The sequence below is a fragment of the Cytobacillus sp. FSL R7-0696 genome, from assembly GCF_038006865.1.
Classification (GTDB): domain Bacteria; phylum Bacillota; class Bacilli; order Bacillales; family Cytobacillaceae; genus Cytobacillus; species Cytobacillus kochii.
On sequence record NZ_JBBOWA010000001.1, the window covers coordinates 2938308 to 3053650 of the forward strand.

Annotated in this window: 103 protein-coding genes, 1 tRNA gene, 1 riboswitch and 4 other annotated features (2 of these 109 cut by a window edge); of the genes, 92 read left to right on the plus strand and 12 right to left on the minus strand. The window is 37.0% G+C overall.

Annotated elements, in window-relative coordinates; translation table 11 throughout:
* The 4 genes from gltS to rarD all read left to right on the plus strand — a co-directional run.
* A protein-coding gene (gltS, locus tag MKX29_RS15295; protein WP_251162569.1) for a sodium/glutamate symporter crosses the window boundary here: on the plus strand, positions 1–578 show its 3' end. 628 nt of this gene lie to the left of the window's left edge; 578 of the gene's 1206 nt are visible here — the last part of the coding sequence; its start codon lies off the left edge, out of view; its stop codon occupies positions 576–578.
* Positions 579–882: 304 nt separating this feature from the next.
* Positions 883–2469 carry an acyl-CoA synthetase MbcS gene (mbcS, locus tag MKX29_RS15300; RefSeq protein WP_341106399.1) on the plus strand — a complete coding sequence of 529 codons (1587 nt, stop codon included), beginning with the start codon at positions 883–885 and terminating at the stop codon, positions 2467–2469.
* Between the two features lie 112 nt (positions 2470–2581).
* Positions 2582–4171, plus strand: a complete 1590-nt coding sequence (locus tag MKX29_RS15305; protein WP_341106401.1) for an amidohydrolase — start codon at positions 2582–2584, stop codon at positions 4169–4171.
* 76 nt (positions 4172–4247) lie between these two features.
* Positions 4248–5177 (plus strand): EamA family transporter RarD, encoded by a 930-nt coding sequence (rarD, locus tag MKX29_RS15310; protein WP_224935756.1) that lies wholly within the window; start codon positions 4248–4250, stop codon positions 5175–5177.
* 228 nt (positions 5178–5405) lie between these two features.
* Here the strand turns inward: rarD and MKX29_RS15315 are convergent, their stop codons facing one another.
* Positions 5406–6203 carry an NAD kinase gene (locus tag MKX29_RS15315; RefSeq protein WP_341106405.1) on the minus strand — a complete coding sequence of 266 codons (798 nt, stop codon included), beginning with the start codon at positions 6201–6203 and terminating at the stop codon, positions 5406–5408.
* Between the two features lie 172 nt (positions 6204–6375).
* Here MKX29_RS15315 and sppA point away from each other — a divergent pair, with 172 nt between their 5' ends.
* From sppA to MKX29_RS15360, 9 genes are all read left to right on the plus strand, one after another.
* Positions 6376–7386, plus strand: a complete 1011-nt coding sequence (gene sppA / locus MKX29_RS15320) for a signal peptide peptidase SppA (protein WP_224935758.1) — start codon at positions 6376–6378, stop codon at positions 7384–7386.
* 17 nt (positions 7387–7403) lie between these two features.
* Positions 7404–7925: an RDD family protein gene (locus MKX29_RS15325; RefSeq protein WP_445662697.1), complete on the plus strand. Its 522-nt coding sequence runs from the start codon at positions 7404–7406 to the stop codon at positions 7923–7925.
* Between the two features lie 227 nt (positions 7926–8152).
* Positions 8153–8848 (plus strand): DUF2953 domain-containing protein, encoded by a 696-nt coding sequence (locus MKX29_RS15330; protein WP_224935759.1) that lies wholly within the window; start codon positions 8153–8155, stop codon positions 8846–8848.
* A 20-nt stretch (positions 8849–8868) separates the two neighbouring features.
* A complete protein-coding gene (ytfJ, locus tag MKX29_RS15335; protein ID WP_224935760.1) occupies positions 8869–9324 on the plus strand; it encodes a GerW family sporulation protein in 456 nt (151 codons plus the stop codon).
* A 176-nt stretch (positions 9325–9500) separates the two neighbouring features.
* Positions 9501–10001, plus strand: a complete 501-nt coding sequence (gene tpx / locus MKX29_RS15340; protein WP_095372280.1) for a thiol peroxidase — start codon at positions 9501–9503, stop codon at positions 9999–10001.
* A 352-nt stretch (positions 10002–10353) separates the two neighbouring features.
* Positions 10354–11343 carry a class I SAM-dependent methyltransferase gene (locus MKX29_RS15345; protein WP_224935761.1) on the plus strand — a complete coding sequence of 330 codons (990 nt, stop codon included), beginning with the start codon at positions 10354–10356 and terminating at the stop codon, positions 11341–11343.
* Between the two features lie 285 nt (positions 11344–11628).
* On the plus strand, positions 11629–12816 hold the full coding sequence (locus MKX29_RS15350; RefSeq protein WP_095372282.1) for an acetate kinase: 1188 nt from the start codon (positions 11629–11631) through the stop codon (positions 12814–12816).
* 335 nt (positions 12817–13151) lie between these two features.
* The gene (locus tag MKX29_RS15355; protein ID WP_095372283.1) at positions 13152–13985 is read left to right on the plus strand and encodes an EcsC family protein; all 834 of its coding nucleotides are present in this window, start codon (positions 13152–13154) and stop codon (positions 13983–13985) included.
* A 9-nt stretch (positions 13986–13994) separates the two neighbouring features.
* The gene (locus MKX29_RS15360; RefSeq protein ID WP_224935762.1) at positions 13995–14507 is read left to right on the plus strand and encodes a MogA/MoaB family molybdenum cofactor biosynthesis protein; all 513 of its coding nucleotides are present in this window, start codon (positions 13995–13997) and stop codon (positions 14505–14507) included.
* Positions 14508–14546: 39 nt separating this feature from the next.
* Here MKX29_RS15360 and MKX29_RS15365 read toward each other — a convergent pair whose 3' ends face one another.
* Positions 14547–14861 (minus strand): hypothetical protein, encoded by a 315-nt coding sequence (locus tag MKX29_RS15365; RefSeq protein ID WP_224935763.1) that lies wholly within the window; start codon positions 14859–14861, stop codon positions 14547–14549.
* Between the two features lie 134 nt (positions 14862–14995).
* Between MKX29_RS15365 and pbp4b the strand changes: the two genes are divergently transcribed.
* The 3 genes from pbp4b to argH all read left to right on the plus strand — a co-directional run bounded on the left by pbp4b (position 14996) and on the right by argH (position 19237).
* Complete coding sequence (pbp4b, locus tag MKX29_RS15370) at positions 14996–16339, plus strand: penicillin binding protein PBP4B (RefSeq protein ID WP_251162573.1); 1344 nt, start codon at positions 14996–14998, stop codon at positions 16337–16339.
* A 304-nt stretch (positions 16340–16643) separates the two neighbouring features.
* Positions 16644–17852: an argininosuccinate synthase gene (locus MKX29_RS15375; RefSeq protein WP_095372287.1), complete on the plus strand. Its 1209-nt coding sequence runs from the start codon at positions 16644–16646 to the stop codon at positions 17850–17852.
* Complete coding sequence (gene argH, locus MKX29_RS15380) at positions 17849–19237, plus strand: argininosuccinate lyase (RefSeq protein ID WP_341106411.1); 1389 nt, start codon at positions 17849–17851, stop codon at positions 19235–19237. The genes MKX29_RS15375 and argH overlap by 4 nt, the downstream gene beginning before the upstream one ends.
* A 26-nt stretch (positions 19238–19263) precedes the next feature.
* Here the strand turns inward: argH and MKX29_RS15385 are convergent, their stop codons facing one another.
* On the minus strand, positions 19264–19752 hold the full coding sequence (locus MKX29_RS15385; protein WP_251162575.1) for a universal stress protein: 489 nt from the start codon (positions 19750–19752) through the stop codon (positions 19264–19266).
* A 107-nt stretch (positions 19753–19859) separates the two neighbouring features.
* Between MKX29_RS15385 and MKX29_RS15390 the strand changes: the two genes are divergently transcribed.
* From MKX29_RS15390 to panF, 3 genes are all read left to right on the plus strand, one after another.
* Positions 19860–20012, plus strand: a complete 153-nt coding sequence (locus MKX29_RS15390) for a hypothetical protein (protein ID WP_157733921.1) — start codon at positions 19860–19862, stop codon at positions 20010–20012.
* Between the two features lie 254 nt (positions 20013–20266).
* Positions 20267–20536, plus strand: a complete 270-nt coding sequence (locus tag MKX29_RS15395; RefSeq protein WP_095372290.1) for a YhdT family protein — start codon at positions 20267–20269, stop codon at positions 20534–20536.
* The gene (gene panF / locus MKX29_RS15400; protein WP_224935768.1) at positions 20533–22005 is read left to right on the plus strand and encodes a sodium/pantothenate symporter; all 1473 of its coding nucleotides are present in this window, start codon (positions 20533–20535) and stop codon (positions 22003–22005) included. The genes MKX29_RS15395 and panF overlap by 4 nt, the downstream gene beginning before the upstream one ends.
* A gap of 146 nt (positions 22006–22151) precedes the next feature.
* Here the strand turns inward: panF and MKX29_RS15405 are convergent, their stop codons facing one another.
* Positions 22152–23249: a M24 family metallopeptidase gene (locus MKX29_RS15405; RefSeq protein WP_224935769.1), complete on the minus strand. Its 1098-nt coding sequence runs from the start codon at positions 23247–23249 to the stop codon at positions 22152–22154.
* Between the two features lie 170 nt (positions 23250–23419).
* Between MKX29_RS15405 and MKX29_RS15410 the strand changes: the two genes are divergently transcribed.
* The 3 genes from MKX29_RS15410 (at position 23420) to MKX29_RS15420 (ending at position 26029) form a co-directional block, all read left to right on the plus strand.
* A complete protein-coding gene (locus tag MKX29_RS15410) occupies positions 23420–24100 on the plus strand; it encodes a metal-dependent hydrolase (RefSeq protein ID WP_341106414.1) in 681 nt (226 codons plus the stop codon).
* 287 nt (positions 24101–24387) lie between these two features.
* A complete protein-coding gene (locus MKX29_RS15415) occupies positions 24388–24636 on the plus strand; it encodes a hypothetical protein (RefSeq protein ID WP_224935771.1) in 249 nt (82 codons plus the stop codon).
* 76 nt (positions 24637–24712) lie between these two features.
* The gene (locus MKX29_RS15420; protein ID WP_224935772.1) at positions 24713–26029 is read left to right on the plus strand and encodes a CBS domain-containing protein; all 1317 of its coding nucleotides are present in this window, start codon (positions 24713–24715) and stop codon (positions 26027–26029) included.
* 113 nt (positions 26030–26142) lie between these two features.
* Here the strand turns inward: MKX29_RS15420 and MKX29_RS15425 are convergent, their stop codons facing one another.
* On the minus strand, positions 26143–26454 hold the full coding sequence (locus MKX29_RS15425) for a YtpI family protein (RefSeq protein WP_095372295.1): 312 nt from the start codon (positions 26452–26454) through the stop codon (positions 26143–26145).
* A 132-nt stretch (positions 26455–26586) separates the two neighbouring features.
* Here MKX29_RS15425 and MKX29_RS15430 point away from each other — a divergent pair, with 132 nt between their 5' ends.
* Positions 26587–27531, plus strand: a complete 945-nt coding sequence (locus tag MKX29_RS15430; RefSeq protein WP_224935773.1) for a DHH family phosphoesterase — start codon at positions 26587–26589, stop codon at positions 27529–27531.
* 21 nt (positions 27532–27552) lie between these two features.
* Here the strand turns inward: MKX29_RS15430 and ytrI are convergent, their stop codons facing one another.
* Complete coding sequence (gene ytrI, locus MKX29_RS15435) at positions 27553–28059, minus strand: sporulation membrane protein YtrI (RefSeq protein WP_095372297.1); 507 nt, start codon at positions 28057–28059, stop codon at positions 27553–27555.
* The gene (locus tag MKX29_RS15440; RefSeq protein WP_095372298.1) at positions 28056–28394 is read right to left on the minus strand and encodes a YtrH family sporulation protein; all 339 of its coding nucleotides are present in this window, start codon (positions 28392–28394) and stop codon (positions 28056–28058) included. Before MKX29_RS15440 ends, ytrI begins: the two co-directional genes overlap by 4 nt.
* A 160-nt stretch (positions 28395–28554) precedes the next feature.
* Between MKX29_RS15440 and dnaE the strand changes: the two genes are divergently transcribed.
* The 10 genes from dnaE (at position 28555) to MKX29_RS15490 (ending at position 43370) form a co-directional block, all read left to right on the plus strand.
* Positions 28555–31926, plus strand: coding sequence for a DNA polymerase III subunit alpha (dnaE, locus tag MKX29_RS15445; protein ID WP_341106417.1), 3372 nt, complete (start codon positions 28555–28557; stop codon positions 31924–31926).
* Between the two features lie 356 nt (positions 31927–32282).
* A complete protein-coding gene (locus tag MKX29_RS15450) occupies positions 32283–33521 on the plus strand; it encodes an NAD(P)-dependent malic enzyme (RefSeq protein WP_224935775.1) in 1239 nt (412 codons plus the stop codon).
* Between the two features lie 9 nt (positions 33522–33530).
* Entirely contained in the window at positions 33531–34154 is a 624-nt protein-coding gene (locus MKX29_RS15455; RefSeq protein WP_224935776.1) for a FadR/GntR family transcriptional regulator, read from the plus strand.
* A gap of 194 nt (positions 34155–34348) precedes the next feature.
* Entirely contained in the window at positions 34349–35218 is an 870-nt protein-coding gene (accD, locus tag MKX29_RS15460) for an acetyl-CoA carboxylase, carboxyltransferase subunit beta (RefSeq protein WP_095372302.1), read from the plus strand.
* On the plus strand, positions 35212–36189 hold the full coding sequence (accA, locus tag MKX29_RS15465) for an acetyl-CoA carboxylase carboxyl transferase subunit alpha (RefSeq protein ID WP_224935777.1): 978 nt from the start codon (positions 35212–35214) through the stop codon (positions 36187–36189). The genes accD and accA overlap by 7 nt, the downstream gene beginning before the upstream one ends.
* Positions 36190–36523: 334 nt before the next feature.
* Positions 36524–37483: a 6-phosphofructokinase gene (gene pfkA, locus MKX29_RS15470; protein WP_095372304.1), complete on the plus strand. Its 960-nt coding sequence runs from the start codon at positions 36524–36526 to the stop codon at positions 37481–37483.
* 29 nt (positions 37484–37512) lie between these two features.
* A complete protein-coding gene (pyk, locus tag MKX29_RS15475) occupies positions 37513–39273 on the plus strand; it encodes a pyruvate kinase (RefSeq protein WP_224935778.1) in 1761 nt (586 codons plus the stop codon).
* Between the two features lie 266 nt (positions 39274–39539).
* Complete coding sequence (locus MKX29_RS15480; RefSeq protein ID WP_251162583.1) at positions 39540–41171, plus strand: SLC13 family permease; 1632 nt, start codon at positions 39540–39542, stop codon at positions 41169–41171.
* A gap of 115 nt (positions 41172–41286) precedes the next feature.
* The gene (locus MKX29_RS15485) at positions 41287–41676 is read left to right on the plus strand and encodes an FxsA family protein (protein ID WP_341106422.1); all 390 of its coding nucleotides are present in this window, start codon (positions 41287–41289) and stop codon (positions 41674–41676) included.
* Positions 41677–41811: 135 nt separating this feature from the next.
* Positions 41812–43370 (plus strand): IS3 family transposase gene (locus tag MKX29_RS15490; RefSeq protein WP_224939358.1). Its coding sequence is split into 2 segments (ribosomal slippage): positions 41812–42466 and positions 42466–43370, totalling 1560 coding nucleotides; the frame shifts between segments, so codons are not numbered across the junction.
* Between the two features lie 150 nt (positions 43371–43520).
* Here the strand turns inward: MKX29_RS15490 and ytvI are convergent.
* A complete protein-coding gene (gene ytvI / locus MKX29_RS15495) occupies positions 43521–44642 on the minus strand; it encodes a sporulation integral membrane protein YtvI (RefSeq protein WP_341106424.1) in 1122 nt (373 codons plus the stop codon).
* 209 nt (positions 44643–44851) lie between these two features.
* On the opposite strand from ytvI, the gene MKX29_RS15500 reads away from it, so the two are divergent.
* From MKX29_RS15500 to MKX29_RS15610, 23 genes are all read left to right on the plus strand, one after another.
* Complete coding sequence (locus tag MKX29_RS15500; RefSeq protein WP_095372309.1) at positions 44852–45307, plus strand: DUF441 domain-containing protein; 456 nt, start codon at positions 44852–44854, stop codon at positions 45305–45307.
* A 392-nt stretch (positions 45308–45699) separates the two neighbouring features.
* A complete protein-coding gene (gene citZ / locus MKX29_RS15505) occupies positions 45700–46818 on the plus strand; it encodes a citrate synthase (RefSeq protein WP_224935782.1) in 1119 nt (372 codons plus the stop codon).
* 153 nt (positions 46819–46971) lie between these two features.
* Positions 46972–48243: an NADP-dependent isocitrate dehydrogenase gene (gene icd, locus MKX29_RS15510; RefSeq protein WP_180317068.1), complete on the plus strand. Its 1272-nt coding sequence runs from the start codon at positions 46972–46974 to the stop codon at positions 48241–48243.
* 197 nt (positions 48244–48440) lie between these two features.
* Positions 48441–49391, plus strand: coding sequence for a malate dehydrogenase (mdh, locus tag MKX29_RS15515; protein ID WP_251162679.1), 951 nt, complete (start codon positions 48441–48443; stop codon positions 49389–49391).
* 211 nt (positions 49392–49602) lie between these two features.
* A complete protein-coding gene (locus tag MKX29_RS15520; RefSeq protein WP_095372313.1) occupies positions 49603–50076 on the plus strand; it encodes a MaoC/PaaZ C-terminal domain-containing protein in 474 nt (157 codons plus the stop codon).
* A 176-nt stretch (positions 50077–50252) separates the two neighbouring features.
* Positions 50253–50966, plus strand: a complete 714-nt coding sequence (locus MKX29_RS15525; RefSeq protein WP_224935783.1) for a response regulator transcription factor — start codon at positions 50253–50255, stop codon at positions 50964–50966.
* Positions 50963–52723 (plus strand): two-component system histidine kinase PnpS, encoded by a 1761-nt coding sequence (pnpS, locus tag MKX29_RS15530; RefSeq protein WP_341106428.1) that lies wholly within the window; start codon positions 50963–50965, stop codon positions 52721–52723. Before MKX29_RS15525 ends, pnpS begins: the two co-directional genes overlap by 4 nt.
* Before the next feature lie 449 nt (positions 52724–53172).
* Positions 53173–55809, plus strand: a complete 2637-nt coding sequence (polA, locus tag MKX29_RS15535) for a DNA polymerase I (protein ID WP_341106430.1) — start codon at positions 53173–53175, stop codon at positions 55807–55809.
* Between the two features lie 39 nt (positions 55810–55848).
* Positions 55849–56682 carry a DNA-formamidopyrimidine glycosylase gene (gene mutM / locus MKX29_RS15540; protein ID WP_281202185.1) on the plus strand — a complete coding sequence of 278 codons (834 nt, stop codon included), beginning with the start codon at positions 55849–55851 and terminating at the stop codon, positions 56680–56682.
* 100 nt (positions 56683–56782) lie between these two features.
* A complete protein-coding gene (gene ytaF / locus MKX29_RS15545; RefSeq protein WP_224935787.1) occupies positions 56783–57424 on the plus strand; it encodes a sporulation membrane protein YtaF in 642 nt (213 codons plus the stop codon).
* A 26-nt stretch (positions 57425–57450) separates the two neighbouring features.
* Positions 57451–58053, plus strand: coding sequence for a dephospho-CoA kinase (coaE, locus tag MKX29_RS15550; protein ID WP_281202186.1), 603 nt, complete (start codon positions 57451–57453; stop codon positions 58051–58053).
* Positions 58054–58337: 284 nt separating this feature from the next.
* Positions 58338–59363 carry a glyceraldehyde-3-phosphate dehydrogenase gene (locus tag MKX29_RS15555; RefSeq protein ID WP_095372319.1) on the plus strand — a complete coding sequence of 342 codons (1026 nt, stop codon included), beginning with the start codon at positions 58338–58340 and terminating at the stop codon, positions 59361–59363.
* A gap of 482 nt (positions 59364–59845) precedes the next feature.
* Entirely contained in the window at positions 59846–60229 is a 384-nt protein-coding gene (gene speD, locus MKX29_RS15560) for an adenosylmethionine decarboxylase (RefSeq protein ID WP_095372320.1), read from the plus strand.
* Positions 60230–60378: 149 nt separating this feature from the next.
* The gene (gene nrdR / locus MKX29_RS15565; RefSeq protein WP_095372321.1) at positions 60379–60840 is read left to right on the plus strand and encodes a transcriptional regulator NrdR; all 462 of its coding nucleotides are present in this window, start codon (positions 60379–60381) and stop codon (positions 60838–60840) included.
* A 78-nt stretch (positions 60841–60918) separates the two neighbouring features.
* Positions 60919–62340 (plus strand): replication initiation and membrane attachment family protein, encoded by a 1422-nt coding sequence (locus MKX29_RS15570; RefSeq protein WP_341106435.1) that lies wholly within the window; start codon positions 60919–60921, stop codon positions 62338–62340.
* On the plus strand, positions 62341–63273 hold the full coding sequence (dnaI, locus tag MKX29_RS15575) for a primosomal protein DnaI (RefSeq protein ID WP_341106437.1): 933 nt from the start codon (positions 62341–62343) through the stop codon (positions 63271–63273).
* A 94-nt stretch (positions 63274–63367) separates the two neighbouring features.
* The gene (gene ytxC, locus MKX29_RS15580; protein ID WP_341106439.1) at positions 63368–64240 is read left to right on the plus strand and encodes a putative sporulation protein YtxC; all 873 of its coding nucleotides are present in this window, start codon (positions 63368–63370) and stop codon (positions 64238–64240) included.
* A gap of 47 nt (positions 64241–64287) precedes the next feature.
* Positions 64288–64520 (plus strand) — a binding site (T-box leader).
* Positions 64521–64566: 46 nt separating this feature from the next.
* On the plus strand, positions 64567–66501 hold the full coding sequence (thrS, locus tag MKX29_RS15585) for a threonine--tRNA ligase (RefSeq protein ID WP_251162589.1): 1935 nt from the start codon (positions 64567–64569) through the stop codon (positions 66499–66501).
* Between the two features lie 234 nt (positions 66502–66735).
* Positions 66736–66856, plus strand: a sequence feature (ribosomal protein L20 leader region).
* 102 nt (positions 66857–66958) lie between these two features.
* Positions 66959–67462 carry a translation initiation factor IF-3 gene (infC, locus tag MKX29_RS15590; protein WP_095372325.1) on the plus strand — a complete coding sequence of 168 codons (504 nt, stop codon included), beginning with the start codon at positions 66959–66961 and terminating at the stop codon, positions 67460–67462.
* Positions 67463–67477: 15 nt separating this feature from the next.
* Positions 67478–67678, plus strand: coding sequence for a 50S ribosomal protein L35 (rpmI, locus tag MKX29_RS15595; RefSeq protein ID WP_095372326.1), 201 nt, complete (start codon positions 67478–67480; stop codon positions 67676–67678).
* Between the two features lie 25 nt (positions 67679–67703).
* Positions 67704–68063: a 50S ribosomal protein L20 gene (gene rplT / locus MKX29_RS15600; protein ID WP_224935793.1), complete on the plus strand. Its 360-nt coding sequence runs from the start codon at positions 67704–67706 to the stop codon at positions 68061–68063.
* 230 nt (positions 68064–68293) lie between these two features.
* Entirely contained in the window at positions 68294–68566 is a 273-nt protein-coding gene (locus MKX29_RS15605; RefSeq protein WP_224935794.1) for a DUF1294 domain-containing protein, read from the plus strand.
* A gap of 73 nt (positions 68567–68639) precedes the next feature.
* Positions 68640–69227, plus strand: coding sequence for a TVP38/TMEM64 family protein (locus tag MKX29_RS15610; protein ID WP_224935795.1), 588 nt, complete (start codon positions 68640–68642; stop codon positions 69225–69227).
* A 187-nt stretch (positions 69228–69414) separates the two neighbouring features.
* On the opposite strand, the gene MKX29_RS15615 is transcribed toward MKX29_RS15610, so the two are convergent.
* Positions 69415–69807, minus strand: a complete 393-nt coding sequence (locus MKX29_RS15615; protein ID WP_224935796.1) for a sigma-w pathway protein ysdB — start codon at positions 69805–69807, stop codon at positions 69415–69417.
* Between the two features lie 218 nt (positions 69808–70025).
* Here MKX29_RS15615 and dut point away from each other — a divergent pair, with 218 nt between their 5' ends.
* Positions 70026–70460, plus strand: a complete 435-nt coding sequence (gene dut, locus MKX29_RS15620; protein ID WP_251162590.1) for a dUTP diphosphatase — start codon at positions 70026–70028, stop codon at positions 70458–70460.
* 161 nt (positions 70461–70621) lie between these two features.
* The gene (locus MKX29_RS15625) at positions 70622–71707 is read left to right on the plus strand and encodes a M42 family metallopeptidase (protein WP_341106449.1); all 1086 of its coding nucleotides are present in this window, start codon (positions 70622–70624) and stop codon (positions 71705–71707) included.
* 35 nt (positions 71708–71742) lie between these two features.
* Here the strand turns inward: MKX29_RS15625 and sspI are convergent, their stop codons facing one another.
* The gene (gene sspI, locus MKX29_RS15630; RefSeq protein WP_095372333.1) at positions 71743–71949 is read right to left on the minus strand and encodes a small acid-soluble spore protein SspI; all 207 of its coding nucleotides are present in this window, start codon (positions 71947–71949) and stop codon (positions 71743–71745) included.
* Between the two features lie 127 nt (positions 71950–72076).
* Here sspI and MKX29_RS15635 point away from each other — a divergent pair, with 127 nt between their 5' ends.
* The 3 genes from MKX29_RS15635 (at position 72077) to pheT (ending at position 76682) form a co-directional block, all read left to right on the plus strand.
* Positions 72077–72835: a TrmH family RNA methyltransferase gene (locus MKX29_RS15635; protein WP_251162592.1), complete on the plus strand. Its 759-nt coding sequence runs from the start codon at positions 72077–72079 to the stop codon at positions 72833–72835.
* A gap of 73 nt (positions 72836–72908) precedes the next feature.
* Positions 72909–73158, plus strand: a binding site (T-box leader).
* Between the two features lie 54 nt (positions 73159–73212).
* Positions 73213–74250 (plus strand): phenylalanine--tRNA ligase subunit alpha, encoded by a 1038-nt coding sequence (gene pheS, locus MKX29_RS15640; protein WP_281202189.1) that lies wholly within the window; start codon positions 73213–73215, stop codon positions 74248–74250.
* Between the two features lie 17 nt (positions 74251–74267).
* Complete coding sequence (gene pheT, locus MKX29_RS15645) at positions 74268–76682, plus strand: phenylalanine--tRNA ligase subunit beta (protein WP_341106459.1); 2415 nt, start codon at positions 74268–74270, stop codon at positions 76680–76682.
* A 284-nt stretch (positions 76683–76966) separates the two neighbouring features.
* Here pheT and rnhC read toward each other — a convergent pair whose 3' ends face one another.
* Complete coding sequence (gene rnhC, locus MKX29_RS15650; protein ID WP_341106461.1) at positions 76967–77911, minus strand: ribonuclease HIII; 945 nt, start codon at positions 77909–77911, stop codon at positions 76967–76969.
* Positions 77912–78027: 116 nt separating this feature from the next.
* On the opposite strand from rnhC, the gene zapA reads away from it, so the two are divergent.
* The 13 genes from zapA (at position 78028) to MKX29_RS15715 (ending at position 93413) form a co-directional block, all read left to right on the plus strand.
* Positions 78028–78288, plus strand: coding sequence for a cell division protein ZapA (gene zapA, locus MKX29_RS15655; RefSeq protein WP_095373635.1), 261 nt, complete (start codon positions 78028–78030; stop codon positions 78286–78288).
* A gap of 8 nt (positions 78289–78296) precedes the next feature.
* Positions 78297–78836, plus strand: coding sequence for a CvpA family protein (locus MKX29_RS15660; RefSeq protein WP_095372338.1), 540 nt, complete (start codon positions 78297–78299; stop codon positions 78834–78836).
* 172 nt (positions 78837–79008) lie between these two features.
* Positions 79009–80727 carry a DNA polymerase/3'-5' exonuclease PolX gene (gene polX, locus MKX29_RS15665; protein WP_341106463.1) on the plus strand — a complete coding sequence of 573 codons (1719 nt, stop codon included), beginning with the start codon at positions 79009–79011 and terminating at the stop codon, positions 80725–80727.
* A gap of 41 nt (positions 80728–80768) precedes the next feature.
* Positions 80769–83126, plus strand: coding sequence for an endonuclease MutS2 (locus MKX29_RS15670; RefSeq protein ID WP_341106465.1), 2358 nt, complete (start codon positions 80769–80771; stop codon positions 83124–83126).
* A 76-nt stretch (positions 83127–83202) separates the two neighbouring features.
* Complete coding sequence (locus MKX29_RS15675; RefSeq protein WP_095372340.1) at positions 83203–83610, plus strand: DUF350 domain-containing protein; 408 nt, start codon at positions 83203–83205, stop codon at positions 83608–83610.
* Between the two features lie 379 nt (positions 83611–83989).
* Positions 83990–85696 (plus strand): AMP-binding protein, encoded by a 1707-nt coding sequence (locus tag MKX29_RS15680; protein WP_224935804.1) that lies wholly within the window; start codon positions 83990–83992, stop codon positions 85694–85696.
* A 234-nt stretch (positions 85697–85930) separates the two neighbouring features.
* Positions 85931–86515 (plus strand): TetR/AcrR family transcriptional regulator, encoded by a 585-nt coding sequence (locus MKX29_RS15685; protein ID WP_095372342.1) that lies wholly within the window; start codon positions 85931–85933, stop codon positions 86513–86515.
* A gap of 25 nt (positions 86516–86540) precedes the next feature.
* The gene (locus tag MKX29_RS15690; RefSeq protein ID WP_341106467.1) at positions 86541–87314 is read left to right on the plus strand and encodes an enoyl-CoA hydratase; all 774 of its coding nucleotides are present in this window, start codon (positions 86541–86543) and stop codon (positions 87312–87314) included.
* Between the two features lie 210 nt (positions 87315–87524).
* A complete protein-coding gene (locus MKX29_RS15695; protein ID WP_224935805.1) occupies positions 87525–88298 on the plus strand; it encodes an electron transfer flavoprotein subunit beta/FixA family protein in 774 nt (257 codons plus the stop codon).
* A 39-nt stretch (positions 88299–88337) separates the two neighbouring features.
* The gene (locus MKX29_RS15700) at positions 88338–89315 is read left to right on the plus strand and encodes an electron transfer flavoprotein subunit alpha/FixB family protein (RefSeq protein WP_095372345.1); all 978 of its coding nucleotides are present in this window, start codon (positions 88338–88340) and stop codon (positions 89313–89315) included.
* Between the two features lie 230 nt (positions 89316–89545).
* On the plus strand, positions 89546–89863 hold the full coding sequence (trxA, locus tag MKX29_RS15705) for a thioredoxin (RefSeq protein WP_095372346.1): 318 nt from the start codon (positions 89546–89548) through the stop codon (positions 89861–89863).
* A gap of 142 nt (positions 89864–90005) precedes the next feature.
* Positions 90006–91778, plus strand: a complete 1773-nt coding sequence (gene uvrC, locus MKX29_RS15710) for an excinuclease ABC subunit UvrC (protein WP_251162600.1) — start codon at positions 90006–90008, stop codon at positions 91776–91778.
* Positions 91779–91847: 69 nt separating this feature from the next.
* Positions 91848–92028, plus strand: a riboswitch (Lysine riboswitch).
* Between the two features lie 155 nt (positions 92029–92183).
* Complete coding sequence (locus MKX29_RS15715) at positions 92184–93413, plus strand: aspartate kinase (protein WP_341106469.1); 1230 nt, start codon at positions 92184–92186, stop codon at positions 93411–93413.
* Between the two features lie 97 nt (positions 93414–93510).
* Here the strand turns inward: MKX29_RS15715 and MKX29_RS15720 are convergent, their stop codons facing one another.
* The gene (locus tag MKX29_RS15720; RefSeq protein ID WP_224935807.1) at positions 93511–93987 is read right to left on the minus strand and encodes a YslB family protein; all 477 of its coding nucleotides are present in this window, start codon (positions 93985–93987) and stop codon (positions 93511–93513) included.
* A 447-nt stretch (positions 93988–94434) separates the two neighbouring features.
* On the opposite strand from MKX29_RS15720, the gene MKX29_RS15725 reads away from it, so the two are divergent.
* From MKX29_RS15725 to leuB, 18 genes are all read left to right on the plus strand, one after another.
* A complete protein-coding gene (locus MKX29_RS15725) occupies positions 94435–95043 on the plus strand; it encodes a succinate dehydrogenase cytochrome b558 subunit (RefSeq protein ID WP_095372349.1) in 609 nt (202 codons plus the stop codon).
* Between the two features lie 70 nt (positions 95044–95113).
* Entirely contained in the window at positions 95114–96865 is a 1752-nt protein-coding gene (gene sdhA, locus MKX29_RS15730) for a succinate dehydrogenase flavoprotein subunit (protein WP_224935808.1), read from the plus strand.
* A gap of 32 nt (positions 96866–96897) precedes the next feature.
* Complete coding sequence (gene sdhB / locus MKX29_RS15735) at positions 96898–97671, plus strand: succinate dehydrogenase iron-sulfur subunit (protein ID WP_095372351.1); 774 nt, start codon at positions 96898–96900, stop codon at positions 97669–97671.
* 291 nt (positions 97672–97962) lie between these two features.
* A complete protein-coding gene (locus MKX29_RS15740; protein WP_341106472.1) occupies positions 97963–101841 on the plus strand; it encodes a 5'-nucleotidase C-terminal domain-containing protein in 3879 nt (1292 codons plus the stop codon).
* A 380-nt stretch (positions 101842–102221) separates the two neighbouring features.
* On the plus strand, positions 102222–102689 hold the full coding sequence (locus MKX29_RS15745) for an acyl-CoA thioesterase (protein ID WP_341106474.1): 468 nt from the start codon (positions 102222–102224) through the stop codon (positions 102687–102689).
* Positions 102690–102804: 115 nt separating this feature from the next.
* On the plus strand, positions 102805–103062 hold the full coding sequence (locus MKX29_RS15750; RefSeq protein WP_370873250.1) for a helix-turn-helix domain-containing protein: 258 nt from the start codon (positions 102805–102807) through the stop codon (positions 103060–103062).
* 217 nt (positions 103063–103279) lie between these two features.
* Positions 103280–103738: a MarR family winged helix-turn-helix transcriptional regulator gene (locus MKX29_RS15755; protein ID WP_095372354.1), complete on the plus strand. Its 459-nt coding sequence runs from the start codon at positions 103280–103282 to the stop codon at positions 103736–103738.
* Between the two features lie 12 nt (positions 103739–103750).
* Complete coding sequence (racE, locus tag MKX29_RS15760) at positions 103751–104548, plus strand: glutamate racemase (protein ID WP_095372355.1); 798 nt, start codon at positions 103751–103753, stop codon at positions 104546–104548.
* Between the two features lie 58 nt (positions 104549–104606).
* Positions 104607–106829, plus strand: coding sequence for a DNA helicase RecQ (gene recQ, locus MKX29_RS15765; RefSeq protein ID WP_341106475.1), 2223 nt, complete (start codon positions 104607–104609; stop codon positions 106827–106829).
* A 115-nt stretch (positions 106830–106944) separates the two neighbouring features.
* Positions 106945–108015 carry a GerMN domain-containing protein gene (locus MKX29_RS15770; protein WP_251162604.1) on the plus strand — a complete coding sequence of 357 codons (1071 nt, stop codon included), beginning with the start codon at positions 106945–106947 and terminating at the stop codon, positions 108013–108015.
* Between the two features lie 102 nt (positions 108016–108117).
* Positions 108118–108711, plus strand: coding sequence for an XTP/dITP diphosphatase (locus MKX29_RS15775; protein ID WP_251162605.1), 594 nt, complete (start codon positions 108118–108120; stop codon positions 108709–108711).
* Positions 108712–108724: 13 nt separating this feature from the next.
* The gene (locus MKX29_RS15780) at positions 108725–109237 is read left to right on the plus strand and encodes a metallophosphoesterase (RefSeq protein WP_341106478.1); all 513 of its coding nucleotides are present in this window, start codon (positions 108725–108727) and stop codon (positions 109235–109237) included.
* 109 nt (positions 109238–109346) lie between these two features.
* Positions 109347–109423 (plus strand) — tRNA-Arg (locus tag MKX29_RS15785).
* A 735-nt stretch (positions 109424–110158) separates the two neighbouring features.
* Positions 110159–110419: a binding site (T-box leader), on the plus strand.
* Between the two features lie 74 nt (positions 110420–110493).
* Positions 110494–112215, plus strand: coding sequence for an acetolactate synthase large subunit (ilvB, locus tag MKX29_RS15790; RefSeq protein ID WP_224935814.1), 1722 nt, complete (start codon positions 110494–110496; stop codon positions 112213–112215).
* Positions 112212–112730 (plus strand): acetolactate synthase small subunit, encoded by a 519-nt coding sequence (gene ilvN / locus MKX29_RS15795; protein WP_341106482.1) that lies wholly within the window; start codon positions 112212–112214, stop codon positions 112728–112730. Before ilvB ends, ilvN begins: the two co-directional genes overlap by 4 nt.
* A gap of 32 nt (positions 112731–112762) precedes the next feature.
* Entirely contained in the window at positions 112763–113785 is a 1023-nt protein-coding gene (gene ilvC / locus MKX29_RS15800; RefSeq protein WP_095372361.1) for a ketol-acid reductoisomerase, read from the plus strand.
* Positions 113772–115313: a 2-isopropylmalate synthase gene (locus tag MKX29_RS15805; RefSeq protein ID WP_224935815.1), complete on the plus strand. Its 1542-nt coding sequence runs from the start codon at positions 113772–113774 to the stop codon at positions 115311–115313. The genes ilvC and MKX29_RS15805 overlap by 14 nt, the downstream gene beginning before the upstream one ends.
* A 27-nt stretch (positions 115314–115340) precedes the next feature.
* A protein-coding gene (gene leuB, locus MKX29_RS15810; RefSeq protein WP_224935816.1) for a 3-isopropylmalate dehydrogenase crosses the window boundary here: on the plus strand, positions 115341–115343 show its 5' portion. 1110 nt of this gene lie beyond the right edge of the window; the window shows 3 of its 1113 coding nt (coding positions 1–3); it begins with the start codon at positions 115341–115343; its stop codon lies beyond the right edge, outside the window.

Genomic DNA, 115343 nt, shown 5'->3' on the forward strand with positions numbered 1-115343 from the left:
ATCATTCACCAACTTCTACTAATCATTTTATGGTTCAAGTTCTCATTATTACTTTTTGTATGACGGTTGGATCATTATTAGGAGAGTTATTCTCCGATGCAACAGGTTTTGTATTACCAAGCTATGTTGGCGCAATGTTTGTTGCTGTAATCGTAAGAAATATTGTCGATAAAGTAAATGGACGCATCATTGATATGAAATCAATCAATTTCATTGGTGATATTACATTAGGTATATTCCTCTCAATGGCGCTGATGAGCATTAAACTATGGGAAATTGCTGATCTTGCTCTTCCGATGCTATTCATTGTATTTATTCAAGTAGTCTTTATCGTATTGTTCTCTATCTTTGTTCTATTTAAGCTATTTGGAAAAGATTACGATGCTGCTGTAATGGTCGGTGGTTTTACAGGTCACGGTCTTGGGGCAACACCAAACGCGATGGCGAATATGTCTGCCATTACTGAGAAATATGGACCATCCCCAAAAGCGTTTTTAATTGTACCAATTGTAGGGGCTTTTCTTATAGATGTCTTTGCTATGCCGATTATCATTACGAGCATCAATTTATTATCTTAAACAAACATAATGTACGAAGAATCCGAGCAATTATTCCATTCAAGAGATGAGAATATAGCTCGGTCTTTTTGTATTTGATAAATTTAATTTAGATTCAGATATGGGTAATTAAGAGAATTTAAAAAAGAAAGATAGTGCTGAAAAGGAAAATATACCTATGTTTCAGAGAGGGGAAGTGGGTGTTTATTAACTAACTATTGAGATAGAGAAAGATAAATTATTTTAATTATTTAAATAATTTAGTATAATTATTAGTGACATCTTGAATTCCGCATAGATCTTGAGAAAAAGGAGAGATTTTTGGATGAAACGAGAGGATTTATTAGCACCCGAGGTTTATAACTTAGTCTCAGAGGTTGAGCACTATGCGCAAAATAGTGATAAACTGGCGATTCAATGGGAAGATGAGCAGGGGGAGAAAAAGGAAATTACATATAAGCAATTAATGAACAAAGCAAACAGAATTGGAAACGTTTTCGTGGATAAAGGCTTAGAAAAAGGCGATGTTGTTCTGGTAATCATCCCTCGTCTTGTAGAAGCTTATCAAACATATTTAGCTGCGCTTAAAGCAGGAATGGTTGTCATCCCTAGCTCAGAAATGTTAAAAACTAAAGACTTAAAATATCGTATTAATCATGGTGATGTCAAAGCAATTATTAGTTATGCACCTTATGTATCTGAATTCAACGAGATAAAAGAAGCGGAAAATCTTCCAAAATTCATTATTGGAGGAAAAGCGCAAGGGTGGATTTCTTTAGATGAAGAAATGGAAAGTGCAAATGAGTCGTTTAAAATAGTAGAAACGAAGAAAGATGATATGGCTTTTCTTTCGTATACTTCGGGAACAACTGGCAATCCAAAGGGTGTCGTTCATACCCATGGGTGGGCATTTGCTCATTTAAGAACTGCAGCTACACATTGGCTTGGTATTGAGGAAGGGGATACTGTATGGGCAACTGCAGGTCCAGGTTGGCAAAAATGGATATGGAGCCCATTTCTTTCCGTATTAGGATCAGGCGCAACAGGGTTTGTTTATAACGGAAAGTTTGAACCGAAAAAATATTTACAGCTCTTACAGGATTATGAAGTGAATGTGCTTTGCTGTACACCGACAGAATATCGTTTAATGGCAAAAGTAGACCGTATTGGTCAATATAATTTATCAAAGCTTCATAGTGCTGTTTCAGCAGGAGAACCTTTGAACCGAGAAGTTATTGATATTTTTGAAAAGCATTTTGGGCTTGAAGTAAGAGACGGTTATGGACAGACGGAAAATACATTGCTTGTAGGTGTCACAAAAGGTATGGGGTTAAGACCAGGTTCAATGGGAAAACCAACGCCAGGGAACAGAGTAGAGATCATTAATGAAGACGGCCAACCATGTTCAGTGGGTGAAGTAGGGGATATTGCTGTTCATGTTGATACGCCAGCACTATTTAAGAATTATTATAAAGATCCCGAAAGAACTTCCATGCAATTCCGTGGGGATTACTATATTACAGGAGATAAAGCTAAAATGGATAAAGATGGGTATTTCTGGTTTGAAGGACGAGGTGATGATATTATCATTAGCTCTGGTTATACCATTGGGCCATTTGAAGTTGAAGATGCCCTCGTGAAGCATCCATCCGTCAAAGAGTGTGCAGTTGTAGGTAGTCCAGATGAAGTAAGAGGTTTGATAGTTAAAGCCTTTATCGTTTTAAAAGACGACGTCGATGAAAATGATGCTAATCTAATTCCAAGTTTACAACTTCATGTAAAAGAGCTCACGGCACCTTATAAATATCCACGAAAAATTGAATTTGTCAGCGATTTACCAAAAACAACTTCAGGAAAAATTATGAGAAGAGAGTTACGAAAACAAGAGGCTTCAAAAACGACAGCAAACTAAATATAAAAGACAGAAGAAAATAATAATCTTCTGTCTTTTTTATATTGAGTGATATAGAAGAATGTGCTTTTTTTGTTATACTGAAGAAAAATAATAAAAGGAGTCAAATGGAATGGGAACACTTTGGTTTGGCGGAAAAGTGTATACAATGCAAGCAGTAAATGATTATGTTGAAGCTGTTTTTACAAGAAAAGGGCGAATTATTGCAACAGGGAATGAAGCTGAGTTGAGACAGCTCTATCAGCATGAATTGACAAAATTAGTGGATTTAAAAGGTAGAGTAATGCTTCCAGGCTTTGTTGATAGTCATATGCACTTAATTGGTCATGGGGAAAAACTTATTCGCCTTGATTTATCGCAATTCACTTCAAAAAAAGCGAGCTTACAAGCTCTAAAAGAATATAGTGAAGATGCCAACCCTGGGGAGTGGATTATTGGAGAGGGTTGGAATGAGAATCTCTGGGATGAAGCAGAACCTATCGTTGCTAGTGATATAGACAGATGGGTAAATGATCACCCTGTTATGCTTAAACGAGTGTGTAGGCATGCGATTAGTGTGAACACAATGGCAATGGCGCTTGCAGGCATTTCAAAAAAGACAGTCTGTCCCTCAGGTGGTGTAATTGAAAAAGATGAGGATGGACAACCGAATGGGTTATTAAAGGATCAAGCACAAGAACTGATTACAACTGTGATACCGTCAGTAACTGATGCTTATATGATGAAGGCTATGAATGCCGCTATTCGTGATGCACACCGATTAGGTCTTACAGGGGGACATACAGAAGACCTGAATTATTACGGTGGGTTTGAACAGACCTATCAAACTTTTAAAAAGGTGATAAAAGAGAGCAATCTTCCGTTTAGAGCGCACTTACTCGTTCATCACGAGGTGGTCGATGAACAGCAAGCGAAGGTGGTTTCTCCTCATCCATTTATTGAATTTGGTGCGATGAAAATATTTGCAGATGGAGCACTTGGCGGAAGAACTGCCTTATTAAGTCATCCATATGCAGATGATAAGGAAACAAGTGGAGTAGCGATATTTACGCAAGAAGAACTAAATAACTTAGTAGAGAAAGCTCGTTCGTATTCTATGCCTGTTGCCATACATGCGATTGGCGATCAAGCATTCGAAATGGCCTTAACTGCAATAGAGGCACATCCACAACATACTAAAGATAGAGATCGAATCATCCATGCGCAAATATTAACGGAAGAACTGATTGAGCGAGCGAAAAAACAACCATTAGTTCTTGATATTCAACCGAGCTTTGTTTCATCTGACTTTCCTTGGGTAATTGAACGAGTTGGAGAAGCGTATATGAAATGGTGTTATGCTTGGCGTACACTCATGCAAGAGGGTGTAATATGTGCAGGTGGATCGGATGCACCTATTGAACCACTAAGCCCTTTGCTAGGTATACATGCAGCAGTTACTAGAACAAATGTGAATGATCCGAATGAAACCGTTTATGATATTAACCAAACACTTTCACCTTTTGAGGCGGTATGGTTATACACGAGAGGAAGTGCTTATGCATGTAGTCATGAGCATGAACGTGGGATGATTGTAGAGGGGTTTGTAGCGGATTTTACGATTTTAAAAGAAGATATCTTTAACATTCCTGTGCAAGAAATTCCCAACGTCTCTATAGAAATGACTGTGGTGGCAGAGGAAATTGTTTATACAAAAAGTTGAAAAACTATTGTCTATTCCATTCTTTTAGGCGTATAATACATTTTATTTCGATAATAGAAAGAATTGAGGATGGGAAATGGCGCAAGATGTTAAGCAAGGTGTAATTTATGCAGGTTTATCGTATGTGTTATGGGGAATACTGCCGATTTATTGGAAGTTGATAGGTGGGGTTAGTGCTGGAGAAACACTTGCTAACCGAGTCATTTGGAGCTTTTTTTTCATGCTGATTCTATTGCTATTATTAGGTAAATTGCGTGCTTTTATGACTGTTGTAAAAGGACTATGGCAAACAAAGAAGCAGTTGTACGGATTAATTATAGCTTCTCTATTAGTAAGTGCGAATTGGTTTATCTTTATATGGGCTGTAAATAATGGACAAATCATTGAAACAAGTATGGGATACTATATTAATCCGTTGATTAGTGTCCTACTAGGGATGGTCGTATTTAAAGAGCGGTTATCTGTTTCTCAATATGTTTCTTTTGCCCTAGCAGCCATTGGTGTGATTATCTTAACAGTTTCGTATGGTTCATTTCCTTGGATTTCCTTTTTACTTGCTTTAACCTTCGCACTGTATGGGTTAGCGAAAAAAATGGTGAAAGTAGATGCAGCCATTGGTCTTACACTTGAAACGATGGTCATTACACCCATTGCTTTACTATATATGGGTAGTTTGTTTGTGCAGCAACGACAGATGCTGTTTCATGAAAATGTCGGTTTAGATTTATTGTTGATAGGTGCTGGAGTAGCAACAGCCGTACCTTTACTGCTTTTTGCTAACGGGGTCCAAAGAATACCTCTCTCAATGGTAGGTTTTTTACAATACATTGCGCCAACAATCATGCTTATTTTAGGTGTGTTTGTATATGGTGAATATTTCTCCAAAGCACATTTTTTATCCTTTTTGTTTATATGGATTTCGCTGAGTATCTATTCTCTATCCCGTACAAAATGGGTTTTATTATGGGAAAGTAAAATAGCCAGAGGAAAACAAGTAGGAATGTGAAGATTCGGCTGATATCACCTTTGTCTAATATCTTATCCGGTATCGGCAGTTTTCTTAAATGAAGGTCATTTAAGTTGGTGGATCTTCAACTTTAACTATTGGATATACCATTTAGAATAAAGCCGTTGAAATTTTATGATTTTAAAATTTCAACGGCTTTTCTTTTCGATATTACCATTCGGTTCAAACACTTATTACATAGCGTTTATTTGTTGTCCTGACAATTCTTTATAAAAAGGTTCTCTTTACTTTTTCCCAAAAGGAGTTGTCTTTTAGCTTAACGGTTTTTATACTGTGTGGACTTAAGGTAATTTTTATTTCATCTACATGCTGGATACTTAACGCTTCATTATCCATCCCCATGATAGGGTGATCATTTCCCTCGTGTGTAATCTTTAATGTTAAGGTTCTTTGCTCTCCTAAAATAAATGAAGAACCTAGTGTGCGATATTTATTATTATTTAAAGAGGCAAGTTCGCTTACTTGTAGACAAGGTAGCATGGGGTCTACGATCGCACCGTTGACAGATTTATTATAAGCGGTACTACCAGTAGGAGTGGAAACAATCATTCCATCTCCACGGAATGTTTCAAATAATTGACCATCAATATAGATTTCCATCACTAATGTTTTGATAATACTAGAACGGATGGAGAATTCATTTAAACACTGAAACGAGGTTTCACCATCAACTGTAACTTGGATTGTGGGGTATTTACGTACTTCTATATTTTCATTTTGTGCTGCTTCTAGCATTTTCGAAGGCTCATTTAATTGGAAGTCACAGTAAATACCTAATGGCCCTTGTGTCGAAATTCCAGCGTATAGACAATCATCACGAAATCCCGTTTTCCTTACTGCTTGTAAGAAAGCCCCATCTTCTCCAATACTAACAATAATGGTCGCATCTCTCGGATCTGTTACTATAGTAAATCCATGATGGGTTGCTTGTTGTTTTAAGTTTTCAACAATTACAAGTGTTTCGGCGTCTTGTTTATGGTAGAAATATAAAAGTCGTTGATGCATGAAAAAAACCTCCTTTAATGTTTCATAAAAAATGTGTTGGAAAGATAGAATGAATAAAGGTGCTTATGATTTGAAGAAGTGACATTTTTTGCTATCATAAGAAGAGATAACCTACTCTTCTCATTCTTATTCTATGGGAAGATGATGTATAATTCAAAGGAGGAATGATGGAATGACAGCAAAGAGATGGGCTGCTTTGGGAATTGCTGCTGTTTTATTTGTTTTTTCGGTAGGAATTAATTTCATGTCTAACGTGGCGTCAACAAATTTTGAAGATACCTTTTCAAACTTGATGGCCACAGGCGAAGATTCTTTTACTGAAGAAATGATCGAAACAGGAGACTCTTTAAATAAAATTGCTGTATTAAATTTAAATGGGACGATTCAGGATACGGGTGAGAGTGGCTCATTATTAGCAACTTCTACATATAACCACAATCGTTTTATGAAATTATTAAACCATGTGAAAGATGATACCACTGTTAAAGGTGTTGTAATTAAAGTGAATACACCAGGTGGGGGCGTTGTTGAAAGTGCGCAAATTCACGATAAAATTGTTGAAATTCAAGAAGAGGCGAATAAACCTGTGTATATTTCTATGGGTTCTATGGCCGCGTCTGGTGGGTATTATATTTCAGCTCCGGCGGAAAAAATCTTCGCTAGTGCAGATACAATGACAGGTTCATTAGGTGTCATCATGCAAGGGGTAAACATTACTGAGCTTGCAGATAAGATAGGCATTGAATTTAATACTATTAAAAGTGGCGAATTTAAAGATATTATGAGTCAAACGAGAGAAATGACTAAAGAAGAACAAAATATTTTACAAGATATGATTGATAATGCTTATCAAGGATTCGTAGAAGTGATTGCTTCTGGGCGAGAGATGTCAGAAAATCAAGTCCGTGAACTAGCTGATGGTCGTATCTATGATGGTCGCCAAGCATTAGATAATCAATTGATTGACGGGTTAGGCTATGCAGAAGATGTCATTAATGAGATGAAAAACGATGTGGGCTTAGAAGACGCTGCTGTTATTCAATATAGCGATAATGTTGGTTTTGGCTCACTTCTTAGTGTAGCAGCAAATAAAGTTGCTGGGAATGATCTGCAAATGGAAGGTGTAATGAAGCTTCTTACACAGCCGAATTCCCCACGCCTAATGTATTTATATGCTGAATAGAAAGGAGGCGCTTTAGGATGCATAATCAAGACGAACCAAAAGATAAGGAAATGTTCCAACAAGAAGGTTCTGAAGAAGCGGTGCTTTCCGAACAACCTGGGCAATTGATAACAATGACTGAAGAATATCGGTTAGCGGGGTTTTGGATGAGATTTTGGGCGTATTTATTAGATTGGCTAATTATTGGTAGCATTAATGGTATCCTTATTTACCCTGTTTTTAGAGCGTTAGATGTTTCTTTAAATAATTCATCTTACTTTTCTGCTGTCGCCATTGCAACCGCGTTGACCTTCTATTTGTATTTTGTTCTTATGACGAAATACCTCGGGCAAACTCTAGGAAAAATGGTATTCGGTTTAAGAGTCATACAAATAGACGGAGGCAAGCTTTCATGGGGAACGATTCTTTTTAGAGAGTGGATTGGTCGCTTCATTTCAGGTACAGTGATGATGCTTCCTTACCTTGTCGTTGCCTTTCATCCAAAAAAGAAGGGCATACATGACCTATTTGCTGATACAACAGTTGTCCATGAGAGATAATTGAATAGCTAGGCATATAAAAGTCATTCCTGTAAGGGATGGCTTTTTTATTATGCAAAAGAATCAGTGTATGAGATTGATGTAGAATCATTTTTTCTTATCCAAGATTAGAAGTTAAGAAATGCTATTTTGAAAAAATTTATATGATAACCCATATTAATTGGATTTAAAGTTTAACAAAAGGTGAAAATGACCATACTAATTGCTTGAAAGGCAGGGGTGCTCATATGGTTTGGTTCATCATAATTGCTGGTCTTATTCTCTTATTTTTACTTCTTATTTTAGTTATATTATTTTCAAAACTCTCCATTACTGTTCACTTTTATCATTATGATAAACAAAGTCACCTTAGTATAAAGTTAAAATTTTGGAAATGGCTCAAGTATACAATTGATATACCTTTGATGGAAGTTGATCCGCAAAATGCTGAAATTAAAATAAAGGAAGAAAAAACAGCATCAGGAGGAGAGACGAAAGAGGACTCGAAGAATATTACTGCAGAAGATTTGTTAAATAGCTTTAAGGATATGGATGAGCTCTTAAAGCATGTTGTTTCTCTGTATCATATTATTCGTCATTTCATGAGTAAGGTCATTGTTCGTCAGCTGCGTTGGCATACAGTTATTGGTGTAGGTAATGCAGCGTTAACGGGTGTCTTAACGGGTGGGTTTTGGTCTGTGAAAGGCAGTATAATTGGTGTGTTAAGCCATTATATGAAATTAAAGACAAGACCGGATATTGCTATTTCTCCACAGTTTCAATTTGCGGTTGCCCAAACCTCTTTTATATGTATGATTCAATTTCGTATCGGGCATGCTATGCTTGCAGGATTTAAACTGATTAAATTTTGGAAAGGTGGCAAAGCTCATTTTAAGACAAGTCAGCTTTCTGTTTTATCAGGTGATAAACCTAAAACATACTAGATGAGAAGGGGCGATTGAGAATGTCTGATCATCCAATACAAGGCTTGATGACAACTGCAATGGAAAACCTGAAAGAAATGGTAGATGTAAATACGATAATTGGTGACCCAGTAGAAACACCCGATGGCAGTGTAATTATTACAGTTTCAAAAGTGGGCTTTGGTTTTGCTGCTGGAGGCTCGGAGTTTATGATGGATGCAAGCAAAAAAGATAGCAATAATGGTGAATCAAAGGGTCATCCTTTTGGTGGAGGTAGCGGTGGAGGTGTTTCTATCACACCAATCGCATTTCTTATCGTTAACTCTCATGAAGTAAAAATGGTTCATTTAGATGAGAGCACTCATCTATACGAAAAAATCTTAGATTTAGCACCTCAAGCAGTAGATAAAATCCAACATTTATTTAATAAAAAGGACCAAAAAGAAGAATCATCAAATGAGAAAGATCATCAAGAGAAAAATAATTTAGACTTTTAATCTAATATGTTTCAATTAAAAATCTGAACAATATTCAAATTCGACTGTAGGAGGTTTGAATCGTTCGGATTTTTTTGTGCCTGTCTTTTTTTCATTGGATTCATTTCAATTGCAAAAAAGATTCTGAAAAGCTATCATTTAAACGTACATACTTATAAATAAAGGAGGAAGTTATGATGGCATCAGTTACATTTAAAGGGAATCCTGTTACACTGCTAGGAAGTGAAGTGAAAGTTGGGGATCAGGCGCCTCAGTTCTCTGTCTTAGCCAATGATTTATCTGAAGTTACTCTAGCTAATACAAAAGGGAAAATCCGTTTAATTAGTGTGGTTCCTTCAGTTGATACAGGCGTTTGTGATGCACAAACAAGAAAGTTTAATGAAGAAGCATCTGGACTAGATAATGTAGAGGTATTAACCGTTAGTGTAGACCTCCCATTTGCTCAAAAACGCTGGTGTGCTGCTTCCGGATTAGAAAATGTGCAAACTCTTTCAGATCATAGAGATTTATCTTTTGGTGAAGCGTATGGAGTTGTAATGCAAGAGCTTCGTTTGTTAGCTCGTTCGGTATTTGTTGTAGATTCTAATGACCAAGTGGTTTATGTAGAATATGTTGGAGAAGGAACAGATCATCCAAACTACGAAGCGGCAATTGAAGCAGCAAAATCAGCAAAATAAGTAGGATAAAATGATAAAGCACGAGCAGTTTCTGAATCATTTTCAGAATTTGCTTGTGCTTTTTAGTACAATCTCCTCTCACCATTTCGTTGTTCTATCAGTTGTCGCTTTGCAGCTCTCCCACTGTAAAAAGCTCTACATGACATGTTTCATTTACCACAGCCTCCTCTCTAGTAGAGCATACTATCCCTTATAGATAGTCAAAATTAGCGCAAGTATAGAAATGTTTTCCTTCGTTTTTTATTAAAATCAATTTGTTAGAATATATGAAATAAACTTCATTACTTGTGAATGGTTATAAAGCTAGGTACAATAAGGAGATATAGTATAGGAACGGGAGCGATGATGAACAATGAAAGTTTTGCCGGTGGAAGAAGTGTTTACATTATTAAATGAAACGGCGGAGTTATTGAAGGAAGAATTAAATGTTACATATCTTGAGGCATTAGCAGAAACGGGAGAAAATGTCTTTCAAGGAGCAATACTTCAAGAGGAACTAAGCGAACTGACAACCAAGCGACTTGAGAAAAGTTATGAATCCTTTCATATAAGTAAATTTGAAAAAGAAGATTTAAGAAAGGGATTTCAACTGGCTATTCTTAAAGGCATGAAAGAAAATGTTCAACCTAACCATCAAATGACACCAGACTCTATTGGATTGTTAATGGGGTATTTAGTTAATAAGTTTATTGATCAATCTTCTTTCTCCTTATTAGATCCAGCGGTTGGAACCGGTAACCTCATCACAACAGTGATGAATGCACAATCTGGTAAAGTGGTAGAAGCAACAGGTGTGGAAATTGATGATCTCTTGATTAAACTTGCTTATGTGAATGCGAACTGGCAGGAGCATCCTATCCGCTTCTACAATCAAGATAGCTTAGAGCCATTATTCATCAATGAAGTAGATGTGGTTGTAAGTGATTTACCAGTTGGCTATTATCCAAACGATTTACGCGCGCAAGATTATGAGCTTAAAGCTGATGAAGGTCATGCTTATGCCCATCACTTATTTATAGAACAAAGCTTTAAACATGTAAAAGAGGGCGGATTTCTGTTCTTATTAATTCCTAACGGTCTGTTTGAAAGTCCACAAGCACCAAAGTTACATGACTTTTTGAAGAAGTACGCAATTATTCAAGGTTTATTACATTTACCATTGAATTTATTCAAAAATGAACAAGCAGCTAAAAGTATATTTATCCTTCAGAAAAAAGGTGAAGCTGTCAAACCTCCAAAAGAGTCATTACTTGTCAATTTGCCTTCCTTGTCAAAAGCAGATGACGTTGATCGTGTCTTAACAAAAGTGAGTAATTGGATTAAAGAAAACAAAGGTTCCTAATGATAATGAAAGGATTTCGGTAAAAAATTGCCGAGGTCCTTTTTCGTTTTTGCAGATTATAAACTACATTAGTACACGATTATTATGATTCAGACATGTAAAAAGGAAGTCTTATTTTATGTAATACAATATTTCAGAATTTAACTATTTTCTATTTCCTGTTATTATTTCTTGAAATATGATGAAACTCATGTTTAAATGAATTTTTGATGAGATATAATTCAATCAATAAACGATGATTTTATAAATAGCGTAGGAGATATTAGATATAAGGAAGTGAATCATTTGACAAAAATTATTGCGATTAATGCAGGTAGTTCTTCTTTGAAATTCCAATTATTCGATATGCCAGAAGAAAAAGTAATTACAAAAGGAATAGTAGAAAGAATTGGATTAGCACATGCGGTTTTTACAATAGTAGTGAAAGGTGAAAAAAGAACAAAAGAACTAGAGATTCCCAATCATGAAGTAGCTGTGCAATTACTTTTAAATGAGTTAACAGCACATGAAATTATTGCTGAACTTGATGAAATCGTTGGTGTAGGTCATCGTGTGGTCCACGGTGGAGAAGATTTTTCGCAATCTGTGTTGATTACAGATGAAGTGATGGATAAAATCAGTAAACTATCTGATTTAGCTCCGCTACATAATCCTGCAAATTTAACGGGGATTTTAGCATTCAAACGTGTCTTACCAGATGTTCCAGCAGTAGCGGTTTTTGATACAGCCTTCCATCAATCAATGCCGGAAAGCTCTTATTTATATAGTCTGCCGTATAGTTATTATACTGAGTATGGTATACGAAAGTATGGATTCCACGGAACGTCACATAAATATGTATCGGAACGGGCAGCTGAACTGTTAGGGAGACCACTTGAGCAATTACGATTAATTTCTTGCCACTTAGGTAATGGTGCGAGTATTGCAGCGATTGAAGGTGGAAAGTCTATCGATACATCGATGGGCTTTACGCCATTAGCTGGCGTAACTATGGGAACAAGATCAGGAGATATTGACCCTGCCCTCATTCCGTTTATCATGCAAAAAACGGAGAAGTCAGCAGATGAAGTGTTAGATGTATTAAATAAACAAAGTGGTATGCTTGGTGTTACTGGTTTTTCAAGTGATTTAAGAGATATTGAGATGGCAGCGGAAGAGGGCAATGATCGTGCTGAATTAGCATTAGAAATATTCGCAAACCATATTCACAAATATATCGGTTCATATGCAGCGAAAATGTATGGTGTCGATGCGATAATCTTTACTGCAGGTATCGGTGAAAACAGTGATGTTGTAAGAGAAAGAGTATTAAGGGGACTAGAGTTTATGGGTGTTTATTGGGACCCTGCTCTTAATAAAGTCAGGGGGCGTGAGGCGTTTATAAATTATCCGCATAGTCCGGTAAAAGTCATCATCATTCCTACAAATGAAGAAGTAATGATTGCAAGAGATACGATTGAATTAATATCATAATGGAATGAACATTTGCTCCGACTCGCCTTTTTGGTGGAGTCGGTTTTTATATTTTATAAGCAAATGGGTAAGGAAATATCATTCTATGTAAACAGAAGTAAACGATGAAAGATCGCAAAGGATGGTTTTCTATCTACCATTTAGAAAATCGCCTTGTTAGCCTGGAAAATCTTAATCGTCTGACTAACAGCTATCATTCATCAAAGAATTTTATAGTCAAAAACAAATAATTGATTTAGTAATAGTAAGTTTTTTGATTATAAGAGTAACGTGCTTATTATCAGTTAATTTGCTATACTATTAACAAAATCTAGTAGCGAATGGAGGATAAGGAGATGCCATTATCTGCACGTGAACAAATGGTACTTAACGAAATCCGTGAATGGGAAAATCAATTATATAGCTACGAAGCGAATGACATCGAGCGTTCATATGAACATTATTTAGAATACTCTTTTGCATTATTACCAGAGAATGTACAAAAGCAAGTGTTTTCAATGATGGATAGTTGGATGTTTCATTTACATGCACTCATTCAAGGATCACAATTACAGCTTGATGCAAAAGAAAGAATTCTGTCTTCAGGAAGGATTTTTCAAAAAGATATTGATACATTACATGATATGAATGCTTTGACGATTGATCAATTATCATACATAGCTAAACAGCAAATTGCTAGGCATCGAATGTATTCTTTAGCACAAGGCGGTGCAACAGGAACTGGCGGGCTTATGATGCTAGGGAGTGATATTCCGGCAATGGCTGTCATTAATTTAAGAGTCGTGCAGTTAATTGCCATGACTTATGGTGTCGAAGTCAATACACCATTTGAAATGATGAGTTCATTAAAAGTCTTTCATGCAGCTACCTTACCAAGGAGAATCCAAGGAGAAGCTTGGGAGGACTTAATGAATGACTTAGAACAGCATGACGATTTATATTTTTATGAGGGAAAAGAGGAATTAACAGATATTACATGGTTAGAACAACCGATGAAACAAATGTTTAAAGCAGTAGCGATTGTTTTACTTAGAAAAAAAACGTTACAAGGTATACCAGTCATTAGTATGGCGATAGGAGCGGGTACTAATTACCAATTAACGAGAAATGTAACGGACTTTGCTCATAAGTATTATCAGTATCGCTATCTATTAAATAAGTCAGGGTGATTGTAAACGATGAGCGTAACGGAACATAAGAAAGATTCGTTAACTGTAGGCTGTAAAGTCATCACAGTAAGTGATACAAGAGATAAGGAAACAGATAAAAGTGGGCAATTAATGATCGCATTACTTGAACAAGCGGGTCATAAAGTCAATGCCTATGACATTGTCAAAGACGAAAGTGTCGCAATTGAACAAAGTGTACGAGCTGGATATAACCAAGAGGATGTTGAAATTATATTAACGAATGGTGGTACAGGCATTGCTCTACGTGATGTCACAATAGAAACGGTACAACGTTTGTTTGATAAAGAGATTGATGGCTTCGGTGAGCTATTTCGTATGCTGAGTTATACAGAGGATATCGGTTCTAGTGCCATTATGTCCAGAGCAATAGCAGGTGTGATTAAGCATAAAGCAGTGTTTTGTACACCTGGATCCTCTGGTGCTGTCAAATTAGCGATGAATAAATTGATATTACCTGAGATCAGTCATGTCGTGAAAGAATTGCGTAAAGATTTATTTTAATGAGAATGAGTCCGAACCATTTACGTTCGGGCCTATTCATTAATAATGACCTTTAAGTGTTACATCTTGATCTGTTCGGAACCACAGCCATAATTCATTGATTTGTGAGGCTAATTCGGCAATTTCGTGATTGAGCTTACAAGAAGTTTCAAAGTCGCTTTCATTAGAGAGCTCTTCTTGTTTCCTATTAATCAAAACTTCTATACTTTTTATCCGGTCAGGGATTTTCCCCCGAATGGTTTCCCAATGTACTAAAATTTGTTGTTGCTCAATAGATGAAAATGCCTCCCAATCCTTTTTTATAGTCGGTAAATCGATAGATAATCTTTGGTTAAACGTAAAATGCTGATGCATTGTTTACCCCCCCTGCTAAAATTTTTATTATTTATAAGTGTATCTTCTTTTTCAAATCATAGCTATATACCCTTCCGTTTGCTTGGCCAAGTGAATATAGTAAAGTAATTATAATGAGAAAGGAATGGCAAATTTTGAAAAATATCGTTTGGATTCTTCTATTTATTCTGCTTTGCCTTTCTCCATCCCCTCCTAATGCTAAATCGAATACAAACACCATGCAAGCAAAAAAAAACTATTTTACACAATTACAAAAAGGGCTGCCCGAAGATGTGGGTATCAGTAGTGAGCGTTTAAAAGTCGTTGATGAATGTATAACAACGGAAATATCGCGTGGTTTTCCTGGTGCTGTTTTAGTAATCATTAAGGATGGAAAAATCATTAAGGATTCAGCGTATGGATTCGCCAAACGATATGATGGGCATTCCGAATTGTCGCAACCAATAAAAATGAAAACAACAACGATTTTTGACCTCGCATCAAATACAAAAATGTTCAGTACAAATTTTGCTATGCAACAGTTAGTTTCCCAAGGGAAGGTTGACTTAAAGCAATCTGTCCAATATTATTTACCAGCATTTAAAGATCGTGATAACGATGAGATAAAAGGAAAAGCAAAGATAACAGTAACCGATCTGTTGCAGCATACTGCTGGACTACCGAGCAGTATACACTATCACGATCCAAAAAAAGCGGGCGTGTTATATTCTCAAGATAGAGAGTTAACTAAAAAGATGGTCATAGCTACACCACTGAAGCATCCGCCCCATACAGCACAAATATATAGTGATATTGATTATATGTTATTAGGGATGATTATTGAAGAAGTGACGGGTGTATCATTAGACGATTATGTTGAAAAGGAAATATATAAACCCCTTGGCCTTAGTCATACTAAGTATAATCCTTTACAAAAAGGAGAAAGCCAAAATGAATTTGCCGCAACTGAGTTATTTGGTAATACAAGAGATGGTGCCATTTCCTTTCCCCATATAAGGAAGCATACATTACAAGGCGAAGTCCATGATGAAAAGGCGTTTTATAGCATGGCGGGTGTATCAGGACACGCTGGCCTATTTTCTACTGGTAGGGAAATGGCTGTATTATTACAAGTGATGTTAAATGGAGGTGGCTACGGGAATATTGAACTTTTTAATCAGTCAACCATCAATCAGTTTACAACCCCTTCGTCCCCTGACTCTTCTTTTGCATTAGGTTGGAGGATAAATAGTGACGATCATATGCATCAATTCTTTAGTGAAAGTGCACCGAGCACTGCCATTGGTCATACAGGTTGGACAGGAACGATGACTGTTATTGATAAGGAAAATCAACTTGGCATATGTTTACTAACAAATAAAAGACATTCACATGTAATTAATCCTTATAAGAATCCAAATGTTTTTGCGGGAGATCAGTCAGTTATTAGTAATTATGGGAAGGTAATAGACCTTATTTATAAGGCGATAATCTCTTAGCAATCATTGCTATAAATAAATAAAAACAAGAGTAAGGAAACTAAGATAAAAGCCAATAAGGTTTTTATCTTTTTTTATAATGATTTGCAATATATGCTGTAAATTTTGCTCTTCTCTACAGTTTCACTTGTTTCGGTTGGACGGATATTTATGTGGATTTATGCATTTGTGGATATTTTATAGAAATTGTAGATAACCTATTGCAATTTTAGGGAAAGGTTGTTAAAGTATTAACATAATCAGTTGAATAAAAATATAAGTTATTGAATATTTATACGTATCCACTTCAAGGAGGAAATAAAAAATGTCAAATCCAAAAGTTGTTCTTGCCTATTCAGGCGGTTTAGATACTTCAGTTGCAATTAAATGGTTAGGAGATCAAGGTTACGCTGTTGTTGCTTGTTGTTTAGATGTTGGTGAAGGAAAAGACCTTGATTTCGTAAAAGAAAAAGCACTTCAGGTTGGTGCGGTTGCTTCTTACGTGATTGATGCAAGAGAGGAATTCGCACAAGAGTTTGCCCTTGTAGCCTTACAAGCACATGCATTATATGAAAATAAATATCCATTAGTATCAGCGCTTTCTCGTCCGTTGATTGCAAAAAAATTAGTGGAAGTAGCTGAAAAAGAAGGTGCGGTTGCAGTTGCACACGGATGTACCGGTAAAGGGAATGATCAGGTCCGTTTTGAAGTGGCTATTGCGGGATTAAATCCTGACTTAGAAGTATTGGCACCAGTGCGTGATTGGAAATGGTCTCGTGAAGAAGAAATTGCTTATGCAAAAGAAAATGGTATTCCTGTACCGATTCAATTAGATTCTCCATATTCTATTGATCAGAACTTATGGGGGAGAAGTAATGAGTGCGGAATTCTAGAAGATCCTTGGGCTGCACCACCAGAAGATGCATATGATTTAACAAATAGTCTTGAAAATACACCAGATACACCAGAAATCATTGAGATCGGTTTTGAGGAAGGCGTACCTGTGACATTAAATGGGAAATCATATATGCTTTCTCAGCTAATTACAGAGTTAAATTACATTGCTGGAAAACATGGTGTGGGACGTATTGACCATGTTGAGAACCGTTTAGTAGGGATTAAATCTCGTGAAATTTATGAAGTGCCAGGTGCTACTACTTTAATGAAAGCACATAAAGAGCTGGAAGATTTAACACTTGTGAAAGAATTAGCGCATTTTAAACCAATTATTGAGAAGCAGGTTGCTGAATTAATCTATAACGGACTTTGGTTCTCTCAATTAAGAACAGCACTCCAAGCATTCTTAAAAGAGTCGCAAAAATACGTAACAGGGACAGTAAGAGTGAAATTATTTAAAGGCCATGCGATTGTTGAAGGAAGAAAGTCTCCTTATACTCTATATGATGAAAAACTTGCCACATACACTTCTGATGATGAATTTGATCATAACGCAGCGATCGGTTTCATTAAATTATGGGGTCTACCAACAAAAGTACAAAGTGCGGTGCAAGGCAACAAGAAGGTGACAGTGTGAAAAAGCTTTGGGGAGGCAGATTCACCAAATCTGCTGAAGAATGGGTCGATGAATTTGGCGCATCCATCTCCTTTGATCAGGAGCTAGTACAAGAAGATTTGCAAGGAAGCATTGCTCATGTAACAATGCTTTCTGCAAATGGTATTATTAGCGAAGAGGATGCTGAAAAAATTAAATCTGGCTTGCAAACATTACAAGAAAAAGCTGCTAATGAAGAAATTGAGTATTCAGTTAAACTTGAAGATATTCACCTTAACTTAGAAAGTGCATTAACTGAACTTGTCGGTCCTGTAGGCGGAAAGCTACATACAGCTCGTAGCCGAAATGATCAAGTTGCTACTGATATGCATTTATATTTAAAGAAGCAGGTTCAAACCATTATTATGCTTGTTGAAGAGCTGCAACATGCATTACTTACACAAGCGGAAGCGAACGTTGAAACGGTGATGCCAGGATATACCCATTTACAGAGAGCACAACCGATTTCATTTGCTCATCACTTAATGGCATACTTCTGGATGCTTGATCGTGATAAACAACGTTATCAAGAAAGCCTCAAACGCATTAACATTTCTCCACTTGGAGCTGGTGCATTGGCTGGAACGACTTTTCCGATTGATCGCTATCAAACAGCCGAATTACTTGGTTTTGAAGGGATTTATGAAAACAGCTTAGATGCTGTGAGTGATCGTGATTTTATTTTGGAATTCTTATCTTCAAGTTCAACACTGATGATGCATCTATCTCGATTAAGTGAAGAATTGATTCTCTGGTCAAGTCAAGAATTTCAATTCATTGAATTAGATGATAGTTTCGCAACAGGAAGCAGCATTATGCCGCAAAAGAAGAACCCGGATATGGCTGAGTTAATACGCGGTAAAACGGGACGAGTATACGGAAATCTTATGGGGATGTTGACTGTTTTAAAAGGCTTGCCACTTGCTTATAACAAAGATATGCAAGAAGATAAGGAAGGCATGTTTGATACTGTCAAAACGGTCGTTGGTTCTCTAAAAATCTTTGTTGGTATGATTGAAACAATGAAGGTGAAGACGACACAAATGGAGAAGGCAACAAAGAATGATTTCTCTAATGCGACTGAACTAGCGGATTATCTTTCAAGTAAAGGAGTACCATTCCGTGAAGCGCATGAAATCGTTGGTAAGCTCGTGCTTACTTGCGTACAAAAAGGTTGTTTCTTAATGGATCTATCACTTGAGGAATACAGAGCTGTTAATGATTTATTTGAAGCAGATATTTATAAGGTGCTTGATCCATATACCGCTGTTGAAAGAAGAAATAGCGCGGGTGGAACAGGCTTCGACCAGGTGAGAATCGCTATAGATAAAGCGAAAGCTAAGTTAAATAAAGAAGAGCATGCCTAGATTGCGCATGCTCTTCTTCGCTATTTTTAAGAGTGCTTCTCTGCCACGTTTGCCTCCCCACTTTTTTGCTTTGCGGATTTATTCGGTCTGACCACAAGTACATCACAAGGTGCGTGGCGTGTAATATATTCTGATACACTACCAATTAAGAAGCGTTCGACAGCATTCAGCCCCGTTGCTCCACATATAATAAGATCGATTGGCTTTGTTTTGGCGATATCTTTGGTAATGATGATTTTGGGAGATCCATATTCGATTATATACTCTACTTTAGTAACGTTTGCTTGAGTACAAACTTCCTTATAACGTGCCATTAAGTTTTCAGCAAATTCTGTAGCTCTAACAGAAGTAGAGTGATCATAAGCTTCAATAGCATTGGTACGAGTATCGACAACATGAGCTAAAATGAGATTGGCACCACTATCCTTCACCATTTCAATTGCTTGATTAAATGCCTCATCTGCTTCTACTGAACCATCTACTGCGACTAAAATGTTTGCATAATGTTTACTCATTTAAATCTCCTCCTTTACCTATTATTATACATACCCTTTTTATGAATAAATGTAGCCATTTTTCAAACAATAATGAGGAAAAAATAATGACAAAGGAGTGAACAATCTTGAAAAAAGAAGAAAGAAATGAATGGAATCAATTGTATGATGAAAATGAAGCAGAACAATCTATTAGCGATTCAATAATGGAGGCATATAACGGTGGTGCAGTTAGTCGCCAACAATTGACGAACGAAACCAATGAAGATGAATTAAGCTAAAGTAATATAAAAGGCGTTTTGTCATATGACAAGCGCCTTTTGAGCTTGTATTCAAAAAAACTTCATAAGAGTAGACAAAAACACCTTTACTGTTAAAATAATTTTGTGATAGATATATTGTCATTACCCCTCTATGTTAATAGATGTAAAAAACGGTTGGTTAAAGGAAGCAATTTATATAGGTCATGTCCATTGATAGCTATTTATATTAGAATAGAACGATAGGGGAAAGATTTAATAAGGGGGAGAAGAAGATGGAGCAAAAAAAGCTTGATCCAAGATATAAAGTTGCTAATCGGGAAGCACTTATCGGTGTCGGTATTGCGATGATCAACTTTTTCATATGGTATTCTTTTGCCTACGGCTTAGGTAGTAAGCCTGTTGAAGAGTATCAATATATCTTTGGATTACCTTCGTGGTTTTTCTATAGCTGCGTGTTAGGTTTTCTAATTATTACAGTCATTGTTTGGTTGGTTGTTAAGTTCTTGTTCTCTGATGTACCTTTTGAGGAGGAAGAACAATGAATTGGGGAGTAGCTATACCATTAATTATTTTTTTATGTTCACTATTCTTTTTTGGGATTTATGCAACAAAATATTTAAAGCATGGACCTGATTTTTTACAAGAATATTTTCTAGGTGGAAGAAATCTTGGTGGCTTATTATTGGCGATGACGATGGTGGCTACATATGGGAGTGCGTCAAGCTTCATCGGTGGACCTGGAATTGCTTATAATATGGGTCTTGGCTGGGTGTTATTGTCGATGTCACAGGTGGTAACAGGCTACTTTACACTTGCTATCTTAGGTAAAAAGTTTGCCATTATCTCTAGGAAGACAAAAGCGGTTACTTTAAATGATTTCTTAAGAGAACGCTATCAAAGTAAATGGGTAGTCATCATATCGTCAATTTGTATAGTTGTTTTCTTATTCGCTTCTATGTCTGCGCAGTGGATTGGTGGTGGCCGATTATTAGAATCATTTATGGGATTGTCGTATCAATCAGCACTTTTAATTTTTACATTATCTGTTCTTATTTTTGTTGTGATTGGTGGTTTTCGTGCAGTTGCCATCACTGATACAGTTCTCGGTATGATCATGATAATTGGTACAATTATTATTTTAGTAGGAACAATCATCGCTGGTGGTGGAGTACCGAATATTATCGAGAAATTAACAGTAGAAAATCCTAACTTGATTACACCCTTTGGTGCGGACGGTTCACTAACGCCTTTATACGTATCCAGTTTTTGGCTTCTGGTTGGTGTTGGTGTTGTTGGTTTGCCCCAAATTGCTGTCAGAGCAATGTCTTACAAAAACGCAAAGGCAATGCATACGGCGATGATTATCGGTACACTTGTTACAGGCGCTATTATGCTAGGTATGCATCTTACAGGTGTATTTGCACGAGTGGTGATTCCTGGAATTGAAGTAGGGGATACGGTGATGCCGCAATTGACACTAACCATTTTACCTTCATGGTTAGCTGGAATTGTGTTGGCAGCTCCGATTGCAGCGGTTATCTCAACAGTCAACGCATTGTTACTTCTTGTCAGTTCATCGTTGGTGAAAGATATTTACATAAATTATATTAATAACAAAGCAACAGATCAGTTTATTAAAAAGTTGACGTTATCTGTGACAGCCATCATTGGTATTCTAGTGTATATTGTAAGTATAGAGCCACCTGATCTTCTTATCTGGCTTAATTTATTTGCTTTTGGTGGCTTAGAAGCAGCGTTTATCTGGCCAATTATTATGGGGCTTTATTGGAAAAAAGGAAATGCCTATGGGGCTCTTGCTTCTATGATTACAGGGGTAAGTAGTTATATTATTATTGACCGTTTATTTCCGGACTTATTAGGGGTGCACCCGGTTGTTGTTCCAGTGTTCTTATCTTTCATACTTTATGTAGTTGTTAGTTTGTTCACACAGTATAAAAAACCAATTCAACAACAGCAGATCATCGATAAATTTTGGTATGTTTCAAAGTAGTTATTTTCGAAATGAAGCAAAGTAAAATAAAACCTGAACAAACACAACCTAATGTGTATGTTCAGGTTTATTACTGGATGCCAATCGTCTTTGAAATTACGATATAAAAAAAAGACCCCGTCAATAAACTCGGGGTCTTCTCTGTGTTATTTAATGATTTGTAACTCTTTTGGGAATTGTGTTAATGGTATTGCTCCGTCTTTTGTTAGAACAAGATCATCTTCGATACGGACACCGGCAACTCCTGGTACGTAAATACCTGGTTCAATTGTATATACCATGCCTTCTTGTAGAAGCAAATCATTTGTTTCTGTTAATGAAGGATATTCATGGACGGAAATTCCAAGTCCGTGACCGAGACGATGTGGGAAGTAATCGCCATATCCAGCATCTGCAATAATTTTTCTTGCTGCTAAGTCAACCTCTGATGCTTTTGCACCTGGTTTACATGCTGCTATTGCGGCTAATTGTGCTTTGAGCACGGTGTCATAAATTTCTTTTTGTTTCTCATTTATTTCACCATAAGCAACCGTTCTCGTAATGTCTGAACAATAGCCTTTCCAAACAACACCAAGGTCAAATAGAACTAGATCGCCTTTTTGAATTTTTGTCATACCTGGTGTACCATGCGGAGATGCTCCGTTTTTACCAGTTAGAACCATTGTTGAAAAGGACATTTCATTAACGCCTTTTTTCTTTAATTCATATTCGATTGTAGCTAAAACTTCCAGTTCTGTCTTTCCTTCAGCTATGGCAGCACAACCTGTTTCAATAGCGAAATCTGCAAGAGCTGTAGCTTCTTTAATAATCGCAAGCTCTTCTTCACTTTTTACCATTCGTAATGTGCGAAGCTTTTCTTCAGCAGATACCATACTTGCATGAGGGTAAAGTTCTTTCACCGCTTCATAACGTTCAACATTCATATGTTCTTTTTCGATGGCTATTTTATTAACTGTTGAAAGACGTGTAACAATGGCATCATTAATCATTGTCCATGGATTTTCAATATCTGTATATCCAATAATATCACCATTCCAACCAGCGTTTTTTGCATCCTCTATTTCCATTTTTGGACAGACAAGGAAAGGGTCAGCATCTTGGAAAACGGCTAATCCTAGTAAACGCTCATTAGGATCACTATGAAAAGAGCTCAAGTAAAATACATTTTCTGTTGATGTAATAAAAGATACATCAATTTTGTTTTCTTTCATCCATGATGATAAAATATCCATTCTTTGCTTCATGGTAGTCCCTCCTGGTCTTTATGTAGTAAGCTATAAGCAAGCGTATCAACTATATATGAAAAAGTAAACTTTTTGAACTGTTTAAATTGAAAGAAATAAGGGAAGAGACAGGATAACTTCATATTGATGTTGAAAAAATTACATAGGAAAAACAGAAAGGAGAATCATTTGTGAAAGTATCATTTCATGGCCATTCTATCGTAAAAGTAAAAACAGAGGATAAAACAATTTTATTTGATCCATTTATTACTGGGAATGAATTAACAGACCTTAAGGTTGAAGAAGAAAAACCGGATGTTATTATCGTAACGCACGGACATGGTGATCATTTAGGAGACACGATTGAACTGGCTAAGAAGAATCAATCGCTAGTGATATGTAATGCAGAACTCTCATATTATTTAGGTTTCCATGGTATTGAAGCACACGGCATGAATATTGGTGGTGCGTATGATTTTGATTTTGGGAAAGTGAAATTAACTCCAGCTTTACACGGAACAGGGCTCGTAACTGAAGATAACCAAATTGTTTATTTAGGTATGCCGGCTGGTGTCTTACTAACAATTGATGGTAAGACAATCTATCATGCAGGAGACACAGGTTTGTTTTCGGATATGAAATTAATTGGAGAGAGACATCCGATTGATTTAGCATTTATCCCGATTGGTGATAACTTTACAATGGGGCCAGAGGACGCTGCTTATGCTGTAGAGTTGCTGCAACCGAAACAAGTCGTTCCTGTTCATTACAATACATTTCCACCAATTAAACAAGATCCACACGCTTTTGCTAAATTAGTAAAAGGATCTGATGTAAAAGTAATGGAAGCTGGAGAAGTTGTTGAATTATAATAAATTATTGTTGATAGAAACTGAGATAATGCCACAGATGACTGTCTGTGGTATTTTTGATTTCAATTTGTGAACCAACTAGTTACACTTTTTCATGGAAACGTGCGTAAGCTAATACAATTGATTAAACCTCAAACCTCTTTAATATAGTGGGATTAGAATTGAAAAGGCAACTGGGTACATATCAATACTTTTTCACATAATAAATACACTAGTATTGAAGACGATTACTGGTCATGTCCGCTTTCTTCTCTGCATAAATATAGATTATGAGAGGAGAGGATGAGATGAGGAGATATCGTTATATTATTTGTTTATTGCTTGCAGGTGCTATGCTCTTTTACGCAGTCCCTCGATTAGATGTTTATAGCAGTGGTCTTGAGGGTGTTTTTACCATTACTTGGTTAGCGTTTGCATTGATAGTTATTGCCGGAAATTTGACAGCCTTATTATATGAGCCGAAATCAAAGGTAAATGTAAGGACAAGGCGAAAAGTGGTTACATCTAACCGCAAACGAATGAGGTCTTATGAATAATATTGCTCGTTCGTTGAACATCACAACTTTTCATTCTATAATAAGGCTATGAAGGATGAAAATAGAGGGTGATGTCTTGGCTACAAAGCATGAACAGATTTTACATTATATTGATGAGTTACCAGTCGGAGAAAAAATTTCCGTTAGACAAATTGCAAAGGCACTATCGGTGAGTGAAGGGACAGCTTACCGTGCCATTAAAGATGCTGAAAATAAAGGGTATGTGAGTACGATTGAAAGAGTCGGTACAATTAGAATAGAAAGAAAGAAGAAAGAAAACTTTGAAAAGCTTACTTACGCAGAAGTTGTCAATATCGTTGATGGACAAGTGCTAGGAGGACGAGCAGGACTCCATAAAACATTGAATAAGTTTGTGATCGGTGCGATGAAGTTAGAAGCAATGATGAGATATACTGGTGCCGGAAACTTATTAATCGTTGGAAACCGTACGAATGCCCATGAACTAGCGTTAAAAGCTGGAGCAGCCGTTCTTATTACGGGTGGTTTTGATACGGAAGAAGACGTGAAGCGGATTGCTGACGAATTAGAGTTACCTGTGATTTCAACAAGCTACGATACTTTTACAGTAGCAACGATGATTAACCGAGCAATATATGATCAGTTAATTAAGAAAGAAATTGTTTTAGTAGAAGACGTACTTACACCTGTTACTCAAACGATTAGCTTGCAAACAACAGATACGATTGAGGAATATTTAAAGCATAATCGAGAGACGAGTCATAGTCGCTTCCCGGTTGTTGATCAACATATGAAGGTTCAAGGAATGGTTACTTCCAAAGATATTATGGGCCATAATACAGATACACCTATTGAAAAGGTCATGACGAAAAACCCGATGACAGTTGGTGGTAAAACAAGTGTGGCTTCTTCTTCACATATGATGGTTTGGGAAGGAATTGAACTCCTCCCAGTTGTTGATCAATCGCATAAGTTAGAGGGAATCATTAGTCGGCAGGATGTGTTAAAAGCGCTTCAAGTCATTCAACGGCAACCACAAGTTGGTGAAACAATTGATGATACGGTGACAAACCAGTTGGTATTAGCGAATGGAAAAACGAAGAATGAAGCGATGTATCGCTGTGAAGTTACACCGCAAATGACGAACCATATTGGTTCCATCTCATACGGTGTTTTCACGACGATAGTGACAGAAGCTGCTAATCGCGTTTTAAGAATGTACAAAAAAGGTGACCTTGTAGTTGAAAATATGACCATATACTTTTTAAAACCAGTTCAAATTGAGAGTATGCTTGATATTTTTCCAAGAGTGCTTGATGTTGGGAGAAAGTTTGGGAAAGTAGATGTAGAAGTCTTCAATGGCGGGGTATTGGTTGGAAAAGCGATGATGATGTGTCAATTAACAGAAAGATAAGCACAAATCGGCTAGTTGATGGATACATCTTCTAATAGATAGTAAAACATCAACTAGACCGAATTTACTTACTACCTTACAATTGAAGCCACCACAGGTGAAATTGTAAGGTTTTAGTTTTGGTTCGATTTAATCCATTCTGATTCTTCAATCGCACGAGGAAGAAAATATTTATAGGCTTTCATACCAGCCCAAATACTGATTCCGCCAATAATGATAAAAAGAGCAGAGATGACATACGTGATCGTACCGCTATAAAGAAATAGTTGGTTGACACCGAAAAAGAATATAAAGGCACCTAGCGCCATACGTGATTTAGCTGAAATCCATTCTTTTTCTGCAGGACGTCTAGAACGTACGTATTTCACTTTATAGAATACGTACAAAGCAAAAGATAGTGCAATAAAAACTGCAAGTACAAGCATGTACAAACCTCCATAAATGAACATATGTCTTTATTTTAACTTCTATAAGAGGAAATTGCTAGAAGAGAGAGAATAATTATTATAATTGCAAGATGCTTTTCTTTCTTGTGTGTTATTTGAGAGGAGTATACAATGAAGAATAAAATTCTGTCCGCGATCAAAAAGTATGACAAAATCATTATCCATCGTCATATTCGCCCAGATCCAGATGCCTACGGGTCGCAAGGAGGGTTGGCAGAAATAATAAAAGCTTCTTTTCCGCAGAAACAAGTATATACAGTGGGGCAAGAGGACGAAACCCTGCTTTATTTGCGTAAAATGGACAAGATAAGTAATGACGTCTACGAAGGAGCTTTAGTGATTGTTTGTGATACTGCCAATACGGAGCGCATTAGTGATCAACGTTATACAAAGGGTGATCTATTAATAAAGATTGACCACCATCCTAATATGGATCCGTATGGAGATTTGCTTTGGGTAGATACTGAGGCGAGCTCTGTAAGTGAAATGATTTATGAGTTTTTTCTAAATGGTCAAAAGGATGGTTTAATAATGACAGATGAGGCAGCAAGGCTGATTTTCGCTGGCATTGTCGGGGATACAGGACGGTTTATCTATCCAAGTACTACGAATAAAACCTTTGCTTATGCAGGAGAACTAATTAAATATCAGTTCTCAAGGACAGAGCTTTTCGATAGAATGTATGAATTAGCACCCAATCTAATTAAGCTCCAAGGATATATTTTACAACATTTTCATATGCTTGATAGCGGAGCGGCGGTGGTGAAAATGGACAGTAGTTTATTGCAAAAATACGATGCTACACCTGCTGAGGCTTCGGTTCTAGTCGGTGAGCTCGGCCATGTTAAAGAATTGAAGGCATGGGTGTTTTTTATAGAAGAAGAAGATCAAATAAGAGTGCGCTTTAGGTCGAAAGGTCCGATCATTAATCAACTAGCTCGATGCTATAAAGGTGGGGGACATCCATTTGCAGCAGGTGCATCTATATATAGCTGGGATGAAGCTGAAAGAGTGATTTCCGACTTAAATGATTTATGTGAATCATGGACCATTTAATCATTAAAAGAGGTTGGGCAATTAATTTAATAACAGCTCAACCTCCAATACGAGTGTTGTATCTATAATAATGGATTGAATATCAGCTCGGTAGCGCTTCCCATTAATGGGGTGGGTTTTATTCACAATAATGCGTTTTACGAGTTCGATACTTTGTCCGACGCTTTTTATATCTCGCGCCATTAAAATACTGATATCTTCTTTGATCGCATCCTCCGTTTGATAGAGACTGTATTCGTCTAAATTATATTTCTTGAGTGCAGATTGGTCGATTTTAACAACGATCTCTTGGACAGTTAATAATTCTTCGTTTTCTTTATTTAATTTTTTAAATTCCTTCTGCCATATCTCCTTTTCATTTTCTAGTTCCTTAATTTCAGCTTCCTGTGTGTGGATTTCTAAACTATAACGCTCTTGCCATTCACCAAAAATGTAAACGAAAACACACCAACTTAATACGCCTCCGATAGCCATTCCAGCAAAAAAACGTTGCCAAGAAGGTCTGCGATAATAAGGGGGAATTCTCATTTAGGTAAATGCTCCTGAGTTAGCCATATGATGATTTGAGCGCCTGTTTGAGCCCCACCAAAAGCTGATAGAATTAAGAGACATTGTTTGATAATATCTTTCGTTTGCCCATCAAGGACTCCACGCTCAAAACTATAAACCGTATCAAAAGTACCTCCAATAGCAGCGATAATTGCCCAAATTCTAATAGAATTAGATAAATTGAAAATTTCTGTTAAGGGAGGTTTTCCTGTGAAAAACGCGGCAATGCCACCGATGATTGAACCGCCAATCAAAACACCAAGAGCAATAAAGTAACTTTCTAAAAGAGAAGAAAAGAAGGGTTGCTCATTCATTTACATAACCGCCTTTTAGTGATGAATTCTCTCTATTCCATCATATGGACGAACATCATAAATTATGTTTATTCTTAAATGAATTCATATGCGATTGTACAATGAGAGTTTTCATTAAGAAACAAACGTTCTATAATAAAAGAAGAAGAAAAATGAGGGTGTGAGAAAGTTGTCTTTTATTCACTTGCAAGTATATAGTGCCTATAGTTTACTAATGAGCACAGCTAGTGTTGAACAACTCGTAGCAGATGCCAAAGTAAAAGGGTATCCAGCAATTGCCCTTACAGATAGAAATGTAATGTACGGGACAGCACAGTTTTATAATGAATGTAAAAAGAATAATATTAAACCTATTATTGGGTTGACTGTCGATATTGAAAAGGAACAAGAAGAAGGGACGAACCCAATAGTATTACTAGCGAAAAATAACCAAGGTTATCAAAACTTACTCAAAATAACGAGTAGCCTGCAAACGGCAGCAGAAGGCGGGCTCCCGCTCAAGTGGTTGAGGGCTTACTCAAATGGATTAATTGCTTTAACACCTGGTTTAGAAGGCGTAATTGAGAATTACTTGTTAGAAGACCGCTTTATGGATGCTGAAAAATATGCTCGTATGTATAAAGAGATTTTTTCAGGTGACTTTTATCTTTCTATGCAAAGACATGGGCTAACAGAGGAAGAGAAATTATTGCCGTTGCTGAAGGGTTTATCAGAGCAAAGTGATATATCTCTAGTTGTGACAAATGCAGTTCATTATTTAAATAAAGAAGATGCCTTTGCTCAACAATGTGCACTTGCTATACGCAATGGAGAAAAATTAGAAGACGAGAGTTGGGAAAGATTACAATCTGATCAATATTCTTTAAAACGTGTGAAAGAAATGGTTGACCTTTTTGTAGAAGAGGAAGAGGCCATTGTAAAGACGAATATGATTGCCAGTGAATGTGATGTGGAGATGGACCTTGGAATAAAAAGCTTGCCGAAATTCCCCACTGATGGCCATATGACAGCCGATCAACAATTAGAGCAGCTCTGTATGGAAGGGTGGGGTGAGAGATATCCTGATGGAAATGAGAAAGCCAGGAATCGCCTTTTATATGAGCTTTCTATTTTGAAGAAAATGAATTTTAGTGATTATTTTTTAATTGTTGCTGATTTTATGCAGTTTTGCAGAAGGGAAAAAATATTCACTGGACCTGGACGTGGGTCAGCAGCCGGCTCAATTGTAGCTTATGTGCTTTATATAACAGATGTTGATCCGATTCGTTACAATTTGCTTTTTGAACGGTTTTTGAACCCTGAGCGGATTTCTATGCCTGATATTGATATTGATTTTCCTGACCATCGCAGAGATGAGGTAATCCAGTATGTGGCCAGCAAGTATGGTCAGCAACATGTCGCGCAAATCATTACGTTTGGAACATTAGCAGCTAAGGCGGCACTTAGAGATGTGGGTAGGGCATTTGGCTTAAACTCAAAGGAACTAGATCAGCTATCTCGTGCGGTACCTAGTCGACTAGGTATTACCTTAAAATCAGCTTGGCAAGAGTCACATTCTTTGCAAACATTGATTAATCAATCATCGTTATATAAAAGATTATTTAATACAGCACTAAAGCTAGAAGGATTGCCTAGACATACTTCTACACATGCTGCTGGCGTTATCATAAGTGAGCGCCCACTTGTTCAAGTGGTACCAATTACCGGGGGACATGGAGATGTTTTTCTAACACAATTTTCAATGGAGCACTTGGAAGATCGTGGCCTATTAAAAATGGATTTTCTTGGTTTGCGTAATTTGTCACTTATTGAAAATATTTTACAGTCTATCAAAAAGAAAACAGGGAAACTTATTCCCATAAAAGAAGTGCCACTTCAGGACCAAAAAGCTTATCAATTACTATCTAGGGGAGAAACAACAGGAATTTTTCAGTTAGAATCAAGTGGGATGAGAAATGTATTAAAAAAACTGCAACCGACTACATTTGAGGATATTGTTGCAGTCAATGCATTATATCGCCCAGGCCCGATGGAAAATATTCCGTTATTTATAGCGAGAAAGCATGGTGAGGAGGAAATTACCTATCCTCATCAAGATTTAGAAGATATATTGAAGCCGACTTATGGTGTCATTGTTTACCAAGAGCAAATTATGCAGATTGCAGCAAAGATGGCAGGATTTTCACTAGGGGAAGCGGACTTATTAAGAAGGGCCGTAAGTAAAAAGCAAGAAGAAGTTCTGAATAAAGAAAGAGCACATTTTGTGCAGGGTGCGATTATCCAAGGATACACAGAAGAAACTGCCAATCAAATATATAATTACATCGTCAAGTTTGCTAATTACGGATTTAATAGAAGTCATGCAGTAGCCTATAGTATGATTTCTTATCAACTTGCCTATTTAAAAGCCCATTATCCGCTACATTTCATGGCGGCATTGTTAACTTCAGCTATTGGTAATGATGCGAAAGTAGCCCAATATGTAAATGAGGCGAAGCAATTGGGGATTGCGATCTTACCTCCTTCCATTAATAAAAGTATCTTTTCTTTTCAGGTGGAAAATCAAGGAATTCGCTATAGTTTAGCGGCAGTGAAGACGATCGGGGTAAATGCTTGGAAGGAAATTGTTCGAGTGAGAGCAGGTAGATCATTCCAAGATTTATTTGATTTTTGTATCCGTATGTCAGGGAAAGTATTCAATAGGCGAATGCTTGAAATGCTAGTTCATTCCGGGAGTTTTGATGAGTTTGGTGAGGACCGAGCGACACTACTTGCTAGCTTAGATATTGCCTTAGAGCATGCCGAGTTAGTTCAGCCAGATGATGATCAATTTGATATGTTTAGTGAAGAGGAATTTTTCCCTAAACCAAAATACGCAACTGTTGAAGAGATCCCCTTATTAGATAAACTTGCTAACGAAAAGGCGGCTTTAGGGTTATATCTTTCTGCACATCCGGTAACAACCTATGAATCATTTTTTTCACTGTTAAAATCTCAAACGCTACAATACATTGAGAGTCAAGAGAGAAAAGTAATTGTTCAATCAGTCGTGTATATCTCAGAAATGAAGAAGATTAGGACCAAAAAAGGAGAAGCGATGGCATTTTTACTTCTTAGTGATCAAACTGGAGATATGGAAGCAGTCGCTTTTCCGAAAATCTATAATAAGTATTCTTCTATCATGCAAGCTGGCGATATTGTCTTTATGAAAGGTGAAATAGAGGTAAGGAATGGAAAGAAACAATGGATTATTAGAAGTGTTGAAAATGTAGAAGAAGTGATTGAAAAGGAAGAATCTAAGCCACCTACCCTTTACATTAAGATTACGAAAGAGAATGAATCAGATGAGAAATTAACATTGTTAAAAGAAATTTTACAATATGAAGTAGGGAAATCACCTGTCGTTTTATTCTATGAAAATGATCGTAGATCCATCAAACTTAGTCAAGATAAATATGTATCATACAGCGAAAAATTGACTGAGCGCTTAAAAGAATTATTCGGAGGAGAGAATATTGTTTTTAAGCGTTAGCCTTTACAAGTTTTTCAGATATGTTATATTGTTATCATAAACTGGTCAGACCACCATGAAGTTGATTTTTAAAGAATTTGTTTTAAGTGCTGCTTTCATTTCCTTATTTATAGGGAAATTGTTCTCTAGTACGGAAGCAATTCTTATTAATGAATACTGAATCATTTTTCTAGTATATGTTTATTGTGAGGTCGACTGCTATTTTGTAACGTCCTAGGTATTTAGTTGTTTTTGCCACATTCTTGATATATGTAATGAAGAATAAGAGAGACAAATTTTACATATTAAGAAAAGAAGAGACAGCTAGTATGTTGGGTTTGTGAAGAATTATAAGAAAGCACTAAGGGGTGTAGGTCATGTCATTAAGAGATGAAGCATTAAATATGCATAAGGTTCATAAAGGTAAATTAGAATCTAAATCAAAAGTAGCTGTTACAAATGCGAAAGAGTTAAGCTTAGCTTATTCTCCCGGCGTTGCAGAGCCATGTAAAGAAATTTATGATAAACCAGAAACAGTTTATGATTATACAATGAAAGGCAATATGGTAGCCGTGGTTTCTGATGGAACAGCCGTTCTTGGACTTGGCAATATCGGACCAGAAGCAGCATTACCAGTAATGGAAGGGAAAGCTGTGTTATTTAAAAGTTTTGCAGGTGTTGATGCTTTTCCTATTTGCTTGAATACCAATGATATTGATAAAATCGTTGATACGGTGAAGTTAATGGAGCCGACTTTTGGCGGTGTGAACTTAGAGGATATTGCAGCACCGAATTGCTTCTATATTGAAGAACGTTTGAAAAAAGAGACAAATATACCAGTGTTCCATGATGATCAACACGGCACGGCCATTGTAACTGTTGCTGGACTCGTCAATGCCCTTAAACTTGCTGGTAAAAAGATGAGCGAGATAAAAGTGGTTGCAAACGGTGCTGGTGCAGCAGGTATTGCTATTATTAAATTACTATACCGTTATGGTGTAAGAGATATTATTATGTGTGATACAAAGGGTGCTATCTATGAAGGGCGTCCAAACGGGATGAATGATATTAAGAGTGAAGTTGCCCGGTTCACAAATCGTAACCAAGTTAAAGGCAGTTTAACAGATGCAATTAAAGATGCAGATGTATTTATTGGTGTATCAGTGGCGGGTGCTCTGACAGCTGATATGGTACAATCAATGAACGACAAGGCAATCATTTTTGCTATGGCTAATCCAACACCAGAAATCATGCCAGAAGAAGCAAAAGCTGCTGGAGCGCTTGTTGTTGGTACAGGTCGTTCAGATTTCCCTAACCAAGTAAATAATGTTCTTGCCTTCCCAGGAATCTTTAGGGGTGCTTTAGATGTTCGTGCAACTCATATTAATGAGCATATGAAAATTGCTGCGGTTGAAGCAATTGCTGAATTGATTGCTGAAGAAGACTTACATTCTGATTATGTCATTCCAGCTCCATTTGACCCACGAGTGGCACCAGCAGTAGCATCTGCAGTAGCTAAATCAGCTATGGAAACTGGCGTAGCTAGAATTAAAGTTGACCCAGAAGAAGTGAAGCAAAGAACAGCACAGCTTGCAGCTATCGGAAAAGATAAATAACGATAGGCGGTGAGTTCGCTGGACAATTCAACGAAATTATATATAGAAATCGTGAAACAGCTGCGAAATATTATTCAAGAAGAAGGTTATCAAACAGGTGATAAACTACCTTCAGAACGTGAAATGTCAGAACGCCTAAATGTTGGGCGTTCTTCCGTTCGTGAAGCTTTTCGTGCGTTAGAGCTACTAGGTTTAATAGAGACGAGAAGAGGCGAAGGAACCTTTATTAAAGATTTTCGCGGTCATAATCTGGTACAATTACTGAGTACATTTATTCTGCAAGACAAACAAGCAAAAACTGATATTAAAGAAACGAAATATTTGGTAGAATGGGATTGTATATGGTTAGCGATGAGAAAAGCAACGCCAAAAGAACTTGAAGCTTTTAGAAATTGGGTCACTTCTGAGGTGTTTCAAGAGAATGAATTTTTTTATCGCATCGTTCTCATAGCAGATAACCATTTATTTAAGCGTCTCTGGACGATTTTAACCGATTATTATAATTCGTTAGACTTTGGTTCAGCGATTGTTGATCAAAAAACCTATCTGTCATTAATAGATGCGATGATAGAGAAAGATGAACAAACAGCAAAAATTCAATATTGTTTAATAAGAAATTTGTCGAGCATTTAACGACAATGTTTTCCATCTTTTTTAAGCCTATTATTGTATAGTGATGAGACAAGCTATATTCTCGCACTTACGTCGATAGGCAATTGTTTTTTTCTAAGTGGTCTGGCCACCTAGGGAATTGGTAATGATTACTAAAGTAGGAAAGGTAAATTTCACTTTTGTTATTTACTTTGTAATTACAAGGAGGTTTCACCTTGCTAAAAGACATCTTTACAAAATCAAAGAAGAAAAAATATGCAACTATTCCTTCTGAGGCAGCGAAGCAAGATGTCCCAGAAGGAATCATGACTAAATGCCCTGAATGTAAGAAGATAATGTATACGAAAGAACTAATGAAAAACATGAAGGTATGTATTAATTGTGGTCATCATCACCCAATGAACGCAGCAGAACGTTTTGAGAGCTTTCTAGATAAGGGGACATTTCAAGAGCTAGATCGTGAAATGATATCAGAAAACCCGCTTGCTTTTCCAGATTACCTTGAAAAAGTTGAAAAAGACCGTAAGAAAACAGGCATGAATGAAGCGGTAATGACAGGGATTGGAGAATTGGATGGTTTTCAAATTGTTCTGGCCGTAATGGATTCGACTTTTAGAATGGGAAGCATGGGCTCTGTGGTCGGAGAGAAAATCACAAGGGCAATCGAAAAGGCGGATGAATTGAAAGTGCCATTCATTATCTTTACTGCTTCTGGTGGTGCAAGAATGCAAGAAGGTGTATTGAGTTTGATGCAGATGGCGAAGACGAGTGTGGCGCTTAAGCGATTCAGTGATAATGGTGGCTTAATTATCTCGATAATGACACACCCGACTACTGGTGGTGTTTCTGCTAGTTTCGCTTCATTAGGAGATTTTAATTTTGCTGAGCCAAAAGCGTTAATTGGTTTTGCCGGGCGTCGTATTATTGAACAGACAATTCGTGAAGAGTTGCCAGAGGACTTCCAAACAGCAGAATTCTTATTGAAGCATGGGCAGCTTGATGCCGTTATTCATCGTTCTAAGCTGCGAGAGGAGATTGCTAACATTCTTTCCATTCATCAGCCAGGAGGTGAGCTTAAATGGTAACTGAATTAACGTTTGAAAAACCGATTATTGAACTAAGAAAAAGAATAGCTGAATTAAAAGAATTTACGAAGACAGCAGATGTTGATTTAGGATCTGAAATTAATAAGCTCGAGACAAGATTAGCCAAGTTAGAAAAAGATATATATGAAAATCTAGGACCATGGGATCGCGTGCAAATTGCTCGTCATCCTAATCGCCCTACTACATTAGATTATATAGAGTATTTGTTTGATGACTTTTTTGAATGTCATGGCGATCGTGTATTCGGAGATGATGAAGCGATTGTTAGTGGGATTGCTAAGTTTAGAGGACATCCTGTTACAGTGATCGGCCATCAACGTGGAAAAGATACAAAAGAAAATATCCGTAGAAACTTCGGTATGCCGCATCCTGAAGGTTATCGAAAAGCGTTGCGTTTAATGAAGCAAGCGGAAAAGTTTCGCCGACCAATTGTTTGTTTTATAGATACGAAAGGTGCTTATCCAGGCAAGGCAGCTGAAGAAAGAGGGCAAAGTGAAGCGATAGCTAAAAACCTTTTTGAAATGGCTAGTTTGAAAGTACCGGTTGTGTGCATAGTAATTGGAGAAGGGGGAAGTGGCGGCGCTTTGGCGTTGGGCATTGGTAACTATATTCATATGCTAGAAAATGCTACTTACTCTGTTATTTCACCAGAGGGAGCTGCTTCTATTCTTTGGAAAGATGCGGCGAAAGCGCAAACAGCAGCTGAGTCGATGCGTATTACTGCTCCAGATTTAAAGGAGCTTGGAGTTATCGATGAAATCATACCTGAAGTAAAAGGTGGAGCTCATAAGGATGTTGAGCAACAAGCACTAGCAATTGAAGATATTCTTTATCAGTCATTAAAAGATTTATCTCAACTAGATGAAAAGCAATTAGTAGATCATCGTTATGAGAAATATAAATCAATTGGGAAATATTCGTTTTTAAGAGATTATATTGGGGTAAAATAAAAACGTGCGAACTGCACGTTTTTCCTATTATTCACGTTATTTAAAAAAGAATATAATAATTTGTACCAAACGAGAGCAACTATAAAGTAATTTATACTCTGATATGCTTCATAATAGAATGTATACCTTTGTTCATATTTGGCTTGAATATGCTTTTAGTAACAATTCTTTAACGAAACTTAATAAATTATAATTGTGATGTTTATTTTTTCGTGCTATTTTAACAGTAGAAGAAGCTTATTAACCTTTTGTAGGTCCTCTTTTCCCTTTCCCCTAGGTTCGTTCATATTAATAGAATACAAATTGTTTTCCCATAATAGAGGTGATAGAGAAGATGAAAAGAATTGGTGTATTAACGAGTGGAGGAGATTCACCTGGAATGAATGCGGCCGTTCGTGCAGTTGTTAGAAAAGCCATTCATGATGGGATCGAGGTATATGGTATTTATGGCGGTTATACTGGTCTAATTCATGGTAATATAGAAAAGCTAGAATTAGGATCTGTTGGTGATATTATTCATCGTGGCGGTACGATTCTTTATTCCGCAAGATGTGAAGAGTTTAAAACAGAAGAAGGAAGACAAAAGGGAATAGAGAACTTAAAGGCACATCAAATAGAAGGTCTAGTTGTGATTGGCGGAGACGGATCTTATCGAGGAGCGCTTGCCCTCACTGAAGCAGGTTTTCCATGTGTAGGTGTACCAGGAACGATTGATAATGACATTGCAGGTACACAATATACTATTGGATTTGATACAGCATTAAATACAGTCATTGATGCCATAGATAAAATCAGGGATACAGCGAGCTCACACGAAAGAACCTTTATTATAGAAGTAATGGGTAGAGATGCAGGAGATATTGCCTTATGGGCAGGCTTAGCTGGTGGAGCAGAAACCATTCTTATTCCTGAAGTAAATTACGATATAGATGAAATTGCAACAAAACTCAAAAGTGGACTTGATAGAGGAAAAAGGCATAGTATTATCATTGTGGCTGAAGGTGTTTGTAGTGGTATAGAATTCGCAAAACAAGTTGAGAGCGCAACCTCACTTGAAACGAGGGTGTCTGTTCTTGGTCATATCCAACGAGGCGGATCTCCAACGGCATTTGATCGTGTTTTAGCTAGTCGTTTAGGTGCTCATGCAGTGGAATTACTTGCCAAAGAAAAAGGTGGACAAGCAGTTGGTTTGAATAATAACCAAGTCGTAGCAAATAGCTTGCGTGATGTCTTAAGTCAACATAATAGGTTAGATTTAGACCTATACGAGTTATCAAGAGAGCTTTCAATTTAAGCGTACATAATTAGGAGGTATATATTAATATGCGTAAAACGAAAATTGTTTGTACAATTGGACCAGCTAGTGAAAGTATTGAAAAAATTATTGAATTAATAAATGCTGGCATGAATGTAGCAAGATTAAATTTTTCACACGGGAATTTTGCAGAACATGGTGAGCGAATTGCTAATATCCGCGAAGCATCCAAGCAAACTGGAAAGACAGTTGCAATTTTATTAGATACAAAAGGTCCAGAAATACGTACAAATGATATGAAAGACGGTGCGATTGAATTAGAAGCGGGTAACAATATCATTGTGAGTATGAATGAAGTGGAAGGGACAACAGACAAATTCTCTGTTACATATAGTGGCCTCATTGATGATGTTCACATTGGCTCTAGTATTCTTTTAGATGATGGGTTGATTGCTTTGGAAGTCGATGCTATCAATAAAGAGAAAGAAGAAATTCATGCGAAAATCTTAAATAGCGGTACGTTAAAGAATAAAAAAGGTGTGAATGTACCAGGTGTTTCAGTTAACCTCCCTGGCATCACAGAAAAGGATGCCAAGGATATTCTTTTTGGAATTGAGCAAGAAGTTGACTTTATTGCCGCTTCCTTTGTGAGACGACCATCAGACGTTTTAGAAATTCGTCAATTACTAGAAGAAAATAATGCAGAATATATTCATATTATCCCCAAAATCGAAAACCAAGAAGGCGTAGATAATATTGAAGGTATTCTAGAAGTGTCAGATGGTTTAATGGTAGCGCGTGGAGATTTAGGTGTTGAAATTCCAGCGGAGGAAGTACCGCTTGTACAAAAGCAATTAATTAAAAAATGCAACGAACTTGGAAAGCCGGTTATTACAGCAACACAAATGTTAGATTCCATGCAAAGAAACCCTCGCCCAACTCGTGCGGAAGCAAGTGATGTTGCTAATGCCATTTTTGATGGTACGGATGCAATCATGTTATCAGGTGAAACAGCAGCGGGTTCTTACCCTGTAGAAGCAGTTAAAACGATGCATAATATCGCTTCTCGTGCAGAAACAGCCTTAAATCATAGAGAAATTTTATCTCAAAGAAGTAAAAATAATAAACATAATGTGACTGATGCCATCGGCCAATCTGTTGCACATACAGCACTAAACTTAGGAGTCAGCGCCATTATCACACCTACAGAGAGTGGACATACAGCTAGAATGATTGCTAAATTCAGACCGGTGAATCCAATCGTAGCTGTCACTTCACATGAATACGTTTCTCGTCGCTTATCACTTGTATGGGGAGTATATTCGCAAGTTGGCCAAAAGGCTAAGACAACCGATGATATGCTAGATATAGCTGTAGAAGAAAGTCTACAAACAGGAATCGTTCATTCGGGGGATCTTGTTGTTATAACAGCTGGAGTTCCGGTTGGAGAAGCAGGAACAACAAACTTAATGAAAATTCATGTAGTTGGCGATATCATTGCAAAAGCTCAAGGAATTGGCAGAAAGTCAGCATTTGGTAAAGCAGTTATTGCCCGCAATGCGAAAGAAGCGATGGAAAAGGTTACAGAAGGCTCAATACTCGTAACAATTGGGTCTGATCGTGAAATGGTCCCAGCTATTGAAAAATGTAGTGCTTTAATTACTGAAGAAGGTGGTCTAACGAGCCATGGTGCTGTAATTGGTTTAAACCTGGGTATTCCGGTTATTGTCGGTTTAGATATGGCTACAAAATTAATTAAGGACGGTCAAGACATTACAGTAGACTCACAAAGAGGTGTCATTTATAACGGCCATGCGAGTGTCTTATAAACATAGAAGAACTGTCGGATACTATTAATCGGCAGTTCTTTTTTTTATATAAGATTGAAAAATAAGGTTGAAAAAGATATTTAGACAACCTAATTAAATTTTTAACTCAAAATAGAATATAATTGTTGCCAATATCGTTATATTAGTATAACATAATATTAAATATAATATATCACAATTATAATGATAACATATCTCTTAAATTATTTAGAATAGAAATATTGAAAAAAATAAATAAATACATAATTAAAGGGAGTGGTGAGGATATGCTGAATTATATGCAAGGATTTTGGATGGAAATGTGGAGGTTGCATGATCAAATAAAGGACTTATTACGGTTATTCTCAGTGAAGAACGAGTCTGATAAGAACCAATCAAATGAATTGAAGCAATCAGATGAAAATAATGGAGAGAATCCGAAACAGAGAAAAAGAACGAAAAAACAGAATATAGGTTTATTATTAGGGCCCATTCTTTTTGCTTTAACCCTCCTATTTGTTTCACCTGAAGGAATGTCAAGAGAAGCCCAAGCAGTGCTAGCAAGTACTCTTTGGGTTGCTGTCTGGTGGATTACTGAGGCCATACCAATACCAGTAACTTCACTATTGCCGATCATTCTCTTTCCCGTTACTGGTGCAGTGACTGAAGGAATTACGAGTTCATATGCGGATAATACAATATTCTTATTTTTAGGTGGCTTTATTATCGCCATTGCGATGGAAAAGTGGAATCTCCATTTAAGAATTGCACTTGGTATCATTACTGTGGTTGGTACTAGTACATCTAGGCTTGTTCTTGGGTTTATGGTGGCTACAGGTTTCCTTTCAATGTGGATATCGAATACTGCAACGGCCATGATGATGATGCCGATTGCCATTGCTGTTATTACACATGTAAACGATTCCATGAAGTCGGAAAGAGAATCTGCTAACCGGTTTGGTAAGTCACTAATGCTAGGGATTGCCTATGCAGCTTCAATAGGTGGTTTAGGTACTTTAATTGGGACACCTCCAAATATGATTTTTGCAGGTGTTGTAAAAGAAATTTATGGGATTGATATTTCTTTTGCTACATGGATGCTATTTGGGGTTCCTTTCGCAGCTATTTTATTACTTGTAGCCTGGTTTTACTTAATTAAAATGGCTTTCCCTATGAGAATCAAGGAGCTTCCAGGTGGAAAAGAAATCATTTCTTCTGAAAGAAAACGTTTAGGAAATATATCTTTTGAGGAAAAATTAGTATTAGTAGTGTTTCTTGCTACTGCGGTTGCGTGGATTACAAGATCGTTCATTCCTTTTGATTTTATGAGCCGAATCGACGACACGATTATAGCGATTGCTGCAGCGATTATTCTATTTCTTTTACCATCGAAAAGTAGTAAGGATTCTCAGCTCTTAAATTGGAAAGATGCATTGAATATTCCTTGGGGGATATTATTACTATTTGGTGGGGGATTAGCAATAGCCAAAGGCTTTAAGGATTCAGGCTTAGCCACATGGATTGGAGAGCAGTTAACTGTTTTAGAGGGTGTGCATCTTGTTATTGTCATTCTATGCGTAACAGCACTTGTGACATTCTTAACTGAGATTACATCAAATACGGCAACAGCTACAATGATGTTCCCTATTATGGCATCTTTAGCATTAGCGTTAGACCTTCATCCGTATGCGCTTATGGTAGCTGCTGCAATTGCTGCTTCATGTGCGTTTATGCTCCCTGTTGCCACACCGCCTAATGCTATTGTCTTTGGATCTGGCTATTTAAAAATAGGTGATATGGCTAAATCCGGATTTTGGTTAAGTATTTTTACAATTATCTTTGTTGGTGTAATGATTTATTTCTATATGCCAATTGCATGGGGTATCGATATAGGTACTTTCCCGAATTCGTTTAAGTAGCATTTTGTTCTTAAATTTATAAAGTGGGATTTTCCAATGATGGAAATGTGTTATGTTTCTCGGGAGCCCATAATTTTGATATCATTATATATATAAAATATAATGAGGTGGCTAAATGCGCTATATATTATTACCGCTAATTTTAATCCCGGCGATTGAAATTGTTGTACTGCTTCTTGCCGGTAAGGCTTTAGGTGTGGCCGTGACATTTCTTCTAATTATATTGACTGGCGTTTTTGGCGTTTATATAGCAAAAAGGCAAGGGATGGAAGTAATGAAAAAGGTACAGATGGAAACGCGCCGAGGGGAAATGCCGGGTGATTCCATGCTAGATGGTCTTTGTATATTCATAGCAGGTGTTTTCCTTGTGTTACCAGGGTTTATTTCAGATTTCATAGGTGTTCTTTTATTAATTCCTTTTATAAGAAATAAATTAAAAATTATTTTGTATCACTTCCTTAGAAGACGTATTAATCAGGGCAACATCAAAGTGATAAAATGGTGAGCATTTAGACAAAGGTGATCCCATATATTAAAAAAAGAATAGACAAAAAAAAATCCGAACATATCCAATGATATGCTCCCCTCTAGGTAGACAGATAAAAAAATAAAATCTGGCTACTAAAAGGGGAGTATATTTATGTCTAAAAGAGCTCATCCACTCGAAGTTAGGATAGAAGTAATAAATACATTAAAAGATGGTATTTTATCTGTAGCGGAGATAATAAAAAAGTATAAGGTTAGTAGAAGTGCCATTCGAATTTGGAAGTATAAATTTGATATGTATGGATTTGAAGGTCTTAAAGAATCGACATCCTGGAAAACGTACCCGAAGAATTTAAAAATATTAGCCATGAAGGACTACCTATCCGGCCACTATTCTTTAGAGGAAATTGCCAAAAGATATAAAATATCAGATGAGTCTGTCCTCAGGTTATGGTTGAAGAAGTATAATAGTCATAGTGAAATAAAGGATACGTCAAAAGAAAGGACGAGCTCTATGACTAAAGGAAGAAAAACAACTTGGAAGGAACGAATTCAAGTTGTACTTGATTGCTTGGGGAACGGAAAAGATTATCAGAAGACAGCTGACACTTTTCAAGTGTCTTACCAACAAGTCTATACATGGGTTAAAAAATATGAAGAAAGTGGAGAGGAAGGTCTTCAAGACAAACGAGGGAGGAATAAAACAGAAATTGAGTTAACACCAGAAGAAAAAATGAAACTCGAAATGAAAAAGCTAGCACAAGAAAATGAACGATTACGTGCAGAGAACTTATTCTTAAAAAAGTTGGAGGAACTCGAAAGGAGGCGGAAATAAGCAGGATTCGATTTAAAGATAAGTATGTCGCCATACAGGAACTACATAAGAAAGAGAATCTAAGCATAGTTCTTCTGTGTGATATCGCGGGCGTCACTCGGAGCGCTTATTATAAATGGCTAAGACGTCAACCGACTTCCCAAGAGATTCTGAATGAAGCTATTATGAAAGAGATGAAAATCCTCCATATACAAATGAAGGGGATTTTCGGCTATCGCCAAATGACTCTTCATTTGAATAGAAAATTTAATAAGCCACTGAATCATAAGAGAATCTATCGATTAATGAAAGTGGCTCAATTACGCTCGGTGATTCGAGTGAAGAAAAAACGATATAAACGTTCTATCCCCCAATATGTCACGGAAAATATATTAAATCGTGAGTTTACAGCTAATAAGCCGAATGAAAAATGGGTCACGGATGTCACAGAATTTAAATATGGTTCCTCCCAAAAAGCTTATTTAAGTGCCATTCGTGATCTCTATGATGGTTCTATTATTAGTTATGTTCTCGGGCATTCTAATAACAATGAACTGGTGTTCGATACACTTGACCTGGCGACAAAGCATTTAAAGGGAAAGGAGCCTCTCATTCATAGCGACCGTGGTTATCAATACACCTCCTATGGATTTAAAAGTAGGATAAAAAAGTTAAAAATGACTCATAGTATGTCTCGCGTTGGGCGATGTATCGATAATGGACCTATGGAATCCTTTTGGGGAACACTGAAATGTGAGAAATATTATTTACATAAATTTATGACCTATGAGGAACTTTCCAATGCCATAACGGAGTATATTCACTTCTATAATCATAATCGATACCAAAAACGACTAAACGGCTATAGCCCTATGGAATATAGAGCTATAGCCGCTTAGGTAACTTTTTATTATTTCCACTGTCTACTTGACAGGGGGCTGTTCACAATTCATTTATGTTCGGATTTTTACATTGGCGAGAAGTTGGTTTATAGTCGAGGTTCAAAAAAGGAGTCCCTCAAATTTAGCATCTATTATAATGGCTGTCTTCTACTTCTCCTCTCTTCCATTTTTTATATAAAGCCAAATATCTGTGAATACTTTTGCTCTGTACAAAGTAGAAAGGATGACAAGAATAATTGGACCAATTATGAGTCCGAGGAATCCAAATAGTTTAAAGCCAATAAACAAAGCGATTAAAGTCGCCAATGGATCTAAACCAATATTGGAAGATAAAATCTTTGGTTCCATTACTTGTCTTTGGACAATAATAATAACGTACAGGATAGAGAGTCCAACTGCAATGGTCGTTTCACCAATAAAAAAGGAATAAATAATCCATGGAATAAAGATGATACCTGTCCCTAAATAAGGAAGAATATCAACCATACCGGCGATAATGGCGATTGTCATCGCATAATCTATGTTTAATATTAATAAGCCCAACAAGATGATAAGAGTAGTAATTGATATTAAAGTTGCTTGTGCCTTTATAAAGCCAAAAAGGGCAGATTTCAGGTCAGTGAAGACGGTAATGCTACTGCGTCTTACATATTCAGGTGCCAGATTAAGAAAAGATAGTTTTATTTTTTCCCAGTCTTTACTAATGAAAAATGAAGCCAAAAGAGAAAAAATAATGACAGTTGCTGCATTAGGTATCCATGAGAATAATGCAGGAAGCTTTTCAAAAAAAGATTGCAGAAAAAGTCCTAATGACTGTCCAATATTCTTACCTATTTCTTCTATATTGGCCATAACGCTTGCTTGTTGTTCTGTTCCTAGATGGTTAAATAAACTGGTTAGTTTATTTAACACAGGCATAAATTGATTGGCGATCCAGTGTTCTATATGTGTAATAAACACTTGTACATGTGCTGGCACAACTTTTGATAGGTGAGCTGCCCCAGAGACCAATTCAGTGATCAAAATAACTGCGCCGCCCAGAATAACACCTATTAGTAATGTTAAAGAAATGAAAACAGAAAAAGATCGTGGTATTTTACATGTATATTGAAAAAAATTGACCGTCCTATTAATGATGTATGCGATACCTAACCCTATTAGAAAAGGATAAGCAATGGATGACAAGTAAAAACTAGCAGATAATAAAGTAAAGATGATGATTAAGACAAAAAAGAATCTCATGATTTGGTAATGTAGGGCACTTGTCATTGTTCGGCACTCCTCCTTAATGGATTTTAAGTGAAAAAGGTTGAATAATCTGACATTGTTTTCTAGACGCTAATTTTAATCTTTTAACCTAAAATATGCTCTTTTGTCCTTATTATCTTTAGTGACGTAATGAGCGAAATAGAAATTAATTTTATCTTTTTTCGAAATTATGTTAAAATAACATCATTAGCAGGAAGGTGAGATAGAATATGGAGTCATTCCTGTTTTTACTACTGCTTTTAGCTATCAGTATTGTGGCTAAAAATCAATCTCTTATATTTGCGATTGCTGTCCTCCTATTGTTAAAATTAGTCGGAACAGAGTTAAAAGTGTTTTCATTTATCCAAAGTAAGGGTATTAATTGGGGTGTAACGATTATTACGATTGCTGTTTTAGCCCCTATTGCAAGTGGAGCAATCGGGTTCAAAGATCTAGCAGATGCGTTTAAATCACCTTATGCTTGGGTTGCTTGTATATCAGGCATTATCGTTGCATTATTAGCAAAGGGCGGGCTTACCCTCCTATCAGAAGATCCACATATTACGACTGCTCTTGTTCTAGGAACAATTCTAGCTATTACACTATTTAAAGGAGTAGCAGTCGGTCCGCTAATTGGAGCGGGTATCGCCTATTTATTCATGAAGATATTTGAGTATATTCAATAATTGGTAGAAAGCTATCAATCACTTGTATTTTTATGAATTTTTCGTTTCACAAAAGTCAGATAATTGTTTATAATATACATGTACAAATAGGTTTGATAGTTGAGTCTATGAAAATAGTAGATACTTTATACCAAAAAGAAAATGTAAGCATTTTCTTTCATTATTGTTTGTACATGTTTGTACTGAGCATACGTTCAGAGATTGTTCTGTCAGATGGAAATCTGACTAAGAATGTCATTTAGTCTGTCTCCCAGCTTAATACATATTGGCTGGATTAAATCGGCTACAATAGCCAATAGAGCTATCAGGTTTATCTGATAACAACTTAATGAATAAGTTTCATGCAGACAGAGGGTTTGGGGAAAATATTTCAAAGAAGGAGATGGTTTGTTATGACAGCGACACGCGGTCTGGAGGGTGTAGTAGCTACTACATCTGCTATCAGTTCAATCATTGATGATACTTTAACATATGTAGGCTATAACATTGATGATTTGGCAGAGAATGCTAGTTTTGAGGAAGTCATCTATTTATTATGGCATGGTAAATTACCTACACAATCACAACTAGATGAATTAAAAGCACAATTGGCAGAAAATATGAATTTGCCACAAGAGGTACTTGCTCATTTTAAGACTTATCCAATTGATCAAGTTCATCCAATGGCAGCTCTTCGCGCCGCTGTATCACTTCTTGGTCTTTATGATGAAGAAGCTGATGTAATGGAAGAGGATGCGAACTATAGAAAAGCCATCCGTTTACAAGCAAAAATGCCAGCTATTGTTGCTGCATTTGCGCGTGTGAGAAAAGGCTTAGAGCCAATTGCTCCTAAAAAGGAATTAAGTTTTGCTGCTAACTTCTTGTTTATGTTAAATGGGGAAGAACCAGAAGATGTAGCAGTTGAAGCAATGAATAAAGCACTTGTTCTACATGCTGATCATGAATTAAATGCTTCTACTTTTACAGCTCGCGTTTGTGTTGCGACATTATCTGATATGTACTCAGGTATTACAGCAGCTATTGGTGCATTAAAAGGACCTCTACACGGTGGTGCTAACGAAGCTGTAATGAAAATGCTTAAAGAAATCGGGACATTAGATAATGTTGAACCTGCTATTCGTGAAAAATTAACAAATAAAGATAAAATAATGGGCTTCGGTCATCGTGTATATAGAAAAGGCGACCCAAGAGCGAAACATTTAAGAGAAATGTCTAAGAGATTAACAGAATTGACAGGCGAACCACATTGGTATGAAATGTCTACGAAAATTGAAGGAATTGTGACTGGAGAGAAAGACCTTCCTCCTAATGTTGATTTTTATTCGGCATCTGTATACCACAGCTTAGGTATCGATCACGATCTCTTTACACCAATCTTTGCAGTTAGCCGTGTATCTGGTTGGTTAGCTCATATTTTAGAACAATACTCTAATAATCGTTTAATCCGTCCTCGTGCTGATTATACAGGTCCAGGAATGCAAGCTTACGTTCCTGTTGAACAAAGAGGGTAAACTTTTTTATTGAGTTTTTTCAAAACAGATGATAATAATAAATAAAGATAAACAAGCTACCAGTAAAAGGTTAGAGGGTTTGCCTTCTAGCCTTTGATTCTGATAAGTTTGTGATGTGTTACTTTTAACACAAGGAAATTGGAGGGAGAAATTATTATGGCAGCAGAAAAAATTACAGTAAATAATGGTGTTTTAAATGTACCAAACGAACCAATCGTTCCTTTTATCGAAGGTGACGGGACTGGGCCGGATATTTGGGCATCTGCTTCTCGTGTATTAGATGCAGCGGTTGAAAAAGCATATAAAGGTGAGCGTAAAATTGCTTGGAAAGAAGTTTTAGCTGGTGAAAAAGCATTTAACCAAACAGGCGAATGGTTACCAAAAGAAACTTTAGATGTAATTAATGAATACTTAATCGCCATTAAAGGACCACTTACAACACCAATTGGTGGAGGAATTCGTTCTTTAAATGTTGCATTGCGTCAAGAGTTAGATCTTTTCGTATGCTTGCGTCCAGTACGCTGGTTTGAAGGTGTTCCTTCACCAGTTAAGCGTCCACAAGATACTGACATGGTCATTTTCCGTGAAAATACTGAAGATATCTATGCAGGTATTGAATATGCTAAGGGTACAGATGAAGTAAACAAATTAATCTCTTTCTTAAAAGATGAAATGGGTGTCAATAAAATTCGTTTCCCAGAAACATCTGGAATCGGTATTAAACCTGTTTCTCAAGAGGGAACAACTCGTCTAGTTCGCTCTGCAATTGACTATGCAATCAACGAAGGTCGTAAATCAGTAACACTTGTACACAAAGGTAATATCATGAAATTTACTGAAGGTGCATTTAAAAACTGGGGTTACGAACTAGCTGAAAAAGAATACGGCGATAAAGTATTCACATGGGCTGAATATGACCGCATTAAAGATGAAAGTGGCGTAGATGCAGCAAACAAAGCACAAGCTGATGCTGAAGCTGCTGGTAAAATCATCGTTAAAGACGCAATTGCTGATATCTTCTTACAACAAATCTTAACTCGTCCAGCGGAATTTGATGTAGTAGCAACAATGAACCTTAACGGTGACTACATTTCTGATGCGTTAGCAGCACAAGTTGGTGGAATCGGTATTGCTCCAGGAGCAAATATCAACTACGAAACTGGACATGCGATTTTCGAAGCTACACACGGAACAGCTCCTAAATATGCAGGGTTAGACAAAGTAAACCCTTCATCTGTTATTCTTTCAGGTGTGCTTTTACTTAAACATTTAGGCTGGAATGAAGCGGCTGATTTAATTGAAAAATCTATGGAAAAATCTATTGCTTCTAAAGTTGTAACTTATGACTTTGCTCGTCTAATGGACGGAGCTACTGAAGTGAAATGTTCTGAATTCGGTGATGTCCTAATTAAAAACATGGACTAATTAACTTGATCTAGCAGGTTCAATTTGAAAATTGAGCCTGCTTTTCTTTTTATTCAAAAACCTCATCCTTATTGATTGCGATGCAAAATTCAGTAGAAGATAATTTCCATCATATCTGAAATTAAGTTGTTTCCTCATGTTTTAATCTCATAAGAAGCGGTTATAAATTGAATAGTTGTAAATGTATATATAAGGAGATGTTGCAAGTGTCTACACTCAAGCGTAAGAAAGTTTCTGTTATCGGAGCCGGTTTTACTGGAGCGACGACTGCATTTTTATTGGCACAAAAGGAATTAGCAGATGTTGTATTAGTTGATATTCCCCAAATGGAAAATCCGACAAAGGGAAAAGCTTTAGACATGTTAGAAGCAAGTCCAGTTCAAGGATTTGATGCAAATATCTTAGGTACAGCAAACTATGAAGATACGAAAGATTCAGATATTGTTGTGGTTACTGCTGGAATTGCACGAAAGCCAGGAATGAGTCGAGAAGATTTAGTTCAAACAAATGAAACGATTATGAAGAATGTAGCGAAGGAAATTGCACAGTATTCTCCCGATTCACTTATTATTGTGTTATCAAATCCAGTGGATGCGATGACTTATACAATATTTAAAGAAACAGGCTTTCCTAAAAACCGAGTTATTGGCCAGTCGGGCGTGCTCGATAGTGCCAGGTTCCGTACGTTTGTGGCTCAAGAGTTACAGATCTCTATAAAAGATATAACAGGATTTGTGCTCGGAGGTCATGGAGATGATATGGTTCCACTTGTTAGGTATTCATATGCAGGCGGTGTCCCTTTAGAAAAATTAATCTCCAAAGATCGTTTAGAACAAATTGTCGATCGAACGCGAAAGGGTGGGGGAGAAATCGTTAGTTTATTAGGGAATGGTAGTGCCTACTATGCACCTGCAGCAGCCTTAGTAGAAATGGCAGAGGCTATGATTAAGGACCAAAAAAGAATACTTCCTGCAATCGCTTATTTAGAAGGAGAGTTTGGTTATCAGGGTATTTATTTAGGTGTGCCAACAATCCTTGGTGCAAATGGGATTGAAAAAGTCATCGAATTAGATTTAACAAAAGAAGAAAAGGATGCACTAGATCAGTCAGCTGAGTCGGTGCGTCAGGTGATATCGATATTGTCGTAAACCTAATATATAAAGAAAGTACTTGTTGGCGAAGTTCAGTCTTTTACCTGAGCTTCGCTTATTTTTTGTTAACTTTATAATAGAAAGAAAATTATTATTACTATTTTTCTTTTACTTATTAAAATAAAATGTTAATATAATTATAAATAAACAGAAAAATTAGTTTATATTTTCATTTTTGCAAGCGGTTACAAAAATCGGAGGTGCATCCATGTTAGGGAAGAAGAGAAAAATAGGTAGAAGACTTGAGGAAATTTCGGTTGGAGAGAAGCTGACCTTTACGGAAAAAATAGAAGATAGGGATTTATTATTATATCTAGGGTTAACAGATGATGCCAATCCCATATACTTACAGCATGACTATGCTTCGCAAACACCTTATAAAAAACCAATTGTACCCAATATTATGCTGAATGGTATGGTCTCATCTAGTGTTTCAAAATATCTCCCTGGACCGGGTAGCCACATACTTAAGCAAGAGTTAGAATATGTTAAACCTGTTTATCACTATTCTACAATTGAATTCTTGATGGAAGTAATTCATGTAGATGAAGAGAAGCATAGTATTGAAATGAAGGTACAAGCAACGAATGAAGAAAATGAAACGGTTTTATATGGCCGAATGAAAGTATGTCCACCCTATCCACTTGAGAGTCTCAACAGTAAAGTGCTAGAAAACTTCTAATCATGAATGGTAAGGCATAGATAACCAAAAAAACTAAGCAAAAGTAATTTATACTGCTTAGTTTTTTGTCGTGGGCACGCTTTTTTTTCTTTTTTATATTATAATACATTTATATAAGGGGTTTTACTAAAGTAATTGGTTTATACTAATGGGGAATCTATTTATCGGAGGCTTTTATGGATAAAAAAGTTCTAGTGGTTGATGATGAGCAGTCAATTGTAACGTTACTACAATATAATTTGCAACAAGCAGGTTATGAAGTACTAACAGCATCTGATGGAGAAGAAGGCAAAAATCTTGCTTTAAGTGAACAGCTAGATTTAATAGTGTTAGATCTGATGTTACCTAAGCTAGATGGAATTGAAGTGTGTAAACAAATTAGACAAAAGAAAGTGAATACACCAATACTCATGTTAACTGCAAAAGACGATGAGTTCGATAAAGTTCTTGGCTTAGAGCTAGGTGCAGATGATTATATGACAAAGCCATTTAGTCCGAGAGAAGTCGTTGCGCGGGTAAAGGCCATTTTAAGAAGGTCACAAGCTCAATTTGACGAACCTGTTTCAGAAGATGAGGATGATAGTATACGTATAGCTGGAGTGAAAATCTATCCAGATAGATATGAGGTCTATTATCAAGACGAATTACTTGAGCTGACACCAAAAGAGTTTGAACTACTATTATATCTTGCCAAAAATAAAGGTAGAGTATTAACACGCGATCAATTGCTGAGTGCTGTTTGGAATTATGATTTTGCGGGTGATACGAGGATTGTAGATGTTCATATTAGTCACTTAAGAGATAAAATCGAGCAAAATTCAAAAAAACCAACATATATTAAAACGATTCGTGGGCTTGGTTATAAGCTAGAGGAGCCTAAGCCTGAATGAAAACTTTTCGTTCAAAACTATTTTTTGCTATCATTACGTTGATTATCGCTGTTTTACTTTGTTTAGGCTTGTTATTAGGTCAGCTATTTAAATCCTATTATATAAATGTTATAGATGAACGCTTATCTAAAGAGATTCAGCTAGTAGCAGGCCAGATTGAGGAAATAGGTGGAATTGAACAACTCACTCAAGAGAAGGTCGACCAGTTTGCTAACTGGTTAGGTGTTAATGTTACTATTGCCAATGCAAATGATCGAGTGATATTTGATAGCGTGAATAAAGAAATTCAAATGAAAAACCGTAAGACAATAAATGAAATATTAGGTGCAGCTGACTCTGATGAGCAGGCTGGTAAAGTTGTAGGCGACGATTATCATTATTTTTGGAAGGAATTAAATGAAGGTACGAATTCCTATTATTTATTTTTAAGTGCCGAAATAGATGAAGTAAAAAGTGGTTACTCGCAAATCTGGTGGATCCTAATTATCTGTCTTAGCCTAGCATTAATTTTAATTATATTCTTAGGAGCTGCTATTACGAATAGATATACAAGACCGATTGATTCTGCAACGAGAGTGGCTATTGAATTAGCGAAAGGAAATTATCGGGCAAGAACCTATGATAATGATGTCGGTGAAGCAGGTAAGTTAAATAGCTCAATTAATATTCTTGCACGTAATTTGCAAGATATGGAGAAATCGAGAGAGATGCATCAAGATAGACTCAGTACACTCATTGAAAACATGGGTAGTGGGCTAATTTTAATAGATAGTAAAGGTTATATTAACCTTGTGAATCGTACATATAGAGAAGTTTTTCATGCTGATGTGACAGAATACATGGACGAACTGTATTATAATGTCATTGAATATAAAGAAATCACTGAGCTTATTGAAGAATTATTTATGACAGAGCAAAAGGTAAGAAAGCAAATACAAATCCTTATTGGCATTCATCGAAAACATTTTGAAGTCTACGGTGTTCCGATTATCGGCACGAATGATGTTTGGAAAGGTGTACTTTTGGTTTTCCATGATATTACTGAGATAAAGAAATTAGAGCAGGTGCGAAGAGATTTCGTTGCGAATGTTTCACATGAATTAAAAACACCTATAACTTCTATTAAAGGGTTCTCAGAAACGCTTTTAGATGGAGCAATGGATGATCAAGATGCCCTTAATCAATTCTTAACGATTATTCTCCAAGAAAGTGAACGATTACAAACACTCATTCAAGATTTGCTTGATTTATCAAAAATTGAGCAACAAGGATTTCACCTTTCTATACAAGAGGTGAATATTATTGGTGTCTTAAATGAAGTAGTAATGATGGTTAAAAGACGTGCGGAGGAAAAAGAAATTACCATAGATTATAAATGTGAAGATGAAATAATCGAAATGGAAGCTGATGTTAACAGAATCAAGCAAATATTCCTTAATATTGTTTCCAATGCTATTTCTTACACGCCAAATGAAGGTAAAGTGTCTATTCGTGTAACAGAAGATCAACAAAAAGTGTATATAAAAATAATGGATACGGGGATAGGCATTAAAGAAAGTGAGATTCCGCGAATTTTTGAAAGGTTTTATCGAGTAGATAAAGCAAGGAGTAGAAATTCAGGTGGTACAGGTCTGGGTCTGGCAATTGTGAAGCATCTACTAGAAGCACATAAGGGATTGATTTCTGTTGAAAGCAAGAGTGGAAAGGGCACGGCCTTTTTACTTACGTTTTATAAGAAGTTACCTGATAGCGAATAAAGAGTTTTACAAAAAGTTTACATTGTTTTTTTATGTCATTAACAATAGGGGGTTACAATTAGTATTGTAAAACCCCTTCATCACATGATGTGAAGAAGAGAGAGCTACCCCGCTCTCTCTTTTTTTAAAAGAAGTTCTAGTCTGTGATAAACATGAAATAAAAGGATGGATATTAAACATCTGCTATTTATAATATTGTAATTTGTGCTGTTATGCGCTAACAAAGTGACCATCACCTAAAAATTTCTACAGTTTCCACCTCCATAAATACCCTATACTTCCTCGAAATTTGTAAATCTCTTACGTTAAAGAACAATAGCCCCATGAATTTCTATTCCTAATTTTTCTTTATTCTTTTAGACATGATAAAATATAGAATAGATAATGGCTTTTTTCGAAGTATATTCAATGAAATGACTTTGTGAGAAGCGAAGGAGGTTGGTGGCGAGATGACAAAGAAAAAACTCGTTTTAATAGATGGAAATAGTATTGCTTATCGAGCTTTTTTTGCTCTTCCATTATTAAATAACGATAAAGGCATACATACGAATGCAGTCTATGGATTTACGATGATGCTTATGCGCATTTTGGAAGATGAAAAACCTACTCATATTCTTGTTGCATTTGATGCCGGTAAAACTACGTTTAGACATAAAACGTTTACTGAATATAAAGGTGGAAGGCAAAAAACGCCGCCAGAACTTTCAGAACAGTTCCCGGTGATTAGAGAGTTACTAGATGCTTATCAAATTGCTCGTTATGAGCTAGAGAATTATGAAGCGGATGATATTATTGGTACGCTATCTTTAAAAGCTGAACAAGATGATTTTGAAGTAAAGGTCATTTCAGGGGACAAAGACTTAACACAGCTAAGTTCGGAAAAGACAACAGTAGGAATTACGAAAAAGGGGATTACTGATATAGAAGAGTACACCCCTCAGCATATCGAGGAAAAGTATGGTATCTCACCTGAACGTATTATTGATATGAAAGGGCTAATGGGAGATAGCTCCGATAATATCCCGGGTGTGCCAGGTGTCGGGGAGAAAACCGCACTAAAATTATTAAAGGAGTTTGGTACATTAGAACAATTAGTTCAATCGATAGATCAAGTGAGTGGCAACAAATTAAAAGAGAAGTTAGAGGAATTTCAAGACCAAGCTTTAATGAGCAAAGAATTAGCAACAATTTTAAGAGAAGCGCCGATTGAAGTAGAGCTAGATAAAATAGCCTATGAAGGATGGAATGAAGATAAGCTATATCATTTATTTAAAGACCTCGGTTTTAATTCTCTATTAGAAAAAATAAGCTTTGATTTAGCAGAAGATGAAACGGCCGAGCTTGAAGAAATTAATTTTGAGATTGTTACTGATTTTACCGAGGAACAGTTGGATGGAGATAGTGCATTATATATCGAGGTGTTAGAGGATAATTATCATTACGCAGATATTCTTGGAATAGCAGTCACAAACAAAAATGGACACTTCTTTATTTCAACAAAAAACGCTTGTCAATCGAATGTGTTTAAAAAATGGGCAGAAGATGATGCCTCTCCAAAGGTCGTATATGATGCGAAAAGGTCTGAAGTCTCACTAAGACATCATGGTATTCATTTAAAAGGTATCCACTTTGATATCCTTTTAGCAGCTTATATTATCAACCCTTCTGAAACAATTGAAGATTTAGCTTCTATTGCGCGTAATCACGGATACTCTGCAGTTCAATCTGACCAAGCTTTTTATGGGAAAGGAGCAAAAAGGAGTATTCCAAAGGAAGAAGAGCTTGCTCCTCATATTATAAGGAAAGCAGTGGCAATGGATTCGCTTTATGAAAAATTGGATACGTCGCTGCAAACGAACCAGCAGTCTGCTCTTTTTTACGAATTAGAATTACCCTTATCATTGATCCTTGCTGATATGGAATCGGCAGGTATTAAAGTGGATTTGAAACGCCTGCGTTCAATGGGAACAGAGCTATTAGAGAAACTTGCGGCCATTGAGAATCGAATTCACGCCTATGCTGGAGAAGCATTTAATATTAATTCTCCGAAACAATTAGGGGTAATCTTATTTGATAAGCTGCGTTTGCCAGTTATGAAGAAAACAAAAACGGGCTATTCTACCTCAGCAGATGTATTAGAAAAATTAGAATCCAAACATGAGATTATCAAAGAAATCCTTGAATATCGTCAATTAGCGAAACTACAATCCACCTATATTGAAGGTTTACTAAAGGTGGTCAATAAAGAAACAGATAAAGTGCATACCCGTTTTAATCAAGCGTTAACGCAAACGGGTAGATTAAGTTCTACAGACCCTAACTTACAAAATATCCCGATTCGCTTAGAAGAAGGTAGAAAGATTAGACAAGCATTTATTCCTTCAAAGAAAGATTGGGTTATTTTTGCAGCAGATTATTCACAGATTGAATTAAGGGTTCTCGCTCATATTGCAGGTGACGAAAAGCTAATCTCTGCATTCAAGGAAGATTTAGATATTCATACGAAGACAGCTATGGAAGTTTTTCATGTTTCTAAAGAAGAAGTGACGGCAAATATGCGGCGTCATGCAAAGGCAGTTAACTTTGGGATTGTTTACGGGATAAGTGATTACGGCCTTTCACAAAGTCTATCTATTACAAGAAAAGAAGCTGGAGAATTTATTGATCGCTATTTAACAAGCTACCCTGCAGTTAAACAATATATGGAAGATATTGTGCAAGAAGCAAAACAAAAAGGGTTTGTAGAAACTTTACTTCACCGTCGTAGATATTTACCGGAAATCACAAGTCGAAATTTTAATCTTCGCAGCTTTGCGGAAAGAACGGCTATGAATACACCTATTCAAGGAAGTGCCGCAGATATTATTAAAAAAGCGATGATTGACATGGCTGATCGCTTAGAGAATGAACAATTACAATCCAAGCTTTTATTACAAGTGCATGATGAACTGATATTTGAAGCACCGGTTGAAGAAATAGAAAAGCTGAAAGAAATTGTTCCAGATGTAATGGAGCATGCCGTAGAGTTAAAAGTACCGTTAAAAGTAGATTATTCATACGGTCCAACATGGTTTGATGCGAAGTAAGAGAGTTCACAATCGGATTGAAAAAAGGAGTCATTATGAATGCCTGAATTACCTGAGGTAGAAACAGTAAGAAGAACTTTAGAAGAGTTGATTATCGGAAAGACGATTGACCAAGTGTTGGTACACTGGCCGAAAATGGTGAAAGAACCAGATGATGTCGTTCGATTTACAAAGGCGTTAGAAGGGGAGACATTTAAAGCGGTTGCCCGTCGCGGAAAATTTTTGATTCTTTATACAGATGATTTAGCCCTTGTTTCTCATTTACGAATGGAAGGGAGATATGGGGTTTATCCGAAATCAGAAACGATTGATAAACATACACATGTGATTTTCTCCTTTACGGATGGAACAGAGTTAAGGTATAAAGATGTGCGCAAATTTGGCACTATGCATTTATTTAAGCGCGGAGATGAGCTTGGTCAACTACCACTTTCACAATTAGGTGTAGAACCTTTATCAGATGCCTTTTCGCCAAATATATTACAAAATGTATTGAATAAGACAGCACGGCCCATTAAGGCGGCTCTCTTGGATCAAAAACTAATTGTAGGCTTGGGCAATATATATGTCGATGAATCTTTGTTTAAAGCAGGTATTCACCCAGAGCGCTCTGCTAAAACATTAACAAAACAGGAAGTAGAAAAGCTTTATACGGAAATTAAAGCAACACTGTCCGAAGCGGTGGAACGAGGCGGCAGTACGATACGTTCTTATGTGAACTCCCAAGGCCAAATAGGATTATTTCAGTTAGAGCTATTTGTGTATGGGCGGCGTGGAGAGGAATGTAAAGTTTGTGCTACACCGCTTGAGAGAATCATTGCTGGAGGACGTGGGACTGTTTATTGTCCACAATGTCAGCCGAAAAAAAAATAACCACAATTTTCTTTTGTCATCTTAGCCTAGATTATAGATAACATTGGATGGGCTTCTTCCATATAATATGTTAGCCATTTCATGGAAGGAGCTCTTTTAAATGACGCAGATGATGACACTTATCATACTAGCTATAGCTGTTAGCTTAGATAGTTTTAGTGTAGGTTTAACGTATGGATTAAGAAAAATGAAGATTCCAATTAAATCGATTTTAATTATTGCTTGTTGTTCAGCTTTTACTCTTCTCATTTCAATGGGGATTGGTCATACAATAGCAAAGTTTATCTCACCTGCTTTTGCAAACAGTATTGGAGGTATCATCCTTATTGTATTAGGTGCTTGGGTACTGTATCAGTTTTTCCGCCCTGAAAAGGAAAAGGATAAGGATGCTCTTCCACATGAGAAAATTCTTTTGAATTTTGAAATCAAGTCTTTGGGTGTAGTTATTAACATTTTAAGAAAACCGATGGTAGCCGATATTGATAAGTCAGGTACAATTACTGGTATTGAAGCCTTTTTATTAGGGTTTGCTTTGTCACTGGATGCGTTTGGTGCAGGCATTGGAGCGGCTATGCTGGGGTATTCACCATATTATTTAGCTATATGTGTTGCGGTTATGAGTTCCTTGTTTGTTTTTGGTGGGATGAGTATTGGCTCGATATTTTCTAAATCTCAATGGATGCAACGATGTTCGTTTATACCAGGGTTAATTTTAATTATACTTGGAATCTGGAAAATTTAATTTGAGAAAAAGGTGTGAAAGTAAGAATGACAGTTATTATCGGACTCACTGGTGGAATTGCAAGCGGTAAAAGCACGGTTTCCACCATGTTTAAAGAAAGAGCGATTACAGTAATAGATGCAGATGTTGAAGCGAAACGAGCAGTTGAAAAAGGTGCGACTGCTTATGATGAAATTGTCTCTCATTTTGGCCAAGAGATTCTTCTTGAAAATGGGGAGATTAACCGTCAAAGATTGGGTTCCATTGTTTTTTATAGTGAAGAGGAAAGAATGAAGCTCAACAGTATTGTCCACCCGGCTGTAAGGAGGAGAATGAACGAGCAAAAGGACGAAGCAGTTGCTAATGGTGAAAAAATGGTCGTTCTAGATATTCCGCTCTTATTTGAAAGTAAACTCACATATATGGTGGATTACACCGTTTTAGTGTATGTTAATAAAGAAAATCAGCTTCAGCGGTTGATGGAGAGAAATGGTTTTGATGCAGAAGAAGCGAATGCACGTATTCGATCACAAATGCTATTGGAAGAAAAAGTACAGCTAGCGGATTTTTTAATTGATAATAATGGCGATCTCGCAAGTACAGAGAAGCAACTAGATGATTTACTGTTACAATTAAAAGATAAACAGTAAAACACAATTACTACTTAGACTTCTACGTTTCATTAGTAATATTTCCACCCTTTTCGTCCACAATAATAAGTGGATTATTTTTTTCCGCTAAAGAAATAGGGCGTAACGATGCATTTTTCACGTAATGTCACGCGTTTTATGGTTTCTTTACATGCACAATATTTCTGAATAGTGGAACTTTAAAATATCCGCAATTTGCTCATCACATTTTGTGGTTAATATGTTATACTATTAGCATGAAAATGGTTAAAAAAGTATAACATTTATACGGAAGGGGCCGTAAGATGAAGGCGAAAATAGCGATTAATGGGTTTGGGAGAATAGGACGAATGGTGTTTAGAAAGGCCATTCTTGATGATACATTGGAAGTAGTAGCAATAAATGCTAGTTATCCACCAGAAACGTTAGCACATTTAATTAAATATGATTCTACTCATGGTGCATTCCAAGGTGAAGTGATTCCCGAAGATGATGCGCTTGTAGTGAACGGAAAAAGAGTTCAATTACTAAGCAATCGTAACCCTGAGGAACTTCCTTGGAAACAAATGGAGATTGATATCGTTGTTGAAGCTACAGGTAAGTTCAACTCGAAAGATAAAGCGATGCTTCATTTAAATGCAGGTGCCAAGAAAGTGGTTTTAACGGCTCCAGGGAAAAATGAAGATGTAACCATTGTGATGGGCGTAAATGATGAAGCGCTTAACATTGCTGAACATGATGTCATTTCTAATGCTTCTTGTACAACAAACTGCTTAGCGCCAGTTGCAAAAGTATTAGAAGATAAGTTCGGCATTGAAAACGGTTTAATGACGACTGTACATGCGTATACAAATGACCAAAAGAACCTTGATAATCCACATAAGGATCTTCGCCGTGCTAGAGCTTGCGCGCAGTCAATTATTCCTACTTCAACAGGAGCAGCGAAAGCATTGTCTCTTGTGTTACCACAATTAAAAGGCAAGTTACATGGTATGGCTCTTCGTGTGCCGACGCCAGATGTATCACTTGTTGATTTAGTTGTTGATTTAAAGAGGGATGTAACAATTGATGAGGTAAATGCTGCGTTTGAAGATGCGGCACAAAATGAATTAAAAGGTATATTAGATATAACAGAAGAACCACTTGTTTCAATTGATTTCACAACAAATCCACACTCTGCTATTATTGATGGGCTTTCCACAATGATGATTGGTGAGAATAAAGTAAAAGTTTTAGCTTGGTATGATAACGAGTGGGGTTATTCTTGTCGTGTAGTTGACTTGGTGAAATACGTAGCTGAAGAACTAAATAAATCTGCAGTGAACGCATAATTTTATGTAGGCAATCCTTTAATGGGATTGCCTATTTTTTGCATTTTTACTATGTAGATAAAATGAAATGTTAAACTGATTACTACATAGATGATCACAGGTTGGGGCAATCTTTTAAATAAAAAAGCTTTTTGATTGTCTTTTCGTTACGTATTACTGAATGATGTCTATGAAAAATTTGAATAAATTGTGACATTTCCCTTGCTTAATGGAGGGGATGAACACTGATGATAACAATGTTTAGTCACCTTTCTTTATGTGAAAATGTAATTATTATTGAAATTCACTTAAATAAATTTTCTAGGATTTATTGCAAAAGAACATTAAACAAAGTATACTAAAAATCGTGAACTTCTCAACGAGTAAGGCGCTAAATGGCTACTTAAAGGGTTAGGACCTCTTTGGACTAACTTTCCCCCGTGGTAGTTATATGCTTTGCCCAGTAGAAATTCATGTCAATTAGTAAAGGGGGAAATTTGAATATGGAAACAATGGGTCGTCACGTCATCTCAGAGCTTTGGGGATGCGATTTTGAAAAATTGAATGATATGTCATTTATTGAGCAAACATTTGTAGCAGCTGCACTAAAATCAGGGGCAGAAGTGCGAGAGGTGGCATTCCATAAATTTGCACCACAAGGTGTAAGTGGGGTTGTCATTATTTCAGAGTCGCATTTAACTATACACAGTTTTCCGGAGCATGGCTATGCAAGCATCGATGTTTATACTTGCGGTGATCTTAATCCTCATATCGCGGCTGACTATATAGCAGAAGCTTTAGGTGCTGATACACGTGAGAATATAGAAATTCCTCGTGGAATGGGTCCTGTTCAAGTTAAGAACGCAACAAAAGCCAATGTGTTATAATAAAGAAGAAGTCTTCAAGAGTGCAAGCGAATAATTGCACTCTTTTTATTATGAAAAAAACATATCTACTTGTACTAACAACTCCTTTTTTATATGATAGTAAGTAAAGATACATTTTAGGAATGTAAAGATGAGACGGAGTTGATTGTATGAAATGTCCTTCATGCCAACATAATAATACTCGTGTGCTAGACTCTCGTCCTGTTGATGAAGGTAAATCGATACGAAGACGAAGAGAGTGTGAAAAATGTGGTTATCGGTTTACAACTTTTGAAAAGGTAGAGGAAATTCCTTTGATTGTTGTGAAAAAAGAAGGAACAAGAGAAGAGTTTAGCAGAGAGAAAATATTGCGTGGACTAATAAAAGCTTGTGAAAAACGACCGGTTGCATTAAAAGAACTAGAAGATATCACTTTTCAAGTTGAAAAGGAATTAAGAAGCAACGGAGTATCAGAAGTGAAAAGTGATGATGTTGGCGAAATGGTTATGGACAGGCTAGTGAAAGTTGACGATGTCGCCTATGTTCGCTTTGCTTCTGTTTATCGTCAATTCAAAGATATTAATGTATTTATAGAAGAGCTAAAAGAGTTAATGAAGAAGGAACAAGCGTAAAGGTGAGCAAATAGGCTAAAGTGAATTTAGCTTCTTTGCTCATTTTTTTCAAGATATGAAAGAAAGAAGGTATTTTTCATGGCCCAGCATTGGACTGAAGTCATCCCTAGTGATCATTATACAGTGGCTTTAAATGGGCTGTTACATGACTATGATCGAAAAATCTTAGTATTTCTTTATCAGCCACTTATTGGGACCATTGCGTACAGTTTATATATGACCTTATGGATGGAAGTGGAGGAAAACCGTATTTGGTCTTCATCTTCGCGTAACCATCATGGTCTGATGAGTATGATGGACTTAAGTTTAAAAGAAATTTATGAAGCAAGAAAAAAACTTGAAGGAATTGGCTTGCTAAAAGTTTATGTGAAAGAAGGGGAAAATCGTGAATTTATTTATCAATTACAGCCCCCCCTTTCTCCAAGTACATTTTTCTTAGATGGTATGCTCAATATCTTTCTTTATAAAAAAATCGGTAAAACTCAATATACAAGACTAAAGCGTTTTTTTAGTGATGAGGAGTATTCAAACCTTCCTCTTGATTATAAGGATGTAACAACAGCCTTTCATGAGGTTTATACATCTGGACACCAGCTTGCTAAAGAGTATAATGATGACTTATCTGTTTCTCCAAAAGGTGAATGGGTAGATAGAATGGAAGCGAATAAAATTCAAATCCCATTGCAAACATTTAATTTCTCGTTATTGGAAGCGGGCCTTAGTGAATCACTTGTTCCCCGAAAAGCACTTACGCAAACAGTAAAGGATGCCATTAGTAATTTGGCATTTTTATATGATATTGATGTTATGGAAATGAAGAATATTATGATAAGCGCGATGAACGAAGATGATGAAGTTGAGATGGATGAATTGCGGAAATCGGCAAGGGATTGGTATCAAATGAATCATCGTGACGAATTGCCATCACTAATTACGCAAACTCAGCCTGTTCATAGTCTCTCAATAACTGAAAAGCCCAAAAGTAAAGAAGAAGAGCTTATTCAATACTTTGATACAACTTCCCCTATTCAATTTTTGAAAGATTTATCTGGGGGGGCGGAACCTTCAAAAGCGGAATTGAAAATACTTGAAGATGTGATGTTTCACCAAAAGTTGCCTCCCGGTGTGATGAATGTTTTGATTGATTATGTGATGCGTAAAACAGATAAAAAGCTGACAAAGGCATATGTGGAAACGATCGCTAGTCATTGGGCGAGAAAGAGCATTCAAACTACGGCTAATGCCATGGCTCTGGCGAAGAAAGAGCACCAACAATATTTGAAATGGGCAGAGAATAAAAAAGTAGGGAAACGTTCATCCAAATCTAATACGAAAAAAGCTGTCACGAGGACAGAGCTTTTACCTGATTGGTTTGACGAGGAAACAAGTAAAAATGAAACTGTCGACCAACAGAAGCAGGATAAGAAAGATGATCATGTAGATCTTAATATGAAGGAATTTCAAGAACTAATGAAAAGAAGAAACGGGGGTGGACAATAGATGGAAAGAATCAATGATACGCTTAAAAAACTTGCAGGAAATCAAGATTTTAAAACGAGATATGAAAAGCAACGAGCAGAGACTTTAAATGATCCAGATGTCCATGCCTTTTTGACGGCACATAAGGATGAATTGTCAGCAGATATGGTTGAAAGAAGCTTAATTAAATTGTATGAATATAGCAAGCTAAGTAAAGAATGTAATCGCTGTCCGAGCCTAGATAGTTGTATCAATTTTATGCAAGGTTACCACCCAGAGCTCGTCATTGAACGTGGCCTGATTGATATTAAATATGATAAATGCCCACGAAAGCAAATCCATGATGAAAAAAGAAAAAATGAGAAGTTGATTCAAAGTTTATATGTCCCTAAAGACATACTAAATGCAACTTTTGATACGGTGTACAACGATGATGGAAAAAGAATGGAAGCGGTTAATAAAGCTCTTAGCTATTGTATGAATTTTAAAAAGGGCGATGGTCAGAAGGCGTTATATTTATACGGCCAATTTGGTGTCGGTAAATCTTATTTATTAGGTGCGATTGCCAATGAACTTGCCTTGAAGCAAGTTCCATCAATGATTGTCTATGTGCCTGAATTATTTAGGGAATTGAAAAGCTCAATTAGTGATTCGACTTTAAATGATAAACTTGAAGCTATTCGATCATCTTCTGTACTTATGTTTGATGATATGGGTGCAGAAACGATGTCAAGTTGGACAAGAGATGAAATTTTGTCGCCGATTCTACAATATCGTATGCTTGAAAAGTTACCGACTTTTTTCACCTCAAACTTTGATTATAAAGGACTTGAACATCACCTGACCTATAGTCAGCGAGGGGAAGAGGAGCGGATGAAGGCAAGAAGAGTAATGGAAAGAATTAAATATTTAACCGATCCTGTGCTTGTCGAAGGACCGAATCGAAGGGTTTAGGCAAGATAATTTTTCAATAGTTTTTCTTCATGACTTCTATTTTGGCCAAGTCTCCCATATATATGAATCAGATAGATGTTAAGGGGGGATTTGGTTGATAGAGATCATTTTCCGGAATAAGCATGAAGCTGAGGAGCTGTTTCAGCACGCAATCCGGATTCAGAACTATACGGAAGGCGAAACGACAATTCTTCATAATGAAGGTCAATATATAGTAAGAATGTATCCTGAACAATGCAGTGGACGATCTATTGAAGAAGTAAAACGAACATTTTCTGCTTTTTTAATGGAGAGTAAATGCGATAGTTGGTTTAGAAAGATAATGGCCGAGAAGTTTTATTATCAAGATTCGGAAGAACAACAACAAATTCTTGAAATCATTCATTCCATATTAGAAGGGCAAAGAGAAGATTTATCTACTTTTTTACAGAGAGTGGATATACACGAGCAATTACGAGCGGCTATAGATCGCCTAGTGCATGATGATATCTCTTTTTCTTATGATGCTTTTATAAAGTTTCGTCTTAAACCGCTTTTAGATGATATGACAAAGTATGTTGAGTTGTCTATTGATGAATATAAAATGGAACAGGAATATCAAATGTTTATTCAAACCTTAAGAGACTTTATTAAGGATAGAGAAAGTAAGTTACCCACGATTCATTTATATTTAGGTGAAGAAGTCCGCTTTTTTAATCAGCATTTCGAGGAGCTTTCTCGAATGGACCTAACGGCAATGATAGATCGAAGGCTATTAATTAATCACCCTGTCTATGTAGATTCAGTTACAATCGCACCATTACTCTCAATCGCTCCTGAGGAAATATGTTTATATAGTGAAAGTGAAGAACAACCTTTAGTTCGTACAATTAAAAATATTTTTGAAGAGAGATTGAAAACCCTTCATATAAGTGAATTTAATATGCGTAAACAGCATGCGTGTAAAAATATAAGTGAACCCTCTTGATTTTCCGTAAATTAAAAACTATAATACTTACATATTGAAATTATCAATGAACAGTAATGATAAGGATATGGGTATTCTTTTACGGTTTATAGAGAGGGAAGACAAGGCTGCAATCTTCCTAACACGAATGGAATGCTTACCACCTTTGAACTCCAATACATAAAGATGTCTATGGCGTCGATTAAGTATTGGCGGCAACAAGACCGTTAACTTGCTACGAGTCACTTTTTTAAAGTGAGAAGTAGGGTGGAACCACGTGTATATGATACTCGTCCCTTTTTTTAGGGGCGAGTTTTTTATTTTTCAAAAACAAGGAGGAAGTTATGATGTCAGAAATGATTAAAGTTTCGTTTCCAGATGGAGCAGTAAAGGAGTTCTCCAAAGGAACAACAACGGAAGAAATCGCATCATCAATCAGCCCTGGCTTAAAAAAGAAAGCCATAGCCGGTAAAGTGAATAATGAATTATTCGACCTTCGTCGTCCAATTGAAGAGGATGCGGCTGTGGAGATCATTACCCAAGGCAGTGATGAGGCGCTTGAAATTATGCGTCACAGTTCAGCTCATTTAATGGCGCAAGCGATTAAACGTTTATATAAAAACGTTAAATTAGGTGTAGGTCCTGTTATTGAGAGTGGCTTCTACTACGATATCGATATGGAGGAGTCATTAACACCTGAAGATCTACCGAAAATCGAGAAAGAAATGAAGAAAATCATCAATGAAAATATTGAGATTGTGCGTAAAGAAGTGAGTAGAGACGAAGCTTTAAAAATCTATGAAGAGATTGGCGACGAATATAAGGTTGAACTGATTGGCGCCATTCCAGAAGGTGAAACAGTTACCCTTTATGAACAAGGCGAATTCTTTGATCTTTGTCGAGGGGTTCATGTTCCTTCTACAGGGAAAATTAAAGAATTTAAGCTTTTAAGTATTGCTGGCGCATATTGGCGTGGAGATAGCGACAATAAGATGCTACAACGTATATATGGTACTGCATTCTTTACAAAAGATGACTTAAAAGAACACTTGCGTTTGCTTGAAGAAGCAAAAGAGCGTGATCACCGTAAAATTGGTAAGGAATTAAGCCTCTTTACGAACTCCCAAAAGGTAGGACAAGGGTTACCGCTATGGTTACCAAAAGGTGCAACAATTCGCCGTAATATTGAACGTTATATCGTGGATAAAGAAGTGCGTTTAGGCTATGACCATGTATATACACCAATTATGGCAAATGTGGAACTTTACAAAACATCAGGACACTGGGATCACTATCAAGAAGATATGTTCCCTGTAATGAAAATGGATAATGAGGAGCTTGTTCTTCGCCCAATGAACTGTCCTCATCATATGATGATTTATAAACAAGGAATCCATAGTTATAGAGAATTACCAATCCGTATCGCTGAATTAGGTACAATGCATCGCTATGAGATGTCTGGAGCATTATCAGGATTGCAACGTGTGCGTGGTATGACATTAAATGATGCCCATCTATTCGTTCGTCCAGATCAAATTAAAGAAGAATTTATACGCGTTGTTAATTTAATTCTCGAAGTATACAAAGACTTTGACATTAATGATTATTCGTTCCGCTTATCTTATCGCGATCCTGAGGATACTGAAAAGTATTTTGATGATAATCAAATGTGGGAAAAGGCACAATCGATGTTAAAAGAAGCAATGGATGAGATTGGCTTGCCTTACTATGAAGCAGAAGGGGAGGCCGCATTCTACGGTCCTAAGCTTGATGTACAAGTAAAAACAGCTCTAGGTAAAGAAGAAACGTTATCAACTGTTCAGTTAGACTTCTTGCTTCCTGAACGTTTTGACTTATCTTATGTTGGGGAAGATGGCAAGCCGCATCGCCCTGTTGTTATTCACCGTGGTGTTGTTTCAACGATGGAACGTTTTGTTGCTTTCCTTATCGAAGAATACAAAGGTGCATTCCCAACATGGCTAGCTCCTGTTCAAGTTCAGGTTATTCCAGTTTCAAATGATATCCATTTTGATTATGCGAAAAAAGTAAAAGAAGATTTACAGCTTGCAGGAATTCGCGTTGAAATCGATGATCGTAATGAAAAAATGGGTTATAAAATTCGTGAAGCACAAATGCAGAAAATCCCATATATGCTTGTTGTCGGCGATAATGAAGTAAGTGAACAGGCGGTTAATGTACGTAAATATGGAGAACAAAAATCAGAAACTATCTCCTTTAATGAATTTAAACAATTGATTGAGAAGGAAGTTCAAAGAGGATAAAAATATTACAGACCAAGGATTTGATTGTTGTTCTAAGAATCTTTATCCATGTCTTAACTCAAACATCATTTTATGCATGTTGTTAAGCTGGATAAAGGTGGGTACAAAAAAATTTCAAAAGTTGTTGCCAAACACCGTAACTTTTGATATCATTTTCTATGTTGTGAAAAAACAATACCATTTGACAAATATTATGCTTTGTGATATATTTTCTAAGGTAATTTGAATACAGTTTGAGTAAAGAAGAAGCGCCCGCTTCTCACCTGATTGACGCTTTTAGGCAGTTAGCAGGTTTACGTGAATTTTAACATTGTACGTAATGTGTGGGTGTCTTCACCCGCACTTTTTTATTTGCCTCGATTGTATCACTCGGTGCAGCTGGAAGCTTCTTTTAGAAAAGTGACCCAAACATTGTGTTCATATAAAACCATGGAGGTGTCTAACTATTAGCAAAGATATGTTGTTAAACGAGGGTATCCGTGCCCGTGAAGTTCGTCTTATTGACCAGAATGGCGAGCAACTAGGAATCAAATCTAAAAATGAAGCGCTAGAAATAGCCGCACGTGTAAATCTTGATCTTGTTCTTGTAGCACCGAATGCAAAGCCTCCTGTAGGCCGTATCATGGACTACGGTAAGTTTAAGTTCGAGCAACAGAAGAAAGACAAAGAAGCACGTAAAAATCAAAAAATTATCAGTGTTAAAGAAGTTCGCCTTAGTCCAACGATAGAGGAACATGACTTTAATACAAAGCTTCGTAACGCAATCAAATTCCTTGAAAAAGGCGATAAAGTAAAAGCTTCCATTCGTTTTAAAGGTCGTGCGATTACGCATAAGGAAATTGGACAGCGTGTTCTTGTTCGATTTGCAGAGGCTTGCTCTGAAGTCGCAACAGTTGAATCTCATCCAAAAATGGATGGCCGAAGCATGTTTATGATACTTGCACCTAAAAACGAAAAGTAAGAGGAGGAATTCCACATGCCAAAAATGAAAACTCACCGTGGTTCTGCTAAGCGTTTTAAAAGAACAGGATCTGGAAAATTAAAACGTTCTCACGCTTACAGAAGCCATATGTTCGCGAATAAATCTCAAAAACAAAAACGTAAGCTTCGTAAAGGTACTCTTGTATCTACAGGTGATTTCAAGCGTATCCGCAATATGTTAGTAGGACTTAAGTAAACTTGCAAAATAGGAGGGAAATATTATGCCACGTGTAAAAGGCGGTACAGTTACTCGCAAACGTCGTAAAAAGGTATTAAAATTAGCTAAAGGTTATTATGGTTCTAAACATACTTTATATAAAGTTGCTAACCAACAAGTAATGAAATCTTACAACTATGCTTATCGTGATCGTCGTCAGAAAAAACGCGACTTCCGTAAGTTATGGGTTACTCGTATTAACGCAGCTGCTCGTATGAACGGTCTTTCTTATAGCCGTTTAATGCACGGTTTAAAACTAGCTGGTATCGAAGTAAACCGCAAAATGCTTGCAGAATTAGCTGTTTCTGATGCAAATGCATTTGCAGAATTAGCAACTGTTGCAAAACAAAACCTTTCTAAATAAGAAAGTTTAAGAGTCGCTCTTTCGGGGGTGGCTTTTTTTGTTATATTTTTAGTCTATTGAAATTAAAGGAGACAAAATAAACACCTGCAAAGTTCAAGCATATACGTTAGTGAGCATCTCACGCGTATGAAACTAAAAGACCTTTGGCACCGAGTTTGAACTTATAAATACGATTAATCTACTTTATCAGCTATAATTTCGATAACGACATGAGAATAGGGGTGTAAGGAATGATTTTTGCTATCATAATCGTCTTTTTTATACTGAATGGCATTGCGGCAATTATGATGAAAATAGATAAAAGAAAAGCGCAAAGGGGAGAATACCGCATTAGTGAGCAAAATCTATGGCTGGTGGCTCTTTTGTTTGGAGCTATAGGAATGACTTGGGGAATGAGGCGTTATAGACATAAGACGAAGCATTTTTCTTTTAAACTTGGTCTTCCTATCTTATCCGTGTTACAGTTGATATTCCTCGTTTATCTCATCATGGAGTGGGCATAATTTTAGGGCCGTTGCCATATGATGTACTAACATCCAAGAATCTTATAGTTCATGGAAGGTGGGCGTTTATCAGGTGAATGAACATCTTGCTCTTGCAAAGGGGATTATTGAGACAGCAGGTATTCTCGCTCCATTCGCATTTATTTTATTTCATATTTTGCGGCAGTTCCTTTTTATCCCTGTGCCACTTGTTTGTATTGCTGGTGGTGTATTGTTTGGCAGTTTATTTGGTAGTATTTTATCTCTAGTAGGGTTAATGTTATCTTGTTTATTTTTTTATATATTAATTTATCAGCTTCCTACCTTTCATGAAAAACTATCTCATTTAAAAAAGAAATGGTTTGGAGAATATCGTAATTTAACCATTGGTCAAATTTCCATTCTTCGTTTGATTCCATTTATTCATTTTCATTTACTTAACTTTTGCTTGCTAGAAAAAAACCCGAAATTTCGTGATTTCTGCAAAGGTGCTTTGTTAACAAATATACCATTAGCAATCTTTTATACTGTTTTTGGTGAATTTATCAGTAGATTTACACCAACAATGATTGTTATGATTCTACTGTCTTTGTCCATTCTTCTCTATCTAATTAGAGAGAAAGTGACTGTGATAAAATGGCAAGAATTTTTTAAAACAACAAAGGTGAAAAAAGTTTCATAAATGAAAGGTTAGGGTCGTGTATCCTGGCTTTTTTTGTTTATTGGCTTTGAGAGGGGAATTATTTGATTGCAGAAAAGAGGAATATACCGACTGTAGTAAAAATCTAGCAAATGCTACTGAGAGATATAAATATAGCCCTAACAAAATTTGTAAAATTTTGTTAGGGCTTAAAGTTTGGGCTCATCTTTCACTGGTTACGCTTTTTATCCATTAGCTCTTTCACAGGGCTCTTCCAGTCGATTTTTGCATTCGTATAATGACTTTTTAATTTGCTTTCGATAAACATAAAGTCCTCGCCAACAAGTCCTTGTAACTCTGATGGCTGATGAGGCCAAATAAAAATTGAAACCACATCAAAGGAGTTATCTGTTGTACCTAGATATTTTTCACCTTCAAACATAACCCCTTTATAAGTAATGAAGAAATTTTTCTGAGCGTTATTTGCGTCGTCATAAAAAAAGTATTTTTTTTGTTTATGGGCTTTTTCTAATTTACGCATCGGATTTGTAACATACTTAATGGCGCTATATATGAGCAAAATAATCAAAATGATTAGTAATAGGCGAATGATCAATAACATAAAGAATACCCCTTTGTACATTTTTTAAGTGTTTACGAATAAAAACGAAAAAGGTTTCAACTTTGTTTAAATTTGTTATAATTTTTTTGTTATGTAAAAAATAATTGGCTCTTCAATCGAAAAAAACTGAGGGACATTTACGGTTTATATACCCATTAGTAAGTAATTTTATGCAACAAGATAATAACATCATTCTATAATAAGATGAGGGATAAACAATGACGAATATATTAAACATTAAATTGATTCACAATGATGCTAAAATGCCTTACCGTGCAAATGAGGGGGACGCTGGGCTAGATTTATTTTCAGTTGAAGATGTAATCATACCATCAGGACAGTCAGCTTTAATTAGCACCGGTATTCAGATGGAGTTACCAAAAGGAACGGAAGCGCAAGTAAGGCCAAGAAGTGGTTTAGCTCTTAAACATAGTGTAACGGTTTTAAATAGTCCAGGGACGATTGATGAGGGATATAGAGGCGAAGTGAAGGTCATCTTGATTAATCATGGAAAAGAAGAATTCCGCGTAGAAAAACAGATGAGAATTGCCCAAATGGTAATAGCACCAGTTTTTCAAGTTGAACTTGCGCAAGTAAGTGATTTAACACAATCAGAAAGAAACAGCGGAGGGTTTGGTTCATCCGGAAAATAAGTGAGCGTCTAAACCTCAAAGGTACCTTCAAGTCATCCTGCTTGTTAACACATATGTATAAGTTCTATAGAAATGAAGTACAGTAAGAAGTAGTTTAAGTTTTTACAAAAGAAGGACTAACCATGTATAATAGGCTTAAATAATATTAAGGGAGTCGAAATATGTCTAAGCTTGATGAAACATTAACGATGCTAAAAGAACTAACTGATGCAAGAGGGGTTCCAGGTAACGAACGAGAAGTGCGTGAAGTGATGAAAAAATACATAGAACCCTTAGCAGATGAATTAACCACTGATGGACTTGGTAGTTTAATCGCTAAAAAAATTGGTCAAGCAGATGGGCCAAAGATTATGGTTGCTGGTCATTTAGATGAAGTAGGTTTTATGGTGACAAGTATTGATAATAAAGGTTTTTTGCGGTTTCAAACAGTTGGTGGCTGGTGGTCACAAGTGATGTTAGCCCAACGTGTGACGATTGTAACATCTAAAGGAGATGTGACTGGGGTAATTGGTTCGAAGCCGCCACATATTTTGCCAGCAGAAGCGCGTAAGAAAACAATTGAAATCAAGGATATGTTCATTGATATCGGTGCTTCTAGCCGTGAAGAGGCGTTAGGTTGGGGTGTAAAACCAGGAGATATGGTTGTTCCATATTTTGAATTCACTGTGATGAACAATGAGAAAATGTTACTTGCGAAGGCTTGGGACAACAGAATCGGGTTGGCGATTGCAATTAAAGTGCTAGAAGGGTTGAAAAATGAGAACCATCCAAATACAGTATATGCGGTTGGAACGGTACAAGAAGAAGTTGGCTTGCGTGGGGCAAAAACAGCTGCACAAATGATTGAGCCTGATATCGGTATCGCTGTTGATGTTGGTATACCAGGAGATACACCAGGTGTAACAGAAAAGGATGCGTTAAGTAAATTAGGTGATGGTCCTCAAATTATTCTCTATGACGCTTCTATGGTGTCACATAAGGGCTTAAGAGATTTTGTAACAGATACAGCAGATGAGCTCAATATTCCATATCAGTTTGATTCTGTACCAGGTGGTGGAACGGATGCAGGATCCATACATTTAACATATAAAGGTGTGCCAGCGCTTTCAATTACAATTGCAACAAGATATATTCATTCACATGCGGGTATTCTTCATCGTGATGATTTTGAAAACGCAGTAAAACTGATTACAGCTGTTATTAAAAGACTAGATAACGATACAGTTGCAAAAATAACTTTTGAATAGAAAAAAAAACAGCCTGATGAAAGGCTGTTTTTTTCTTATTGTAAGCCGTTTTCTAACGTCTCTAGCATTTCTTTTTTTTCAGTTTCAGATGAATTTTGCCAAATGACTTCAAATAATACGCCAAGACCAGGGAGCATTTTCTCTTCGCCTGTTTGTATAGCATCAACAATAGTATCTTTTAATTCATCTTGTGAATTACCTGAAACATTGTGTAAGATGGCATTACGTAAATTTAAGTTCATAAAAGTAAACACATCCTTCGTTAGAATTCGTTACGATTATAGGGTTTCTCATTTAAGATTTATTATGTATGCGTTTTTCGGTATAATGAAATATTAATGGCACGTGTTTTATTGAAGGAGCGAAAAAATGAAGTACTTACAATCCGCAAAAAATCCACAGGTGAAGCAGTGGAAAAAGCTTCTCAAAAGGAAAGAAAGAGATGTAACAGGTACTTTTCTTGTTGAAGGATTTCACCTTGTTGAAGAAGCATTAAAAGAAAATCGTGTAAAAGAGTTAATGATTAGTGAGGAAAAGGATATACCAAAAAGTTGGAATGTAGGAGACTGTTCGATTTATATCCTACCGCCACATGTGATTGGAGACTTAACTGATACACAAACACCGCAAGGAATTGTGGCCGTATGTTATCAAGAAGAAGAGAGATCTTTCGATTCGCTTGGTACGAAGAAATTATTACTATTAGATGAAGTGCAAGATCCCGGAAACTTAGGAACAATGATTCGTACAGCTGATGCGGCTGGCATGGATGCGGTTATCATCGGTCAGGGCACAGTGGACCCTTATAATCCAAAGGTTTTACGTTCCGCTCAAGGTAGTCACTTCCATTTACCAATTATCCATGGCAAGTTGGATGTATGGATGAAGGAGTTAAAGGAAAATAATATTCCTGTATACGGTACAGCATTAGAAGGAGGCAAAGAATATCAAAGCTTTGCTCCACTGGATGAATTTGCATTGCTCGTTGGTAATGAAGGGAACGGTGTAAATAAAGATTTACTTACACAAACAACAGCCAATCTGTATATTCCTTTATACGGTAAGAGTGAGTCCTTAAATGTAGCTGTAGCAGCAGGTATATTGCTATATTATTTGCGAAACGAATAATGAGTAAAAAAATCGTGAGAACAATTTGAATGTCGACTCATAATGTAATATAATAAATAGCAAAATGAAATAATTAAAAGCTATGATAGAGACAAAGTAAAGTATGTTTTGTTCATAATAGGGAGAAAATGCCTGAGACTGAAAGCATTTTTATGAGCGACTTACTCGAAATTTCAGCTCTTGAGCAGACATCGGGACCATCGAATATTTTCGATGTAAAGATGCACCGGCTTTTTGCCGTTATCGAAATGAAGCGAATATAACATGTTTTTTATTGTTGTATTAAAAAGGGTGGTACCGCGATTCCAAACCTCGTCCCTTTCATGGGATAAGGTTTTTTATTTTGTCAAAAAAGTATTAAAAGGAGGAGTTTCAAGATGCAAGAGCGTTTAAAAGAATTGCAAGCAGAAGCGTTAGAGAAGGTTTCTGCGGCAATAGATTTAAAAGAATTAAATGATATCCGCGTTGCTTATTTAGGTAAGAAAGGCCCAATCACAGAAGTACTAAAAGGAATGGGGAAACTTTCTGCAGAAGAACGTCCAAAAATGGGTGCATTAGCAAATGAAGTACGTGATCAAATTACGCAAGGAATAACGGCAAAACAAGTGCAGTTAGAAGAAGCGCAAATTCAAGCTAAGCTTGCTGCAGAAACGATTGATGTGACATTACCAGGTCGTCCTATACATACCGGTAATCATCATTCATTAACAAGGGTTGTTGAAGAAATTGAGGACTTATTCATTGGAATGGGCTATACCGTAGCGGAAGGACCTGAAGTGGAGAAGGATTATTATAATTTTGAAGCATTGAACTTACCAAAAGGTCACCCTGCACGTGATATGCAAGATTCATTCTATATTACAGAAGATATATTATTACGCACACATACTTCGCCTGTGCAAGCTAGAACGATGGAAAAGCATGAGGGGAAAGGTCCAGTGAAAATCATTTGTCCAGGAAAAGTATTCCGTCGTGATAATGATGATGCGACTCATTCTCATCAATTTATGCAAATTGAAGGACTTGTGATAGATGAAAATATTCGCATGACAGACTTAAAGGGTACGCTAGAAGTATTTGCGAAAAAAATGTTTGGTGAAGAGAGAGAAATTCGCCTTCGTCCAAGTTTCTTCCCATTTACTGAGCCATCTGTAGAAATGGATATTTCTTGTATGATTTGCTCTGGAAAAGGCTGTAATGTATGTAAAACAACCGGTTGGATTGAGATTTTAGGTGCAGGAATGGTACACCCAAATGTACTTGAAATGGCAGGTTTTGATTCTAAAAAATATACAGGTTTTGCCTTTGGAATGGGCGCTGAGCGTATTGCAATGTTGAAATACGGTGTCGATGATATTCGTCATTTCTATACAAATGATAGTAGATTCTTAAAGCAATTCTCAATTCATGAATAAAGGGGGAGGACAACGATATGTATGTTTCATATAAATGGTTACAAGAATATGTTGACTTATCTGGGATTACACCAGAAGAATTAGCAGAGAAAATTACAAAGAGCGGGATTGAAGTTGAAGGTGTAGAGACACTTGATGAAGGAATTAAGGGTGTTGTCGTCGGCTATGTAGCTGAAAAAGAGAAACATCCAAGTGCTGATAAATTAAATATTTGTCAAGTAGACCTTGGCGATGGCGAACTTGTGCAAATCATTTGTGGGGCTCCTAATGTTGATAAAGGACAAAAGGTGGCAGTTGCAACTGTAGGTGCAGTATTACCGGGGAATTTTAAAATTAAAAAAGCAAAATTACGTGGCGAAGCTTCGAATGGTATGATTTGTTCTCTTCAAGAACTAGGCTTTGAAAGTAAGTTAGTCGCTAAAGATTATAGTGAAGGTATCTATGTGTTTCCAGCAGATACAGAGCTTGGAACCAATGCATTAGAGCAATTGCACAGAGATGATCAAGTATTAGAATTAGGGTTAACACCGAACCGTGCAGATTGCCAAAGTATGCTAGGTGTTGCCTATGAAGTCGCTGCTATTTTAGGGAAAGATGTGAAATTACCGCAGCCAAAGGTAGAGACTGTTTCTGAGAGGGCCGCTGATTACATCACTGTAAATGTAGAAGCAGCAGATGATAATCCATTATATGTCGCTAAAGTAATCAAAAATGTAAAAATCGCTCCGTCACCACTATGGTTACAAGCTCGTTTAACAGCAGCTGGTATTCGTCCACATAATAATGTTGTTGATATTACGAACTATATTTTGCTTGAATACGGTCAGCCTTTACACGCGTTTGATTATGATCGCCTAGGTTCGAAAGAGATTCTTGTTCGCCGTGCCAACCAAGGTGAAAAAATCACTACGCTTGATGATGCTGAAAGAGAATTAACAACTGATCACCTAGTTATCACAAATGGGGAAGCACCAGTTGCTTTAGCTGGTGTAATGGGTGGAGCGAATTCAGAAGTTGGTAATGAAACAACGACCGTACTACTTGAATCAGCTTACTTCACTGGCGGTGCGATTAGAAAGTCCTCGAAAGATCACGGATTAAGAAGTGAAGCGAGTGCGCGTTATGAAAAAGGTGTTGATCCACAGCGTGTTCGTCCAGCAGCAGAAAGAGCAGCGCAGTTACTCACGCAATACGCAGGCGGAGAAGTATTAGAGGGATCAGTAGAGGTTGACACGTTAAAAGTAGAACCCACGGTTATCACCATTACCATTGATAAAATCAATCGTGTCCTTGGAACATCGTTACTAGTGAGTGAAGCAAAAGATATTTTAGAAAGACTGCAATTCAAGACAGTGGTTGAAGAGAATGAAATGACAGTAACAGTGCCAACAAGACGTGGGGATATTACAATAGAAGAGGATCTTGTAGAAGAAGTGGGTCGCCTATACGGATACGATAATCTTGCTTCAACATTGCCTGGTGGAACGGCTTCAGCAGGTAGTTTAACGCCTTATCAAAAGAAACGACGTATCGTTCGTCAATATTTGGAAGGCGCGGGATTATATCAAGCCATCACTTATTCTTTAACGAGTGAAGATAAAGCGCAAAACTATTCCTTAGAAGCTAGAGACCCAATCAAGCTTGCGATGCCGATGAGTGAAGAGCGGAGTGTGTTACGTCTAAGCTTAACTCCGCATTTACTAGAAGTCCTTAAATATAATAGTGCAAGACAAATTGACGCTACTGCTATTTACGAAACAGGCTCTATTTTCTTACGTACAGCTGAGAATGAGTTGCCTGAGGAAAAAGAACATTTAGCTGCGGCCATTACAGGTTTATGGGAGTTACATCAATGGCAAGGGGAGAAAAAGCCAGTTGATTTCTTTGTTCTGAAAGGAATTCTAGAAGGGTTATTTAGTAAACTTGGCTTGTTAGAACAAATCACGTTTACCAAATTTGAGAAAGATGGGCTACATCCAGGTCGCTCAGCAGAAGTATTTCTAAATGAAACGAGTATAGGGTTTATTGGTCAAGTTCATCCAAATGTTGAAAAAGAATTAGACTTAAAAGAAACGTATGTTTTTGAATTGTCATTAGAGAAATTATTACATGCTGAAATTAAACCTTTACGCTATGAAGCTATTCCTCGTTATCCATCTATTACGAGAGATATTGCTTTAGTGGTCGATCAAACAACGACGGCTCAAGCATTAAGCACTGTCATTCGTGAAGCAGGCGGCAAATTACTAAAAGACGTTCATGTATTTGATTTATATGAAGGCGATCGAATGGAAGAAGGTAAAAAATCAATTGCCTATTCACTGAAATATTTTGATCCAGAACGGACTCTTACAGATGAAGATGTTGTAAAAGCCCATGACAAAGTGTTAAAAGCATTAGAAGCAAAAACTGGTGCTGTCCTTCGTGGATAAATAATCATCAAAGTGATACTCACCGTTATTTTTCGGTAGTATCACTTTTTTTGTACAGTGTAATTGAAAAGAACAATTAGCTACTTAAGAGACTATAGATATAGGAAGAAATAAGAGCAAGAAAGTGGTAATACGAAGAAACACTGGTCCCAGAAGAAGCGCCATGCTGAGAACGCAGTATAAGGGAAAAATACTGTATCAGAAGCAGCACACAAGCTGAGAGATTGAGAGCCGCCAGCAAAAGAAAAAATCCGCTCTTCATAAAAGAGCGGCGCCCGATTGCCTTATGCTTTATACTTCTTTCTATAAAGAGCTTTTGCTTTATCGGTGTTAGCAAAATGGAGTTTCACAAAGTGCCTTAGAGAATCTTCACCATGGATATGTATTAATTTCGCACCGCATTCGTCAACCTTAGGACCGGCACCTTTTGTTAGTGGAAAGCCAGCCTTTTTACTTAATTCCTCGAATCGAAGGAGAAACGCATAGCGTGCAAGGATTGATGCGGCTGCCACAGCGATATGTACAGATTCACCTTTCGTGCTGAAATATACATTTTCTCTTTGTATATTGGCTTGAGATTTTAAATAATTATAATATACTCCTTCTTGAGCAAATTGATCGATTAAGACGGCGTCTGGCTTCTCTGGAGACATTTTTTCAAGCACACTATTAATAGCTTGGTTATGAAGGAGAGCTTTTAGTTTTCCTTGAGACATTCCTTTTTGTTGCATGTTGTTATATTTATCATTATGTAGTGTAAGTAAACTAAAGGGAATGACATCTTTAATTTGTTTAGCGATTTGGATAATTCTCTGATCATTTAAATTCTTAGAGTCTTGCACGCCAAGCTCTTTTAATAGCGGAATCTTTGTTGCACTTACATAAGCTGCTACTACTGTCATTGGTCCAAAGTAATCTCCTGTCCCAACTTCATCTGAGCCAACAACGGATAAAGATGCAAAATGATCCGGTAATTTGGATCCTTTTGGCAAGCTGGCTTTCTTTTTCGGTGCGACTTCGCTATTGGAGCCCCCCCATTTATCTGCTTCTGATTGACAGCCTGCTCCTTGAAATAATACTTTACCTGATTTGTAGGCAGTAATTGTACAGTTGTTTGTTTTGGCCGTGAAAATACTACCGGGAGGCTGTTTCGGTGATAGTAGAGCTTGGTAATGTGTTTTCATTTGTTGCAGTTCTGCTGTAGACTTTTTTAATACTATTTGACTCATAATTGATTCCTCCTATTTTGACAATTCCTCTGTCTTTTTGACAAGCTTTGACTTCCCTCAAAAAATGGTTCGTGTTATGATAATGTTTAGGATTCTTCAGAATGGGGGCTTGTATGTTGTCAAATACTGATAAAAACCGAACAAGGGTTGATATATATGGTATCCCGTATACAATTGTCGGCACGGAGAGCTCCAGCCACATCCGTTTAGTTGCATCCATGGTGGATGAAACAATGAGAGATATTAGTGCAAAGAATCCTTCGCTCGATATTAGTAAACTTGCTGTTTTAACAGCTGTGAACACAATGAACGATTATTTGAAACTTAAAGACGAAGTAGAACGTCTTAAAGAAGAATTAAATAGAGTAAAGGACTGACACGAATTATGCTTGATCTTGCCATTATTATCATGTTAATCTTCGGGTTTTTCATAGGTCTACGAAGAGGATTAATTCTTCAAGCTATCCATCTATTAGGCTTTATTGTCGCCTTCGTTGTGGCAAGACTATACTATGAGCCTTTAGCTCCTAAATTAACCTTATGGATTCCATATCCGAACTTCGGGAATTCACAGCTTGAAACGATTTTAGGTAACACAGACTTAGAGACAGCTTATTATCGCGCAATTGCGTTTGCAATCATTTTCTTTGCAGTTAAGATTGTATTACAAATTATCGGCAGTATGCTAGATTTTCTCGCAAGTTTTCCGATATTAAAACAATTAAACAGTTGGGCTGGAAGTATTTTAGGATTTATAGAAGTTTATCTTATCATGTTTATCTTATTATACATAGCAGCATTATTGCCAATAGATAGTGTGCAGTCAACTCTAGACGGCTCTTTTATGGCAAACTTTATTATTGAGCATACACCAGTGTTTTCCCAGCAGATAAAAGAGTTATGGATTGATTATGTAGCTTCTTAACTTCTCTACCTTAGGAAGAGAAGTTTTCTTTATTTAAAGCCAATCTTTTTTTGATAGGTCTACCATTAAGGGGCGAGACTGTCTGGAACGGTGGAAATATTGTATGATTTTATAGGTAGTAAGAAAACGGGAAAGACTAAGAAAATATGAAGGTAAATGAGGCGATACACTTATGACAATTAATAAAAAGGATGTTGTTCATTTATTAGAAACGATTGCTATTTATATGGAGTTAAAGGGCGAGAACCCTTTTAAAACAGCTGCCTTTCGTAAAGCAGCAACGGCGTTAGAGACAAGTGATTTAACGTTGGATGAAATAGAGGATTATACGAAGTTACCTGGTATCGGTAAGGGTACTTCTGCTGTTATCACAGAGTTTGTAGAAGAAGGCACAACGAGTGCACTTGATGAATTAAAGAAAGAGGTACCAGCAGGTTTGATTCCACTTTTGCAATTGCCGGGTTTAGGTGGTAAAAAAATTGCTAAATTGTATAAAGAGCTTGGGGTTAAGAATGCTGAAGATTTAAGAACGGCTTGTAATGATCATCAAGTACAAGCTTTAGCCGGATTTGGGAAGAAAACAGAAGAAAAAATTCTCGAAGCATTAGCTAATGTGGGAACTAGACCGGAACGCTTGCCTCTTGCTTTTATGCTACCGATTGCTGAGAAAATTGAAGGATTTTTATCTTCATTTATAGATATCGACCGTTTTTCTCGAGCAGGTAGTATTAGAAGAATGAGAGAGACGATTAAAGATTTGGACTTTATTATTTCAACGACGGTTCCTGCTTCAGTGAAAGAACAGCTTTTACAAATAGGAGAGATTAAAGAAGTGATTGCGGCAGGAGAAACAAAAGTTTCTGTAGTGCTTGCAGAAAAATATGATGTCTCTGTTGATTTTAGAATTGTAACTCCTGAAGAGTTTGCTTCTACACTTCACCATTTTACCGGTTCTAAAGACCATAATGTTCGTATGCGTCAATTGGCGAAGGAACGGGGAGAAAAAATCAGTGAGTATGGTGTAGAAGATATAGAAAAAGGAACGATTAAAACGTTCCAAACAGAAGAAGATTTTTATGCTCATTTTAATTTACCTTTGTTTCCTCCTGAAATTCGTGAAGACGGTCAGGAAGTTGAGACATATACTGCAAACACGCCACTTATAGAAAACGAAGATATCAAGGGCGATCTTCATATGCATACAACATGGAGTGATGGTGCTAATTCAATTGAAGAGATGATTGCTGCCTGTCGCACAAAGGGTTATCGTTATATGGCAATTACGGACCATTCGCAATATTTAAAAGTAGCGAATGGATTAACAAAGGAACGGTTATTAAAACAAAAAGAAATCATTCACGAAATCAATGAAAAATATGATGATTTTCAAGTTTTGTCTGGGATAGAAATGGATATTTTACCGGATGGTTCCCTAGATTATGAAGATGATGTGCTGAAAGAGATGGATATTGTTATTGCTTCTATTCATTCAGCTTTTTCACAATCAGAAGAGCAAATCATGTACCGATTAGAAAATGCGATGAGAAACCCACATGTTGATATTATTGCTCATCCCACAGGCCGGTTGATTGGGAGACGGGATGGTTATGCTGTCAACATTGAGAAATTAATTGCATTAGCAAAAGAGACGAATACGGTACTTGAATTAAATGCTAACCCGAATCGGTTAGACCTCGCAACAGAAGCATTAAAATTAGCACAAGAATCTGATGTGAAGATTGTCATTAATACTGATGCTCATAAAATAGAAACACTCGATCATATGGAAGTGGGTGTATCAGCTGCAAAAAAAGCATGGTTATTAAAAGATACGGTCCTTAATACATTTGAAGCCGATGATTTATTACAGTTTTTAAAGAGTCGTAAGTAAAGAGAGCGGATTGATAAGGAAAAATGAAGGGGGATTACTTCATGCAAGATAGAATTTTGAAAATGCTCGAATTTCATAAAGTGAAAGAACAGCTTTTAAACTATGTGTCCTCAAGCCTCGGGAAGAAAAAAGCGGAAGATTTAGTACCGTCAACAGATTTTTCCGAAGTGATTAAGTTGCAAAACGAAACGGATGAAGCAGCTCAAGTGTTACGTATGAGAGGTAGTGTACCTTTAGGGGGGATTTTTGACATTACTCCTCACTTAAAACGAACAAAGATTGGTGCAATGTTGAGTCCGCATGAACTGATGCAAATAGCCAGTACGATTCATGTAAGTCGACAAATGAAGCGTTTCATTGAAGATTTTGCTGATGAAGAAGAAAATGAAATACCAATCTTGTTCAGCTATAGTGAAAAAATCATTGTTCTAGTTGAGCTAGAAACGGCGATTAGAAATAGTATTGACGAAAATGGAGATGTACTTGATAGTGCGAGTGAAAACTTACGCCAATTAAGGACACAATTAAGAACGAGAGAGAGTCGGGTACGAGATAAATTAGAATCAATGATTCGTTCGTCCAGCGCACAGAAAATGCTTTCTGATGCGATTATTACTATTCGTAATGATCGTTTCGTTATTCCTGTTAAACAAGAATATCGTGGTCATTATGGTGGTATTATTCATGATCAAAGTTCTTCTGGGCAGACATTATTTATAGAACCACAGTCTATTGTTCAACTAAATAATGAATTACAAAATATCAGGGTAAAAGAGCAGCAAGAAATTGAGAAAATCCTGATTCAGCTATCATTATTAACGAATGAGTATAATAATGAACTACAAACCATTGTTTATGTTTTAGGTGAAATGGATTTTATGTTCACAAAAGCAAGATATGGAAAGAGCATAAAGGCAAGTAAACCATCTGTAAACGACAAAGGTCATATTAGGCTTTTCAAAGCTCGTCATCCATTGATTCCAGCCAATGAAGTCGTAGCGAACGACATAACGATGGGAGAAGCTTATTCTTCCATCGTTATTACGGGACCGAATACAGGTGGTAAGACAGTCACATTAAAAACAGTTGGTCTTTCTACATTGATGGCACAGGCAGGATTACAAATTCCTGCTTTAGACGGGTCAGAAGTAGCGGTATTTGGCGCTGTTTATGCTGATATCGGTGATGAACAGTCAATTGAACAGAGTTTAAGTACTTTCTCGTCACATATGGTCAATATAGTTGATATTTTAGAAAAAGTGGACGGTAATAGTTTAGTCCTTTTTGATGAATTAGGTGCAGGAACAGACCCGCAAGAAGGGGCAGCTTTAGCCATTTCTATTTTGGATGAAGTGTATAACAGAGGAGCTAAAGTCATTGCAACAACCCATTATCCCGAGTTAAAAGCCTATGGTTACAATCGTGAGGGGGTTGTAAATGCCAGTGTTGAATTTAATGTAGAAACGTTAAGTCCTACTTATAAATTATTGATTGGCGTTCCTGGTCGTAGTAATGCTTTTGAAATTTCAGGACGACTTGGTTTAAATGAACGTGTAATTACCAATGCCAAGGAATATATAAGTGCTGATAGTAACAAAGTAGAAAATATGATTGCCTCATTGGAAAGTAGTAAAAAGCAAGCGGAGGCAGAGCGTGAAGAAGCATATGCATTATTAAAAAACGCTGAGAAGCTTCATAAAGATTTGCAAAAACAAATGGTTTCCTACTATGAAGAAAAAGATGAGCTAGAACAAAAAGCAAAGGAAGAAGCCGCATCTATTGTAGAGAAAGCGAAAGAAGAAGCAGAAAGCATTATTAGCGAACTTAGACAAATGCGCATAGAAAAGCATGCAGAAGTTAAAGAGCATGAACTGATTGAAGCAAGAAAACGTCTATCTGACGCCGCACCTGAAATAGTGAAGAAACAAAAGAAAAAAAGTGCAAATCAAACCCATCAATTCCAGCCTGGAGATGAAGTAAAGGTATTAAGTTTCGGTCAAAAAGGCCAGCTATTAGAAAAACTAGCTGAAAAAGAATGGAGTGTCCAAATCGGCATTTTAAAAATGAAGGTGGAAGAAAAAGATTTAGAGTTTATTAAAACACCTAAGCCGGTGGAAACAAAACCAATGGCCACTGTAAAAGGAAAAGATTATCATGTTAGTTTGGAGCTGGACCTCAGAGGCGAAAGATATGAAAACGCTCTTTTGAGAGTCGAGAAATATATTGATGATGCTCTTCTAGCAGGTTATCCGCGCGTGTCTATCATTCACGGAAAAGGAACGGGTGCTCTAAGGCAAGGTGTGCAAGAGTATTTACGAAATCACCGTTCGGTCAAATCCATTCGGTTTGGGGAAGCTGGTGAAGGTGGAACGGGTGTGACTGTGGTAGAATTTAAATAGCGATTATCTTACACATGCATGAAAAAACATGTAAGTACAAAAAGAATTCATTAAAAATTTTTGGGGAGAACATAAAATGAATCAGTTTTGGGAAAATGAATTTGTTCATACCGCTGCCTACTTTAGTGTGGTTATTCTATGTATGATTGTCTTTTTAGCAGTATTTGAGCTTGTAACGAAATATAAGAATTGGGAAGAGATTAAAAAAGGAAATGTTGCTGTGGCAATGGCTACAGGTGGTAAGATCTTTGGGATAGCAAATGTGTTTCGTCATTCGATTATGCATAATGATCATTTACTTGTCATGATCGGTTGGGGTGTGTTCGGTTTTATTTTATTGTTAGTCGCTTATTTTGTTTTTGAATTCATGAGTCCGAAAATAAAAGTAGATGATGAAATACAAAATAATAATATTGCTGTTGGACTGATATCTATGATATTATCTATCGGAATTTCTTATATTATTGGTGCGAGCATATCTTAGGGAGCGTAATTGAATGGAGAGATTAGCAAAAATATTACTTGTATTATGCGTATTATTTATCTTAGCGGGCGTCATCTTTATGATATAAAGGAATTGATTCATTAGTTAGATCTAGACAATTATTCGTATGCAGAATACAACGAATGGTTGTCTAGTTTTTTTTATTAAAAGAGCGCCGTACTTTATTTGCTCATACAACTTTTCTCCTTCCCTCATGGTGGCCATGGTTTGTGCTATTTAGCATAAGATAAAGAGGTACCTTTAGGAAATAAGGCACAGATTTATATAATTTCATTTGTCTTGCTTACAAGTGTATATTATAATAAAAGGTGAACAATTTTAAATGTTCTAAAAATATAATATTTGGGGAGGGTCGTAAATGTCTGAAGAAAAACCGTGGCTGAAGCTGTACCCTAATGAAATCCCATCAACACTTGCCTATCCAGAACAGCCTGTTCAGGAGTTTTTAGTTGCTGCCGCAAATGAGTTCCCTGAAAAAAAAGCCATTCACTTTATGGGGAAAGAATTTACGTATCGTTATGTCTATGAATCCGCTCTAAAAGTTGCAGGCTACCTGCAAAGTATCGGAATAACGAAAGGCGATCGAGTCGCTATCATGTTACCTAATACCCCGCAGTCAGTCATAAGTTATTATGGTGTTCTATTCGCAGGAGGAGTGGTCGTCCAAACAAATCCACTTTATATGGAAAGAGAACTTGAATTCCAAATGAAGGATTCAGGAGCGATTGCGATTATCACAATGGATATACTTTTTCCGAGAGTGACTAAAATACTACCTCAAACAGAATTGAAACATGTAATTGTAACCGCTATCAAGGACTTTTTACCATTTCCAAAAAATATTGTGTATCCATTTATTCAGAAAAAGCAATATGGCTTATCAGTCAATGTCAGACATGAAGGCAATTATCATTTATTAACGGAAATATTAAAAGGTGAAGCAAGACCAGTTCAAACATATGAGATAGAATTCAATGAAGATTTAGCCCTATTACAATATACAGGTGGGACGACTGGATTTCCGAAAGGAGTTATGCTTACCCACAAAAATTTAGTATCCAATGCAGCGATGTGTAAAGCATGGTTATATCAAACGAAAAAAGGCGAAGAGGTTATTCTAGGGATACTGCCATTTTTCCATGTATATGGTATGACAACTGTTATGATCTTGACAATTATGGAAGCTAACAAAATGGTTTTACTACCCAAGTTTGATGTTGAAACAACCTTGAAGACGATTCAGAAGCAAAGGCCAACACTTTTCCCAGGTGCTCCGACCATTTATATTGGATTATTGAATCACCCTAAAATTAAAGAATTTGACCTTTCTTCCATCGATTCCTGTATCAGTGGATCAGCGGCACTACCTATTGAGGTCCAACAAAAATTTGAAGAAATCACTGGCGGTAAATTAGTAGAAGGATATGGGCTAACAGAGTCTTCACCTGTGACACATGCTAATTTCCTTTGGGATGAACCGAGAGTAAAGGGGAGTATTGGGATTCCTTGGCCAGACACTGATGCAAAAATTATGTCTACTGAAAATGGCGAATTTTTACCTGTTGGTGAAATTGGAGAGATTTGTGTAAAAGGTCCACAAGTCATGAAAGGCTATTGGAACCGTCCAGATGATACGGAACAAACATTAAAAGACGGCTGGTTATTAACAGGGGATTTAGGGTATATGGATGAAAAAGGCTATTTTTATGTGGTTGACCGCAAGAAAGATATGATTATCGCCGGTGGATTTAATATTTATCCAAGAGAGATAGAAGAAGTGTTATATGAGCATGAAGCAGTCCAGGAAGTAGTAGCAGCTGGCGTGCCCCACCCTTACCGAGGAGAAACAGTTAAAGCTTATATTGTTAAAAAAGAGGGTGCCCATATTACAGAAGATGAATTAAATGAGTTTGCTAGAAAACACTTAGCTGCTTATAAGGTACCGAGAATTTATGAATTTCGTGAGGAACTACCTAAAACAGCAGTAGGAAAAATACTGAGAAGAACTTTAATTGAGGAAGATAAAAAGAAATTTGCTGAAGAGCAAAATGAGGCGATAAAATAATCGGGCCATGTGGCTCATTCTTTTTGAAACCTAGAGCTTGTCCAATTTAAAAACATAATAATTATGCAAAGTTTCTTGACAGAACAATCATTAGATAATAATATAATTTTATGAATGACTATTCATTCATTTTTATCATTCGGAATGGTTGTTCTGTTGATTAGGTGGAAACGAGTATCTCCATTCCGGTATACTCTTTGTTAGGAGCAAGAGTAATATAGGGGGAGAATGATTTTGAAGAAGAACAAACCAAAATACAGACAGATTATTGATGCGGCAGTGATAGTCATTGCTGAGAATGGCTACCATCAATCACAAGTTTCAAAGATTGCCAAACAGGCAGGCGTGGCTGATGGGACGATTTATTTATATTTTAAGAACAAAGAAGATATCTTAATTTCCCTCTTTGAAAACAAAATGGGTCACTTTGTTGAAATGATTGAGGAGAAAATAGCAGGAAAAGTAAGAGCAGCAGAGAAGTTATTAATGATGGTCGAAACCCACTTTCATATTTTATCTCAAGACAAACATTTAGCTATCGTGACACAATTAGAACTAAGGCAATCGAATATCGATTTACGGCAAAAAATTAATGCCATCTTAAAAGGTTATTTAGGCTTAATCGATTCAATCTTACTCGAAGGAAAAAAAACGGGTGAGTTTGCTAGTAATCTCGATGTCCGATTAGCTAGACAGATGATCTTTGGGACAATGGATGAAACTGCCACAACATGGGTGATGAATGATCAAAAATATGATTTAACTGCGTTAGCGCCCGAAGTTCATCGCCTTTTAATCAGTGGGTGCAAAAGCCAGTAATTAAAAATAATGGAGGTAAGCAAAAGTGGAATACTTAAATTGGAAGATTGATAATGAAGTTGCAACAATTACCATTAATCGCCCTCCTGCCAATGCACTATCATCTGGGTTGATTGAGGAATTAGGTGAAGTACTGGATCAGATTGAGCCAAACCAAGATATTAGGGTGATCCTCATTCATGGAGAAGGCCGCTTCTTCTCTGCTGGAGCAGATATTAAGGAGTTTACTTCTATCGAAAGTGGTGAAGGTTTCTCACATCTAGCAGAAAATGGACAAGCGCTCTTTGAGAGAATAGAAACCTTCAAGAAGCCTATTATTGCAGCCATTCATGGTGCAGCTTTAGGTGGAGGTCTGGAACTTGCAATGAGTTGTCATATTCGCTTAGTTGCTGAGAATACAAAAATGGGACTACCAGAATTGCAGCTTGGATTAATTCCTGGATTTGCTGGTACACAACGATTACCTCGTTTTGTTGGAATGGCAAAAGCAGCTGAAATGATTTTAACGAGTGATCCAATTACAGGGCTAGAAGCTGTACAACTCGGTTTAGCCAATCATGCTTACCCTGAAGAAAAGCTGTTAGAAAATGCCTATTCAATGGCACAAAAAATCGCCAAAAAGAGCCCAGTATCTGTCGGTGCAACATTAGAATTACTGAATTATAGTAAATCCAACCGTTATTATGATGGGGTGAAAAAGGAAGCAGAACTTTTTGGTCAAGTTTTCGTAAGTGAGGATGCAAAGGAAGGTATTTCTGCTTTTGTTGAAAAGCGAAATCCAGTTTTCTCAGGAAAATAATTTTTTAAATATAAACGTTTTCATTACCAATTTTGTTCATAATCTATTATAATAGATTTAATAATTTAAATTGTTAAATAATAATCGATTTGAAAAGTATTTTGGGAATAGGTTATTGTAAGACTGAGCATACGCTCAGTCAACAATTTAGTTTTATTTGTCAAAATCTTATGAAGCAATGGAATGTTTGTAAAATTAGGAGGCGAAACCATGAACATCTATGTACTAATGAAAAGAACATTTGATACAGAAGAAAAGATCACGATTTCAGGCGGTAAAATTAATGAAGATGGAGCAGAATTCATCATCAACCCTTACGATGAATATGCAATCGAGGAAGCAATCCAAGTTCGTGATGAACATGGTGGTGAAGTAACGGTTGTTTCGGTAGGGACAGAAGAAGCTGAGAAGCAACTTCGTACAGCATTAGCGATGGGTGCTGATAAAGCAGTACTGATTAATACAGAAGATGACGTTGAAGAAGGAGATCAGTTTACGACTTCTAAAATTTTAGCTGAATTCCTTAAAGATAAAGAGGTTGATTTGATTATTGGTGGGAATGTAGCCATCGATGGTGGATCAGGTCAAGTTGGCCCACGCGTAGCGGAGCTATTAGCTATTCCTTATATCACAACCATCACTAAGTTAGATATTGAAGGTACAACAGCTACAGTTGTTCGTGATGTAGAAGGTGATTCTGAAGTAATCGAGACTTCTCTACCATTACTTGTCACTGCACAACAAGGTTTAAATGAACCGCGCTACCCTTCTTTACCAGGGATTATGAAAGCAAAGAAAAAACCTTTAGACGAAATTGAATTAGACGATCTTGATTTAGACGAAGATGATGTAGAAGCGAAAACAAAGACAATCGAAATCTCCCTACCACCGAAAAAAGAAGCTGGAAAAGTGCTTGAAGGTGAATTAGAGGGTCAAGTAAAAGAATTAGTCAGTCTACTTCATAACGAAGCAAAAGTTGTCTAATAGTGAGCATAAAAGAATAAAAACGTTGGGGGTATAATAATGGCTAGAAAAGTTTTAGTATTAGGTGAAGTAAGAGAAGGTTCATTGCGAAATGTTTCTTTTGAAGCAGTTGCTGCAGCAAAAACATCTGCTGAAGGTGGAGAAGTTGTAGGTGTTTTGTTTGGTGATTCTGTAAGCGCTTTAGGAGCTGAATTCATTCAGTATGGAGCTGACCGAGTGGTAACAGTTGAGGATGAACTGTTAAAACAATATACATCTGACGGTTATTCCCAAGCCTTACTTGCCGTTATTGATCAAGAAGATCCTGAAGGAATTATTTTCGGACATACTGCCCAAGGTAAAGATCTTGCACCGAAGATTGCGGCAAAGTTAGAATCCGGTCTTATCTCTGATGTAACAGATCTAGAAGTTGAGGGTGGTAACTTAGTCTTTACTCGTCCGATATACTCAGGAAAAGCATTTGAAAAGAAAATTGTAACAGATGGACTTCTTTTCGCTACTATTCGTCCTAATAACATTGCACCACTTGAAAAAGATGAAAGTAGAAATGGAGATGTTTCATCTTTATCTGTAGAAATTAAAAACTTGCGTCAAGTCATCAAGGAAGTTGTACGAAAAGCAACAGAAGGTGTAGACCTTTCTGAAGCAAAAGTTATTGTTGCTGGTGGACGCGGTGTGAAAAGTGAAGAAGGTTTTGAGCCGTTAAAAGAATTGGCAGATGTCCTTGGTGGTGCTGTCGGAGCTTCACGTGGCGCATGCGATGCAGACTACTGTGATTACTCACTTCAAATCGGTCAAACAGGTAAAGTAGTTACACCGGACCTTTATATCGCTTGCGGTATATCTGGTGCGATTCAACATTTAGCTGGGATGTCCAATTCAAAGATTATTGTTGCCATCAACAAAGATCCTGAAGCGAATATCTTTAAAGTAGCGGATTATGGTATTGTGGGCGACTTATTCGAAGTCCTTCCATTACTAACGAAAGAGTTTAAAGAATTACTTGTAAATGCATAATTTTCGTTTATATCTGATATGAGCGGGTAGACTTATACTATCCGCTTCTTTACTATGTTGGCAAAAAGATTAATGTTGAATAAAATAGACATTGAATCCTTTTTAAAGGTTCAGTATGATACAATAAAAAAATGGGTAATCTATACGAGCAAAATAATAGCATCCATTATTAATCGATGATATACTTTCGATAAGATTTTTTAGTTATTTATTAGGAGGATATAAATATTATGGCTATCACACATGCAACAGATCAAAACTTTACTGCTGAAACTGGTTCAGGTCTTGTACTTGCAGACTTCTGGGCACCATGGTGCGGACCTTGTAAAATGATTGGACCAGTTCTTGAGGAAATTGATGGAGAAATGGGAGATAAAGTAAAAATCGTTAAACTTGATGTTGACGATAACCAAGAAACTGCTGGTAAATTTGGTGTTATGAGCATCCCGACTCTCATCGTATTTAAAGATGGTGCTGAAGTAGATAAAGTGGTTGGTTTCCAACCGAAAGAAGCACTAGTTGAATTGCTTCAAAAACATGGTGCATAAGAAGTACCATAAAAACAAACCCCGGCTTCTACTTTTAGAAGATCGGGGTTTTTTTACAGTACAAGTATGGCAAAATCAGTAAGAAGGGTATGGTTTCCTCCTGCAATGATATTCTTTTTAGGTATGGATGTGACAGCTAATTATGAATGATAATATAAAAAATAAATTACCTTTATTACCTGCTCAACCTGGTTGTTATTTAATGAAAGATCGCCAAGGGACAATTATTTATGTCGGTAAGGCGAAAGTGCTTCGTAATCGGGTTAAGTCCTATTTTACCGGTTCGCATGATGGAAAGACATTAAGGCTGGTAAATGAAATTGAAGATTTTGAATACATCGTGACCTCTTCCGATATGGAAGCATTATTATTAGAGTTAAATTTAATTAAAAAGCATGACCCCAAATATAATGTCATGTTAAAGGATGATAAGAGTTATCCTTTTATTAAATTAACAAATGAAAGACATCCGAGATTAATTACCACGAGAAAAGTAAAAAAAGACAAAGGTAAATATTTTGGTCCATATCCAAATGTGCAGGCGGCCAATGAAACAAAGAGATTATTAGATCGCCTTTATCCTTTAAGAAAATGTAACACCTTACCAGATAGAGTTTGTCTCTACTACCATATCGGACAATGTCTAGCTCCTTGTGTAAATGAAGTAAAATCTGACACATACAAACAAATGACAGATGAGATTACTCGCTTCTTAAATGGTGGTTATAAAGAGATCAAAAAAGAACTCTCAACGAAAATGGAAGAAGCGTCCGCAGCGCTAGAGTTTGAGAAAGCAAAAGATTTCAGAGATAAAATTATCCATATAGAAACGACGATGGAAAAACAAAAGATTACGATGACGGATTTTACAGACCGAGATGTGTTTGCTTATGCGGTTGATAAGGGTTGGATGTGTGTACAAGTATTCTTTATTAGGCAAGGGAAACTCATTGAAAGAGATGTGTCTATGTTTCCAATCTATAATGAGCCTGAAGAAGAGATGCTCACCTATCTCGGCCGTTTTTATGAACAAGCTAACCATTTTAAACCAAAGGAAATCTACTTGCCAGACTCTGTTGATGTGACGATGGCTGAGCAGCTTTTGGATGTGAAAATATTTATTCCTCAAAGAGGGAGAAAAAAAGAACTAGTGAAACTTGCCTATAAAAATGCAAAGATTGCTTTAAAAGAAAAATTCTCGCTTATTGAACGTGATGAGAAAAGAACGGTGAATGCAATAGAAAGCTTAGGTGAGGAGCTAGGAATTTACACACCCTATCGCATTGAAGCTTTTGATAACTCCAATATCCAGGGTACCGATGCTGTCTCAGCAATGATTGTCTTTATCGATGGTAAGCCTGCAAAAAGGGAGTATCGGAAATATAAGATTAAGTCAGTTAAAGGACCAGATGATTATGAATCTATGAGGGAAGTGACGAGACGGAGATATAGCCGGGTTTTAAAAGAAGGGCTCCCCCTACCTGATTTAATTATCATTGATGGTGGAAAAGGACATGTTGAAGTCGTTCGAGATGTGCTTGAGAATGAACTCGGTTTAGATATTCCACTAGCAGGATTAGTCAAAGATGATAAGCATAAAACATCTCAACTTCTTTATGGAAATCCATTAATGATCATTCCCCTCGCTCGAAATAGCCAGGAATTTTATTTATTACAACGTATTCAAGATGAAGTGCATCGATTTGCGATTACATTTCATAGACAAGTTCGTGGAAAGAGTGCATTTCAGTCACTTCTTGATGAAATTGATGGTATTGGGGAAAAAAGAAAAAAGCAGTTATTAAAAGATTTTGGTTCTGTAAAAAAAATGAAATCAGCTAGTGTAGAAGACCTTAGGGAATCTGGCTTACCATTAAAAGTTGCACAAGAACTTTATGAAAAGTTACATGAATAGACATTGTCTGAAAAAAACAAATATGGTATAGTGTTTTTAACTTTATATCAAATCACTTTTTAACTTGAAAGTGAAGGTAGAGGTGCGAGTTTCATTAGTAAAAGTTCCTTAGAAGATTGAGCTTCGTTTGAAGGACTTTGAAAGGGAATATTCGCCGAAGTGAAGAAAGACTCAATATTTTCTTCGCTGGTTCTGCATTGAATAAGTGCAGGATTGTCAAGACTATCTGTCTTGGAGGGCTATCTCACTGTGTGTGCGTAGATTGTTCATACGTTTGACTACACAGCAATGGGATGGGTTTCATCTCATTGCTTTTTTTTATGCCGAATATGGGTAGAAATGTGTTGGTTGTACATACAGGCGGCAGGGAATAAAAAACGAATGACTTGAAAGTAGGGGAGAAAAGTGGGCTTAATTGTACAGAAATTTGGTGGAACCTCCGTAGGCTCGGTTGATCATATTCAAAATGTAGCTAACCGTGTCATTGAAGAAAAAAATAATGGTAATGATATCGTTGTCGTTGTGTCGGCTATGGGCAAAACGACTGATCAATTAGTTGGTATGGCAAAAGAATTATCACCTGCTCCAAGTAAGAGAGAAATGGATATGTTGTTATCTACAGGTGAGCAAGTTACAATCTCCTTATTAACAATTGCATTAAATTCCAAAGGTTATGAGGCAACTTCCTATACAGGCTGGCAAGCAGGGATTAAAACGGAATCAGTACATGGTGACGCAAGAATCACTGATATTGACACAAAGCCTGTTTCACAAGAGTTAAAGAAAGGGAGAATTGTTATCGTAGCGGGTTTTCAAGGTTTAAGTGAGACTGGCCAAATAACGACATTAGGTCGGGGTGGCTCTGATACAACAGCCGTGGCTCTTGCAGCAGTATTAAAAGCGGACAAATGTGATATATACACTGATGTAACAGGTGTATTCACAACTGATCCACGCTATATAAAAAATGCAAGAAAGCTTCCATCAATCTCTTACGATGAAATGCTTGAATTAGCTAATCTTGGTGCAGGCGTTCTACACCCAAGAGCAGTTGAGTTTGCAAAAAATTACAATGTAAAGCTTGAAGTACGTTCCAGTATGGAACGAGAAGAAGGAACAATTATTGAGGAGGTTGCGGAAATGGAAGAGAACTTAGTTGTTAGAGGGGTTGCTTTTGAAGATGATATTACAAGGGTATCTGTACTAGGGATTAAAGACCCTTTAATAAGCCTTTCATCCATCTTTTCACTCTTGGCGAAAGAACATATAAATGTTGATATTATTATACAAAGTATTACAGATGATAAATCATCAGGCTTATCTTTCTCTATTAAAAACCAAGATCTTACAGAGACTGTGAAAATACTAGAAAAAAATCGAGAAGCCTTAAGTTATGATCAGATTGAATGGGAATCACAATTGGCGAAAATTTCGATTGTCGGTTCAGGAATGATTTCAAACCCAGGAGTAGCAGCTGAGATGTTTAATGTATTAGCTGCTAATAACATCGTTGTAAAGATGGTCAGTACATCTGAAATAAAGGTCTCGGCTGTGATTGACCAAGCGCATATGTTAAATGCTGCTCAAGCTTTACATCAAACGTTTAATTTAGTTGGGGATTTAATAAAAAATTAAATGAGCTAGCAGTAGTATAAGATAGGAAAATCCAAACACCATTTAAACGCCTTAAAAAGAATGATGTTTGGATTTTTTTTACTGTTGGGTATATTTATTAGGTGTGGATATTGTCCTTTTTATCCCATTTGACTGTGAAGAGGACCTTTCCACCTTTTTTACGTGGGTGCTCGAATGTTTCGCAAATCACTTCTTTTTTCTGTTCGATTTGTTGAGCAATAAAACCAGCTTCTAATTGGAATGTTGCGTGAGCATTTTCTTTACAGCGCTTTTGAATGACTTCACTTGTTAACTCGTATTCGATTTCTTTTTTGTTTTCGAGGTTTTTCGTTAATTTTCCCCAACCAGCCTCGACAAAGAAACTGAATAAGTCTTCTTCTGTTTGTAGAGGATATTTACGCGCTAGTCTCTTGCCTGCCCAGTATAAGATATCTGGTGCGTCTTTACCTAGCAAATCATGTAAAAGTTCTTCTCTAATTAATTCATAACCAAAGGATGGAATCACTTCTTTGTTTGGTTCGATTGATTCTGCCATGTTTTCGGTTTGTTCTATTTGGGCTTCTTGAGATGGCATATTATGCTAAATCTCCCCTCTTTCATAAAGTCTAATATATACAATTTACTTGGAAAAAACGAATACGTACAGTGAAAAGGGAAAAATTTTTAGTTTGTAAAACTGGTGTAAATTATGGGAATAATCTTAACACTAATAATAATCTAATGTAAATGTATTTTTATGCGTAAAATATGAATATTATTGCGTGATTTAAGCTATTTTAATATACCGCCAAATAGGGTTGAAAAAACTATATCATTGGTTTTTTGAGTGAAACTAGAATAGAAAAAATTTTCGTAATATCGACAAAATCTGTATCCGTTTTCTTGACGCTAATGGGCGATGGGAGTAAAATGGACATGTCATATAAATGTTTTGAAAATGATTTGCATTTTCTTAGTGATGCGAAGGATTTGTTATGTACATATTCAGCGTGTCATGCTACAAATTCAAGGGGGTAAACTTATGGCGGGTAATCGAGAGTTTTTAAATCGCAGATTGCATTCATTACTTGGAGTTATACCTGTTGGGGTCTTTTTGATCCAACACTTAGTAGTGAACCATTTTGCAACTAGGGGAGAAGAGGCATTTAATAGCGCATCACATTTCATGGAAAGTCTTCCTTTTAGATATTTCCTAGAAATATTTATTATTTTCTTACCTTTGTTATATCATGCAATTTACGGTCTTTACATTGCGTTTACAGCAAAAAATAACACTTCAAGATTCGGATTTTTCCGAAACTGGATGTTCTTAGTTCAACGTGTAACCGGTGTGATTACATTGATTTTCATCGTTTGGCATGTTTGGGAGACTCGTATTGCAGCAATGTTCGGTGCCGAAGTAAATTATGATATGATGGCTGATATTTTGTCTAGCCCATTCATGTTAGCATTTTACATCGTTGGTGTATTATCTGCAATTTTCCACTTTGCAAATGGTTTATGGTCCTTCATGGTAAGCTGGGGAATTACAGTATCTCCTAGATCACAATTGATTTCAACTTATGTAACTTTAGTTATTTTTATCGCATTATCAATTGTAGGTATTCGTGCTATTTTTGCTTTCGTGTAATGAATACATACATTTTTCTATAATTTGTTCGGTTTTTTAGAGGTATTAGTATTAAGGGAGTGAGTCAGATATGGGTAAAGGAAAGGTTATTGTTGTCGGTGGCGGATTAGCCGGATTGATGGCAACTGTTAAAATTGCTGAAGCTGGCGGACAAGTAGAATTATTTTCTTTAGTGCCGGTTAAACGTTCTCACTCTGTTTGTGCCCAAGGTGGTATTAACGGAGCAGTAAATACAAAAGGTGAAGGGGATTCTCCTTGGATTCACTTTGATGATACAATTTATGGTGGTGACTTCTTAGCTAACCAACCTCCAGTTAAGGCGATGGCAGAAGCAGCACCTGGAATTATTCACTTATTCGACCGTATGGGTGTTATGTTCAACCGTACACCTGAAGGGTTATTAGATTTTAGACGCTTTGGCGGAACACAGCATCACCGTACTGCTTTTGCTGGTGCGACAACAGGTCAACAATTGCTTTATGCATTGGATGAGCAAGTGCGTCGTCACGAAGTAGCAGGGTTAGTAACAAAATATGAGGGTTGGGAGTTCTTAGGAACTGTCATTGATGATGACGGTGTTTGTCGTGGGGTAGTTGCGCAAAACCTACAAACAATGGAAATCCAATCATTCTCAGCAGATGCTGTCATTATGGCTTCTGGTGGACCGGGAATTATTTTTGGTAAATCAACTAACTCTATTATTAATACAGGCTCTGCTGCATCAATCGTTTATCAACAAGGCGCGTATTATGCAAATGGTGAGTTCATTCAAATCCATCCAACTGCTATACCAGGAGATGACAAACTACGTCTAATGAGTGAATCTGCACGTGGTGAAGGTGGTCGTGTTTGGACATATAAAGACGGGAAACCTTGGTATTTCTTAGAGGAAAAATATCCGGCATACGGTAACTTAGTTCCTCGTGATATTGCTACACGAGAAATCTTTGATGTTTGTGTAAACCAAAAACTAGGTATCAATGGTGAAAACATGGTTTACCTTGATCTTTCACATAAAGACCCGAAAGAATTAGATATTAAATTGGGCGGTATTATTGAAATTTACGAGAAATTCCAAGGTGATGACCCTCGTAAAGTACCAATGAAAATCTTCCCAGCTGTTCACTATTCAATGGGTGGTTTATGGGTAGATTATGATCAAATGACAAATATCCCTGGATTGTTTGCTGCAGGTGAGTGTGATTATTCACAACATGGTGGTAACCGTCTTGGAGCTAACTCATTGCTTTCTGCCATTTATGGTGGTATGGTTGCTGGTCCAAAAGCGCTTGAATATATTGAAGGATTAGAGAAATCAAGTGAAGATTTATCTTCTTCATTATTTGAAGGTGCAGTTCAACAAGAACAAGAGAAATGGAATAAAATCATGTCTCTTGATGGAACAGAAAATGCATATATCCTTCACAAAGAACTTGGTGAATGGATGACTGATAATGTAACAGTTGTTCGTCATAACGATCGTTTATTAAAAACAGATGCTAAAATTGTTGAATTGTTAGAGAGATATGAAAATATCAACATTAACGATACAGCTAAATGGAGTAACCAAGGGGCGGCGTTTACTCGTCAATTACAAAATATGCTTCAATTAGCTCGTGTTATTACAATTGGTGCATATAACCGTAACGAAAGCCGCGGTGCCCATTATAAACCAGAATTCCCTGATCGAAATGATGATGAATTCTTAAAAACAACTATGGCTAAATTCGTTGATGGCAAATCAGCGCCACAATTCCATTACGATGAAGTGGATATCAGCTTGATTAAGCCACGTAAACGTGACTATACAACGAAACATTAAGAGAAAACTCGATGAAAGGGGAGTAATTAATCGTGTCAGAAGCAGCAGTAAAGTCTAAAACCGTATTATTTCAAATTACAAGACAAGATGGTCCTGATTCAGATTCTTATGTAGAAGAGTTTGAACTTGATTATCGTCCAAATATGAATGTGATCTCTGCTCTAATGGAAATTCGAAGAAACCCGGTAAATACAAAAGGGGAGCATACAACCCCAATTACTTGGGACATGAACTGTTTGGAAGAAGTTTGTGGAGCTTGTTCTATGGTCATTAACGGCAAGCCACGTCAATCTTGTACAGCTCTGATCGACCAATTAGAACAACCAATTCGTTTAGCACCAATGAAAACATTCCCGGTAGTACGTGATTTACAAGTTGATCGTAGTCGCATGTTTGATTCATTGAAAAAAGTAAAAGCATGGATTCCGATTGATGGAACATATGATTTAGGACCAGGGCCGCGTATGCCAGAGAAAAAACGCCAATGGGCTTATGAATTATCAAAATGTATGACTTGTGGTGTATGTTTAGAAGCGTGTCCAAATGTAAACAGCAAATCTGATTTTATCGGACCGGCACCACTTTCTCAAGTACGTTTATTCAACTCGCATCCAACGGGTGAAATGAATAAGGCAGATCGTTTAGAGGAAATTATGGGTGACGGTGGTCTTGCTAACTGTGGTAACTCACAAAACTGTGTGCAATCTTGCCCTAAAGGTATTCCTTTAACAACATCAATTGCCGCGCTTAACCGTGATACAACATTACAATCTTTTAAAAACTTCTTTGGAAGTGACCGTGTGTAATAGATTTTATAGAACACTGAGGCTTATAGCCTCAGTGTTTTTTTATCCAGTTAAAAGAGTAAGAGGTGGATCTTCGTTTAAATTAGCAATATTTTTAATAGTATTAAGCAATAGGTACTGAAAATTCATAATAATAAAACAAAATACCTATTAATTAATAAATAAAGAAAGTACTTTCAGCTTATTTTTGGCAAAAAATGTAGAATTTTTGTTATAAATAAACACGAATCATAGAAAAACTGGTATATTTCAGTTGTTGAAAGATTAATAATAATTTGAAGGAGGAACAGAATGAAATTAGCTAGTAATCGATGGTTGGCCTTATTGATGATTTTTATGTTAATATTTTCCAGCTTCAGCCCTCTAGCGGGACAAGCAGCACAAGAAGATGTATTGACGGTGAATGAAGCGATTGAAAATAATGAAGGAAATGCAACAGTAGAAGGTTACATAGTAGGTCATACAGTTTCGACGAATAATTACAATTTTAATCCACCTTTCAGTAATGACTATAATATTGCGATAGCTGATGATGCGAATGAACAAGATTCGTCAAAAATTTTACCTGTTCAAGTGTCTAGCAGCTTTCGTGCGACATTTGGCTTACAGACTAACCCTGATATTATAGGTGAAAAAGTACAAATAACAGGCAATCTTGAAGCATATTTTACCGTACCTGGCTTGAAAAATCCAACTGCATTTACATTTGCTGATGGAAACCCTGATGATGGTGAAGAGGAAGAGCCAACTGATGGTATTGAAGGTCTGCACATTCGTGATATACAAGGAGCGGGGCATGAGTCTCCTTATGTAAATCAGAACGTAACAGCCGTACAAGGTATCGTAACAAAAGTAGTAGATAACAGTAATTTTTATATGCAAGATGATACACCCGATGATAATCCCCATACATCAGAAGGGATTCTCGTGTACAAGCCTACGCATCAAGTGAAAGTTGGAGATAAGGTTACAGTGGATGGGCTTGTGAAAGAATGGGTTCTTGACGGATATAGTGAAAAGTTAGAAACAGATTTAGCCATGACGGAAATCAATGCCCAAAATGGGAAGTTAAGCATTGAATCATCAGGAAATGACCTGCCAGAAGCAATTGTTTTAGGCAAAGATCTTCCTATACCTCATGATATTATTGATAATGATGAATTGCAATCTTTTGACCCTGAGGAAGATGGTATCGATTTTTATGAGAGTCTAGAAGGTATGCGCGTCGCAGTGGAGAATCCTCAAGTTGTTGCACCTCAAAAATATGGTGAAATACCTGTCATTGCGAATCAGGAAGAGGATAAACTCTATACGGATCAAGGCGGAGTTTTATTAACGGAAGATAATGCAAATCCAGAAAGACTGCATCTTTTATTAGAAGAGGATAATTATGTAGCTAAAACGGGTGATCGTTTTGATGGTACAGTCACCGGTGTAATTAGTTATGGTTATAGCAACTTTAAAGTGTTAGTGGATATGGATTCTTTACCAGATCTTATTGAATCGGAAAAAGAAGAAGTAACGACAGAACTTGGTAAGGATGAAGGAAAATTAACAGTTGCCTCTTATAATATTGAAAATTATTATGAAGGTACAAGCCAAGAAAAGACAAATAGAATAGCGCAGTCAATGGTCAATGAGTTAAATTCACCGGATATTATTGGTCTTGTAGAGGTACAAGATGATAATGGCCCGACTGATGATGGTATAACAACGGCAAAAGCTAGTTATGAGAAATTAATTGCAGCCATTGCCGCAAACGGTGGTCCGACGTATGACTGGGCAGATATTGCACCAGAAGACAAGCAAGATGGCGGTCAACCGGGTGGGAATATCCGAGTAGGATATCTCTATAATCCAGAGAGAGTTACATTAAAAGAGGCACCAAAAGGCGGGGCTAACGACGCGGTTACGTATGAAGACGGTCAATTAACATTGAACCCAGGTCGCATCGATCCGACGAATGAAATTTTCCAAGATACAAGAAAATCGCTAGCTGCACAGTTTGAATTTAATGGAGAAGATGTGATTGTCGTTGCTAATCACTTTAATTCTAAGTCAGGTGATGAACCGCTATTTGGGAAGAATCAACCTCCAGAATTAGTGAGTGAAGCACAAAGAATACAGTTAGCAGAAGCTGTAAATGGGTTCGTGAAAGATATAGAGTCTAAAAACCCAGATGCGAATGTTATTGTATTAGGGGATATGAATGATTTTCAATTCACTCCCACATTAGAAACATTAAAAGGTGAAGAGTTAACGAATATGGTTGATACTTTACCGGAAAACGAACAGTATACGTATAATTACCAAGGAAATATGCAAGTACTTGATCATATTTTAGTATCGAATCGTTTAGCAGAAGCTGCCAAAGTAGATGTTTTAAATATCAATTCTCTATACATGGAGGAGCATGGTAGAGCTAGTGATCATGATCCGCTATTAGTTGAGTTAGACATCGCAGTTGAAGAGGAAAATGACGGGCCATTCTCAATGAGTATCCTTCATACAAATGATACCCATGCTCATTTAGAAAATGTACCAAGATTATTTACTGCAGTGAATCAACTAAGAGATGAAAAAGAAAATACACTATTAGTTGATGCTGGGGATGTATTCTCAGGTACATTATTTTTCAATATGTACCTGGGACAAGCGGACTTACAATTTATGAATCGCCTAGGTTATGATGCTATGACATTTGGAAATCATGAATTTGACAAAGATTCGCAAGTGTTGGCTGACTTTGTATCCAATGCGGATTTTCCATTTGTTAGTGCAAATGTGAATGTTGAGAATGATGAGATTTTAAGTGAATTAAAAGTAAATGAGTTTGGATATCCTGGAGAAAACGGTAAGATCTATCCTGCCATTATTAAAGAAGTAGATGGCGAAAAAGTAGCATTATTTGGCTTAACAACAGAGGACACTTCATTTTTGGCGAACCCAGATGAAGCCATTGTTTTTGAAGATGCAGTTGAAATGGCCAGCAATACAGTAGCAGCGCTTGAAGAAGAAGGAATTAATAAAATTATTGCACTTTCACATTTAGGTTATACGCCAGATCAGGAATTAGCTGAAGCTGTTCAAGGTATCGATGTGATTGTTGGAGGACATTCTCATACGACATTAGAAGAGCCAGTTGTAAAAAATGAAGATGGAGAACCAACTTTAATCGTTCAAGCCAATGAATATCATAAATATTTAGGCTCTTTAGCCATTGTTTTCGATGATGAAGGCGTACTGTCAGAGTGGGATGGTGAGTTACTTGATCTCGTTAGTCAAGATGAGAACGGTGAATATGTTTATGAAGAAGATGAATGGGCGCGTAATAAACTTGATGAGTTAAGTGAACCGTTGGAGGAATTAAAACAAGAAGTAGTCGGGTACAGTGAAGTTGCCTTGAATGGTGAACGTACTGATGTTCGTACGAAAGAGACCAATTTAGGAAACTTGATTGCAGATGGTATGCTCTCTAAAGCTAATGAATCTGTGTCAACACAAATTGCGATGCAGAATGGTGGCGGTATTCGTGCATCTATTGCTCAAGGTGAAATTACGCTTGGCGATGTTCTTACTGTGTTGCCCTTCGGTAATATGTTAGTAACCCTTGATTTAACAGGAGAAGAAATAAAACAAGCATTAGAACATAGTGTAGCAAATATTGAAGAAGGTGCTGGCCAATTTATGCAAGTGGCAGGTCTTCGCTTTAAATTTGACCAAGCACAGCCAGTGGGTGAACGTGTCCATGGCGTTGAAGTGAAAGTAGACGGTGAATATATAGCAATCAATGAAGACGAAACCTATACGGTTGCGACCAACGCTTTCACGGCCGATGGTGGAGATGGATATGATATGTTCAAAAAAGCCAAGGATGAGGGCAGAATTACTGAACTATTTGAAGTGGATTATGATGTGTTTTCCACCTATTTGGAAAACAATAATCCAGTAGCTCCGGAGGTTGAAGGAAGAATTATTGCAGAAGTGAAATCAACGGATCCAGAAGAGCCAGGTGAACCAGAAAACCCTGAAGAGCCGAGCGCATGTATTCCTGGCCCCGATACTAGCTGGTCTGAGTGTAAACAAGAAATCATTGATCACTTGAAGGACAAAGTAAGAGAATTCACAAGATGGATTTGGGAAATGATTAAAAAATGGTTTGGGTTTTAGGATAAAATCTATTTAAAGTAAGCCCCAGCACACACTTCGTAAAAAGTTTGTGCTGGGGCTTTTTATTGTAGTGTTAACACCATATCTTTGAGATTTCTCGTTTTTTATAAGGAAGTGTTGGTAAATTATTTGTCGAGTCATCTTATCAGCTTTTTACATTTGAGAAGGAAATCCCTTCAAATGACACCAAAACACGTTTTACGCGGTTTGCCTTAAACAGTTATTAAACATGAATGACTCAATTAAGCAATTATAGTTACAAAATCAGAAAAAGTAACATAAGAATATGTAAGAATTTCTCCTTTTGTATTTGTGTGAAAAAAGCTATAATAAGAAAAAGGGTGACTGAATGCTCATTCATTCTCAAGGAGGATTTAAAAGTGAAAAAAACTGATTATATAGAAAATATTGTGACATGGGAAGAAGAATTTATATTTGCTCATCCTGTTAAGGTGCGCTTTTCTGAAACAGATATGTTTGGTCATTTGAATAATACGGTTCCATTTGTTTACTTTGAAGAGGCTCGCATTGAGTATTTTAAAAGTTTAAATCTTATGGACGATTGGGTGAAGGAAGAAAACGAAACATTTATTGTCGTTGCAGATCTCCAATGTGACTATATGAAGCAAGTTTACTTCGATGAGCACCTCTTAATTTATGTAAAAGCAGGCAGAATCGGACAATCCTCGGTAGATATTCATTACATGGGTAAAAGAGAGGATGGTGACATTTGCTTTACAGGAAGAGGAACGATTGTTCAGGTATCTAAATTAACTGGTAAAGGTGCGCAGTGGACTGATGAAATGAAGCTTGCTTTTCATGAGAAAATAAATGTACCTCAATCTTAGATAGGGACAGGCGTACATTTAGAAAATAAACATTCTCTACTTCAAGAATTTCAGTCACTCTCATTGTTTAACATACATATGATATGATGACTAATACACACCCACCCCGCGATTCATGGCTGGCGAAAGGCAAGGAGGGTTACAATACTTGAAGGAGAATGATTATACTCACAAGCCGTTACTCACAAAACGAGAAAGGGAAGTATTCGAGCTGCTAGTACAAGATAAAACAACTAGGGAAATCGCTGGTGAATTATTTATAAGCGAAAAGACAGTTCGGAACCACATATCTAATGCCATGCAAAAGCTTGGTGTAAAGGGGCGTTCACAAGCTGTTGTAGAGCTCCTTCGTATGGGAGAGCTAGAGTTATAATTTTAGACCGGCAGTCCGTCTGGATTGCCGGTTATCAATGTAATAGAGTTTGAGTATTCTAGGCGGGCGCAATGCTCGTTTTTCTTTTCTTGACATATTTTTTTAGTTTGCTTACAGTTCTCGCTTGAATTTTCCTCCGAAAAAGGTGACAATAAAATTAGGGTTAAAAGTAACGGAATAACCGAATATTTCGATGATATATATAGGAGTGTAGTGAATGAACGTAAGAGAACATAGAAATGAACATGTTAATGAAGTTGTAGCAGATATAGAAAAGGATTTACGATATATTTCTGGAATCATTAAGCAACATGGCCGTGAAATTTTAAGCAATTATACCATTACTCCCCCGCAATTTATTGCCTTACAGTGGTTATTAGAGGACGGGGACATGACAATTGGAGAATTATCGAATAAAATGTACTTAGCCTTTAGTACAACGACAGATTTAGTCGATCGTATGGAAAAGAGTGAATTGGTAAAAAGAGTAAAAGATCCTAATGATCGTCGCGTTGTAAGAATCCACTTATTGGAGGAAGGCGAAAGAATTATAGAAGAAGTGATCGATAAAAGGCAAGATTATCTGCAAGAAGTATTAAAGGATTTTTCCGGTGAAGAGGTCGTTCATTTAAGGGAGAATCTAAGAAAATTGCATCAAGATATGAAAAGAGATTGAGGCGAGAAGAAAGTGAAACAACCGATAGGTATTATTGATTCAGGGGTTGGCGGATTAACTGTTGCAAAGGAAGTGATGCGTCAGTTACCTAATGAAAATATTATTTACTTAGGAGATACAGCTCGATGTCCATATGGTCCGAGGTCTGGAGAAGAAGTAAAAGAATTCACATGGCAAATGACGAAGTTTTTATTAGAAAAAGAAGTGAAGATGCTCATTATTGCCTGTAATACTGCGACTGCTGTTGCGTTAGATGATATTAAAAATGAGTTACCAATTCCGGTCATTGGCGTTATTTTTCCTGGAGCAAGAACGGCGCTAAAAGTAACAGAAAATCATATCATTGGCATCATTGGTACAGCGGGAACGGTGAAGAGTCGTGCTTATGAACTCGCTTTAAAAGGGATCAATAATCGTACGGTAGTTCATAGCCTAGCTTGTCCAAAATTTGTCCCACTAGTAGAAAGTGGGGAGTACGAGAGTGTATTTGCGAAAAAAATCGTTCTAGAAACGTTAGGGCCATTAACAAATAAAGGTTTAGACACATTGATATTAGGCTGTACACATTACCCGCTGTTGGAGAATCTTGTTAAGCAAGTGATGGGTGAAGGTGTTAACGTGATTAGTTCCGGAGATGAAACCGCTCGAGAAGCAAGCACGATTCTTTATGATCGCGGCTTTTTAAACACGAGTGAAGAAGATCCTCAGCACCGTTTTTTCACAACAGGTTCTGAAGCGATGTTCAAAGACATAGCAACAAAATGGTTGCATAGAGAGATAAACGATGTGGAGCGCATACAACTCGGATAATATGGAGGCACCAAATATAATCAATGAACAATCATTGGTTGTATTTGGTGTTTTTTAAATGAATAGATTGCGAGAAAGAAACGATATGCGTTATGCTTTTAAATATATATCAATAAAAAATGAGGTGAGGATGGATATGCAAACAGCAGAGGAGCATTTGCAGAAGTATTTCGGTTATACAAGTTTTCGACCAGGTCAAAAAGATATTATTTACAATTTAAATCATGGCCACAACGTACTTGGCATTCTACCAACTGGCGGTGGTAAATCACTCTCCTTCCAAATTCCCGCACTTATGAATGACGGTGTGACGATCGTTATCTCCCCTTTAATTTCACTGATGAAAGACCAAGTAGATGCCCTTCTTGAAGCAGGAATTCCTGCAGCCTATATGAATAGTAGTCTTTCTTACAAGGAATATTCGGAAACAGAAGAGCGACTGTTAGCAGGGGAATATAAGCTTGTCTACATAGCTCCGGAACGTCTGGAGTCAATGGAGTTTCTAACGATTATGGAAAAGATTCATTTGTCAATGATTGTCTTCGATGAGGCTCATTGTATTTCTCAATGGGGACATGATTTTAGACCGAGTTATCGATCGGTAGTAGACAGGATTTTCTCTCTTACTGAAACGCCTGTAATTGCTGCATTAACAGCGACAGCGACGAAAAATGTAGAAGAAGATATAAGTCGCTTATTGCATATAGAAAAAGAACATATATTTGTTACAGGCTTTGCCCGAACGAACCTTTCTTTTCAAGTGTTAAAAGGAAGAGATAAGCGCAAGTATTTAGAAGCCTATGTTTCCAGTAGAAAAGAAGAATCAGGTATTATCTATACGTCTAGCAGAAAACAAACCGATCAATTATATGAACATTTTCTAAAGAAAGGTTATAAAGTTGAAAGATACCATGCTGGTCTTTCTGAGGATAAACGTAAACACTCTCAAGAAAAATTTGTCCATGATCAAGTGACGTTGATGATTGCTACCAATGCGTTTGGGATGGGGATTGATAAACCGGATGTGCGTTATGTGGTGCACTATAATATGCCACGAAACATCGAAGCTTATTATCAAGAAGCCGGAAGAGCAGGACGAGATGGGGAAGAAAGTGAATGTATTTTACTTTACTCACCTCAAGATATTCTCCTACAAAAATTTTTAATAGAAAAGAGCGAGCTGTCAACAAGCCTTCGCGAGCAAGAATATGAAAAACTAAGACAGATGACGAATTATTGTCATACGGAAAGTTGCTTGCAATCCTATATTGTCGCTTATTTTGCCAATCAAGATGTCTCGTCATGTAATAAATGTTCGAACTGTTTAGATGAAAGACAATCTGTTGACATTACGAATGAAGCAATGATGATATTCTCGTGTATTAAGCGAATGGGAGAGCGTTTTGGCGTTAAGCTAACAGCTCAAGTGTTAAAAGGGTCCGCGAATAAGCGGATTAAGCAATTGTCTTTTCATACACTTACAACATATGGGCTTATGAAAGAAAAGACGGAAAAGCAAATTGTTGATATGATTAATTATTTACTTGCTGAAGGCTATCTTTCAATGACAGATGGCCAATATCCGACCGTTACATTAGCAGATGAAGCTGTCCCGGTTTTAAAAAGAGAAGCCCAGGTATCTATGAAAATTTCTGAAGATAAAGAGCTAGAAGAACGTCCGGCTGGTGAAGAAAATAGCGAGTTATTTACTATCCTAAGGGAGTTAAGAAAAAATTTAGCGCAAGAACAAGGTGTGCCGCCCTATGTCGTTTTTGCTGATACAGCTTTAAAAGAAATGTGTACTTATTTCCCTACTACTAAAGAAGCGATGTTATCGATTAAAGGTGTTGGTGAAATGAAGTTTAGTAAATATGGGGAAGCATTTCTAGAGGAGATAAAAATTTTTACTGAAAAAAATGACATAGAGGTCAAAGAGCAACACTTTGTGAAGACACCACCAGTAAATAAAAAGGCGGCTGAAGGGACAGGAAGTCATATCCATTCATATGAAGCCTTTCTATTAGGTAAAACGATTGCGGAGATTGCTAAAGAGCGTTCCTTTTCACCGATAACGATTCAAAATCATATTTTTAGAGCGGTAGCAGAGGGCCATCCGATTGACTGGGATCAAGTTTTCAATGAGCAGGTAGAAGAGGAAGTACTTGTAGCTGCAGATAAAGTCGGTGTAGAAAAGTTAAGACCGATTAAAGATGAAATCAATGATGATACAATTGATTACTTTCAAATTAAGGCTGTTTTAACGAAACATCGTCTCGTTTGAATACGCTTTGTCCAAATTTGTCTAAAAGAATAGAAGACTTTCTTTCCTAAAGGCGGTCTATTTTGTAAATAGGCCCGTATACATGTAGTACAAACTGTCTTAGGAGGGAAAGGTTATGTCTTTAAATAAAAAAGCGACCATCGCAGTGTCCGCTGTATTAGTTTCATCTGCTTTGTTATCAGGTTGTGGATTATTTGGTGGAGAGGAGAAAGAGAAAATTGACCCACCGAGTGAAATGTCCATTAATAACGAAGATGCCAATGTAGAGACAGAAGAGACAACTGGTGAGGAAAGTGGAGCTGCTGATGAAGCGGCAGAAACAGCAACGATTCCAACAGAATTATACTTAATTGACAATAATGGATATGTTGTATCACAAACATTAGATTTGCCAAGTACGAATTCTGTTGCTAAACAAGCGTTAGAATATTTAGTGGTAGATGGAAAAGTAACTGAACTCTTACCAAATAATTTCCGTGCAGTCTTACCAGCCGATACAAAAATGACGGTTGATGTGAAAGATAAAGTGGCTCATGTTGATTTTTCTAAGGAATTTGCTGAGTATAATCCAGAAGATGAAGCAAGAATCCTGCAATCAGTCACATGGACATTGACCCAATTCGATGAAATAGAACAAATGAAATTGAGTATAAATGGGAATGCGATTAAAGAAATGCCAGTCAATGGTACACCAATTGGCGAAGAAGTAAGTCGTTCTATCGGTATCAATTATGATAACTCTGTTGTCACAGATATTACAAATACAAAACCAGTTACCGTTTATTACATGGGTGGCGAAGAAGATGATAAATACTTTGTTCCAGTAACAAAAAGAGTGTCCAATAATGTCGACAATAACGTGACGGCAATCATTGATGAGTTAGGTAACCCTTCTTTAGGATCTAAACTTTCTGCCGTCTTACCAAGTGAAGTCGCTTTATTAGGTGAACCTAAAGTAGAAGATGGAACGATTACGCTCGATTTCGATGAATCGATTTTCTCTAGTGGGGAAGAAAATGTCATTAACGAAAATGTATTAAAAGTTTTAGCGTTATCACTTACGGAACAAGCAGAAGTGGAATCTGTTGCTGTTACAGTGAATGGCGAGGGTGATTTACTTGATGAAGATGGCGAAAAGCTAGAGCCTGTTTCCAGACCTGAAAGTGTGAATACAGGAAGCTATTAATTGGTATCACCATCCTTTTATAGTAAAATGAGAAGAGTGAGGAAAGGGGCCTCCTCTTCTCTTTATTTTTTTATGACGAACGTAAAAGGAAGGAAACGCTATATGTCTGAGATTATTATTGCGACAAAGAATAAAGGCAAAGCAGAGGAATTTAAAAAAATGTTTGCACCACTCGGTTATGAAGTGAAAACATTACATGATTATCCTGATATGCCAGATGTGGAAGAAACGGGTACGACTTTTGAAGCAAATGCCGTTTTAAAAGCAGAAGAGATTTCCCGCTTAATGAATCGACCGGTGATTGCTGATGATTCCGGATTATCAATTGATGCACTTGAAGGACGCCCAGGAATATTTTCCGCTCGCTATGCAGGGGAAGATAAAAATGATGAAGCGAATATAGATAAAGTACTTGAAGAAATGAAGCATGTACCGGAAGAGAAGCGGGATGCTCGGTTTTATTGTGCACTCGCGGTAGCTATCCCTGGAAAGAAAACATACACCGTTTCGGGAACATGTGAAGGTAAAATTCTTTATGCACGAAAAGGAACAAATGGCTTTGGTTATGATCCCATCTTTTGGGCGAATGCAAAGAATAAGGCGATGGCAGAGTTAACATCAGATGAAAAAGCAGCCATTAGCCATAGAGGACATGCATTAAAGCAATTAGAAAAAGATCTTCCAACTATTCTTTAAGGAGGAGGATAACATGAAGTTACTCATCGTTAGTGACAGCCACGGTGATGGTGACATCCTACAAGAACTAAAAGCACGTCACAGTCAAGAGGTCGATTATATGGTTCATTGTGGTGACTCTGAATTAAGTAGTGACCGAGCTGAAATCACTGGATATGTCGCTGTGAGAGGGAATTGCGATGCCGATGCTCGCTATAAAAACGAAGAATTAATAGAAACGGATAACGGCAAAGTATGGATTACACATGGTCATCTATATGGCGTAAAATCGTCCTTATTAGGTTTAAGCTTAAGAGCAAAAGAAGTAGCTGCACGTATTGTATGCTTTGGTCATTCGCATCAATTGGGGGCTGAAATGGTAGATCAAATCCTTTATCTTAACCCAAATAGTATCTCGCTTCCAAGGCATCCGAAAGAAAAAACATATATGATGGTAGATTGGACAGCGGAAAAAGTGGTCGTTTCCATTTGGACAAGAGACGGTGTCGAGCTCGAGGAATGGCAGCAATCCTTTTCCTGTGCATAGCCAGAGAACTGCTATTTTTACAGCAGTTCTCTTCCAATCATAAATTTATTTAAAAATTAATTGACACTTCAGTTTATCCTGCGTATAATAAATATTGTCTTGATATTAAGTCCCAGTAGCTCAGCAGGATAGAGCAACAGCCTTCTAAGCTGTCGGTCGGGAGTTCGAATCTCTCCTGGGACGCCATTAGCTACATATTTATCTACCAACACTAGCGTTGATTCCGGTGAAAACTTGGATTAGCGCTTTTTTTATTTGAGCTAGAGGTCGATTTCATATTAGACTTCTCCATAAGTAATCTTCCTTTGTTGTTTTCCATCCTCAATTAAAAACCTAAAAAAATAAATATAAAAATACTATCTTAGAATAATAGTGATAGGATGCAGTGAATAAAAACCTACTCAAATACTGGTGATTTTTATCGAATGATGTAACGATGAGTCGGTATATGGTAGAAGTTATCACGTTTGTATGTGATTAAATATTAAAAAAATGGATTAACATGAAATGGTATCTGAAGGTTGTAGTTTCTTTGTATAGTATTTATCGTAAATGAACGCACATGATTTATCTTGTAATAGCCTTCAATTAGACGCGTTCTTTTGCTCATGAGCTGTTCATATACCCCCATCCTAAAAGTACTTTACTTGCTATTCTCGCATGCCACAGAATGAATAAAATAATAAAAAATTTTGTCCAATTAAAAGGTTAATAGATCAATGATGTAAGCGGATACATGAAAACAGACTAATCTAAATTATCAAATAATTTTCCAAAAAGGTGTTGACGACTTTTGAAAATGGGCGTAAGATAGTCCTCAACAAAGCAAAGCACAATAAAATAAATCGAAAATGAAATTGGAAGCAGCGTTATTTTCCTTTTATTTTTACAAACGAAATTTTAGTGGTTTAAAGTGAGAAACTAAAAGCGTTGATGAGGATAAGTAGTTTTTTGATGTAGGTTTTGCAGAGAGCCGGGCAAGCTGGAAACCGGTAAACCAGTCTTAAAATGAACTCACCTCGGAGTGGAGACTTGAACAATGATAAGTAGAGTCTTCCGGGTCGAAGGAACCCGTTATCTAAGCTTAGCAGTTATTATGCTGTTACTGAGTGCGCGTGAAGATTTAAAACGCGAACAAGGGTGGTACCGTGGAATGGTGATCAAAGCCTTTTCATCCCTTGACCAATGATTGGTCAATGAGGGATGGAGAGGCTTTTTTATATTTAATTTAATTTTATTAAGGAGGTTAAAGAGCGATGGTGCGGGAAGCTGCCTTAACAGAAGAAGTGAAAACAAAGCTTGAGACGATTACAGGCGCAGACTTATTAATGGATGCGTTAGAAAGGGAAAATGTAGAAGTCGTCTTTGGCTACCCTGGCGGAGCGGTTTTGCCGATTTACGATAAGATTTATGATGCGAAATTCCTTCATGTTCTCCCTAGACATGAACAAGGCGGCATACATGCTGCAGAAGGTTACGCAAGAATTTCAGGTAAGCCTGGTGTCGTCATTGCAACATCCGGGCCTGGAGCAACGAATATCGTAACAGGTTTGGCTGATGCGATGATGGACTCATTACCAATTGTAGCTTTTACAGGTCAAGTAGCAACAAGTGTGATTGGTTCAGATGCTTTCCAAGAAGCAGATATATTAGGAATTACCACACCGATTACAAAATATAATTTTCAAATTCGCCAATTGGAGGATATTCCAAGAGTCATTAAAGAAGCCTTCTATATTGCAAAGACAGGCAGACCCGGTCCAGTGCTCATTGATATTCCTAAAGATATAGCTTCGACGATTACCGAAAGGCCCGAAGAAGTAGAAATGGAGTTACCGGGTTATCAACCGACATTAAAGCCTAATCGCCTTCAGATTCGTAAGCTCTCAGATGCGATAGGAGCAGCACAGAAACCAGTTATTTTAGCGGGGGCAGGCATTCTTCATTCGAAGGGGGCAAACGAACTCTTACAGTATGTAGAAAAAACAAAAATACCAGTTGTCCATACATTACTTGGTCTTGGTGGTTTTCCAAGTGATCATCCATTATTCATAGGCATGGCTGGCATGCACGGCTGTTACACAGCAAATATGGCTCTTTCTCAATGTGACTTATTGATTAATATTGGTGCAAGGTTCGATGACCGCTTAACAGGTAATTTGGAACACTTTGCTCCGAATGCTAAGGTTGCTCATATCGATATTGACCCTGCAGAAATTGGTAAAAATGTACCGACAGTTATTCCGGTTGTAGCAGACGCAAAGGCTGCGCTTCTCGCACTTCTTCAAGAAGAATGTAATGAACCAGCTCATAGCGAATGGATGGAGACATTAAAACAGTGGAGTGTTGCACATCCTTTCCATTATGATAAAGCATCACCAAAGTTAAAGCCGCAAAGAGTAATGGAGCTCTTGTATGAAAACACGAAGGGCGAAGCGATTGTAACGACAGATGTCGGTCAACACCAAATGTGGGCTGCGCAATACTATCGCTTTAAACATGCGGATAGGTGGGTTACATCTGGTGGGCTTGGAACGATGGGATTTGGTTTACCTTCTAGTATTGGCGCTCAAATTGCTGATCCAGATAGTTGTGTGCTTGCCATTGTCGGTGATGCAGGCTTTCAAATGTCAACACAGGAATTAGCAGTTATACAAGAAATGAACTTACCGATAAAAATCGCAATATTCAATAATCAATCCTTAGGGATGGTTAGACAATGGCAGGAGTTTTTCTATGAATCACGTTTTTCACATAGCAAGATTCCGGTTCAACCTGATTTTGTGAAGCTAGCTGAAGCTTACGATATTAAAGGTTATACCATAACGACAGAAGAAGAAGCAGAGAGAGTGTTAGCTGAAGTATTACACACAAGAGAGCCTGTATTGCTAGATTTCCGTGTCGATGCTGACGAAAATGTCTTTCCAATGATCGCTCCGGGTAAAGGGATTCATGAGATGGTAGGTGTGAAAGAATGAAGAGAATCATATCGCTCCTTGTTTTAAATAAACCTGGTGTACTTAATCGAATTACTAATTTATTTTCTAAACGTAATTATAATATCGAAAGTATTTCAGTGGGTTTATCTGAACAGGAGGGGATGTCAAGAATCACATGTGTAATTTATGTAGAGTCCGATCAACAAAGTGAGCAAATTACGAACCAGCTCAATAAACAGATAGACATACTGAAAGTGACGGATATTACAAATCAAGCAGTGGTTGCTAGAGAACTAGCTTTGATAAAGGTACAGTCTAATCCGCACTCAAGAAATGAGATTTATTCTTTAATTGAACCTTTCAGAGCTTCTGTCATTGACGTAAGCAAAGATAGTTTAGTCATCCAAATCACAGGAGAATCTGAAAAAATCGAAGCTTTCCTAGAGTTAATTAAGCCTTATGGTATTAAAGAGATTGCTAGAACGGGTACAACAGCATTCCCAAGAGGGACACAAAGACAGTCGCAACAAAAACATAATTTTTCAATTGTATAAAAAAATAAATGATGAAAAGAGGAGAATGAATAATGGCTAAAATGTACTATAACGGAGATGCAAATGAGAACTACTTAAACGGGAAAACAGTAGCAGTAATTGGATACGGATCACAAGGTCATGCGCATGCGCAAAATATGAGAGATAGTGGTGTAGAGGTAGTAATCGGCTTAAGGCAGGGAAAATCATGGCAGACAGCAGTTGAAGATGGCTTTCAAGTTTACTCAGTAGGAGAAGCGACTGCTAAAGCAGATATCGTAATGATTTTATTACCAGATGAATTGCAAACGAAAGTATATAAAGAAGAAATTGAACCAAATTTAACCAATCAAGCATTGATGTTTGCTCACGGATTTAATATCCATTTTAATCAAATCGTTCCACCGAAAGAAAGTGATGTTTTATTAGTCGCACCAAAAGGACCAGGTCATTTAGTAAGAAGAACATATGAAGAGGGAGCGGGTGTACCAGCGTTATTCGCTGTTCACCAAGATGTATCGGGTGAAGCAAGAGAATTAGCACTAGCTTATGCAAGAGCAATTGGTGCACTAAGAGCCGGGGGCTTAGAAACGACATTTAAAGAAGAGACAGAAACAGATTTATTCGGAGAACAGGCAGTATTATGTGGCGGACTGACTTCTCTTGTTAAAGCAGGATTTGAAACGTTAACGGAAGCAGGTTATCAGCCGGAACTCGCCTACTTTGAATGTCTCCATGAACTCAAATTAATTGTTGACCTTATGTATGAAGGTGGATTAGAAGGAATGAGATATTCTATTTCAGATACAGCACAATGGGGAGATTTCGTCAGTGGCCCACGGGTTGTAGATGAACGGGTAAAAGCAGAAATGAAAGAAGTATTAAAAGATATTCAAGAAGGTAAATTTGCTAAAGGTTGGATTATGGAAAACCAGGTGAATCGTCCAGTGTTTACAGCTATTAATGCAAAAGAAAGTGAACATGAAATTGAAAGAGTTGGTAGAGAGCTTCGCAAAATGATGCCATTCGTCCAAAACAATAAAAAGAAAGAAGTGGTGAGCAGTGCAACAAATTAATATATTCGATACAACGCTTAGAGATGGAGAACAGTCAGCAGGAGTCAACTTGAACTTCTCTGAGAAATTAGAGATTGCTAGACAGCTAGAAAGACTGAATGTAAACATCATCGAAGCAGGTTTTCCAGCCGCGTCTAAAGGAGATTTTGGATCGGTAAAATCTATTGCAGAAACAGTGAAGAACGCTTCTGTAACAGGTTTAGCGAGAGCGGTTTTATCGGATATAGATGCAGCATGGGACTCATTGAAGGGAGGAGCCGAACCAAGGCTCCATACCTTCTTGGCAACTAGTCCTATCCATCGTGATTACAAACTTAAAATGACAAAAGAGCAAGTAGTGGAAACGGCAGTTAACACCGTTAAGTATGCGGCGGAACGCTTCTCCATTGTCCAATGGTCAGCAGAGGATGCTTCAAGGACAGAATTGCCCTTCTTGGCAGAAATCGTGGAGAAAGTCATCCAAGCAGGAGCAAGGGTGATTAACATTCCGGACACAGTCGGATATGCAACACCGAAGGAATATGGAGAGATTTTTAAATATTTAAAAAATAATGTCCCGTCTATTGATAAAGTAGCATTATCAGCTCATTGCCATGATGATCTAGGGATGGCGACAGCGAATTCTTTAGCTGCGATCGAAAATGGTGCGACACAAATAGAGGGAACGATTAACGGAATTGGTGAGCGAGCGGGCAATGCAGCGCTTGAGGAAATAGCTGTCGCCCTTCACATTAGAAAAGATTTCTATAATGCCCAAACAACGTTAAACCTAGGGGAGATTAGCCGAACAAGTAGCCTTGTAAGCAAACTTTCCGGAATGCCTGTCCCAGCAAATAAAGCCATTATTGGAGCAAACGCTTATGCTCATGAATCTGGTATTCATCAAGATGGCGTATTAAAAGAAGTAACCACTTATGAAATTATTTCACCGCAATTAGTCGGTGTGCAATCTAACTCTCTTGTTCTTGGTAAACATTCAGGACGACATGCATTTAAAAATCGTTTAGACGAATTAGGATTAGATGTGGCAGACGAAGATATCAAACCACTATTTACCGTATTCAAAGATTTAGCCGATCGCAAAAAAGAGATGACAGATGAAGACTTAGTCGCCCTTGTGCTAGAAGAAAAATTGTCGAAGGAACAACGATTCTATGAATTAATTCAAATTCAAATTCAGTACGGTACGAATCAAGTGCCGACAGCAACGGTTACATTATCCGGTAGCGATAATCAAGTGATCCAGGAAGCGGGTACGGGTGCAGGTAGTATTGAGGCACTGTATAACACATTAGAAGCAAGTGTGAATGGTGAGATTAGTTTACTCGATTATCGCATTCAATCAGTTGGTGCCGGTAGAGATGCACTTGCGCAAGTGTTCGTTAAGTTAGCTTACCAAGGGGTAGAAACGAGCGGTCGAGGGCTCGCTCAAGATGTGCTCGAAGCATCAGCAAAAGCTTATTTAAATGCAGTTAACCGAGTTATATATATGAAGGAAAAAACGGAACCAGCTATGCAGAATAGTTAACATACATTTTAATCGGAGGGATAAAAGATG

Excerpts from the sequence above, each read along its gene's own strand:
- MKX29_RS15485 (WP_341106422.1), top strand. The coding sequence starts at position 41,287 with ATGCGCTATATATTATTACCGCTAATTTTAATCCCGGCGATTGAAATT.
- ytvI (WP_341106424.1), bottom strand. The coding sequence starts at position 44,642 with ATGACAAGTGCCCTACATTACCAAATCATGAGATTCTTTTTTGTCTTA.
- mdh (WP_251162679.1), top strand. The coding sequence starts at position 48,441 with ATGTTGCAAGTGTCTACACTCAAGCGTAAGAAAGTTTCTGTTATCGGA.
- MKX29_RS15365 (WP_224935763.1), bottom strand. The coding sequence starts at position 14,861 with ATGCATCAGCATTTTACGTTTAACCAAAGATTATCTATCGATTTACCG.
- recQ (WP_341106475.1), top strand. The coding sequence starts at position 104,607 with ATGAATAGATTGCGAGAAAGAAACGATATGCGTTATGCTTTTAAATAT.
- polX (WP_341106463.1), top strand. The coding sequence starts at position 79,009 with ATGACAATTAATAAAAAGGATGTTGTTCATTTATTAGAAACGATTGCT.
- MKX29_RS15625 (WP_341106449.1), top strand. The coding sequence starts at position 70,622 with ATGTCTAAGCTTGATGAAACATTAACGATGCTAAAAGAACTAACTGAT.
- mbcS (WP_341106399.1), top strand. The coding sequence starts at position 883 with ATGAAACGAGAGGATTTATTAGCACCCGAGGTTTATAACTTAGTCTCA.
- MKX29_RS15775 (WP_251162605.1), top strand. The coding sequence starts at position 108,118 with ATGTCTGAGATTATTATTGCGACAAAGAATAAAGGCAAAGCAGAGGAA.
- sppA (WP_224935758.1), top strand. The coding sequence starts at position 6,376 with ATGACAGCAAAGAGATGGGCTGCTTTGGGAATTGCTGCTGTTTTATTT.
- uvrC (WP_251162600.1), top strand. The coding sequence starts at position 90,006 with ATGAATGATAATATAAAAAATAAATTACCTTTATTACCTGCTCAACCT.
- MKX29_RS15700 (WP_095372345.1), top strand. The coding sequence starts at position 88,338 with ATGGCTAGAAAAGTTTTAGTATTAGGTGAAGTAAGAGAAGGTTCATTG.
- MKX29_RS15500 (WP_095372309.1), top strand. The coding sequence starts at position 44,852 with ATGGAGTCATTCCTGTTTTTACTACTGCTTTTAGCTATCAGTATTGTG.
- MKX29_RS15555 (WP_095372319.1), top strand. The coding sequence starts at position 58,338 with ATGAAGGCGAAAATAGCGATTAATGGGTTTGGGAGAATAGGACGAATG.
- ilvC (WP_095372361.1), top strand. The coding sequence starts at position 112,763 with ATGGCTAAAATGTACTATAACGGAGATGCAAATGAGAACTACTTAAAC.
- MKX29_RS15375 (WP_095372287.1), top strand. The coding sequence starts at position 16,644 with ATGTCAAATCCAAAAGTTGTTCTTGCCTATTCAGGCGGTTTAGATACT.
- MKX29_RS15525 (WP_224935783.1), top strand. The coding sequence starts at position 50,253 with ATGGATAAAAAAGTTCTAGTGGTTGATGATGAGCAGTCAATTGTAACG.
- ilvN (WP_341106482.1), top strand. The coding sequence starts at position 112,212 with ATGAAGAGAATCATATCGCTCCTTGTTTTAAATAAACCTGGTGTACTT.
- MKX29_RS15440 (WP_095372298.1), bottom strand. The coding sequence starts at position 28,394 with ATGAATGAGCAACCCTTCTTTTCTTCTCTTTTAGAAAGTTACTTTATT.
- MKX29_RS15660 (WP_095372338.1), top strand. The coding sequence starts at position 78,297 with ATGCTTGATCTTGCCATTATTATCATGTTAATCTTCGGGTTTTTCATA.
- MKX29_RS15695 (WP_224935805.1), top strand. The coding sequence starts at position 87,525 with ATGAACATCTATGTACTAATGAAAAGAACATTTGATACAGAAGAAAAG.
- sspI (WP_095372333.1), bottom strand. The coding sequence starts at position 71,949 with ATGAACTTAAATTTACGTAATGCCATCTTACACAATGTTTCAGGTAAT.
- MKX29_RS15425 (WP_095372295.1), bottom strand. The coding sequence starts at position 26,454 with ATGCTTGTACTTGCAGTTTTTATTGCACTATCTTTTGCTTTGTACGTA.
- panF (WP_224935768.1), top strand. The coding sequence starts at position 20,533 with ATGAATTGGGGAGTAGCTATACCATTAATTATTTTTTTATGTTCACTA.
- sdhA (WP_224935808.1), top strand. The coding sequence starts at position 95,114 with ATGGGTAAAGGAAAGGTTATTGTTGTCGGTGGCGGATTAGCCGGATTG.
- MKX29_RS15680 (WP_224935804.1), top strand. The coding sequence starts at position 83,990 with ATGTCTGAAGAAAAACCGTGGCTGAAGCTGTACCCTAATGAAATCCCA.
- MKX29_RS15355 (WP_095372283.1), top strand. The coding sequence starts at position 13,152 with ATGCCATTATCTGCACGTGAACAAATGGTACTTAACGAAATCCGTGAA.
- ytfJ (WP_224935760.1), top strand. The coding sequence starts at position 8,869 with ATGTCTGATCATCCAATACAAGGCTTGATGACAACTGCAATGGAAAAC.
- MKX29_RS15570 (WP_341106435.1), top strand. The coding sequence starts at position 60,919 with ATGGCCCAGCATTGGACTGAAGTCATCCCTAGTGATCATTATACAGTG.
- MKX29_RS15675 (WP_095372340.1), top strand. The coding sequence starts at position 83,203 with ATGAATCAGTTTTGGGAAAATGAATTTGTTCATACCGCTGCCTACTTT.
- MKX29_RS15430 (WP_224935773.1), top strand. The coding sequence starts at position 26,587 with ATGAAGAATAAAATTCTGTCCGCGATCAAAAAGTATGACAAAATCATT.
- MKX29_RS15780 (WP_341106478.1), top strand. The coding sequence starts at position 108,725 with ATGAAGTTACTCATCGTTAGTGACAGCCACGGTGATGGTGACATCCTA.
- pheT (WP_341106459.1), top strand. The coding sequence starts at position 74,268 with ATGTATGTTTCATATAAATGGTTACAAGAATATGTTGACTTATCTGGG.
- MKX29_RS15615 (WP_224935796.1), bottom strand. The coding sequence starts at position 69,807 with ATGTTATTGATCATTCGCCTATTACTAATCATTTTGATTATTTTGCTC.
- ytrI (WP_095372297.1), bottom strand. The coding sequence starts at position 28,059 with ATGAGAATTCCCCCTTATTATCGCAGACCTTCTTGGCAACGTTTTTTT.
- MKX29_RS15720 (WP_224935807.1), bottom strand. The coding sequence starts at position 93,987 with ATGCCATCTCAAGAAGCCCAAATAGAACAAACCGAAAACATGGCAGAA.
- MKX29_RS15385 (WP_251162575.1), bottom strand. The coding sequence starts at position 19,752 with ATGAGTAAACATTATGCAAACATTTTAGTCGCAGTAGATGGTTCAGTA.
- pheS (WP_281202189.1), top strand. The coding sequence starts at position 73,213 with ATGCAAGAGCGTTTAAAAGAATTGCAAGCAGAAGCGTTAGAGAAGGTT.
- coaE (WP_281202186.1), top strand. The coding sequence starts at position 57,451 with ATGACAGTTATTATCGGACTCACTGGTGGAATTGCAAGCGGTAAAAGC.
- nrdR (WP_095372321.1), top strand. The coding sequence starts at position 60,379 with ATGAAATGTCCTTCATGCCAACATAATAATACTCGTGTGCTAGACTCT.
- MKX29_RS15750 (WP_370873250.1), top strand. The coding sequence starts at position 102,805 with ATGGCTGGCGAAAGGCAAGGAGGGTTACAATACTTGAAGGAGAATGAT.
- accA (WP_224935777.1), top strand. The coding sequence starts at position 35,212 with ATGGTAACTGAATTAACGTTTGAAAAACCGATTATTGAACTAAGAAAA.
- MKX29_RS15480 (WP_251162583.1), top strand. The coding sequence starts at position 39,540 with ATGCTGAATTATATGCAAGGATTTTGGATGGAAATGTGGAGGTTGCAT.
- MKX29_RS15520 (WP_095372313.1), top strand. The coding sequence starts at position 49,603 with ATGTTAGGGAAGAAGAGAAAAATAGGTAGAAGACTTGAGGAAATTTCG.
- MKX29_RS15635 (WP_251162592.1), top strand. The coding sequence starts at position 72,077 with ATGAAGTACTTACAATCCGCAAAAAATCCACAGGTGAAGCAGTGGAAA.
- MKX29_RS15740 (WP_341106472.1), top strand. The coding sequence starts at position 97,963 with ATGAAATTAGCTAGTAATCGATGGTTGGCCTTATTGATGATTTTTATG.
- MKX29_RS15405 (WP_224935769.1), bottom strand. The coding sequence starts at position 23,249 with ATGAAGCAAAGAATGGATATTTTATCATCATGGATGAAAGAAAACAAA.
- MKX29_RS15670 (WP_341106465.1), top strand. The coding sequence starts at position 80,769 with ATGCAAGATAGAATTTTGAAAATGCTCGAATTTCATAAAGTGAAAGAA.
- MKX29_RS15725 (WP_095372349.1), top strand. The coding sequence starts at position 94,435 with ATGGCGGGTAATCGAGAGTTTTTAAATCGCAGATTGCATTCATTACTT.
- tpx (WP_095372280.1), top strand. The coding sequence starts at position 9,501 with ATGGCATCAGTTACATTTAAAGGGAATCCTGTTACACTGCTAGGAAGT.
- MKX29_RS15330 (WP_224935759.1), top strand. The coding sequence starts at position 8,153 with ATGGTTTGGTTCATCATAATTGCTGGTCTTATTCTCTTATTTTTACTT.
- dnaI (WP_341106437.1), top strand. The coding sequence starts at position 62,341 with ATGGAAAGAATCAATGATACGCTTAAAAAACTTGCAGGAAATCAAGAT.
- speD (WP_095372320.1), top strand. The coding sequence starts at position 59,846 with ATGGAAACAATGGGTCGTCACGTCATCTCAGAGCTTTGGGGATGCGAT.
- polA (WP_341106430.1), top strand. The coding sequence starts at position 53,173 with ATGACAAAGAAAAAACTCGTTTTAATAGATGGAAATAGTATTGCTTAT.
- MKX29_RS15415 (WP_224935771.1), top strand. The coding sequence starts at position 24,388 with ATGAGGAGATATCGTTATATTATTTGTTTATTGCTTGCAGGTGCTATG.
- thrS (WP_251162589.1), top strand. The coding sequence starts at position 64,567 with ATGTCAGAAATGATTAAAGTTTCGTTTCCAGATGGAGCAGTAAAGGAG.
- MKX29_RS15325 (WP_445662697.1), top strand. The coding sequence starts at position 7,404 with ATGCATAATCAAGACGAACCAAAAGATAAGGAAATGTTCCAACAAGAA.
- rarD (WP_224935756.1), top strand. The coding sequence starts at position 4,248 with ATGGCGCAAGATGTTAAGCAAGGTGTAATTTATGCAGGTTTATCGTAT.
- pnpS (WP_341106428.1), top strand. The coding sequence starts at position 50,963 with ATGAAAACTTTTCGTTCAAAACTATTTTTTGCTATCATTACGTTGATT.
- MKX29_RS15450 (WP_224935775.1), top strand. The coding sequence starts at position 32,283 with ATGTCATTAAGAGATGAAGCATTAAATATGCATAAGGTTCATAAAGGT.
- mutM (WP_281202185.1), top strand. The coding sequence starts at position 55,849 with ATGCCTGAATTACCTGAGGTAGAAACAGTAAGAAGAACTTTAGAAGAG.
- rnhC (WP_341106461.1), bottom strand. The coding sequence starts at position 77,911 with ATGAGTCAAATAGTATTAAAAAAGTCTACAGCAGAACTGCAACAAATG.
- MKX29_RS15305 (WP_341106401.1), top strand. The coding sequence starts at position 2,582 with ATGGGAACACTTTGGTTTGGCGGAAAAGTGTATACAATGCAAGCAGTA.
- MKX29_RS15605 (WP_224935794.1), top strand. The coding sequence starts at position 68,294 with ATGATTTTTGCTATCATAATCGTCTTTTTTATACTGAATGGCATTGCG.
- dut (WP_251162590.1), top strand. The coding sequence starts at position 70,026 with ATGACGAATATATTAAACATTAAATTGATTCACAATGATGCTAAAATG.
- MKX29_RS15345 (WP_224935761.1), top strand. The coding sequence starts at position 10,354 with ATGAAAGTTTTGCCGGTGGAAGAAGTGTTTACATTATTAAATGAAACG.
- MKX29_RS15395 (WP_095372290.1), top strand. The coding sequence starts at position 20,267 with ATGGAGCAAAAAAAGCTTGATCCAAGATATAAAGTTGCTAATCGGGAA.
- trxA (WP_095372346.1), top strand. The coding sequence starts at position 89,546 with ATGGCTATCACACATGCAACAGATCAAAACTTTACTGCTGAAACTGGT.
- MKX29_RS15770 (WP_251162604.1), top strand. The coding sequence starts at position 106,945 with ATGTCTTTAAATAAAAAAGCGACCATCGCAGTGTCCGCTGTATTAGTT.
- pyk (WP_224935778.1), top strand. The coding sequence starts at position 37,513 with ATGCGTAAAACGAAAATTGTTTGTACAATTGGACCAGCTAGTGAAAGT.
- ytaF (WP_224935787.1), top strand. The coding sequence starts at position 56,783 with ATGACGCAGATGATGACACTTATCATACTAGCTATAGCTGTTAGCTTA.
- ilvB (WP_224935814.1), top strand. The coding sequence starts at position 110,494 with ATGGTGCGGGAAGCTGCCTTAACAGAAGAAGTGAAAACAAAGCTTGAG.
- rpmI (WP_095372326.1), top strand. The coding sequence starts at position 67,478 with ATGCCAAAAATGAAAACTCACCGTGGTTCTGCTAAGCGTTTTAAAAGA.
- MKX29_RS15360 (WP_224935762.1), top strand. The coding sequence starts at position 13,995 with ATGAGCGTAACGGAACATAAGAAAGATTCGTTAACTGTAGGCTGTAAA.
- MKX29_RS15755 (WP_095372354.1), top strand. The coding sequence starts at position 103,280 with ATGAACGTAAGAGAACATAGAAATGAACATGTTAATGAAGTTGTAGCA.
- pfkA (WP_095372304.1), top strand. The coding sequence starts at position 36,524 with ATGAAAAGAATTGGTGTATTAACGAGTGGAGGAGATTCACCTGGAATG.
- rplT (WP_224935793.1), top strand. The coding sequence starts at position 67,704 with ATGCCACGTGTAAAAGGCGGTACAGTTACTCGCAAACGTCGTAAAAAG.
- infC (WP_095372325.1), top strand. The coding sequence starts at position 66,959 with ATGTTGTTAAACGAGGGTATCCGTGCCCGTGAAGTTCGTCTTATTGAC.
- MKX29_RS15315 (WP_341106405.1), bottom strand. The coding sequence starts at position 6,203 with ATGCATCAACGACTTTTATATTTCTACCATAAACAAGACGCCGAAACA.
- citZ (WP_224935782.1), top strand. The coding sequence starts at position 45,700 with ATGACAGCGACACGCGGTCTGGAGGGTGTAGTAGCTACTACATCTGCT.